The 115,343-nt window shown below is 23.6% G+C and carries 105 protein-coding genes, 3 tRNA genes and 1 pseudogene (2 of these 109 only partly in view); 41 read left to right on the top strand and 68 right to left on the bottom strand.

Features of this window, described 5'->3' with window-relative positions; genetic code table 11:
- Positions 1 to 472 carry the 3' portion of a valine--tRNA ligase gene (locus D9V61_RS01865; RefSeq protein ID WP_158339546.1) on the top strand. It extends 2,396 nt beyond the left edge of the window, so 472 of the gene's 2,868 nt are visible here — the last part of the coding sequence; its start codon lies off the left edge, out of view; the stop codon is at positions 470 to 472.
- Between the two features lie 48 nt (positions 473 to 520).
- Positions 521 to 1,453 (top strand): rhodanese-related sulfurtransferase, encoded by a 933-nt coding sequence (locus tag D9V61_RS01860; protein WP_158339545.1) that lies wholly within the window; start codon positions 521 to 523, stop codon positions 1,451 to 1,453.
- 86 nt (positions 1,454 to 1,539) lie between these two features.
- On the opposite strand, the gene D9V61_RS01855 is transcribed toward D9V61_RS01860, so the two are convergent.
- The 3 genes from D9V61_RS01855 to pyrD all read right to left on the bottom strand — a co-directional run bounded on the left by D9V61_RS01855 (position 1,540) and on the right by pyrD (position 6,665).
- Positions 1,540 to 3,336 carry an ATP-binding cassette domain-containing protein gene (locus tag D9V61_RS01855; protein ID WP_158339544.1) on the bottom strand — a complete coding sequence of 599 codons (1,797 nt, stop codon included), beginning with the start codon at positions 3,334 to 3,336 and terminating at the stop codon, positions 1,540 to 1,542.
- A 19-nt stretch (positions 3,337 to 3,355) separates the two neighbouring features.
- Complete coding sequence (rlmKL, locus tag D9V61_RS01850; RefSeq protein ID WP_158339543.1) at positions 3,356 to 5,458, bottom strand: bifunctional 23S rRNA (guanine(2069)-N(7))-methyltransferase RlmK/23S rRNA (guanine(2445)-N(2))-methyltransferase RlmL; 2,103 nt, start codon at positions 5,456 to 5,458, stop codon at positions 3,356 to 3,358.
- A gap of 196 nt (positions 5,459 to 5,654) precedes the next feature.
- Positions 5,655 to 6,665: a quinone-dependent dihydroorotate dehydrogenase gene (pyrD, locus tag D9V61_RS01845; RefSeq protein WP_158339542.1), complete on the bottom strand. Its 1,011-nt coding sequence runs from the start codon at positions 6,663 to 6,665 to the stop codon at positions 5,655 to 5,657.
- A 246-nt stretch (positions 6,666 to 6,911) separates the two neighbouring features.
- Between pyrD and pncB the strand changes: the two genes are divergently transcribed.
- The 3 genes from pncB (at position 6,912) to D9V61_RS01830 (ending at position 10,934) form a co-directional block, all read left to right on the top strand.
- The gene (pncB, locus tag D9V61_RS01840) at positions 6,912 to 8,111 is read left to right on the top strand and encodes a nicotinate phosphoribosyltransferase (RefSeq protein ID WP_158339541.1); all 1,200 of its coding nucleotides are present in this window, start codon (positions 6,912 to 6,914) and stop codon (positions 8,109 to 8,111) included.
- Between the two features lie 147 nt (positions 8,112 to 8,258).
- Positions 8,259 to 9,659 carry an asparagine--tRNA ligase gene (asnS, locus tag D9V61_RS01835; protein WP_158339540.1) on the top strand — a complete coding sequence of 467 codons (1,401 nt, stop codon included), beginning with the start codon at positions 8,259 to 8,261 and terminating at the stop codon, positions 9,657 to 9,659.
- Between the two features lie 129 nt (positions 9,660 to 9,788).
- Positions 9,789 to 10,934, top strand: a complete 1,146-nt coding sequence (locus D9V61_RS01830; protein WP_158339539.1) for a porin — start codon at positions 9,789 to 9,791, stop codon at positions 10,932 to 10,934.
- Between the two features lie 318 nt (positions 10,935 to 11,252).
- On the opposite strand, the gene D9V61_RS01825 is transcribed toward D9V61_RS01830, so the two are convergent.
- The 12 genes from D9V61_RS01825 to rluC all read right to left on the bottom strand — a co-directional run bounded on the left by D9V61_RS01825 (position 11,253) and on the right by rluC (position 19,712).
- Positions 11,253 to 11,801, bottom strand: a complete 549-nt coding sequence (locus D9V61_RS01825) for a hypothetical protein (protein WP_158339538.1) — start codon at positions 11,799 to 11,801, stop codon at positions 11,253 to 11,255.
- A 61-nt stretch (positions 11,802 to 11,862) separates the two neighbouring features.
- The gene (locus D9V61_RS01820; RefSeq protein WP_158339537.1) at positions 11,863 to 12,207 is read right to left on the bottom strand and encodes a histidine triad nucleotide-binding protein; all 345 of its coding nucleotides are present in this window, start codon (positions 12,205 to 12,207) and stop codon (positions 11,863 to 11,865) included.
- A 20-nt stretch (positions 12,208 to 12,227) separates the two neighbouring features.
- Positions 12,228 to 13,661, bottom strand: a complete 1,434-nt coding sequence (ptsG, locus tag D9V61_RS01815) for a PTS glucose transporter subunit IIBC (RefSeq protein WP_158339536.1) — start codon at positions 13,659 to 13,661, stop codon at positions 12,228 to 12,230.
- A 92-nt stretch (positions 13,662 to 13,753) separates the two neighbouring features.
- Positions 13,754 to 14,548 (bottom strand): TatD family hydrolase, encoded by a 795-nt coding sequence (locus tag D9V61_RS01810; protein WP_158339535.1) that lies wholly within the window; start codon positions 14,546 to 14,548, stop codon positions 13,754 to 13,756.
- Between the two features lie 24 nt (positions 14,549 to 14,572).
- Positions 14,573 to 15,562, bottom strand: a complete 990-nt coding sequence (locus D9V61_RS01805; protein WP_158339534.1) for a DNA polymerase III subunit delta' C-terminal domain-containing protein — start codon at positions 15,560 to 15,562, stop codon at positions 14,573 to 14,575.
- The gene (gene tmk / locus D9V61_RS01800) at positions 15,559 to 16,197 is read right to left on the bottom strand and encodes a dTMP kinase (protein ID WP_158339765.1); all 639 of its coding nucleotides are present in this window, start codon (positions 16,195 to 16,197) and stop codon (positions 15,559 to 15,561) included. Before tmk ends, D9V61_RS01805 begins: the two co-directional genes overlap by 4 nt.
- A 110-nt stretch (positions 16,198 to 16,307) precedes the next feature.
- The gene (gene acpP / locus D9V61_RS01795) at positions 16,308 to 16,553 is read right to left on the bottom strand and encodes an acyl carrier protein (RefSeq protein ID WP_158339533.1); all 246 of its coding nucleotides are present in this window, start codon (positions 16,551 to 16,553) and stop codon (positions 16,308 to 16,310) included.
- An 86-nt stretch (positions 16,554 to 16,639) separates the two neighbouring features.
- Positions 16,640 to 17,374 (bottom strand): 3-oxoacyl-[acyl-carrier-protein] reductase, encoded by a 735-nt coding sequence (fabG, locus tag D9V61_RS01790; protein WP_158339532.1) that lies wholly within the window; start codon positions 17,372 to 17,374, stop codon positions 16,640 to 16,642.
- The gene (locus tag D9V61_RS01785; protein WP_158339531.1) at positions 17,367 to 17,879 is read right to left on the bottom strand and encodes an acyltransferase domain-containing protein; all 513 of its coding nucleotides are present in this window, start codon (positions 17,877 to 17,879) and stop codon (positions 17,367 to 17,369) included. The genes fabG and D9V61_RS01785 overlap by 8 nt, the downstream gene beginning before the upstream one ends.
- Complete coding sequence (locus D9V61_RS01780) at positions 17,849 to 18,319, bottom strand: ACP S-malonyltransferase (protein WP_158339530.1); 471 nt, start codon at positions 18,317 to 18,319, stop codon at positions 17,849 to 17,851. The genes D9V61_RS01785 and D9V61_RS01780 overlap by 31 nt, the downstream gene beginning before the upstream one ends.
- Before the next feature lie 205 nt (positions 18,320 to 18,524).
- Positions 18,525 to 18,689 (bottom strand): 50S ribosomal protein L32, encoded by a 165-nt coding sequence (rpmF, locus tag D9V61_RS01775; RefSeq protein WP_158339529.1) that lies wholly within the window; start codon positions 18,687 to 18,689, stop codon positions 18,525 to 18,527.
- A gap of 78 nt (positions 18,690 to 18,767) precedes the next feature.
- On the bottom strand, positions 18,768 to 19,712 hold the full coding sequence (gene rluC / locus D9V61_RS01770; protein WP_158339528.1) for a 23S rRNA pseudouridine(955/2504/2580) synthase RluC: 945 nt from the start codon (positions 19,710 to 19,712) through the stop codon (positions 18,768 to 18,770).
- Positions 19,713 to 20,020: 308 nt separating this feature from the next.
- Between rluC and rne the strand changes: the two genes are divergently transcribed.
- The gene (gene rne / locus D9V61_RS01765) at positions 20,021 to 22,807 is read left to right on the top strand and encodes a ribonuclease E (RefSeq protein ID WP_158339527.1); all 2,787 of its coding nucleotides are present in this window, start codon (positions 20,021 to 20,023) and stop codon (positions 22,805 to 22,807) included.
- Positions 22,808 to 22,966: 159 nt separating this feature from the next.
- On the opposite strand, the gene D9V61_RS01760 is transcribed toward rne, so the two are convergent.
- From D9V61_RS01760 to flgB, 10 genes are all read right to left on the bottom strand, one after another.
- Positions 22,967 to 24,598, bottom strand: a complete 1,632-nt coding sequence (locus D9V61_RS01760) for a flagellar hook-associated protein FlgK (RefSeq protein ID WP_158339526.1) — start codon at positions 24,596 to 24,598, stop codon at positions 22,967 to 22,969.
- Positions 24,599 to 24,696: 98 nt separating this feature from the next.
- Positions 24,697 to 25,008, bottom strand: a complete 312-nt coding sequence (locus tag D9V61_RS01755) for a rod-binding protein (RefSeq protein ID WP_158339525.1) — start codon at positions 25,006 to 25,008, stop codon at positions 24,697 to 24,699.
- Entirely contained in the window at positions 25,008 to 26,126 is a 1,119-nt protein-coding gene (locus tag D9V61_RS01750) for a flagellar basal body P-ring protein FlgI (protein ID WP_158339524.1), read from the bottom strand. The genes D9V61_RS01755 and D9V61_RS01750 overlap by 1 nt, the downstream gene beginning before the upstream one ends.
- 217 nt (positions 26,127 to 26,343) lie before the next feature.
- Positions 26,344 to 27,060 carry a flagellar basal body L-ring protein FlgH gene (locus D9V61_RS01745; protein ID WP_158339523.1) on the bottom strand — a complete coding sequence of 239 codons (717 nt, stop codon included), beginning with the start codon at positions 27,058 to 27,060 and terminating at the stop codon, positions 26,344 to 26,346.
- Positions 27,061 to 27,143: 83 nt separating this feature from the next.
- Positions 27,144 to 27,926: a flagellar basal-body rod protein FlgG gene (gene flgG, locus D9V61_RS01740; protein ID WP_158339522.1), complete on the bottom strand. Its 783-nt coding sequence runs from the start codon at positions 27,924 to 27,926 to the stop codon at positions 27,144 to 27,146.
- A 19-nt stretch (positions 27,927 to 27,945) separates the two neighbouring features.
- On the bottom strand, positions 27,946 to 28,701 hold the full coding sequence (gene flgF / locus D9V61_RS01735) for a flagellar basal-body rod protein FlgF (protein WP_158339521.1): 756 nt from the start codon (positions 28,699 to 28,701) through the stop codon (positions 27,946 to 27,948).
- A gap of 28 nt (positions 28,702 to 28,729) precedes the next feature.
- Positions 28,730 to 29,953, bottom strand: coding sequence for a flagellar hook protein FlgE (locus D9V61_RS01730; RefSeq protein WP_158339520.1), 1,224 nt, complete (start codon positions 29,951 to 29,953; stop codon positions 28,730 to 28,732).
- Positions 29,954 to 29,991: 38 nt separating this feature from the next.
- Positions 29,992 to 30,669 (bottom strand): flagellar hook capping FlgD N-terminal domain-containing protein, encoded by a 678-nt coding sequence (locus tag D9V61_RS01725; protein ID WP_158339519.1) that lies wholly within the window; start codon positions 30,667 to 30,669, stop codon positions 29,992 to 29,994.
- A gap of 9 nt (positions 30,670 to 30,678) precedes the next feature.
- Positions 30,679 to 31,089, bottom strand: coding sequence for a flagellar basal body rod protein FlgC (flgC, locus tag D9V61_RS01720; RefSeq protein ID WP_158339518.1), 411 nt, complete (start codon positions 31,087 to 31,089; stop codon positions 30,679 to 30,681).
- An 8-nt stretch (positions 31,090 to 31,097) separates the two neighbouring features.
- Positions 31,098 to 31,508: a flagellar basal body rod protein FlgB gene (flgB, locus tag D9V61_RS01715; RefSeq protein ID WP_158339517.1), complete on the bottom strand. Its 411-nt coding sequence runs from the start codon at positions 31,506 to 31,508 to the stop codon at positions 31,098 to 31,100.
- A gap of 223 nt (positions 31,509 to 31,731) precedes the next feature.
- On the opposite strand from flgB, the gene flgA reads away from it, so the two are divergent.
- Positions 31,732 to 32,412, top strand: coding sequence for a flagellar basal body P-ring formation chaperone FlgA (flgA, locus tag D9V61_RS01710; protein ID WP_158339516.1), 681 nt, complete (start codon positions 31,732 to 31,734; stop codon positions 32,410 to 32,412).
- 74 nt (positions 32,413 to 32,486) lie between these two features.
- Complete coding sequence (gene flgN, locus D9V61_RS01705) at positions 32,487 to 32,894, top strand: flagellar export chaperone FlgN (protein WP_158339515.1); 408 nt, start codon at positions 32,487 to 32,489, stop codon at positions 32,892 to 32,894.
- Between the two features lie 22 nt (positions 32,895 to 32,916).
- On the opposite strand, the gene pyrC is transcribed toward flgN, so the two are convergent.
- Positions 32,917 to 33,966: a dihydroorotase gene (gene pyrC, locus D9V61_RS01700; RefSeq protein ID WP_158339514.1), complete on the bottom strand. Its 1,050-nt coding sequence runs from the start codon at positions 33,964 to 33,966 to the stop codon at positions 32,917 to 32,919.
- Positions 33,967 to 34,239: 273 nt separating this feature from the next.
- Between pyrC and murJ the strand changes: the two genes are divergently transcribed.
- Together murJ and D9V61_RS01690 are read left to right on the top strand one after the other, a co-directional pair.
- Positions 34,240 to 35,781: a murein biosynthesis integral membrane protein MurJ gene (murJ, locus tag D9V61_RS01695; RefSeq protein ID WP_158339513.1), complete on the top strand. Its 1,542-nt coding sequence runs from the start codon at positions 34,240 to 34,242 to the stop codon at positions 35,779 to 35,781.
- Positions 35,782 to 35,907: 126 nt separating this feature from the next.
- Positions 35,908 to 36,960: an OmpA family protein gene (locus D9V61_RS01690; protein ID WP_158339512.1), complete on the top strand. Its 1,053-nt coding sequence runs from the start codon at positions 35,908 to 35,910 to the stop codon at positions 36,958 to 36,960.
- 110 nt (positions 36,961 to 37,070) lie between these two features.
- Here the strand turns inward: D9V61_RS01690 and D9V61_RS01685 are convergent.
- Positions 37,071 to 37,155, bottom strand: a tRNA-Ser gene (locus D9V61_RS01685).
- A gap of 166 nt (positions 37,156 to 37,321) precedes the next feature.
- Here D9V61_RS01685 and D9V61_RS01680 point away from each other — a divergent pair.
- Together D9V61_RS01680 and D9V61_RS01675 are read left to right on the top strand one after the other, a co-directional pair.
- Positions 37,322 to 37,392: transfer RNA gene (locus tag D9V61_RS01680), tRNA-Cys, on the top strand.
- 14 nt (positions 37,393 to 37,406) lie between these two features.
- Positions 37,407 to 37,490 (top strand) — tRNA-Leu (locus D9V61_RS01675).
- A gap of 24 nt (positions 37,491 to 37,514) precedes the next feature.
- Here D9V61_RS01675 and rsmC read toward each other — a convergent pair.
- The gene (gene rsmC / locus D9V61_RS01670) at positions 37,515 to 38,306 is read right to left on the bottom strand and encodes a 16S rRNA (guanine(1207)-N(2))-methyltransferase RsmC (protein WP_315984407.1); all 792 of its coding nucleotides are present in this window, start codon (positions 38,304 to 38,306) and stop codon (positions 37,515 to 37,517) included.
- A 14-nt stretch (positions 38,307 to 38,320) separates the two neighbouring features.
- The gene (locus D9V61_RS03180) at positions 38,321 to 38,527 is read right to left on the bottom strand and encodes a hypothetical protein (protein WP_261979456.1); all 207 of its coding nucleotides are present in this window, start codon (positions 38,525 to 38,527) and stop codon (positions 38,321 to 38,323) included.
- A 223-nt stretch (positions 38,528 to 38,750) separates the two neighbouring features.
- Here D9V61_RS03180 and minC point away from each other — a divergent pair, with 223 nt between their 5' ends.
- Genes minC through minE form a run of 3 tightly spaced genes read left to right on the top strand, consistent with a single transcriptional unit; the run spans position 38,751 to position 40,554 of the window.
- Complete coding sequence (gene minC, locus D9V61_RS01665) at positions 38,751 to 39,461, top strand: septum site-determining protein MinC (protein WP_158339511.1); 711 nt, start codon at positions 38,751 to 38,753, stop codon at positions 39,459 to 39,461.
- Positions 39,462 to 39,487: 26 nt separating this feature from the next.
- Complete coding sequence (gene minD, locus D9V61_RS01660; protein ID WP_158339510.1) at positions 39,488 to 40,300, top strand: septum site-determining protein MinD; 813 nt, start codon at positions 39,488 to 39,490, stop codon at positions 40,298 to 40,300.
- Between the two features lie 2 nt (positions 40,301 to 40,302).
- Positions 40,303 to 40,554: a cell division topological specificity factor MinE gene (minE, locus tag D9V61_RS01655; RefSeq protein ID WP_158339509.1), complete on the top strand. Its 252-nt coding sequence runs from the start codon at positions 40,303 to 40,305 to the stop codon at positions 40,552 to 40,554.
- A 150-nt stretch (positions 40,555 to 40,704) separates the two neighbouring features.
- Here minE and tsaB read toward each other — a convergent pair whose 3' ends face one another.
- The 5 genes from tsaB to zwf form a co-directional block, all read right to left on the bottom strand.
- The gene (gene tsaB, locus D9V61_RS01650) at positions 40,705 to 41,370 is read right to left on the bottom strand and encodes a tRNA (adenosine(37)-N6)-threonylcarbamoyltransferase complex dimerization subunit type 1 TsaB (RefSeq protein WP_158339508.1); all 666 of its coding nucleotides are present in this window, start codon (positions 41,368 to 41,370) and stop codon (positions 40,705 to 40,707) included.
- A gap of 60 nt (positions 41,371 to 41,430) precedes the next feature.
- Positions 41,431 to 43,011: a TerC family protein gene (locus tag D9V61_RS01645; RefSeq protein ID WP_158339507.1), complete on the bottom strand. Its 1,581-nt coding sequence runs from the start codon at positions 43,009 to 43,011 to the stop codon at positions 41,431 to 41,433.
- A 292-nt stretch (positions 43,012 to 43,303) separates the two neighbouring features.
- Positions 43,304 to 43,513 (bottom strand): cold shock-like protein CspC, encoded by a 210-nt coding sequence (gene cspC, locus D9V61_RS01640; RefSeq protein ID WP_158339506.1) that lies wholly within the window; start codon positions 43,511 to 43,513, stop codon positions 43,304 to 43,306.
- 349 nt (positions 43,514 to 43,862) lie between these two features.
- Entirely contained in the window at positions 43,863 to 44,741 is an 879-nt protein-coding gene (htpX, locus tag D9V61_RS01635; protein WP_158339505.1) for a protease HtpX, read from the bottom strand.
- 180 nt (positions 44,742 to 44,921) lie between these two features.
- Entirely contained in the window at positions 44,922 to 46,397 is a 1,476-nt protein-coding gene (zwf, locus tag D9V61_RS01630) for a glucose-6-phosphate dehydrogenase (protein WP_158339504.1), read from the bottom strand.
- A 285-nt stretch (positions 46,398 to 46,682) separates the two neighbouring features.
- Here zwf and pyk point away from each other — a divergent pair, with 285 nt between their 5' ends.
- The 3 genes from pyk (at position 46,683) to znuB (ending at position 50,839) form a co-directional block, all read left to right on the top strand.
- Positions 46,683 to 48,125, top strand: coding sequence for a pyruvate kinase (gene pyk / locus D9V61_RS01625; protein WP_158339503.1), 1,443 nt, complete (start codon positions 46,683 to 46,685; stop codon positions 48,123 to 48,125).
- A gap of 1,176 nt (positions 48,126 to 49,301) precedes the next feature.
- On the top strand, positions 49,302 to 50,018 hold the full coding sequence (znuC, locus tag D9V61_RS01620; protein WP_158339502.1) for a zinc ABC transporter ATP-binding protein ZnuC: 717 nt from the start codon (positions 49,302 to 49,304) through the stop codon (positions 50,016 to 50,018).
- A 32-nt stretch (positions 50,019 to 50,050) separates the two neighbouring features.
- On the top strand, positions 50,051 to 50,839 hold the full coding sequence (znuB, locus tag D9V61_RS01615; protein WP_158339501.1) for a zinc ABC transporter permease subunit ZnuB: 789 nt from the start codon (positions 50,051 to 50,053) through the stop codon (positions 50,837 to 50,839).
- A gap of 9 nt (positions 50,840 to 50,848) precedes the next feature.
- Here the strand turns inward: znuB and aspS are convergent, their stop codons facing one another.
- The 3 genes from aspS to trxB form a co-directional block, all read right to left on the bottom strand.
- Positions 50,849 to 52,615, bottom strand: a complete 1,767-nt coding sequence (gene aspS / locus D9V61_RS01610) for an aspartate--tRNA ligase (RefSeq protein WP_158339500.1) — start codon at positions 52,613 to 52,615, stop codon at positions 50,849 to 50,851.
- Positions 52,616 to 52,777: 162 nt separating this feature from the next.
- Entirely contained in the window at positions 52,778 to 52,996 is a 219-nt protein-coding gene (gene infA, locus D9V61_RS01605; RefSeq protein ID WP_009874269.1) for a translation initiation factor IF-1, read from the bottom strand.
- A gap of 108 nt (positions 52,997 to 53,104) precedes the next feature.
- Positions 53,105 to 54,064, bottom strand: coding sequence for a thioredoxin-disulfide reductase (trxB, locus tag D9V61_RS01600; RefSeq protein WP_158339499.1), 960 nt, complete (start codon positions 54,062 to 54,064; stop codon positions 53,105 to 53,107).
- A gap of 368 nt (positions 54,065 to 54,432) precedes the next feature.
- On the opposite strand from trxB, the gene serS reads away from it, so the two are divergent.
- From serS to tpiA, 8 genes are all read left to right on the top strand, one after another.
- Positions 54,433 to 55,716 carry a serine--tRNA ligase gene (serS, locus tag D9V61_RS01595; RefSeq protein WP_158339498.1) on the top strand — a complete coding sequence of 428 codons (1,284 nt, stop codon included), beginning with the start codon at positions 54,433 to 54,435 and terminating at the stop codon, positions 55,714 to 55,716.
- Between the two features lie 37 nt (positions 55,717 to 55,753).
- The gene (serC, locus tag D9V61_RS01590; protein WP_158339497.1) at positions 55,754 to 56,839 is read left to right on the top strand and encodes a phosphoserine transaminase; all 1,086 of its coding nucleotides are present in this window, start codon (positions 55,754 to 55,756) and stop codon (positions 56,837 to 56,839) included.
- A gap of 63 nt (positions 56,840 to 56,902) precedes the next feature.
- Entirely contained in the window at positions 56,903 to 58,186 is a 1,284-nt protein-coding gene (gene aroA, locus D9V61_RS01585) for a 3-phosphoshikimate 1-carboxyvinyltransferase (RefSeq protein WP_158339764.1), read from the top strand.
- Between the two features lie 52 nt (positions 58,187 to 58,238).
- The gene (locus D9V61_RS01580) at positions 58,239 to 58,493 is read left to right on the top strand and encodes a (d)CMP kinase (RefSeq protein ID WP_158339496.1); all 255 of its coding nucleotides are present in this window, start codon (positions 58,239 to 58,241) and stop codon (positions 58,491 to 58,493) included.
- Positions 58,463 to 58,894, top strand: a complete 432-nt coding sequence (locus D9V61_RS01575; protein ID WP_315984406.1) for a (d)CMP kinase — start codon at positions 58,463 to 58,465, stop codon at positions 58,892 to 58,894. Before D9V61_RS01580 ends, D9V61_RS01575 begins: the two co-directional genes overlap by 31 nt.
- Before the next feature lie 127 nt (positions 58,895 to 59,021).
- Positions 59,022 to 60,698, top strand: coding sequence for a 30S ribosomal protein S1 (rpsA, locus tag D9V61_RS01570; RefSeq protein WP_158339494.1), 1,677 nt, complete (start codon positions 59,022 to 59,024; stop codon positions 60,696 to 60,698).
- A 91-nt stretch (positions 60,699 to 60,789) separates the two neighbouring features.
- Positions 60,790 to 61,074 (top strand): integration host factor subunit beta, encoded by a 285-nt coding sequence (ihfB, locus tag D9V61_RS01565; protein ID WP_158339493.1) that lies wholly within the window; start codon positions 60,790 to 60,792, stop codon positions 61,072 to 61,074.
- Positions 61,075 to 61,173: 99 nt separating this feature from the next.
- Positions 61,174 to 61,938, top strand: a complete 765-nt coding sequence (gene tpiA, locus D9V61_RS01560; RefSeq protein WP_158339492.1) for a triose-phosphate isomerase — start codon at positions 61,174 to 61,176, stop codon at positions 61,936 to 61,938.
- A gap of 10 nt (positions 61,939 to 61,948) precedes the next feature.
- Here tpiA and D9V61_RS01555 read toward each other — a convergent pair whose 3' ends face one another.
- The 7 genes from D9V61_RS01555 to phrB form a co-directional block, all read right to left on the bottom strand.
- The gene (locus D9V61_RS01555; protein WP_158339491.1) at positions 61,949 to 62,743 is read right to left on the bottom strand and encodes an MIP/aquaporin family protein; all 795 of its coding nucleotides are present in this window, start codon (positions 62,741 to 62,743) and stop codon (positions 61,949 to 61,951) included.
- Between the two features lie 64 nt (positions 62,744 to 62,807).
- Entirely contained in the window at positions 62,808 to 63,770 is a 963-nt protein-coding gene (pfkA, locus tag D9V61_RS01550) for a 6-phosphofructokinase (protein WP_158339490.1), read from the bottom strand.
- A 192-nt stretch (positions 63,771 to 63,962) separates the two neighbouring features.
- A complete protein-coding gene (gene gpmA / locus D9V61_RS01545; protein WP_158339489.1) occupies positions 63,963 to 64,658 on the bottom strand; it encodes a 2,3-diphosphoglycerate-dependent phosphoglycerate mutase in 696 nt (231 codons plus the stop codon).
- Positions 64,659 to 64,831: 173 nt separating this feature from the next.
- Positions 64,832 to 66,079, bottom strand: coding sequence for a dihydrolipoyllysine-residue succinyltransferase (gene sucB / locus D9V61_RS01540; RefSeq protein ID WP_158339488.1), 1,248 nt, complete (start codon positions 66,077 to 66,079; stop codon positions 64,832 to 64,834).
- A 3-nt stretch (positions 66,080 to 66,082) separates the two neighbouring features.
- Positions 66,083 to 68,824, bottom strand: a complete 2,742-nt coding sequence (locus D9V61_RS01535) for a 2-oxoglutarate dehydrogenase E1 component (protein ID WP_158339487.1) — start codon at positions 68,822 to 68,824, stop codon at positions 66,083 to 66,085.
- A gap of 165 nt (positions 68,825 to 68,989) precedes the next feature.
- Entirely contained in the window at positions 68,990 to 69,733 is a 744-nt protein-coding gene (locus tag D9V61_RS01530; protein WP_158339486.1) for a Nif3-like dinuclear metal center hexameric protein, read from the bottom strand.
- 11 nt (positions 69,734 to 69,744) lie between these two features.
- Positions 69,745 to 71,178, bottom strand: a complete 1,434-nt coding sequence (phrB, locus tag D9V61_RS01525) for a deoxyribodipyrimidine photo-lyase (protein WP_158339485.1) — start codon at positions 71,176 to 71,178, stop codon at positions 69,745 to 69,747.
- Between the two features lie 238 nt (positions 71,179 to 71,416).
- Here phrB and fldA point away from each other — a divergent pair, with 238 nt between their 5' ends.
- Entirely contained in the window at positions 71,417 to 71,938 is a 522-nt protein-coding gene (gene fldA / locus D9V61_RS01520; protein ID WP_158339484.1) for a flavodoxin FldA, read from the top strand.
- A gap of 479 nt (positions 71,939 to 72,417) precedes the next feature.
- Here the strand turns inward: fldA and gap are convergent, their stop codons facing one another.
- The 4 genes from gap to D9V61_RS01500 all read right to left on the bottom strand — a co-directional run bounded on the left by gap (position 72,418) and on the right by D9V61_RS01500 (position 76,644).
- Positions 72,418 to 73,422 (bottom strand): type I glyceraldehyde-3-phosphate dehydrogenase, encoded by a 1,005-nt coding sequence (gap, locus tag D9V61_RS01515; protein WP_158339483.1) that lies wholly within the window; start codon positions 73,420 to 73,422, stop codon positions 72,418 to 72,420.
- A gap of 104 nt (positions 73,423 to 73,526) precedes the next feature.
- A complete protein-coding gene (locus tag D9V61_RS01510) occupies positions 73,527 to 74,765 on the bottom strand; it encodes an FtsX-like permease family protein (RefSeq protein WP_158339482.1) in 1,239 nt (412 codons plus the stop codon).
- 15 nt (positions 74,766 to 74,780) lie between these two features.
- Positions 74,781 to 75,467 (bottom strand): lipoprotein-releasing ABC transporter ATP-binding protein LolD, encoded by a 687-nt coding sequence (gene lolD / locus D9V61_RS01505; protein WP_158339481.1) that lies wholly within the window; start codon positions 75,465 to 75,467, stop codon positions 74,781 to 74,783.
- The gene (locus tag D9V61_RS01500) at positions 75,460 to 76,644 is read right to left on the bottom strand and encodes a lipoprotein-releasing ABC transporter permease subunit (protein WP_158339480.1); all 1,185 of its coding nucleotides are present in this window, start codon (positions 76,642 to 76,644) and stop codon (positions 75,460 to 75,462) included. The genes lolD and D9V61_RS01500 overlap by 8 nt, the downstream gene beginning before the upstream one ends.
- Before the next feature lie 613 nt (positions 76,645 to 77,257).
- On the opposite strand from D9V61_RS01500, the gene mfd reads away from it, so the two are divergent.
- Together mfd and pgl are read left to right on the top strand one after the other, a co-directional pair.
- On the top strand, positions 77,258 to 79,681 hold the full coding sequence (gene mfd, locus D9V61_RS01495; protein WP_158339479.1) for a transcription-repair coupling factor: 2,424 nt from the start codon (positions 77,258 to 77,260) through the stop codon (positions 79,679 to 79,681).
- 71 nt (positions 79,682 to 79,752) lie between these two features.
- The gene (gene pgl, locus D9V61_RS01490) at positions 79,753 to 80,757 is read left to right on the top strand and encodes a 6-phosphogluconolactonase (protein ID WP_158339478.1); all 1,005 of its coding nucleotides are present in this window, start codon (positions 79,753 to 79,755) and stop codon (positions 80,755 to 80,757) included.
- A gap of 8 nt (positions 80,758 to 80,765) precedes the next feature.
- Here the strand turns inward: pgl and bioA are convergent, their stop codons facing one another.
- The gene (gene bioA / locus D9V61_RS01485) at positions 80,766 to 82,052 is read right to left on the bottom strand and encodes an adenosylmethionine--8-amino-7-oxononanoate transaminase (RefSeq protein ID WP_158339477.1); all 1,287 of its coding nucleotides are present in this window, start codon (positions 82,050 to 82,052) and stop codon (positions 80,766 to 80,768) included.
- Positions 82,053 to 82,130: 78 nt separating this feature from the next.
- Here bioA and bioB point away from each other — a divergent pair.
- A pseudogene (gene bioB / locus D9V61_RS01480) lies at positions 82,131 to 83,052 on the top strand (biotin synthase BioB); the annotation flags it as partial.
- Between the two features lie 466 nt (positions 83,053 to 83,518).
- Positions 83,519 to 84,193, top strand: a complete 675-nt coding sequence (bioD, locus tag D9V61_RS01475; protein WP_158339475.1) for a dethiobiotin synthase — start codon at positions 83,519 to 83,521, stop codon at positions 84,191 to 84,193.
- Between the two features lie 76 nt (positions 84,194 to 84,269).
- On the opposite strand, the gene glyA is transcribed toward bioD, so the two are convergent.
- The 4 genes from glyA to rlmN form a co-directional block, all read right to left on the bottom strand.
- Positions 84,270 to 85,523, bottom strand: coding sequence for a serine hydroxymethyltransferase (gene glyA, locus D9V61_RS01470; protein ID WP_158339474.1), 1,254 nt, complete (start codon positions 85,521 to 85,523; stop codon positions 84,270 to 84,272).
- 74 nt (positions 85,524 to 85,597) lie between these two features.
- Complete coding sequence (gene hisS, locus D9V61_RS01465; RefSeq protein ID WP_410049990.1) at positions 85,598 to 86,905, bottom strand: histidine--tRNA ligase; 1,308 nt, start codon at positions 86,903 to 86,905, stop codon at positions 85,598 to 85,600.
- A 12-nt stretch (positions 86,906 to 86,917) separates the two neighbouring features.
- Positions 86,918 to 88,033, bottom strand: coding sequence for a flavodoxin-dependent (E)-4-hydroxy-3-methylbut-2-enyl-diphosphate synthase (gene ispG, locus D9V61_RS01460; protein ID WP_158339472.1), 1,116 nt, complete (start codon positions 88,031 to 88,033; stop codon positions 86,918 to 86,920).
- A 35-nt stretch (positions 88,034 to 88,068) separates the two neighbouring features.
- Positions 88,069 to 89,163 (bottom strand): 23S rRNA (adenine(2503)-C(2))-methyltransferase RlmN, encoded by a 1,095-nt coding sequence (gene rlmN / locus D9V61_RS01455; protein ID WP_158339471.1) that lies wholly within the window; start codon positions 89,161 to 89,163, stop codon positions 88,069 to 88,071.
- A gap of 238 nt (positions 89,164 to 89,401) precedes the next feature.
- Here rlmN and D9V61_RS01450 point away from each other — a divergent pair, with 238 nt between their 5' ends.
- The gene (locus D9V61_RS01450) at positions 89,402 to 90,199 is read left to right on the top strand and encodes an inositol monophosphatase family protein (protein ID WP_158339470.1); all 798 of its coding nucleotides are present in this window, start codon (positions 89,402 to 89,404) and stop codon (positions 90,197 to 90,199) included.
- Positions 90,200 to 90,228: 29 nt separating this feature from the next.
- Here the strand turns inward: D9V61_RS01450 and topA are convergent, their stop codons facing one another.
- The 4 genes from topA to D9V61_RS01430 form a co-directional block, all read right to left on the bottom strand.
- Positions 90,229 to 92,811: a type I DNA topoisomerase gene (gene topA, locus D9V61_RS01445; RefSeq protein WP_158339469.1), complete on the bottom strand. Its 2,583-nt coding sequence runs from the start codon at positions 92,809 to 92,811 to the stop codon at positions 90,229 to 90,231.
- Positions 92,812 to 92,912: 101 nt separating this feature from the next.
- A complete protein-coding gene (gene sohB, locus D9V61_RS01440) occupies positions 92,913 to 93,935 on the bottom strand; it encodes a protease SohB (RefSeq protein ID WP_158339468.1) in 1,023 nt (340 codons plus the stop codon).
- Positions 93,936 to 94,004: 69 nt separating this feature from the next.
- Positions 94,005 to 94,757, bottom strand: coding sequence for a pseudouridine synthase (locus D9V61_RS01435; RefSeq protein ID WP_158339467.1), 753 nt, complete (start codon positions 94,755 to 94,757; stop codon positions 94,005 to 94,007).
- 39 nt (positions 94,758 to 94,796) lie between these two features.
- Positions 94,797 to 95,708: a DMT family transporter gene (locus D9V61_RS01430; protein WP_158339466.1), complete on the bottom strand. Its 912-nt coding sequence runs from the start codon at positions 95,706 to 95,708 to the stop codon at positions 94,797 to 94,799.
- A 233-nt stretch (positions 95,709 to 95,941) separates the two neighbouring features.
- Here D9V61_RS01430 and trpD point away from each other — a divergent pair, with 233 nt between their 5' ends.
- The 9 genes from trpD (at position 95,942) to D9V61_RS01385 (ending at position 104,874) form a co-directional block, all read left to right on the top strand.
- A complete protein-coding gene (gene trpD / locus D9V61_RS01425; RefSeq protein ID WP_158339465.1) occupies positions 95,942 to 96,970 on the top strand; it encodes an anthranilate phosphoribosyltransferase in 1,029 nt (342 codons plus the stop codon).
- Positions 96,951 to 98,312: a bifunctional indole-3-glycerol-phosphate synthase TrpC/phosphoribosylanthranilate isomerase TrpF gene (gene trpCF / locus D9V61_RS01420; protein ID WP_158339464.1), complete on the top strand. Its 1,362-nt coding sequence runs from the start codon at positions 96,951 to 96,953 to the stop codon at positions 98,310 to 98,312. The genes trpD and trpCF overlap by 20 nt, the downstream gene beginning before the upstream one ends.
- A gap of 41 nt (positions 98,313 to 98,353) precedes the next feature.
- A complete protein-coding gene (gene trpB, locus D9V61_RS01415) occupies positions 98,354 to 99,565 on the top strand; it encodes a tryptophan synthase subunit beta (protein ID WP_158339463.1) in 1,212 nt (403 codons plus the stop codon).
- Positions 99,540 to 100,346, top strand: coding sequence for a tryptophan synthase subunit alpha (trpA, locus tag D9V61_RS01410; protein ID WP_158339462.1), 807 nt, complete (start codon positions 99,540 to 99,542; stop codon positions 100,344 to 100,346). The genes trpB and trpA overlap by 26 nt, the downstream gene beginning before the upstream one ends.
- Positions 100,347 to 100,453: 107 nt before the next feature.
- Positions 100,454 to 101,197: a YciC family protein gene (locus tag D9V61_RS01405; RefSeq protein WP_158339461.1), complete on the top strand. Its 744-nt coding sequence runs from the start codon at positions 100,454 to 100,456 to the stop codon at positions 101,195 to 101,197.
- Positions 101,198 to 101,225: 28 nt separating this feature from the next.
- On the top strand, positions 101,226 to 101,759 hold the full coding sequence (locus D9V61_RS01400; RefSeq protein ID WP_158339460.1) for a septation protein A: 534 nt from the start codon (positions 101,226 to 101,228) through the stop codon (positions 101,757 to 101,759).
- 34 nt (positions 101,760 to 101,793) lie between these two features.
- On the top strand, positions 101,794 to 102,201 hold the full coding sequence (yciA, locus tag D9V61_RS01395; RefSeq protein ID WP_158339459.1) for an acyl-CoA thioester hydrolase YciA: 408 nt from the start codon (positions 101,794 to 101,796) through the stop codon (positions 102,199 to 102,201).
- Between the two features lie 448 nt (positions 102,202 to 102,649).
- Positions 102,650 to 104,110 carry a cardiolipin synthase gene (gene cls / locus D9V61_RS01390; protein WP_158339458.1) on the top strand — a complete coding sequence of 487 codons (1,461 nt, stop codon included), beginning with the start codon at positions 102,650 to 102,652 and terminating at the stop codon, positions 104,108 to 104,110.
- A 356-nt stretch (positions 104,111 to 104,466) separates the two neighbouring features.
- The gene (locus D9V61_RS01385; RefSeq protein WP_158339457.1) at positions 104,467 to 104,874 is read left to right on the top strand and encodes an H-NS family nucleoid-associated regulatory protein; all 408 of its coding nucleotides are present in this window, start codon (positions 104,467 to 104,469) and stop codon (positions 104,872 to 104,874) included.
- A gap of 91 nt (positions 104,875 to 104,965) precedes the next feature.
- Here the strand turns inward: D9V61_RS01385 and ribA are convergent, their stop codons facing one another.
- The 11 genes from ribA to mnmA form a co-directional block, all read right to left on the bottom strand.
- On the bottom strand, positions 104,966 to 105,556 hold the full coding sequence (ribA, locus tag D9V61_RS01380; protein WP_158339456.1) for a GTP cyclohydrolase II: 591 nt from the start codon (positions 105,554 to 105,556) through the stop codon (positions 104,966 to 104,968).
- 59 nt (positions 105,557 to 105,615) lie between these two features.
- Positions 105,616 to 106,326, bottom strand: a complete 711-nt coding sequence (pyrF, locus tag D9V61_RS01375) for an orotidine-5'-phosphate decarboxylase (RefSeq protein ID WP_158339455.1) — start codon at positions 106,324 to 106,326, stop codon at positions 105,616 to 105,618.
- 124 nt (positions 106,327 to 106,450) lie between these two features.
- Positions 106,451 to 107,404, bottom strand: coding sequence for a lipoyl synthase (gene lipA, locus D9V61_RS01370; protein ID WP_158339454.1), 954 nt, complete (start codon positions 107,402 to 107,404; stop codon positions 106,451 to 106,453).
- Between the two features lie 110 nt (positions 107,405 to 107,514).
- Positions 107,515 to 108,174 (bottom strand): lipoyl(octanoyl) transferase LipB, encoded by a 660-nt coding sequence (gene lipB / locus D9V61_RS01365; RefSeq protein ID WP_158339453.1) that lies wholly within the window; start codon positions 108,172 to 108,174, stop codon positions 107,515 to 107,517.
- 36 nt (positions 108,175 to 108,210) lie between these two features.
- Positions 108,211 to 108,858, bottom strand: coding sequence for a YchE family NAAT transporter (locus D9V61_RS01360; RefSeq protein WP_158339452.1), 648 nt, complete (start codon positions 108,856 to 108,858; stop codon positions 108,211 to 108,213).
- A gap of 114 nt (positions 108,859 to 108,972) precedes the next feature.
- Positions 108,973 to 110,916: an exoribonuclease II gene (rnb, locus tag D9V61_RS01355; RefSeq protein WP_158339451.1), complete on the bottom strand. Its 1,944-nt coding sequence runs from the start codon at positions 110,914 to 110,916 to the stop codon at positions 108,973 to 108,975.
- 193 nt (positions 110,917 to 111,109) lie between these two features.
- Entirely contained in the window at positions 111,110 to 111,892 is a 783-nt protein-coding gene (locus D9V61_RS01350) for an enoyl-ACP reductase (RefSeq protein ID WP_158339450.1), read from the bottom strand.
- Positions 111,893 to 112,003: 111 nt separating this feature from the next.
- Positions 112,004 to 112,594, bottom strand: coding sequence for a transglycosylase SLT domain-containing protein (locus D9V61_RS01345; RefSeq protein WP_187308783.1), 591 nt, complete (start codon positions 112,592 to 112,594; stop codon positions 112,004 to 112,006).
- A gap of 79 nt (positions 112,595 to 112,673) precedes the next feature.
- The gene (purB, locus tag D9V61_RS01340; protein ID WP_158339448.1) at positions 112,674 to 114,044 is read right to left on the bottom strand and encodes an adenylosuccinate lyase; all 1,371 of its coding nucleotides are present in this window, start codon (positions 114,042 to 114,044) and stop codon (positions 112,674 to 112,676) included.
- Positions 114,045 to 114,085: 41 nt separating this feature from the next.
- Positions 114,086 to 114,718, bottom strand: coding sequence for a high frequency lysogenization protein HflD (hflD, locus tag D9V61_RS01335; protein WP_261979468.1), 633 nt, complete (start codon positions 114,716 to 114,718; stop codon positions 114,086 to 114,088).
- Positions 114,719 to 114,751: 33 nt separating this feature from the next.
- Positions 114,752 to 115,343, bottom strand: partial view of a tRNA 2-thiouridine(34) synthase MnmA gene (gene mnmA, locus D9V61_RS01330; protein ID WP_158339447.1) — the 3' portion only. The gene runs 515 nt beyond the window's last position; only the last 592 of its 1,107 coding nucleotides appear in the window; its start codon lies beyond the right edge, outside the window; it ends in the stop codon at positions 114,752 to 114,754.

The raw sequence follows: 115,343 nt of genomic DNA, 5'->3' as shown, positions 1-115,343 counted from the left end.
GATAAAAAAGATTATTATATTTATAAGGAATATTAGAATTAACATGAATATTAGTTCTACAAAATTATTACCATTATTTTTATATAATGTTAATTCTGAACAAGAAATGATTATTCAAGAAAATATTTTTCTAATAAAAAAAATATCATTTTTAGAAAGTATTACAATACTGTTATATGAGTATAAAAAAGATTTATGTATCAAAGAAATTATAGATGGAGTGGAAATTGTAATCCCTATATTGAAATTAATAGATAAAGAAGTAGAATTAAAACGATTAAAAAAAGAAGAAAAAAAAATACAACTTAATATATTAAAAATTAAAAACAAAATTTTAAATAAAGATTTTTTATATTATGCACCTCAAAAAATAGTCATTCAAGAAAAAAATAAGTTACTAAAATTAAATGAAATACATATAAAATTATCTGAACAAATAAAAATGTTAATAAATATATCTCATAAAAAATAATTTTTTTTGTACATTATTCTTAATTCATAAAAATTATAGGTATTTTCAATGTCAATTTTATATAATATTATTTCTAAAAAAGAATTAAAAAAACGCATGTTCTTTGAAAAAGAACCTCGTTTAACTTTGTCTTTTTACAAATATTTTACTATTAAAAATACTCAAGAATGTCGTGATGAATTTTATAAAAATTTTTATAAATATAATGTTTTAGGAAGAATTTATATAGCTACTGAAGGGATAAACGCACAAATTAGCGTTCCAAAAAAGTATTATTTTTTTATAAAAAAATTTTTGTATAATTTTAATTTAGAACTTAATAATTTACGTATAAATAAATCATTAAATAATGAAAAATCTTTCTGGGTTCTTTCTGTTAAAATTAGACAGAAAATTGTACAAGATGGAATTACAGAAAAATTTTTTAATCCTAATAATGTTGGTATTTATCTCAAAGCAAAAGAAGTTAATTTAATGTTAAATGATAAAAAAACAATATTTATTGATATGAGAAATTCTTATGAATATGCTATTGGTCATTTTAAAAATGCAATAGAAATAAAAAGTTTAACTTTTCGAGAACAATTAAAAAATGTAATACGATTAATGAAAAATGCTAAAAACAAAAAAATTGTTATGTATTGTACAGGTGGTATTCGCTGTGAAAAAGCTACTGCTTGGATGCTTTTTAATGGTTTTAAAAATATTTTTCATTTAGAAGGAGGTATAATTGGTTATGTACATGATGCTCGAAAAAATGGTTTTCCAGTTCTTTTTAAAGGAAAAAATTTTGTTTTTGATAATCGAATGAGTGAAAAAATTTCAGATGATATAATATCATTTTGTAAACAATGTGGACAACCTTCTGATACTTACATTAATTGTCATTACAATTTTTGTCATCTTCTTTTTATTCAATGTGAAAATTGTTCTATTAATTTCAAAAAGTGCTGTTCTTTAAATTGCATGAGAAAAATATAGATATAATATATAAATTTATGATTCTAGAAAAAATGGAACTTTAAAAAATCTATTTTTATAAATTATTTTTATTAGTTCTTAATTTTTTATATTTTACTATTGATAATACTTTTTTCTAAATTTTCCCAATGTAATATTTTTTTTTCTAACTTTTTTTCTTGTTGAGCTAACATTTTTAGTATTGGTAATTTTTCTTCTAATGTTTTTTTAAAAAAATTAGGTTCATTCGTTTTTTTTTGTAGTTTTATAATATTGAGTTCAATTTTTTCTATTGTAGATAATACTGAATGTAATTCTTTTTTAAAATTATTTTTAATTTTTATTTGAATATTTTTTTTAAAATTATTTTTAATTTTTATTTGAATATTTTTTTTAAAATTATTTTTTTCTTTTTTTAAATGATCATAATTACCAAGATAGGTATTAATTAATCCATTTTTTTCGAAACACCAACATTTTTTTACTGTATTATTAATAAATGTTTCATCATGACTAACAATTATAACAGTACCTTTATAATTAATAATAATTTTTTCTAATAATTGTAGAGTATCTAAATCTAGATCATTTGTAGGTTCATCAAGAATTAAAACATTACTTGGTTTTAAAAATAATCGAGCTAGAAGTAATCTATTACATTCACCACCTGATAATGTTTTTACTAAAGATTGCAATTGATTAGGTTTAAAAAGAAATTTTTTCAAATAACCGATTGTATATTGTTCTCTTCCATTCAACATAATTTTTTCTTTTCCATAAGCTATATTTTCTAAAATAGATTTGTTTGGATCTAATACAGATCTATTTTGATCAAAATATGATATTTTAAGTCCTGTACCTATATAAATTTGTCCCTTTTGAGGTTTTTTTTCTCCTGTAAGGATTTTAATTAATGTACTTTTTCCACATCCATTATTACCAATTAATCCTAATTTATCACCATGTTGAATAATCGATGAAAAATTTTTTATAATAGTTTTATTATTTATTAAAAAATCTACATTTTCTAATTTAAATATTATTTTCCCTAAATAATTTTTAGATTCGTTAATTTTTACATTATTTAATTTTTCTATCTTTTTATAATCTTCATGTTCTTTTCGTAATATTTTTAAATTTTTAACTCTTCCTTCATTACGAGTAGAACGTGCTTTAACACCTTTTCTAATCCATTTTTCTTCTTTTTCTAGATTTTTATCAAATAATTTTTTTTGTATATTTTCAATACGATTACTTTCATTTTTTAATTTTATAAAATTATTGTAATTACCAGGCCAAGAAATTAATTTTCCACGATCAAGATCTACAATACGCGTACATATATTTTGAATAAAATTTCTATCGTGTGATACAAATAATATACTACCAGAAAATTTTTTTAAAAATATTTCAAGCCATTTAACTGTTTTTATATCCAAGTGATTTGTAGGTTCATCGAGTAATAGTATATCAGGTTCTCTTACTAGGACACGACCTAATGCAGCTTTTCTTAATAAACCTCCAGATAGATGAGATAACAAAGTATTTTTATTTAGTTTAATTATTTCAATTATTTTTTTTATTTTTACAACTTGTTCAATATTTTTTTTTGGATTTATTTCATCTTCGTTTAATCCCGAACTGATAAAATCATATATAGAAATATTAAGATTTTTAGGATTTTCTTGTTTTAAATAAGCTATTTTTATATTATTTTTATAAATAACACGGCCATGATCTAATTCTTGCTTTTTAGTAATAATTTTCAATAAAGTAGATTTACCAGTTCCATTTTTACCAATTAAACAAACTCTTTCATTTTCTTTGATATGAAATGTGCTATTATTTAATATTTCTAAATTACTAAATGATAAACAAGCATCTTGAATATTAATTAAAGACATAAATTTTCTTTCCTTGAATTTATTTTACATGTTTTATTAACCAGGAATGATAAACGTTTGGGTTTTTTAAAAAATCTTTCGATTGTATTTTTTTGGTAATTTTTTTTGCATATAATTGTATTTTTTTAATATAATTCAAATTAATTTCAAAATTTCTTGTAGAACTTGAAAAAATAATATCACCATTATGATGTAAAATTCTTTTTAAATGCACGATTATACTCATATAATCTTTTTTTAAATCAAAAACTTGGTTCATTTTTTTAGAATTAGAAAAGGTCGGTGGATTTACAAATATAAGATCAAACTTTTGATTAGTTTTTTTTAGCCATTTCAGACAATCAGCTTGAATAAAATGATGTTGAGAACTTGTTAAATTATTAAGACACATATTACGCATAGACCATTTTATATAAGTGTGAGAAATGTCTACACTAGTAGTGCTATTTGCTTTTCCTAATCCAGCATAAACACTCGCAGTTCCAGTATATGAAAATAAATTAAGAAAATCTTTTCCCTGAGCCATTTTCCCTAATAATTTTCTTATTAGTCTTTTATCTGAAAATAACCCAGTATCTAAATAATCTGTTAAATTTACTAAAAATTTTGCATGATATTCTTTAATAATAATAAAATTACTACTATTAAATAGTTTTTGATACTGTGTTTTATTTTTATTTTTTTTTCTAGTTTTTAATATAATATTATTTATAGGAATAGATAATATTTCTTTACTATAGTAAATAGCATGACATAATCTTTTAAATGCTTGATTATGATCTATTGATTTTGGAGCTTTATATTCTTGAATTACTATCCATTTTTGATAAATGTCTACTATTATATTATAATTTGGTAAATCTGCATTATAAATACGAAAAGATTCTAAATTTTCTAGATTAGCCCATTTTCTTAATTTTTTAAAGTTTTTATTTAATCTGTTTTTAAATTCATTTTGTTCAATATTAGAACTTTTTGAGAAAATTAAAAAATTTTTTTGAATACAATCTAATGAACCATTTTTAAAAAAATATTGTTCGTATGACTGCATTTGTACAAAATTTAATAAAAATATTGATGAACTAAATATTGATAATTTCCATTTATTAAAATATTTTTTTGATACTTTTCCTATTTGTATATACAAGCCTACTAATTGACTTTCAGTTTGATGTCTTTCTCCATATGGTGGATTAGTTAATAGTATTCCTTCTGTCTTTTTTTTATAAATATTTTTTAAATTATTTAAATCTTGTGTTAAAAATTGAATTATTTTTAATACACCTGCATTTGATGCGTTTATTTTAGCTTTTTTTATAATTTCAGTATCATAATCATATCCTATAAAGTAATTTTTAAAACATTTTTTTATACCTATTTTGAATCGTTCTTGAGCTTCTTTGATAACCTCTTGCCATAGATTATCATTATATTGTTTCCATGATTGAAATCCCCATTTTGATCTTTTTAACCCAGGGGCTCTATCAGACGCTATCATAGCTGCTTCAATTAACAATGTTCCTGAACCACACATAGGATCTATCATAGGTATATTCTGATTCCATCCCGAACTTAATACAATTGCACTGCCTAAATTTTCTTTAATAGGGGTAGTATTACAAAATTGACGATATCCTCTTTTATTTAAAGATTCTCCACTTAAATCTAGCATGATATGTAGAATATTATTATTTAATAATGATTTTATTCGAATATCAGGTTGAATAAAGTTTATATTTGGACGAGAAGAATATTTATTTTTAAATTGATCAACGATTGCATCTTTAATTATTAGTGCTCCGAATAAACTATTGCGAATAATATTATTAGTTCCTTTAAAATTAACTAAAAAGGTATTATTGATATCAAAAATTTCAGTCCAATTGATATTATATATATTATTATAAAGATCTTTAGCATTACTAATAGTAAATTTTTTTATACATAAATAAATACGTGAAGCAATTCGACTCCACATTAAACTTTTATATAATAATAGATCGTTAGATTCATAATAAATTCCTCCATTTATTATATTTATATTTTTAGCTCCTAAAGATAAAAGCTCGTTTTCTAGTAATTTCTCAGTTCCAAAATTTGTACTTGCGAATAAATAATTCATTTTTTATTATAAGTTTTATAAAATTAAAAATTATTTTTATATTATATCTAAGATTTTTTCAGATATATAATTCTATAAATAATTCATAAGATCTTAATAGTTAAATTTATAGTTATATTTATTGTAAAATTTTGATAAATATTTAGTACATATTCCATCTCAAAAAGGTAAATATTAAGAATATATAATAAAAATTTTATATTTCATTAATAATTTTTTTAACTAGTGTTGGACCATGATATACTAATCCAGAATAAATTTGTATTAAAGTAGCTCCTGATTTAATTTTTTCTTTAGCTGAATTTATAGAATTAATCCCTCCAACTCCAATAATAGGAATTTCATTTTTTAAGTTTTTTGATAGTATTGAAATTATATTAGTGCTTTTTTTTTGTAAAGGCAATCCACTTAAACCGCCTTTTTGAAAACTATTTTTTAATCCAGACACTAATGAGTGATCTAGTGTTGTATTAGTTGCAATTACTGCGTCTATTTTATATTTAATTAATTTTTTTGAAATATAAATTAATTCTTTTTTTGAGAGGTCTGGTGAGATTTTAATTGCTATAGGAACATATTTTAAATATTTTTTATGAAGTTCTTTTTGTTTTTTTTTTATTTTATATAATAGATCTTGAAAAAGAATTCCGTATTGTAAATTTCTTAAATTAATAGTATTAGGTGATGAAATATTAATTGCAATATAACTGGCATAACAATAAATTTTATCTATACATATTAAATAATCATTAATTGATTCTTCAATTCTGGTATTGTGATTTTTTCCAATATTAACACCTATTATTCCTTTAAAATTAGATTTTTTTATATTGTTAATTAAATTATCTATGCCTAGATTATTAAATCCCATGCTGTTAATTATACCTTCCATGGGAATTATTCTGAAAATTCTAGGTTTTGGATTTCCTATTTGAGGTAAAGGAGTAACAGTTCCTACCTCAATAAAACCAAATCCCAATTTTGATAGAGAATTTATATATTCTCCATTTTTATCTATTCCTGCTGCAGCACCAAGTTTATTTTTAAAAGTTAAACCCATACATTTAATTTTTTTTGATGGTATTCTATTTTTATAAAAAAAATTAAATAGATTAATATTTTTTATTTTTAGATATTTTAATGTTAAAAAATGTGCTTTTTCAGGTTCTATTAAAAATAACAGTTTACGAATGAAATAATAAAACATTATAATTCCTTTTGATATAGTATAAAATACTAAAATAAAAATATTCTCTATAAAAATAAATAAAAATAATTTTATATACTATTTTTTTTAAAAAATTAATAAATTTTTTATTTATTTTATATTTTTATAAAAAATTTCAATAATATTCTTGTGAATTTTTGATATAATTAAAATATAAAATAGCAAATAATTATTATGTATAGTTATTTTATATGAAAAAATAGAATGAAAAAATAAAACAATACTATGAAACAATATAATTATCCAATAGTAAAAACATTACTTGATACTGATGCATATAAACTTCATATGCAACAAGCTGTTTTTTATCATTATAAAAATGTAAATGTAGTTGCCGAATTTCTCTGTAGAGGAGATAATTTTTTAGGTTGCTATTCAAATGTTTTATTAGAACAAATTAATATGATGAAGTCTTTATCTTTAAGTCATGAAGAATATACTTATATGACCTCTTTTCCATTTTTTAAGAAAGAATATTTACATTGGTTAAAAAAATTTCGTTATAATGTTTCACAGGTGAAAATAAACAACCATCAAGGTCAATTGCATATTCGTATAAGTGGATTATGGAAAGAAGTAATATTATGGGAAGTTCCAATTTTAGCTTTAATTAGCGAAGTTTTTCATGGTAATTTTTCCCCAGAAATTAGTTCTAAATCTGCTTTACAATATTTAGATACTAAATTAATAAAATTTTTTAATTATACAAAATATATAGATTTATCACATTTAAAAATCGTAGATTTTGGTACAAGAAGAAGATTTTCTTATAATGTACAATATTCTATTGTGAAAAGATTAAAAGAAAATTTTCCTTTTTTAATCGGTTCTAGTAATTATCATATAGCTCGTATATTAAAAATACCACCAGTAGGCACACAAGCTCATGAATGGTTTCAAGCTCATCAACAGATTGGAAAAAATTTAAAAAATAGTCAGGTTTTAGCATTACAAACATGGCTAGATCAGTATAATAATAATTTAAATATTGCTCTTACAGATTCAATCAACATGGATGCTTTTTTACGTGATTTTAATTTGTATTTTACTTCTTCTTATCAGGGAATCAGACATGATTCAGGAGATCCTGTGAAATGGGCTGAAAAAGCTCTTGAACACTATGAAAAACTAGGAATAGATCCCTGTACTAAAACATTATTATTTTCTGATAATTTAAATTTTAAAAAAATTATATCTTTATATAAAAAATTCAATAAAAGGATCAATGTTATTTTTGGTATAGGAACAAAATTAACTTGTGATATTCCATATGTAAAACCATTAAATATTGTTATTAAGTTAGTGAAATGTAATGGAAAACCTGTAGCTAAAATATCTGATAGTCCCGGAAAAACATTTTGTTTAGACCATAATTTTTTAAAACATTTATGTAAAGTATTTAATGTACCATTAAAAAATAGATAAACTTTAAATTTTTTATATTATGAGTTTTGTAATTTATTAATCCCTAATTAACTTTTTTAGAATATAAAAAATTTTTACTATTTTAAAAATTTATTTCTATAATAGTCTACTTTTTAAATAAGTAAAAATTATAAAAGGAAAGACTGTATGAATACAGTGTTAATATCAGATATATATAAAGAGAATATTATAGTAAATAGTCTTATTACTATCTGTGGATGGGTGCGAAGCCGAAGAAGTTCAAAATCTGGTTTTTCTTTTATTACAATTTATGATGGTTCATGTCTTGATACTATTCAAGTAGTAGCGAATGATTGTTTACCTAATTATTATAAGGAAATATTACATCTAACAATTGGATGTTCTGTGGTAATTACTGGAATATTAATATTATCAATTGGAGAAAAACAAAAATATGAAATTCAGTTGAAAAAAATTAAAATTTTAGGTTGGATTGAGAAACCAGAGACTTATCCAATATCTGCTAAAAAACATAGTATGGAATATTTAAGAGAAGTAGCACATTTAAGATCTAGAACTAATTTAATTGGTGTAATAGCTCGAATAAGAAATTATATATTACAATCTTTACACCGTTTTCTTTATAAGCATAATTATTACTGGGTTCCAACACCAATTATAACTAGTTTAAATACCGAAGGTACTGGAGAAATGTTTCGTGTTTCGACGTTAGATATGAAAAACATTCCTAAGAATAAAGATAAATCCGTTGATTTTAAAAAAGATTTTTTTGGAAAAGAATCTTTTTTAACTGTTTCGGGACAGTTGAATATAGAAGCATATGCTTGTTCTTTATCTAGAGTTTATACCTTTGGTCCTACATTTCGAGCTGAACATTCTAATACTAGTCGTCATTTAGCAGAATTTTGGATGTTGGAAGTAGAATCAGCTTTTAAAAATTTAAATGATATATCAGATTTTGCTGAGTATATGTTAAAATACATTTGCAAATCTCTCTTAAAAAATTGCATGTCAGATATTACTTTTCTTAAAACCTATATTGATAATAATATAGTTAATCGTTTAGAAGAACTATTATTAGTAGATTTTATACGTATAGATTATGTAGATGCTATAAATATTTTAATTGACTCTAAGATTCAATTTAACAATTCTATTTCTTTAGGTTGTGATCTATCTTCTGAACATGAGCGCTTTCTTGTAGAAAAATATTTTAAGATTCCAGTAATAATAAAAAATTACCCAAAAGAATTAAAAGCATTTTATATGAGATTGAATGACGATAAAAAAACTGTTGCAGCAATAGATTTATTAGTTCCTAATATCGGAGAACTCATAGGTGGTTCTCAACGTGAAGAACGTATTTCAATTTTAGACGAACGTTTGTTAGAATTGGGATTAAAAAAAGAAGATTATTGGTGGTATCGAGATCTTCGCCGATATGGTACAGTTCCTCACTCAGGTTTTGGAATGGGTTTTGAACGATTAATTTCTTATGTTACTGGAGTAACAAATATACGAGATCTTATTCCATTTCCACGTACTGTTAATAATGCTAATTTTTAACTATAATATTTAATATTTATTAAATGATTTTTGGTTTTAGTATTTAAAAAAAATATAAAAAAAGAAATATTTTAATAATATATTGATATTGATTTAAGTTATTTTTACTAAAAGGTAATATAAAAAATTATGATAAATCATAAATCCTTAGCAATTTTAATACCAATGTTATTAGCTACTAGTAATGGAGCGAATGCTTTAGACATATTCAACAAAAATGGTAATAAACTTGAATTATATGGTAGTATAAATCCCAACCATGCATTATCTCATGATTTTTTGTCAACTAAAATTACATCTCATAAAGATGATACAAATGCTATTTTAGGTTTATCAGGAGAAATAAATATTAGTGATGAACTCTTAAGTTATGCAACGATTGAATATAAAACTGATTTGTCTGAACCAGAAGAATTATTAGACAAACAACATCTTAATACTGTACGTTTAGGATATGCCGGTTTTAAATATGGTAATTGGGGTTCAATAGATTATGGTCGTAATTATGGTATTTTTTATGATGTAAAATCATTAACTAATAATCATATTCCATACATTAATAAAAATAATGTGTTTTCTTATAACGATAATTATATGATAGGAAGAAGTAATAGCGTACTTACTTATAGAAATAATAATCTTTTTGGTTTATTTGATGGAGTTAGTTTTGCATTACAATATCAAGATGAATCTAAAAATAGATCAGAACGTCAGCAAAACGGTACTGGTTGGGGTGCTTCTTTAAAATATGAAAGTGATGTTGGACTTACTGCTATTGGTTCTTTTTTTTCTTCCGAAAGATTTAAATCTAATACGGCTAATCAAGATATAAAAAATCCTTCTATAGGAGCGTATGGATTAGGTTTCAAATATGATGCTAATGATATATATATTGCGGCTTTTTATGGTGAAGCACGTAATTTAACACCATCATTTAATCTTGTTAGTCAAAGTGATGCATCTAAAGAACAACCATATATTAATAGAACTCAAAATATTGAAGCTATTGCAGAATATAATTTTCATTCTGGATTTCATCCTTCTCTTAGTTATTTAGATTCTAAAGGACAAAATGCGAATACAAAAGATTCTTCTAGTTATCAAGATTTAGAAATAGCAAAAGAAATTAATATTTCTACTCGTTATGATTTTAATAAGAACATTTCTACATATATGAATTATAAAATTAATTTATTAAATAATAGTAATTCGGCGAAAAAAAATAATATGCCTATAGATAATACAATTGGTGCTGGGATAGTTTATCATTTCTAATTTTATGAGAATATATATTTTTTTTTGAAATTAATTTAAAATCTAATCATTAAGAGTTAGAACTTTCTACTGGTATATAAATAGAGAAATCTATTTTTTTATATTCAAAAAGTAATTAATCATTGAATTATATAAATTTCAGTAGAAAGGGCTACTCTTAGTAACACTAAAATTTTTTAAAAAAATAGTATTTATATCATTTTAAATAAAAAATTAATTTTTTAAAATCTAAAAATAGATGTAAAAATATTTTTTTCATAATATTATATTATTTTTTTTATATGCGTATATAGAATATACTTTTTTTATATACTATTCCTACCAATAAAATTTTTCTTTTTGCATGAATACTATTTCTCCTGTTTTAACCAGTATTAATTCTATTTTTAATAAAAAAGGTTCATTTTTACCAGAAATACAACTATGGAGATAATAATTTACATTATTATTACGGGATATTAAGATGGCAGTACTAGTATCTAGTGTATTTTTTATTTTTAATAAACCTAATTTTTTTTTATTTTTTTGAATTATTTCTTTTTTTAGAAAATTAATTTTATTGTTTTTTTCAACAAATTTATTTTTTATTAAATCTGTTAATTTTTCTGTATTTATGAGAATATTGGTATTATTTTCTAATAAATCAATGAAAAATAATGTATTTTTGAATGCAAATTTATTATTGTTTTTTAGTATTTTTGAAATAATTTTTTCTGTAGCCGAATCAAAATTTAAAAGCATAAAATTTGATTTTTTTGTAAAAAAACTTGGTTTTTTTTTTATGACATTATTTTCTATTTTATTAGAAACGTCACAACCGTTTATAAAAAATATAACAAAAAATATAGATAGCAAAAGTTTACTCAAATTTCATCCTTTAATTACAAAACAATTAAATTTTAAAAGAAATTTTTAAATAAAAACATGATCAAGAAAACGATTTAAGTTTTTTACCTCCTAGTAAATGCATATGAAGATAATTAATTTCTTGACCACCGTTTTTATTACAATTAATAATAATTCTATATCCTTCTTTACTAATTTTTTTTTGTTTTGCGATATCAACGGCAATATAAAACATATGTCCTAAAATCGATTTATTTTTTTTATTAATATCATTTGATGATGCAATAAAAAAATTGGGTACAATTAATATATGTACTGGTGCTTTTGGATTTATGTCTTTAAAAGCAGTGACTTTTTCATCTTGATAAATAATTTGTGCTGGTATTTTTTTTTTAATAATATTCTCAAAAATTAAATTATTTTGCATAATTATAGTTCCTTATTCTTTCATGTATTTTTTATATGTTCATCCATTGCTGTTTTAATGTTTTCAGATCTTGTTCCAAAAACAACTTGTATTCCTGAACCTGAAATTATTATTCCTGCTGCACCAATATTTTTTAAATCTTTTTGATTAACATTTGATATTTTTAAAACTGTAATTCTTAATCTAGTAATACAAGCATCTAGATTTTTAATATTATTTTTTCCACCTAATGCTTTAATAATATATGGTGCAATTTCATTATTGCTTTTTTCTAATATATTATTTTCTATATCTTCTCGTCCTGGTGTATTCAAGTTCAAATTAATAATTAATAAATAAAATAAAATATAGTATAAAAATCCGTAAAGTATTCCAACAATTGGAAAAAGAAATATATTATTACTATTTCCACTTAATACTATAAAATCTATAAAACCATGCGAAAAACTAGTTCCTGCACGCATATCTAAAAAAATACATAATGGAAAAGTTAATCCAGCTAAAAATGCATGAATAACATATAATATTGGTGCAACAATAATAAATGAAAATTCAATTGGTTCAGTGATACCAGTTAAAAAAGCAGTTAATGCTGCAGAAATCATAATACTACCTATTTTAGTTCTATTTTTCTTTTTAGATGAATGCCAAATTGCTAATGCTGCTCCTGGAAGACCATACATTTTAAAAATAAAACCTCCTGATAAGTTTCCCGCTGTAGAATCACCTGCCATATATCTTGCAATATCTCCATGGAATACTTGTCCTATAGAATTAGTATATTCTCCAATTTGCATTTGAAATGGAACATTCCATATGTGATGTAATCCAAATGGTACTAATGCTCTTTCTACTAATCCATATATAGCAAAAGCAAGAATAGGATTTTGATAGGCAGCCCATTCAGAAAAAATTTGAATACTATGGCCAATAGGAGGCCAAATAATAGATAGTATTAAACCTATTAATATTGAAGATAATCCTGAAATAATAGGAACAAATCTCTTTCCAGAAAAAAAACCCAGATATTCAGGTAATTGAATACGATAAAATTTATTAAACATATATGCTGAAATTGCACCTGCAATAATTCCTCCTAATATACCGGTATCTAGAAGATGTTGTTTTTTTATAATATCAATAGTTGTATGTAGAATAATTGGTTCTACTGTAGTTAATGTTTGAATCAAAATCCCATAAGATACAACTGCAGCTAATGCTGCAACACCATCATTTTTAGTAAAACCAAGTGCTACACCAATTGCAAAAATTAATGGCATATTACTAAAAACAGAACCTCCTGTTTGAGCCATAATTTGAGAAATAATATTTGGTAATAAACTAAAATTTGCAGACCCTATGCCTAGAAGTATACCTGCAATAGGTAATACTGAAACAGGTAACATAAGTGATTTACCAACTTTTTGAAAGTTTGCAAATACATTTTTAAACATATAAAAAAGACTCCTAACTGTATATAAAAATTTAAGATGAGTTATATAATATATTTTTGGAAAACCTTATTTTATATTTAGTATTAAATTTACTATATATTGAACAATGTACGAAAATTATTTGTTGTAATTTTTGCAAGTATTTTTATATCTATCTTTTTTAAGATAGAAATTTTTTTTGCTATCTGAAATAAATATGCAGGTTGATTTTCTTTTCCTCGATAAGGGTCTGGTGATAAATATGGGGCATCTGTTTCTATTAATAAACGATCTAATGGTATTTTTTTTATTGTATGACAAATTTCTCTAGCATTTTTAAAAGTTACTATTCCAGAACAAGAAATATAAAACCCTATATCTAATAATTTACATGCAGCATTATAATTTTCTGTAAAAGAATGTAATACTCCTCTACATTTATCTGCATTTTCTTCTTTTAATATTTTTATGGTATCATCTATAGCATTACGTGCATGTACTATAATTGGTTTTTTTAATTTTATTGCAATTCTAATATGTTCTCGAAAAAACTCTTTTTGTATTTTTTTATTTTGAGATGAATGATAATAATCTAAACCAGTTTCACCTATTGCCACTACACGTTTTATACAAGATAATTCTTTTATTTTATTAGATAAATTTTTTATTGTATGAAAATTATTAATTTCTTTTGCGCAATTTAAAGGATGTACACCACAGGAATAAAAAATAACTTTATATTTTTTAAATAATTTTTCTATTGTATAAAAATTATTTATAGAAGTTGATACTGTTAAAAAATTTTTTACATAATTTGTATAAGATTTTTTTATTACATCATCTATATTTCTATGTAATAAATTATAATTTAATCTGTCAAGATGACAATGTGAATCAATTAAAAACATAATTTTATCTCTTTTATATAAAAATTAATTATCTGATACAAAATCTAAAATTTTCTCCCATCTAAGTAATTGTTCTAATAATAATAATTCATAATTTATTCCAGATATGTTTAATAATCTATGTTTACAGTGCATCCAAGTGCGAATACTGATATCTAAAACAAGGTTTTTATAATTATAAGAGAGAAATTGAATTAATTCCATTTGATCAAAATTAGTTAAATTTTTTTTTTCATTAAAATTAAATTTAATAGCATCTAATAATAAAAAACATATTGAATCAATTTTTACTATACTGTTTTTTTCTTTTAGTGAATTTAATATTTTTAACAAGTTCTTATTTTTAAAAGCATCATATAAATTTTTATAAAAATTTATTCTATCTATCCATGCTTCGCTATTCATGAATTTTTTTGCAGATACAGGAGAACCTTGATTGATACGTAGTGCTGTTAAATATAATTTATTTTCTTTTTTAGTTTCTTTCTTTAACCAATTTAGACTCTCTTTTTCTGTTGGAGCAAATAATTTATAGATGATACAGCGACTATTTAGTGTAAAATGTGAATTTAAATTTTTATAATTTATAAGAAAAAACCAAGTTTTTTGAGGGGGTTCTTCTAATGTTTTTAATAAAGCATTGATTGCTGATTCTGTTAATTTTTCAGTGTCTGATAAAAAAACAATTTTAGATCCGCCTTGTTGAGCACATTTAAATATTTTTTTATTGATTTGTCTTACATCTTCTACACTGAATGTACTATTTTTTTTAGTTATAAAATTATGCCAATCTGGATGATTATTCGAAGATATTAATTTACATCCATAACATTCATTACAAGAATTTGTTCCTATGGGTTTTCGACATAACAACCATTTACTAATAAACCAAATTAATAATGATGCTCCTATCCCTTTTTGGGTTTTTATTAAAATTGCATGATGAGCTTTGTTTTTTTGATATTGTTGTATAATATTATTATACGGTTTTATTAACCAGGGGTATAATTTCATATAACTTGTTTATTAAGCCAATTTAATACTTTTTTTGTAATATTTTTAGTTACTCTTTTAATATTTAAATTAGCATTGATTATTATAGTGTTTTGATTTAGTTTAATATTTTTTAGATAACATTTTCTAGTTTTTTTAAAAAATTTTAAAGATCTACTTTCAATTAAATCTAATGTATTTCGTTTTAATGCTCTTTCTAAACCAATTTTTGGAGAAACATCTAAGTAAATAGTTAAATCTGGCATAAAATCCTGCAAAAATAAAGATTGCAATTTAGAAATTATTTTTTTTTTAATACCTAATCCTCCACTTTGATAAGCTAAAGAAGATAAATCATGACGATCAGAAATTACCCATATACCATTTTCTAACGCTGGTTTTATTTTTTTTTCAACTAATTGTATTCTTGCAGCATACATTAATAATAATTCAGTTTCTTTAATAAGATTATCAGTATTAAATTTTTTTTTTATTAATTTCCTGATATCTTCAGCAATTGGTGTACTACCAGGTTGACGCACTAAGAGTATATTTTTAATGTTATATTTTTTTAATATATTTTTAATACACATACATGCATTAGTTTTTCCTGCACCTTCTAAGCCTTCAACTACAATAAATTTATTTTTTATTATCATTATTTAAAATATTTATGATTGAATTTTCATTATATTTAATTTATGTTAAATTTATATTTATAAAATATTGAAAATATTTAATTTTTATTTTGTAAAATATATTAATATTATTTATTTTTTAAATGATAATTCTTAACATAATCGATAGATTTTTGTACTGTATTAATCTTTTCAGCTTCTTCATCTGATATTTCAATATCAAATTCTTCTTCTAAAGCCATGATTAATTCTACTGTATCTAGTGAATCTGCACCAAGATCATCTATAAAAGATGCATCATTAAAAATATTTTCTTTTTTTATATCTAGTTTTTCAATAATTATTTTTTTTATACGTTCTTCAATGTTTTTCATTTTTTTTATTCTCTTATATTGTTAAATTAATTACTATACTAATTTTTTAAAATATATGATTTTGAAAATTTTTATAATAATGTATATTATATCATATACATTCCACCGTTTACATGTAATGTATGTCCAGTGATATATGATGCTTTTGAGGAAGATAAAAAAATAACAGCATCCGCTATCTCTTCTTTTTTTCCTAGTCTTTTCATAGGAATATTAGATAAATATTTTTTATATTGAACAGAATCTAATGTATTAGTAAAACGTGTTTTAATAAAACCTGGTGAAACAAGGTTAACCGTAATACCCTTAGATGCTACTTCTAATGCTAATGATTTATGAAATCCAATCAGACCTGATTTAGAAGCGCTATAATTAACTTGTCCTTTATTACCTATATAGGCGATTACCGAACTAATAGTAATAATTCTACCTTGTCTTTTTTTAATCATTGGGCGAATAATCGATTTTATAAGATAAAATACTGATGATAAATTAGTTTTTATTACGTCTTCCCATTCTTTGTTTTTCATTTTAACTAATAAATTATCTTGTTTAATTCCAGCATTATTGATTAATATATCAATAGAATATTTTTTTTGGTAAATTTCCTTAATTTTTTCTGCAATAGAATTAGTATTTTTTAAATTTAAAACTAGACCAAATCCGTTACCTTTCAAATAATCATCAATAGTTTTTACGCCATCTTTAGTAGTAGATGTACCAATTACTTGAACTCCTTTATTTATTAATTTTTTTGCAATTTCTTTTCCTATTCCCCGATTGGCGCCTGTTATTAATGCAGTTTTTTTATTTTTATTCATTTTTTCCTTTATTTATTTTTTTAAATGCTAATAAAAAATTCTTTAAATTATTAGTACTAAATGAGATAATATTTTTATCTTTTTTATTTAAATTAGTTAATATCTTATTAGGACCAATTTCTAACATTATAAAATTTTTTTTAAATTTTATAAAATCTATGACTTCTTTCCATCTTACAGTACTATACATTTGCCTAATTAAAGCATTTTTAATTTTTTTACTATTATTTTCGGATTTTACATCGACATTATTAATAACTGGAACTTTAGGTGGATGTATAGTAATTAGTTTTAATATTTTTTTTAATTTTTTAGATATTGGCTTCATTAATTCAGAATGTGCAGCTATATTAGTATTAATATTAAATATATATTTAGCACCTAATTTTTTACAATTTAAACTAGCTTTGTATACAGCAGATCTATCGCCTGAAATTACAATTTGATTGTGAGAATTGATACTTGCTAAAGAAACTATTTTTTTTTTGATGTCACTACTAAACATGACTTTTGAACTTTTCTTTTTTCTATACCAATGATTGCTTGCATTAAAGTAGGTCTATTTATAGTTACCTCTTCCATAAGTTGACCACGTAAAAAAACAATTTTTAATGCATCAGAAAATTTTATTGAATTAGAACATACTAACGCAGAATATTCGCCAAGACTATGTCCTAACATAAATGATGGACTTCTTCCGTTTTTATTATTCCAAAATCGATATATCGAAACTGATGCAGTTAATATTGCAACTTGTGTATATTTACTTTGATTTAATTTAAATTCAGGTCCTTCTTGTATTAATTTTAATAAATTAATATTAATATATTCTGATGCTTCATCAAAAGTATTTTTAAAAATATTATTATTTTTATAAAAAAAAGAAGATAACATACCTATATATTGAGAACCCTGTCCTGGAAATAACATTGCAAATAAAGTCATTATAATTACCTTATTTTTTCAAATCAAATTTCATAATATAATTATGAAATATTTTAAAATTTTTTTATTTTATTAGTGTGTTAAATATAAAATATATATTATTTTTATTAAGAACATATAAAAAAATTTTTTTTAAATAGATTTAACGTTTATACTATTTTTTATAAAATGGCACTTTTAAAAGTACCATTTTTACGAGATTTTTTTAAATAACTTTTTTACCTTTATAATAGCCATTCATAGTAACATGGTGTCGGATATGTGTTTCTCCAGAAAATTTATCTACAGATAAAGTTGGTAGTAGTAAAGAGTCGTGAGATCGTCTCATTCCTCTTTTAGATCGAGTTGGTTTATTTTTTTGGACTGCCATATTGCATTTCTCTATTTAGTATATTTAGAATTATTTTGATGAAAATAATATTTTTTTATATTAACTCTTGTGTATAAACTATATTATATTATTTAAATAATTTTTAAAATCTGTATCTAATGGTGCTTTTATATAAGTTTTATTTCCATTTTTTGGGTGAATAAAATGAATTCCAGAAGAATGAAGTAAAAGCCTATTAATATTTTTTTTATTTTTTATATTAGCATCTAAATTACTTTTACCATAACGTTTGTCAAATAGTATTGGATGCCCAGCATATGAGGTATGTACACGAATTTGATGTGTTCGACCAGTTTTAGGAGTAATTGATAACAAAGTTGAGGATGAAAATTTTTTTTTAATTTGAAAAAAAGTTTCTGCAGGTTTACCTTTTTGATTAATTAAAACTATTTTTTGTTTATTCTTTAATCTAATTTTTAATAGCGGTTCTGAAATTTTCTTTATATGAATAGGCCATGAACCATGAACTAACGCTATATATTCTTTTTTAATTTTTTTCTCTCTCAATTGTTGATGCAGTGATGCTAAAGATGTACGTTTCTTTGCTAACATTAAAACGCCTGATGTTTCACGATCAATACGATGTACAAGCTCAAGAAATTTATCTAATGGACGTAATTTTCTGAAAAATTCTATAACTCCAAAATTTAATCCACTTCCTCCATGGACTGCAATTCCTGAAGGTTTATTAATAATTAATAGATGATTATCTTCATATAAAATACTATTTAGTAAATTTTTAGCATGATTGAAGGGAAAAAAATTATTTTTTATATTAGATGAAACTTTTATTGGTGGAATTTTTAGTTCATCCCCAATTTTTAATTTATAATGTGGTTTGATTCGTTTTTTATTAATCCGAATCTTTCCTGTTCTAATAATACGATAGATCATGCTTTTAGGTACATTTTTAAATCTACAATGCATAAAATTATCTATTCGTTGATTCAGCATATCTTTATTAATATATATAATTGATATAGGTAATATTTTATATTTCATTAAAAAAATCTCTATTTTAAGTAATTTTTTTAATTTTTATTTATTATAATATAATTATTTATATAAATATATTAAATAAATTATTTGTTAATATATATAAAAAAAAAAATATAATATATTTATACATAATAATTTACTATATATTTATACTTTTAAATTTGATTTAAATTTGAAATTTTAAAAAAATTATTTTTATAGGTATTTTAAATAAATATCATAATATGATCATAAAAAATTAATTTTTTAATAGTTTATATTTCCTGTTGATGTATTTACTTATTTATAAAAATAAGAGAGAAAAAGTTATAATGAAAAGAATGTTAATTAATGCAACTCAACAGGAAGAGTTGCGTGTAGCTCTTGTTGATGGTCAACGTTTATATGATCTTGATATAGAAAATTCTGGATCAGAACAAAAAAAATCAAATATATACAAAGGAAAGATCACCCGTATAGAACCTAGTTTAGAAGCTGCTTTTGTAGATTATGGTGAAGAAAAAAACGGTTTTTTACCGTTAAAAGAAATTTCTAGAAATTATTTTCCAGAAAATACTTTTTATACCTTAGGAGTTAATATCAAAGATATTTTACAAGAAGGTCAAGAAGTTATTGTACAAATAAGTAAAGAAGAACGAGGTACTAAAGGTGCAGCCTTAACAACTTTTATTAGTTTAGCAGGAAGTTATTTAGTTCTTATGCCAAATAATCCTAAATCTGGTGGTATATCAAGAAGAATTGAAGGAAATGATAGGATAGTATTAAAAGAGTTATTAGCTTTATTAAAAATACCTGAAAATATGAGTTTAATTATTCGAACTGCTGGTGCCGGAAAATCTATAGAATCATTAAAGTGGGACTTATCTCTTAGACTACAGCATTGGAAAACAATTCAAATAATAGCGAAAAATCGAACTGCACCATTTTTAATCCATCAGGAAAGTAACATTATTGTTCGTGCTTTTAGAGATTATTTACGTCAAGATATTGGAGAAATTTTAATTGATAATCCTAAAATATTAGATTTGGCACGGAAACATATTACTTTTTTAGGTCGTCCGGATTTTGCTAGAAAAATTAAATTATACAGTGGAGAGATTCCATTATTTAGCTATTTTCAAATTGAAACACAAATTAATTCTGCTTTTCAGCGAAAAGTTAGATTGCCTTCTGGTGGTTCAATTATGGTAGATAGTACTGAAGCTTTAACTGCTATTGATATTAATTCTTCTCGATCTAAAAGTGGGACAGATATTGCATCTACAGCATTTAATACGAATCTTGAAGCAGTGGATGAAATTTCTCGTCAATTACGCTTGCGAGATTTAGGTGGTCTGATAGTAATTGATTTTATAGATATGTCCCCTATTAGTCATCAAAGAGCTGTTGAAAATAGACTACGTGAAATTGCACGTGATGATAGAGCGCGCATTCAAATTGGTCAGATTTCTAGATTTGGTTTGTTAGAAATGTCTAGACAAAGATTAAGCTCATCTTTAGGAGAATCCAGTCATCATATTTGTCCAAGATGTACAGGAACAGGAACTATTAGAGATAATGAATCTTTATCTTTATCTATTTTACGTTTAATAGAAGAAGAAGCTTTAAAAGAAAATACACATGAGGTTCGTGCTATTGTACCTGTAGAAATAGCATGTTATTTATTAAATGAAAAAAGAGATGCCGTTCATGCTATTGAAAAACGTCAAGCTGGGGGTAAAACTATTATTGTTCCTAGCAAAAAAATGAAAACACCACATTATTCTGTTTCCAGGATTAGAAAAGGTGAAAGTATAAATTCTACAAGTTATGGTCTTGCTAATATTCAGAAAAATAAAATCGCAAATTTTTTAAAAGAAAATATTTTGAAAAAAAAACGGAAAGAAAAATTAGACTTTACTAATTTTAGTTTTTTTGACGAAAATTACAATAAAATAAAAACAGAAAAACAAAATATTTTAAAAAAAAATAATTATCATAATGTATTTTTAAAAATTTTGTCAAATAATAGTAAATTTATATTTAAAATGATAGCTTGGTTTAAAAATTCTTTTTTAATTAAAAATATCTTTATTACTAGTGAAGTTCTTAAAAAAAATACTTTTCAAAATAGAAATAACATTTTTTTAAAAAAAAAATATTATTCTTTACATAAAAAAAATACAGCAGTTTATTTTAAATCATTTAAAAAAAATATTGAAAATATATACTTAAAAAGTAAAAATTTTAAATCGATTAAAAAAGATGATAACGTTTATTCAAGAAAACCTAACGATTTTCATCAAAAAAATGAGATTAAAAATTTAAAAAACGTAAAATTAGGTATATCTAGAACAGATAATTTTTTTGAAAATATAGAAAATAAAAAAAATAAATTGAAAGAATTTAATTTAGTTCAAAAAAATATCAATGAAGATAATTTTCTCAAAAACATTGTAATGAATAAATATAATACTATCAATGCCATTGACTATAATTCTATCTTGTATAAATTTTTTAATAATTCTAAATTTTTTAAAAACAAAAGATTGAAAAATAATTTTTTAGATTATTATCCTGTTAAATCTCCAATATTAACACCTTCTTCAGTATTTACATTAGAATTAGCATTAGGTAAAGTTTGGATTAAATATCCAATTATTATATCAGATGAAGTAAAAAAACAAAAAAAAATACTTAGAAAGACAAATTTGCATGTATCCTCTATTTTTGAAAAAAATAATATTTTTAAAAATTATAATGATTTTAGAATAAAAAAAATAAAAAATTCAATGTGTTCATTTAAAAAATCTATAAAAAACAACACTCAAATTCAAGAAACTTTAAAACCTAATTTTCTGAAATCAAATAATAAAAAAAATTTGTTAATTTTAGATAAAAGACAATCTTTTTATAAAAAAATATATATCAGAAAAAATAAAAAAAATCAATCTAGTGCACCTGTAACAAAAATTTCTAAAAATTCATATTTCAATAAAATAGAAAAATCATGTAATTTTAATTTATTAATGATGAAATTAAGTCTTAAAAGGAAAAATTCTGCAGGAGCACATGCTGCAACAAGTTTTTCTAATTCGCCTGTCTCAAAACCTAAATAAAATATTTAATGATGTACTAAAAATATTTTTTAATAAAAAATTAAACTATTAGAATTTTTTAATAAATAAAATATTTTTATTTATTAAATTATTTAATAGATAAAAAATAAAAACTTACTGTTAAAGTAAGTTTTTATTTTTTATAAGTGTTTTAAAAAATTAACTATAACGGTCAATAATGTCATTGAAAATACTTTCTGCTATTTGTAAAACTTTAACATTTGCAAGATAACATTCTTGTTCATAGCTTAAATCTTGATAATCTTGTTCAATATTATTAGATATAGATAATTTTTTATTTTTTAGTATATCGATCATATTTCTTTTAAAAGGTAGTTCTTCTTCCAGTTCATTACATTTATAAGCTATAGATTTAGAAAATTTTTGATAAGATTGATCAAGTGTTTCTTTATGATCAACTAAAAAATCTTGACTAAATTTGTTAATTACCATAGCATTATTTCTATTTTTATTTTTTATATCATCTGTGGATGAGAATGCGAATGGTTCGTTTTGATCAATTAATAATTCTAATTCTTCTAATGTTTTAGAATATGGCTTAATCATATAAATATCGCCATCAGAATTTTCTCCCTGTATTAAAAATTCTATTCCATCGAAGGTAATAAATAGATTGTTATTTTCTGTATGTATGTTAGGTTGAACTGTGACATGATCTGATAATCTTGTTACTGTCCAATTGTTATTTTTAAAATACACAATATAATTAGTGTCTTTTGCATCGCTAGTAGAAACCCATTTTGCAGATATTGTAGGAGATGAATGATTACTTGTACTAGATATTACTTCTGGATTACTAATGTTAAAAATTTGTTTACCAATATGTCCAAACATATCATATCCTAATGTATGATATGAGTTTATACTATCAGCAAAATTAACTGTTAATTGTCCAATTTTATTTCTTGTATTTGTTAATTCTTCTCTACGAAATCTAAGCAAAGCTCCTAAAGTAGCACTGGGAATCATATCCTCTATTTTTTTTGCTATTTGATCGTTATCATCAATATATCCTACACTAATATACCTGTCATCTGATTTAGATGTTAATGGAATTAAGTTTTGTTTTTGATTATTATCTATAACAGATATCCCATTATTTAAATAAAGTTTATAATTATCATTATCTTTAACAACTTTTATCCCAATTAAATCATTTAATTCATCTACTAGATTATCTCTTTTTTCAATAAGATTATCGATTCTATTAGGAATTTTGAACATAGGAAAATAATTTAGATTTATATTAATATCATGAATTTCGTCAATTAAATCATTAACTTTTTTAATATTATTAATAACTGATTCTTTAATCTCTTTCTCTAAAAATTTTAATTTTTTATCAAAATCTTGTATTGCAAAAACTATATCACTTAATTTGTTTTTTATATCTTCATTAATTACATTTTTTTCATCTAAAACAATATCTTTTTCTATTTGTTCATATAAATCATTAATTAGTTTATTAAAAATATTTGATTTTTCACATAATAAATCTTCTAGTTTTAATAATTGTTCAATTTTAGTTTGTTCGTCTTGGACCTGTACATCAGTTTTTCTTTTTTCTTCTGTAATGAAATCATTATAATTATCGTATATTTCTTTTACTTTTACTGTATTTTTTGCATTTGAATTTTGTGGAGTACTTTCTAAAACAACGCGTTTTCCTGAGTTTTTTGCAGCTGGATTATTAATTTTATTAGTAGTATTATCAATCATAATTTTCATTGCATTAATACCAGCAATAGCAGTATTGAATATAGAACTCATTTTTTATCCTTATTTAATAAGATATTTGTTTTATTTTAAAATATATTTTCTGTATAAAATAGTATTTTAATTTTATTTTTTTTGCTACTATTTTAATTCTACAATTTTTTTTGTAGTTGAATTTGTTTTAAAATAATATTAGTTAATCCTGTTCCCTTTTTGCTAATTTCTCGAGATAATTCTTGATCATAAATATCAGTATAGAGACGACTTTGATTATTATCTAATAAATTATCTTTTGATAAGGAACTTCGCATACTTTTAAGTAGTATTTGAATAAATACGCTTTCTACTTCCTGAGCTGTTTTTAATGCATATTTTTTAGGATTTGTACGGACTTGGTACTTAAGTTCATTAATAAATTGTACGTTGTAATTTGATGTTTTAAATAGTAATAAATTATCGTTCATTAAATAATTTCCAATTTCGCGTTAAGACAACCAGCACTTTTCATTAATTGTAAAATAGACATTAATTCATCAGTTTTAGTACCTAATGCATTTAAAGCTGCAACTATATTATTTAGGTTTTCTTTATTACTAGCAATATCATCCATATAATTTTTATTCACTATATCTTCTATATATTGTTCTTTTTTTTCAGTTTTCTTAAATGATTTTAAAAAATATAAATCTCTTTTTTTATTTTGAATTTGATGTATTGTTATAGACATACTTCCATTTGAAACTACACATGATCCTAATTTTACTGATTGGTTAATTACAATAGAACCAGTACGAGGATTAACTACAACTTTAGCCTCTTGTGATGGTAATGAAATATCTATATCTTGAATATTAGAAAGCATATGTACTTGTACATCATTATTGGCTGAAGTGTTCAATTGTACTGTTTTTGAATCAATAGGGGAAGCTGTATCTGGGTATTTTATATTAATCATATCGCTAATACGTTGTGCTGTACTAAAATTTTCTTGATTTAATTGTAAGTTAATTGTTTTTTGTTTTCCAAAGTCATTTTTTATTTCACGTTCAATTGTTGCACCATAATGAATTTTTCCAGAATTAACTTGATTTAAATTAATATAATGAATTTTATTTTTTTTATTGTTCTTTTCAGATACAATTATATTACCTTGAGCAATAGCGTAAATTTGATTGTCAGTACCTTTTAAAGGAGTCATTAAAAGCGTACCTCCTTTAAGACTTTTCGCATTCCCCATAGATGAAACTACTACATCTATTTTCTCACCGGCATGACTAAATGGGGGCAAATTTGCTGTAACTATTACTGCTGCTACATTTCTTAAATGCATATTAGCATTTATAGGAATACTGACACCTAATTGTGATAACATATTATTTAATGATTGATTAGTAAAGGGAGCCTGTGTTGATTGATCTCCTGTTCCATCTAATCCGACTATTAAACCATAACCAATAAGTGGATTATCTCGAATTCCTTGAATACTAGTCAAATCACGTATTTTTTCAGCATATAAAGGTGAAGAGAAAATTGTAAAAATAAAAATAATTAATTTTATCCATAATAATATTATTTTAGACATAAAAAACCTTTATCAAGTACTATTTAAAAAGTATTATATAAGTATGTTATTTTTTATAAATATTAAAATTATAAAAAATTTTTTTATTTTTAAGTTTTTTAAAATTTTTAATTTTTCTCATAAAGAATAAACAACCTTCTTTATGAGTTTTAATTAAATTTATAAGAAATATAATTTTTGATAGTTTTTTAAAATTATTTCATTTAATAAAATTTATCTATATAGGAGAAATCTTTAATAAAAATCTTTGTAACCAACCCATTTTTTGAATATCGTGAATACGTCCATGACTTAAATATTCAATACGTGCATCAGCGATTTGAGTAGATACAATAAGATTGTTTTTGTTAATGTTATTAGGATTTATTACACCTGAGAATCGAATAAACTCTTTACCTTCATTAATAGCAACTTGTTTTTCTCCGATCACTTTTAAATTTCCATTTGGAAATACTTTTTGGACAGTAACGGTAATAAGGCCAGTAAATTTATTTTTAGCTGAATTACTACCCTTACCTGAAAAATTATTTTTTCCTATATTATCTAAACTAGTTATATTATCCTTTAAATTCATTCCAAATATAGGGTTTAATTGTCCAGGTGATATTTTTATTCCTAGATTAGTGCTTCCATCTCTACTTAAATCTGAAACAGAACTATTGCTCGCACTTATATTTTCCTGTAATACAACAGTTATTATATCTCCAATATTATGTGGACGATGGTCTTCAAATAATGGTTGATACCCATAATTTAGCGGTATTTTTTCTTGAAATAAAGAACCGTTTGTCACTTTAGGCCATACATTAGGTGCTATAGCAGTTGTATTTCCTTCTACCAAAGATTTGTATTCAACACTAGCACAACTTTGAATTATTAATAAAAAAATAGCAGTTAAATAGTATTTTTTTTGACAAATAAAAAACTTTATCACGAAAAAGTTACCTTTAATGACAGACGTTTAATATATAAAATTTTTTCAAATATTTTCTATGAAAATATTATAAAATTTAATTATTATAATTGTGATAATTTTTGTAACATTTGATCTGATGTATTAATAGATTTACTATTTATTTCATATGCTCTTTGTGTTTGAATCATATTCACTAGCTCTTCAGCTACATTGACATTTGAAGTTTCAACATATCCCTGACATAATACTCCTGTACCATTTAATCCTGGAACGGTATCGATTGGAAATCCTGATGCTTGAGTCTCTTGATATAAATTTTCACCTAAACTTTCTAAACCAGAATTATTAACAAAACTAATTAAATTTAATTGTCCAAGTAAGACAGGTTGTGTTTGCCCTTGAACAACAGCACTAACAACACCGTCTCTTGCTATATTAATATTTATAGAATTGGAAGGAATATTAATTTCAGGTATAATAGGAAAACCACTATTTGTTACTAATTGACCATTTTGATCTGATTGAAAAGATCCATCTCTAGTATATGCTATAGTACCATCTGGTAATTGTACTTGAAAAAATCCTGAACCGTTAATAGCTACGTCTTTTTCAGAATCTGTTTTTGAAAGATTACCCTGACTATGAATTCTTTCAGTAGATACAGGTCTTACTCCAGTACCTAATTGTAATCCTGATGGCAAAGTTGTTTCAAGTGATGAATTTGTTCCTGCTTCTCGTATCGTTTGATACATTAAATCTTCAAACACTGCTCTAGATCTTTTAAATCCATTTGTACTGACATTTGCCAAATTATTAGAAATAACATTCATATTGATTTGTTGAGCATCAAGACCAGTTTTAGAAATCCATAAAGAAGGAATCATATTTTTATCCTATTGATTATCAATTGTTAATATTAATTAATTGGTTTGCATATTCTGAATTTTGATCACACATAGATATCATTTTCATTTGCATTTCAAATTGTCTAGCGTTCGATATCATTTCTATCATATTTCTAGAAGCATTTACATTACTTTCTTCTAACATACCTGATTGCACACGAATTTTATTACTATGATTTACAGTATTAATATATTTGTTAATTTGATTATCTTTCTTAAGATAAAATAATCCATTTTCTTTTTGTATAAGATCTTGTGTAGGAATACGTACTAATTTTAGTGCTCCTATTTTAGTTTGAGTAATATGATTTTTATTTTTTTTTATTGAAGTAACTATTCCATCAGATAAGATCTTTACATTTATATTATTCGGTATTGTTATATTACAGTTATTTCCTACTACTTCGTTATCTTGAATTGTTAGTTTTCTATTTGAATTTATTTTTAAATGACCATTTTTTGTATACGCTTCTTGACCATTTTTATCTCTAACTGTTAACCAACCATCATCTTTAATGAATAAATCTAAATTTCTTTTTGTATGATTTAATATGCCTGAAGAAAGATTATGATATTCTTTTGTAATTTTATTACAATTATTATATAAGTTTTTTATATTTTGGTTTTGTATTTGAAAAATAAATTTTTCTTTAAAACCAGTAGTTGAAATATTTGCTAAATTATTAGCAATAATATTTTGTTTTTCTAATAATTGATTAGCTGCAATCATTGATTTATATATTGAATTTTCCATTATATTTTTTTAATCCTTTGAATATAGATTATCGTAAATTTATCAATGTGTTGATTATTTTATCTTCTGTTTTAAAAGATTGAGCATTTGATTGATAGTTTCGTTGTGCTATAATCATATTAATTAATTCTTTATTCAAATCAACATTTGATGCTTCGAGAGTTTTTTCACTTAAAATTCCAAAACCCTGATCACCAGCTATTCCTATTTTTTCTTCACCTGATTCCAAAGTAGCAGACCATAGATTTCCACTTTCAGGTTGTAATTTTTCAGGATTAACGAATTTTGATAATAATATCTGACCTATTTTTTGTTTTTGTTCATTCGAATATGTTCCAACAATTTCACCATTTGGAAAAATATTAAATGATTGTAGAACACCTTGAGGATATCCATTTTGAGAATGTTCTTCCAAAGAATTATTAGTATCTGATTGTTCCATAGTATCGGTTAAATCAAGAGTAATATTTTCATATTTTTTAGGATCTTTTGATTGAATATTGAGACTTTTATTAGAAATTAATTCACCATCAGAATTAAATATTAAATCAAAACTATCATTTATACCTTTTTCATTTTCAGATTCATTTGATGTTACATGAACTTGCCATTTATTTTTATCTTTTTTATTGAAAGCAATGTTAATTTGTTCTTTTTCACCATCTTTATTATATATACTAATATGTGTCATATATTCTTCTGTATTAGAAAATTGATTATCAGAACTATCTATTTGTGTCATTACATTAGCATTACGATTTAAAATAGCTTTTAATTTTATTTCAGAAGTCGATTTTTCTTTTAATATATGAGCATGTTTTAAATTAATAGGTTCTAAGCTAGATGGACTATTAAAAAAATTTTTTGAATAAATTTTATTTTGTCCAGTTAAATACATTCCTTGCATATTGATAATATTTTGATTTTTGTCAAGTAAAAACTGACCATCTCTTGTATAATGTATATGCCCCTGAGCATCTAAGACGCGAAAGAAACCATCTTTTACAATGCCTAAATCTAAATCTCTTCCAGTTTCAACTAACATTCCATTATTAAAGTTTTGTATGATATTTGAAATTCCGACACCATATCCATTAGTAGTATTTGAATAAAATGAATGAGAGAACATATCAAAAAAAATAGGCTTACTAGATTTGTATCCTATAGTAGATGCGTTAGCGATGTTATTAGATATAATATCTATATAATCATTGTTAACTAATAAGCCGCTTATAGCTCCCATACTAGACATAAATTTACTCCTATATTTATTTTGAATAAAAATATTTTTTATTTGAGAATCTCAAGAACATTTGAAGGTGTTGTTTTACCTGCTTCTCCTAAATCAATAATGGAATCATTAGAAGATATAATAATGCTATTTACTACTACTTCACTTAAACTTCTAACAGGAATATTTTTATCTTTATTTTTAGCAATAACGAATATATTATATTTTCCAGTTTTTACGCTTTTATTATGTAAATCTTTACCGTCCCATAGAAAATTATGTATCCCAGATTTTATATCTTTCATCTTTTTTAGATGCAAAATTTTATTGTCTTTATCTGTAATTTTTATTTGTACTGAAGTAGCATTTTCAAATAATTCTATTCCGAATCTTGTTTGAGTATCTTTTTTATGTATTATTTGTTTCTTGGGTACAATAATATGACGTCCAATTAATGAAGATAATTGAATATTTTGATTTCTATTAATTTGGTTCGAGAATTGAATTGCAGTATTATTTAATCTCTCAATTCCATTTGCTGTATTAATTTGAGCTAATTGTGATGTTAAGTCTGAGTTTTTAATAGGATCAGTGGGATCTTGATTTTTAATTTGTGCAATTAATAAACTTAAAAAGTTTTTTTGTAAATCTAATGGATTAGTGCTATTTTGTAAATTATGAGCATTTTTTTTAATAGATTCATTATTTATAGGCAGATTAACATCAATAATACTCATTTTTCCTCCTTATTCAGTAATTGTCAATGTTTTTATTATCATATTTTTAGCTGTTTTTAATACTTCTATATTTGCTTGATAACTTCTTGCTGCTGAGATATTATCTACAATTTCTGTAATAGGATTCACATTTGATGTTAAAACATAACCTTTTTTATCAGCCATAGGATTATTTGGATCATATATCATCTTCATAGGACTAGGATCATCTATTATACCAGATATTTTAACTCCACCTATTTTTGAATTTTTTAAAGAATCTAATTCAAAAATAACTTTTTTTGCAATATATGGATAAAATTTTCCGTTTTTATATATTGTACTATCTATATTAGCTAAATTGTTAGCGATTACATTTATTTTTTGTGACTGAGCAGTCATCGCTGAACCTGCAATATTAAATATATTTATTAGAGACATAATTTATATTATCCTTTTAAAACATACATCATATTTTTAATTTCATTTTTCATAAATACCAAACTTGATTGATATTTTAAACTGTTATTTATAAATTCGATTCTTTCTCTATCCATATTTACTGTATTACCGTCTTGTTTTATTTGGTTTGTAGTTATAGGGATAGTTTTTAATAAAAATAAATTTTTACTTTTTGCATTTAAATGATAAGGAGACGTTTTTTTTAATAAAATATTTGAATTTTTTACATTTTTTTTATCTAACATTTTAGTAAGTTCATTTTTAAAATTAATATCTATTGATTTATATCCAGGTGTATCAGCATTAGCAATATTAGCTGACAAAATTTCTTGTCTTTTAGCATAAAGATTTAATGCTTTTTGATTAAAATCAAAAATTTCATTTATTTTGTCAAACATATTGATATCCTTTAATTTGCGCATAAAAATTTATTTTAAAAAAATATTAATAAAAAGAAAATTTTATTTTTTACAAAAATTTTTAATAAATATAAAAAATAAAAGGTATGAATAAAATATTTTTATATTATACCTTTATTACACATTTTGTATCAAGAAAATGTTGTTAAAACACTATATTTATAAATCATTCTATTAATATAAATCAAGGAAAAGAATAATAATGAATATGATAATTTATTTTTTTTTATTATTTATATCTTTGACAGTTAATTCTGTTAATGCAACTGGACAAAAAATTAATTTTTTTGATTTAACGAAACAATTAAATATTTTTTTTAAAAAAGAGTATTCTTCTAATCGAGATAATATCAATATCATAGTACGTACTCCATTAAAAAAAAACATATATTGCAAAAAACCTGTTTTTTCTCTTTTAAGTAATGTTCATACTCTCGGTTTAATTGATGTTCTTTTAACTTGTAATCAAAAACGTTACTATCTGAAAGTAGAAATTCAATCTGAAGGAGAGTATATTATAGCAAATAGAAAAATTCCTAGAGGTACTAAAATCAAAGAATCTGATTTAAAAATTTTAATAGGACGTTTAGATATATTACCTAATAATACCTATCGTAAAAAGAAAGATGTTATAAATAGAATAAACTTACGTGATATTTTTCCGTTACAACCAATAACATCTTTTATGACAAGACCATTTTGGTTAGTTAAAATTAACCAACAAGTTACTGTTATTATTAATGGTAATAATTTTACAATTGTTTCTAAAGCAAAATCATTAAGCAATGGTGCTGAGAACGAAAATATACGCGTTAAAACAAAAAATGGTAAAATTATCAATGGAATTATTAATGAAAATGGTGAAGTAGTAGCTTCTCTATAAAAAAATATTTTTTTTGTTGATGTAATCATGTGTTTGTGTAAATATGTTATATATATTTTTTTTTGATATTAAAAATGAAAAAATTAATAAAAACAATAAACGAAATAGAAAATATTTTAACTTCATTAGAAGTTGTATTAAAAAAAGAATACCATAATTTATTGAATCCTAAGATCTCTATTATAGATAATTTAGAATCAATTGAAGAAAAAAAGATATTATTCAAGAAATATATCATTTTGAATCAAGATCGATTATTTCTTGAAAAGAAATATCATATTTTTGCACCTTACCAAAATAATAATGAATTAAATAATAATTGGAATAATATTTTAAAAAAATTTTATTTATTAAAAGAATTAAATTTTAAAAATAAAATTCTTATAAATAAGAGATATCATTTAAACCAGTGTTTTTTAGAATTGTTTTCAACATATAAGACAGCTATTACTTATAATTTTAATGGAAACGTAAAAATTTAACTAAAATAATACTAAATTAGTATTAATTTTTAATAGACCAATTTAAAGTTTCACCTGATAGAAAGGGAATAATTACGTCTCTTCCAACTTTTATTTTTTTTTTAATTTTAAATGGTTTTTTTATTATTGTTACAGTTTCTTTATTAATAGGCATATTATAAAATTTAGGGCCATTTTCAGAACAAAAAGATTCTAAATGTTTTAAAGCATTCATTTCTTCAAAAATTTGAACATAAGATAGTAGAGAAGATGGAGCATTAAATATACCAGCACATCCAAGAACATTAATTTTATTTTTATTAAGATGTGGAGCTGTATCGCTTCCTAAAAAAAAATGTTTATCTCCATTAGAGATAGCTTCTCTTAGTGCTATTTGGTGTGTGTTTTTTTTTAAAATTGGTAAACAATAAAGATATGGACGAATTCCACCATAAAACATATCATTTCGATTTAGCATTAAATGATGTGGTGTAATAGTTGCAGATAGATAATTAAAATCGTTTTTTTTAACATATTCTACAGATTCTTTAGTTGTAATATGTTCTAATACTATTTTTAACTTTGGAAATTTATTTCGTAAAGGATCCAATGTTGTTTCAATAAACTTTGCTTCTCTATCATAGATATCAATATTTTTATTTATCTCTTCACCATGAATTAATAACGGCATTCCTATTTTTTCCATACACTCTAGAACAGAAGCAATATCACTGATTTTTTTTATACCTTTTTTTGAATTGGTTGTAGAAGAATAAGGATAGAATTTAGCTGCTATAAATATTTTTTTAGAAAAACCAACTTCTAATTCTTGAGGTACTGTAAACTTAGTTAAATAACAAGTCATTAATGGTTGAAATTCATAATTTAAATGCATTGATTTTAAAATTCGACTACGATAAGCGATGCTTTTTATGCAATTTGTAATAGGACTATTGAGGTTTGGCATAATGAGAGCTCTTTTATAAAATTTACCAGTATATTTTATAACTTTTTTTAAAATTTTATTATCTCTTAAATGAACGTGCCAATCATCGGGTTTTTTAATTTTTATCTTTTTTATAAATTTAGACATTTTTTTACTTTTTTTATATAGTTATAATTATTAGAATAATTTTAAATATTAATATATTTTTAAAGTTATTTTAGTGCTTTTTTTAATATTTATTTATTTTTTTAAAATAATTTTTTTTAATCTAAAAAATTTTTATTAATGATTAATTAAGTTAATTTTAAAAGCCTATAAAGATTTTATTTTAATTAAGATAAAAAAATTAAACTTAATTTTTAATATTTTTTATTTTAAAAAACAGTTATAGTTTCTTTTATAGTTATAGGTTAGTTTGGAATGAATCCTTTAAAATCTTTAATATCAGTTAGTTTAATGACTTTAATATCTCGTATATTAGGTTTTATTCGAGATGTTTTAATTGCGAGTATTTTTGGTGCTTCTATTTTTACTGATGCTTTTTTTATATCTTTTAAAATTCCTAATTTATTACGTCGTATTTTTTCTGATGGTGCATTTTCTCAAGCTTTTATACCTGTTTTAATGGAATATAAAGTTCATAAAAACGAGAAATTGGTACAGAATTTTATTTCTTCTATTTTTGGATTTATGCTCTTTTTTTTGTTTTTATTAACTATTTTAGGAATGTTTTTTTCTCAATCTATAATTGTAATAAGTGCACCAGGTTTTTCAGACTCACCTGAAAAACTAATATTATCTACAAATTTGTTAACGATAATGTTTCCTTATGTTTTATTGATGTCTTTATCTTCATTGTTTTCATCTATTTTAAATAGTTGGAACTATTTTTCTATTCCAGCCGTTTCTCCAATATTTTTAAATATTACTATTATTATTTTTTCTATATTTTTTAGTTCTTTTTTTCATCCTAATATTATTTCTTTAGCTTGGGCAGTTATTATAAGTGGTTTTATTCAATTATTTTATCAAATTCCATTTTTATATAAAATAAATATGTTAGTTATTCCGAATTTTAATTGGAATAATATTGGTCTTATAAGAGTTTTAAAAAAAATGGGACCTGCGATTTTAGGAACTTCTGCTAATCAAATTTCTTTAATAATTAATACTATTTTTAGCTCTTTACTTAATTCTGGATCAATATCTTGGATATATTATGCTGATCGATTGATAGAATTTCCAGTAGGAATATTAGGTGTTTCACTAAGCACTATTTTATTTGCATCTCTTGCCAAAAATTATAAAAACAAAATAATATCAGAATATAAAAAATTATTTAATTGGGGTTTTCGTATTAGTTTAATTTTATCTTTACCCAGTTCAGCAATACTTTTTTTTCTTGCAAAACCGATAATTATAGTTCTTTTTAAATATGGAAAATTTACAGATTTTGATGTTTTAATGACGGAAAAGGTATTAAAATTATATGCTTGCGGTTTAATTTCTTTTATCTTAGTGAAGATTTTAGCTTCTGCTTTTTATGCTTGTGAAGAAATTAATATTCCTATGAAGATTTCATTATTAACACTTTTTTTAACTCAATTAATGAATCCAATTTTTATTTTTTATTTTCAACATGCGGGTCTTGCTTTATCGGTTAGTATATCTGGTTGGATAAACTTTTTTTTACTTTATTGGAAATTATATCAAAGAAAAATTATATGTTTTCAATATAGTGAATTAATTTTTATTTTTTATGTAATATTATCAACATTAGTGATGATTTTAGTTTTATTTTCTATATTACATATGATGCCGTTTGAGGATATTAGTTTATTTTATGATAAAATTATTTGTTTGTTTTTTGCTTTATTAGTTTCTGGTATTACATATTTTTTGATGTTAAATATTTTAGGGATACGTTTATTAAATTTTTCTTATAAAAATATTAGAATATAGTAATATTTTATTAATCATATATCAATGATAATTTATCATTGATATATGATTAATATCATATTTATTATATAATATTATATAAATATCATTTTTCTTATAGTTCATCTAAAAATAATGGAGTTTCAAATGAAAAAACGAGCTCTCGCTATCGCGTTTTTATTAGCAAGCTTGATTTCCCCAGTTCAAGCTGAAGAACAAAATGGATGGTATCTAGGTACAAAAATGGGATGGTCTCATTTTAATCCTTTAAAGTATGATATTCATAATATTTTAGCTAATAATAATCAGGATAATTTTTTAATAGAAAATTTCAGTGCTCCAATTGTTGGATTGTTTTTAGGATATGAGTTTAATCCGTATTTTGGTTTGGAAATAGAAAATGATACTAATGGTTTTTCTCCTCATTTTATGTTTCAAAAAAATAAAGAACATATGCAATCTAATAGTGTTCAAGTAGCAACTAAATTATCTTATCCGATAACAGATGATTTTCATCTTTATACTAGATTAGGTGGGATTGTTTTATGGGATGATCTTGCTTCTAAAGACACTGTAAAAAATTTATTTAGTAAAGAGAGTTCATTATTTCCTAGTGTTTCTTTAGGTGCTGAGTATATTTTTAATGAAAAATTTATTACTAGATTAGATTATAATTGGAAAAATAGTGTGAAAAATATATTGAATTCGTCTATTAAACCTTCTCTAGGAGATGCAGTATTATCTATTGGATGGAAGTTTGGAAAATCGAATATAAATGATATGTTTTCATCTTATGATCCTGAATTACTAAACGCACAATATAGTGTTTTAAATGAAAATGTAAATTTTCCTTTTAATAGTACAGAACTAAAACCCATTGCTTACGATAAACTAAATAAATTAGATGATGATATAAAAGAGATGAAATTGAAAAATATTTCTATTATTCTTTTAGGACACTCTGACAAAATAGGTAATTATGAATATAATCAAAAATTATCTGAAGACCGTGCTTATAGTATTAAAAATTATTTAACTTCTCGAGGATTTTCTAGAGATAAAATAACCGTTAAGGGTATGGGGAGTTTATATCCATTAACTAATCAAGTATGTAAAGATATAAAAAATAAACCTTTACTAGTTAGTTGTTTAGCTCCAGATCGTCGTGTAGAAATTGAAGTATTATCTGATATTCAATAAATTAAATCTAATATATTAGATTTTTTAAAATTTAATTTATAAAATTTTTTTAGTTCAGAGTAACAACAGATATTTTTATATTTTACTATATTTTTTAATGTATTAATTTTCGGAGAGGGAGAGATTCGAACTCTCGGACGATTGCTCGTCGGCGGTTTTCAAGACCGCTGCCTTAAACCACTCGGCCACCTCTCCGATATAAAAATATAAAAAAAATTTAAATAAAATATTATCTTTATAATAAATCATTATATTATTTATTGCAAAGGTAATTTTATTTTATTTTTTAATAATTAATTTTTTAAAATAATTAATTTTTTTATTTGTAATTTTATTTTTTTTTTTCTATAATAATATTACAGGCGTGTTGACAGATTGGATATGTAGCGGATTGCAAATCCGTATAACCCGGTTCGATTCCGGGATACGCCTCTAAATTTTTTTATGCCCGGATGGTGAAATTGGTAGACACAAGGGACTTAAAATCCCTCGGCTTTATAGCTTTGCGGGTTCAAGTCCCGCTCCGGGTATTAAATAAAATTTTGAAAATTACTTTATAAAAAAGCTTGATATACTTTATATTTACTTGTTTTTTTTAGTATATAAAATTTTTTAAAAAATCTTTTTAATAGAATATTAAAATTTAAAAAATTATTTGTGACAAATCTTAATTCTCCTCTTAGTGTTAGGTATTTCCTAGAACAACATATCATTTTTTCTATTATATTAAAATCAATTTTCAAATCATTATGAAAAGGTGGATTAGAAATAATTAGATCAAATTTTTGAAAAACATTCGAGTACAAATCACTACATACTACATCTCCCTTTAATTTATTAGCATCAAGCGTAAATTGACTACATTTTAATGAAGACATATCGTTATCAACTAACGTTAAAATAGCATTAGGTGAAAAATATAATAGAGATGCTGACAAAAATCCTGTACCACAACCAATATCTAAAACTGTTCCAGTTATTTTATTTGAGAAAGTAGATGCAAGTAATTTACTACCCGTATCTATTTTTTTATGACCAAAAACGCCAGGTAGTGACTTTATAATTAAGTCTCTCCATACGTGTGTTTTAAAAAAATCTTCTAATATAAAAACTATATTTTTTTTAATAAACCCTGAAAATAGAATAGAATGTTTTGCATTGTCTACTTTATCTAATTTTATCCATTTTTGAAAAATTAATGGAGCGCTTTTTACTCCGCTAGCATTATGTCCTACAATAAATATTTCCGTATCAACAGGAAATGATGAAATAATATTCATTAATTGAAATGTTGCTTCTAATTTATCTTTAGGCCAATAATAAATTATTGTATCGCAATTTTTTATTGTTTCTTTAGAGATTAATAAATTGTTATAAACACTAATATTTTTAATATTTTTTTTTTAAAATAAATATAATTATTGTATTTTAGAAGGTTTATTTTTGTACTAATAGTATGCAAATATAACGGAAATTCATCTTGTATGTTTCCTGAAAAAAAAACTTTTTTTGTTTGAAAAAATTTACTATATCGTAGTATGATTTGACTATTTTTAGATAGTAACAAAATAATACTTTCCTTATAAATTTTAATAAAAATATATTTTATAAATGTATTTTTTTATATATATTTTTATTTGTAATATAAAAATAGAAATTGTTATCATATATTATTTATATTATAATTTAATCTAATAAAATTACGTTAATTTTTATAAAATATAAAAATAAAATTTATATTTATATATAAATTTTATGTGCATATAAGTTAGTATTATTGAGCAATAAATATGCAAAAAAAATCTATCGAACTTAAAAGTAGCAATTTTACATTATTAGTATTGTATTTAAATAATCATAATATTGATTTAATCAATCAATCATTATATAAAAAAATTCAAGAATGTCCAAAATTTTTTAAGAATGCACCTGTCATTGTCAATGTTTCCAGATTATGCAATACAGTAAACTGGAAAAAAATACAAGAAATTATTATTTCTCATGGTTTTTTTGTTGTAGGAGTAAGTGGTTGTCAAGATAATATGTTAAAAAAAAATATTATTGATTCAGGTTTGCCTGTTTTATCAGAAAGAAAAAAAAATGAATCCCATTTTTTTACTAATTTTTGTTTTAATTCTAAAAAAAATAAAAATGAAATTATTAATAAAGTAGAAAAAACTCATATTATAGATATACCTATACGATCAGGTCAAAAAATTTATGCTAAACATGCTGATTTAATAGTTATTAATAATGTTAGTGCAGGAGCAGAATTAGTAGCAGATGGGAACATTCACATTTATGGTATAGTTCGTGGTAGAGTTCTTGCAGGTGCTAATGGAGATACATCAAGAAAAATATTTTGCACAGGATTATTTGCTGAATTAGTTTCTATATCTGGAGAATATTGGTTATCAGACCAGATACCATCAGAATTTATTGGAAAATCAGCTCAAATTTACTTAAAAAATAAATTTTTAACTATCAATTCTCTCAGTTAAGTGTATTTTTTTAAGGATATTTTTATATGGCACGGATTATTGTAGTAACTTCAGGGAAAGGAGGTGTAGGTAAAACTACTTCAAGCGCGGCTATTGCAACTGGTTTAGCACAAAAAGGCAAGAAAACAATTGTTATAGACTTTGATATAGGATTAAGAAATTTAGATTTAATTATGGGATGTGAACGTAGAGTAGTATATGATTTTATTAATGTTATTCAAGGTGATGCAACACTTAATCAAGCTGTAATTAAAGATAAAAAAATAAATAATTTATTTATACTTCCTGCATCGCAAACGCGAGATAAAGATGCTCTAACACCTATTGGAGTTGAAAAAGTTTTAACAGAACTTATAAAAATGGAATTTGATTTTATTATTTGTGATTCACCGGCAGGAATTGAAACAGGTGCCATGTTAGCAATATACTTTGCAGATGAAGCTATTATTACTACTAACCCTGAAGTTTCTTCAGTACGAGATTCTGATCGAATATTAGGAATAATTGCTTCCAAATCAAGAAGAGCCGAACAAAATAGTATTCCTATAAAAGAATATCTTTTATTAACACGTTATAATCCTATACGTGTTAAAAAAGGCGAAATGTTAAGTATGACAGATGTTTTAGATATTCTTCAAATACCAATAATAGGTGTGATACCTGAAGATACATCTGTTCTTCGTGCATCGAATCAAGGTGAATCTATAATATTAGATATCAATTCAAATGCAGGACATGCTTATAGTGATACTGTAAATCGATTATTAGGTAAAGAACAGCGTTTTCGTTTTATTAAAGAAGAAAAAAAAAGTTTTTTACAACGTTTATTCGGGAGATAGGTATGGCTTTGTTGGATTTTTTTTTATCCCGGAACAAAAATACTGCTAATGTTGCAAAAGAGAGATTGCAAATTATTGTTGCAGAACAAAGAAAATATAATAATGAACCAGATTATTTCCCACAATTAAAACGTGAAATACTATCTGTAATTTGCAAATATGTAAATATAGAACCAAATATGATAACTGTTCAATTAGATCAAAAAAATGAAGATATTTCTATATTAGAATTGAATATTATTTTACCTGATTAAAATTTCTTAATAAAATATGTTATTTTAAAAAAAATAAGAAATAAAAATTAATTTATTAAATTTTTTACTAATTTAGTTCAATCAATACTGAAGTATATTTAATATTTCAGCATTGATTGTTTTTTATCTTATAAATATAAAAATATTTTTCTAAAATGTATTGTATAAATAATTAATACTATTTTCTTCAGAACAACATAATTGTTTATTTCTTATTTTTAATAAAGTAAATGGAATTATATCTTTTGCGTTAGGAAGAAAAATTTTAATTTTATTTATATTTGAAGAATTTTTAAATTCAATCAATTGCCATTCATTACTGACAAGAGTCCATTTATTCTTTAAATTGTTAATTTCATTTATAATTAACTTTTTTTTTAATAAAGATTCAGTATGTTCTCCTATCCAAATAGATTTTTTATTTCTTATATATTTAGCCCAATATACTTCTGTTTTTTTTGCATTTATTACAACTATTATTTGTTTTTTTTTATATTTTCGCCATGCTTTTTCAGCCATAATTGCTAAAGTAGAAATACTAATGATAGGAATATTTAAACTAAATGACAAACTTTGTGCAATACTCGCTGCAATACGTATACTTGTAAAATTTCCAGGTCCTTTAGAAAAAGAAATATAATCTAATTCATCAAATTTTGTTTTCGTTTGAAATAATATTTTTTGAATCATAGGTAATATTTTTGTGGTATGTTGTTTTTCACATTTCTCTGATAGAGAATAAATGTATTTATTTTTATATATAGCAATTGAACAACAATTAATTGAGCTATCAATTGCTAAAATTATATTGGACATACTTTTCTCAAAGAATTAATTTGATTTAAAAAAGTGTGTAATTTTTTAATGATTGTAAATCTATTTATATATTTCTTGATTTTGATCTTGATTTTTAGTAATTCTTACTAAATCAATACGATATTCTGTTGCTTTGATAATATGAAAATGAAATGGATAAATATAAATTATTTCTCCTGGAAGTGGTAATTGACCTTTTTGAGCAATTAATAAACCTCCTAATGAAGCATAATTATTTTCTTTAATGAGTTCTTCAGTATTAAGTAATTGTTGTAATGAATGTAAATCGGTTTCACCTTTTACTAACCAGCTATTTTTTTCTTTTATAATATCTGGTGTTTCATCAGCGTCTGGAAATTCTCCTGCTATAGCTTCTAACACGTCTAAGGGAGTAATTAACCCTTGTACCACTCCAAATTCATTGCTAACAATTACAAAACTACCTTGAGCACGACGAAGTACACCAAGAAGATTAATAGGATCAAGTGTATCTGGTATAATAATCGGTAAAATCTTACTTGAAAAAATAGATACATCTATTTTTTTCTCAATAGCAACTAATAATTCTTTAGCACGTACAATACCTATGATTTCATCTAGTTCTCCTTTACATACTGGGAATAAACTATGTGGTGTATCTAATAATTGCATTCGAATTTCATCGGTATTTTTTTCTGTATTTACCCAAGAAATATTGCTACGTGGAGTCATGATACTTCTAATAGATCGTCCGGCTAACGTAAGAACACCGTTAATCATATATCTTTCTTCATCTTTAAATGTTTCCATTTCTTTTGAAGATTGAATAGAAGCAGTTTTTTGATTATTTGTTGTTATTTTTTTTGTTTTTTTTTCTTTATCTTGTTCCCCTATCATTAATCGTAAGATAGCTTCAGCTGCTCTTTGTCTCATAGGTCTTCTAGATTGATTTTTCATAAAATTATGACGTGCTATTTGATTAAAAATTTCGATTAAAATCGAAAATCCTATTGCAGCATATAAATATCCTTTGGGAATGCACAATCTTAATGCTTCTGTCACTAAACTAAAACCAATCATTAATAAAAAACTAAGACATAATACTACAACTGTTTGATGAAGATTAATAAAATTAGTTAATGTTTTTGATGCTAACAACATCAAAAGAGTTGCTAATATAACTGCTATCATCATAATTAACAACTGATCAACCATACCAACTGCTGTAATTATTGCATCTAAAGAAAAAACTGCATCTAATACGACTATTTGAATAACTACGGCCCAAAAACCTGCATAATTTTTACTTTCTGGATTTTCATGATGATTATTTTCTAATCTTTCATGCAATTCCATTGTAGTTTTAAATAGTAAAAAAAAACCACCAAATAAAAGAATAATATCACGTATTGATAAAGAAAAAAATTTATTATGAATAATAGGAGAGTTAAGTGTTACAATCCAAGATATTAATGATAGTAGTGCTAAACGCATTACTAGAGCTAATCCCAAACCGATCAAACGTGCTTTATCTCTTTGATTAGGAGGTAGTTTTTCTGATAAAATTGCTACAAATATTAAATTATCAATTCCTAATACTACTTCTAATATAACTAGTGTTAATAAGCCGGCCCAAGTTGACGGGTCTAAAAAAAACTCCATCAGAAAAAACTCCATAAAAAATAGGATGTATCGATTTATTATATCTAGAAGATTAAAAATATTTTTGATAAAAACAGGTCATTTGATGAAAATATTTCTGAAGAATTAATTTTTGAAGTTACTACTTATTTATAATTACAGTAAAATAATAGATTTTTTTAGAGGTTAAAATATAAATTTATAATAGAAAATAAAATTTTTTTAATTATTTTGATTTTTAATTTTTAAAAACATTAAGTCCTCTGATTTTTTAACAGAGGGCTTTGAATTTTTTTGATTAACTCATATGTTTTTATACAGAAAAAACATTTACTGCAGCGGGACCTTTTTGCCCATTTTGAATTTCAAATTCAACATTTTGCCCTTCAGTTAATGTTTTAAATCCATTTCCTTGAATTGAAGAAAAATGAACAAAAACATCTTTACTTCCATCTGATGGAGTAATAAAACCAAAACCTTTAGATTCGTTGAACCACTTAACTTGACCTTTAATCTTAGCCATTTTGTAACTTTCCTTAAGAATATTTTTTAGTCTTATTGATAATTTGTAGAGAAAAAAGAGACATTACTGTATAGGGCATGAATTTAAGATTTGGCAAGAGAAGCTGTTTCAACGTCTTTACTCTAAACTTTTTTAAATTTAATATTCTATGCATAAACAGGATTGTAACTTATTTTTACCTAAAAAAATTTAATTTATAATCAAAAGCATAATATTTTTATATAATATCATTATATGTAAAAAAAGCAAGTTTAAATTTATTTAAAAAAAATATTTTTATGTATTTAAATTTTTAATTTTCTTAATAGAAATATAAAAATATATTTCTATTAAGAGAAGTATGTTGTTATTACATATATTCTTTATTATGTAATGCCTGTATTCTCTTTTCTAAAGAAGGATGAGATGCAAACAATTTAAAAAAAGAATTAGATTTTCCGTTTATACAAAATGCAATCATATTATCAGATTCTTGAGGTTCATGACTAGTTTTTAACCGATTTAAAGCAGAAATCATTTTTTCACGACCTACCATTTTGGCAGAACTAGCATCAGCATAAAATTCACGATGTCTAGAAAACCACATAGTAATAATACTAGCTAATATACCAAAAATTAATTCAAAAAATGTAGAAATTAAAAAATATATAAATGGATTTTTTTCTTCTACATTACTTTCATTTCGATTAGTTGATATAAGATTGCTTATTATTTGTGAAAGCATTCGAGATATAAAAATTACAAAAGTATTAACGACACCTTGAACTAAAGTCATAGTAATCATATCACCATTTGCAATATGACTAATTTCGTGAGCAATTACTGCTTCTGCTTCATGAAGACTCATATTTTCTAATAATCCCGTAGAAACAGCAATTAAAGCAGAATTACGACGTGCACCTGTTGCAAATGCATTAATATCCGTTGCATGATAAACTGCGATTTGAGGCATAATAATACCTTTTTGAATAGATTGTTTTCGAACAGTATTAATAAGCCACTTTTCTATTTCATTTCGGGGATGCGTTATAATTTCACCATTTACAGATCGTAATGCAATCCATTTTGATAAAATTAATGATAAAATAGAACCACTAAAACCAAATAAACCTGACATAATTAATAAACTGTAAATACTATTAGACTGAATACCTGTTATTAAAAGAATCAAACTAAATATTAACATAACTGCTAAATTAGTTAATAAGAAAAGAATAATACGTATCATAAGATATTATCTTCCTCGATTAGCAAAATGAGTATTTTAAATAAATTTAAAATTAAATATTTTATAACATTAAATATATATTTTTTTATTTTGTTATTTATAAAAATACTAAAAAATTAATTTTTAAGCTATCATAGTTGTCTTAATTAAGTCAAGATAGATAAATTTTTTAACATTTTTTTAATGAAATTGATACCAATAACGATTATCATTAGCAAGCATTAAATCTGAATTTTTAGGACCCCAAGTTCCAGATGTATATAATTGAGGAGAATTGTTTTTAGTATTTTTCCAACCATCTATAATTGGATCTATCCATTTCCATGCTTCTTCTACTTCATCACGACAAACAAATAAAGATTGTATACCTTTCATACTTTCAAATAATAATCTTTCATAAGCATCAATTAAATGTTTAGAGTATTTTTGATAAAAATCACTAGATTTTAATTGAGAATATTCTAGTTTATATTCTTTTTCTAATCCTGGTATTTTGTTTATGAAATCAAATTTAATATTTGTATTTGGTTCTAAACGTATAATTAATTTATTTTGTAATATTTCTAATTTTGAATTTTTAAATAGATTATAAGGGCTTTTTTTAAAATAAACTACTATTTCAGAATATTTATGTGCTAAACGTTTTCCCGTTCTTATATAAAATGGTACACCAAACCATTTTTTATTGTTCAGACTAACTTTTATTGCAATAAAAGTTTCAGTTTGACTACTTTTATTTGCACCGTTTTCTTCTAAATAAGAAGGCACTTTTTCCCCTTTAATAAATCCGGAGGAATATTGTCCTCGAACAGTATTTTTATTTATATTATTCATATTAATAGGATTTAAAGCACGTAATATTTTTACTTTTTCATGTCGAATACTTTCAGAAGTAATGTTTTTTGGTTGATCCATTGTAAGAATTGTTAATATTTGTAACATGTGGTTTTGCACCATATCTCTCATTTGTCCTATCATGTCAAAATAATTCCATCTATCTTCAATTCCTACTTCTTCAGCCACAGTAATTTGGATATGATCAATAGTTTTATTATTCCAGTTATGAAAAAAAAATGAATTAGCAAATCTTAAAGCAAGAAGATTAAGTATCGATTCTTTTCCAAGATAATGATCAATACGAAAAATTTGTGATTCTAAAAAATATTTAGCAATTTGATTATTAATTTTTTTTGATGTTTCTAAACAAGTTCCTAGTGGTTTTTCTAAAATTATACGTGATGGAATAGAATTTAAATATGCATCACCTAAACCTTTAAAAATAGAATTTAACGTATTAGGAGGAACTGCACAATAATAAATATTTATATTTTTTTTTTGATTCAGTATTTTTTTTAATCTAAAAAAATGTAATTGTTCATAGACATCAATATTACAAAAAAATATACGAGAACTAAGTTTTTCCCAAACATACTCGTTAATTTCTTCATTTAAAAAATTTTTTATTTCTGTTTTAACCATTTTTATATAATCTTGTGCATTCCAATTAGCACGGCCAGCAGCAATTATACGTGTGTGTTCATGTATTTTTTTAGATTTTTCTAATTTATATAAAGCAGGTAATAATTTTCTTTTTGTTAAATCTCCTTTAGCACCAAAAATTACTAAATCGCACGCTTGATTTGTTTCTATGATCATAATCTTCTCTTTTTTGAAATTTATATATAAAATTTAAGATTTTAATGCAATAATTTAAGTAATAATATTTACGTAAAATTGTATAAATCTTTAATATTTATAAATAAAATTTTTTTAAAATATACTATAATTTAAGATTTTTTATTTTTTATCATATATTATCTAAAATAAAATTATTTTTATTAATTTTACTAAATAACTTAATAAATATAAATAAATATTTCATATTGACTTATATTTATATAAATATATTTTTTTAAAAAACTTTTTATAAGGTGTATTTTTATGTTAAATCGATTAAGAAGAACAAAAATTGTAGCTACTTTAGGACCTTCTACAGATATTAATAATAATTTAGAAAAAATAATTCGTTCTGGAGTAAATGTTCTTCGATTCAATTTTTCTCATGGTTCAGAAAATGAACATAAATTAAGAGCAAATCAAGCTAGAGAAATAATGACAAATTTGAATTGTCACATTGCATTGCTTGGTGATTTACAAGGTCCTAAAATTCGAATTTCTAAATTTAAAAATAATAATATTTTTTTAAATATTGATGACTTTTTTATATTAGATGCAAATCTGGGAGAAAATAATGGAACTGAAGAACGAGTAGGTATTGATTATAAACAATTACCATATGATTTAAAAGTAGGTGACATATTATTATTAGATGATGGAAGAATACAGTTAAAAGTATTAAAATCAAATCATTATGAAATATTAACCAAAGTTATTATAGGAGGCATTCTTTCAAATAATAAAGGTATTAATAAATTAGGTGGTGGTCTATCTGCAAACGCATTAACTGAAAAAGATGAAAAAGATATAATTCTTGCATCAGAAATTGATGTGGACTATTTAGCAATATCTTTTCCACGATGCAGCGATGATTTAAAAAAAGCAAGAAAATTAGCTAAAAAATATGGAAGTGATGCTAAAATTATTGCAAAAATAGAACGTGCAGAAGCTGTAATAAATCAAAATTCCATAGAAGATATAGTTTTATCATCAGATGCAATTATGATAGCAAGAGGGGATTTAGGTGTAGAAATTGGAGATTCGGAATTAGCTGGTATTCAAAAAAAATTAATTAGAACTGCTAGACAATTAAATAGAATAGTAATTACTGCGACACAGATGATGGAATCAATGATTATAAATCCATTACCTACTCGTGCAGAAGTGATGGATGTAGCTAATGCTGTTTTAGATGGGAGTGATGCAGTCATGCTTTCAGCTGAAACAGCATCTGGTAAATATCCAGCTGAAACTGTTATAAAGATGGCTAAAATTTGTAAAGGTGCTGAGAAAGTACCAAGTATTAATGTATCTAGACATCGTTTGAATGCGCAATTTAACGATATTGAAGAATCAATTGCTATGTCAGCTATGTATGTCGCTAATCATTTAAAAGGAATTACAGCAATTATAACTATGACAGAATCAGGTAAAACTGCACTTATGACATCTAGAATTACATCTGGATTACCTATTTTTGCCTTGTCAAGAAATAAAAAAACTTTAAATTTATCAACACTTTATAGAGGTGTTACTCCTATATATTTTAATAGTAAGAATAATGGTTTTAAAGCGGCTAATGAAGCAATTATTCTTTTACGTGATCAAGGTTTTTTATGTACTGGAGAATTAGTTATTATTACTCAAGGTGATATTATGGGAAAAATAGGAAAAACTAATACTAGTAGAATTTTAAAAGTTGTATAATTTTTTTAAAATTTTTTTTTAATATCTTTTTTTATCATATTTTTGATTTTTTATTTTTTTTTATAAAGTATAAAGTTAAATTTGGAGAACTAGTTAAAGAGTTATTATTTTATAATATAAATATAAAGTAGTAGATAAACATTTTACTTAAGAAAAAATTTTCTTCCTTATTTCTAACTAATTGTATAAATTTTAACTTAAATATTTTTAAGATATATAGTGAAGAATATATTATTTTTTTTAATCTGATGTTATAATTAGCTATTTTAAAAATTTACTTTTATAATTTTTTATTACTAGTAGTAAAAATAAAACATCTTAAAGTATAGTTAAATCTATCTCCAAAATTGTATTATTAAAATAAGTTATTATGTTAAGTTTACATGAACTAAATTTCAAATAAATTCTACATTTTTTTAAAATATATAACTTATAACAAAATTGGTTATTTCGTATAATTTTTTAGAATATATTTTGATTGAATAATTCAAATAATTTCATTTATTTAAGATTGTATAGAGAGTATTTTAAAAAAATTATTTTTTAATTAATACAATTAATTCATTAAATTATATTATGATCAAGTGTTTCTTGAAAAAACATGTAATTTTTAGATATAAAAATCTAAAAATCTAAAAAAATTATCAATATTTATTCTATCTATAAATAATATCGATAATATTTCTATTAGTTATAATATTTAAAATACGCATAAATATTACTTATTGTGATAATGATCTATTCTGATTATATTTAATAATATTAATGTTTATATTTTCTTATTAGTTTTTTTCTTTTTTATTTAATCTTTTAAATTATATAAAAAATGATTTTTATGTAATTTTAATAAATTAAATTCTAAATTTCTTATAAAATCAAAAATAATTTTATGAAAATTTAGTATTTTTTTTATTTTTAATAAAAAATCTTGCTTTTTTTTACGGAATATAATTTATATTAAGAGTACTCTCTATAATAAATTCCAGAAAACATATTTAATTTTTTATTTTTTTCATAGAGTATCTTAAAATTTCTAATATTTTAGCTATAATTAGATTAAAATTTAAAATTAATATATTTATAATTGATATCTTTGTTTATTTTTGAACATAATATCGATTTTCATCTCAAAAAATATATCTTATAATATTAAGATTAAAAAAAATTCATAAAATTATGTTTGAATTTATAAAATTAAAAAATATTTATGTAACTTTATCCAGTCGTTCTATTCTTACTGATATATCTTTATCTTTAATTCCTAATCGTGTTCTTACCTTGATTGGACCTAACGGAGCTGGCAAATCTACTTTAGTACGTATTATTTTAGGATTAATAAAACCTAGTTCAGGTACAATTATCCGTTCATATAATTTATCTATTGGTTACGTACCTCAAAAATTAAATCTTAATACTTTATTGCCTATTACAGTAGAACGATTTATGAAATTATCTAAAAAAACAAATAACATAAAAATATCAGAAATGTTAAAACGTGTAAAAGCAGAATCCTTGATTTGTTGTCAGTTACAAAAATTATCTGGCGGAGAAATACAACGAATTCTTTTAGCTAAAGCTTTATTGAAAAATCCTAATCTTCTAGTTTTAGATGAACCTACACAAGGACTTGATGTCATGGGACAATTAGCTTTATATAAATTAATTAATACAATTCGATACGAGTTAAAATGTTCTATTTTAATCGTTTCTCATGATTTAAATTTTGTTATGGCTAAAACAGATGATGTTATTTGTTTAAATAATCATATTTGTTGTTCTGGAACACCAGAAACTGTTTGCAATAATTTAGAATTTATTTCTATATTTGGATTTAAACGTGTACAAGAACTAGCAATTTATCATCATGACCATAATCATGTTCATAATTTTTAAATGTGTAAACGTTATTGAAGAGTGATTTTTTTATGTTGGAACTAATTTTTCCGGGATGGTTAGCAGGTGTTATACTGGCTTTAATAACTGGTCCATTAGGTTCATTTATAGTTTGGCGTCGTATGTCATCTTTTGGTGACACTTTATCACATTCTTCTTTACTCGGTATAGCTATATCTGTAGCATTCAATATTAATTCTTTTTATACTCTATTTTTTCTTATGAGTTTAATCGCAATTATTTTAGCATGGTTAGAAAAATTATTTCCTGTTTCATTAGAAACGCTATTAAGTATAATCTCACATAGTTCACTGTCTTTAGGAATGGTTTTTATTAGTTTAATGTCTTCTAATAAAAAAATAAATATTACAAATTATCTATTTGGTGACTTATTGTCTGTTACAAAATATGATTTAATTATTATTTCAATAAGTAGTATGATAATACTTAGTATTTTACTTTTTCGTTGGAATTTAATTTTATCAGCAACTATTAATGAAGAATTAGCACAAATAGATGGAGTAAATATTTTTTATGCTCGGTTAATTATTATGTTAATGACTGCTTTTACTATTTCTATAGCAATTAAATTTGTAGGTGCATTGTTGATCACATCTTTGTTAATTATCCCACCTGCAACTGCACAACATTTTTCAGGTTCCCCAGAAAAAATGGTTATTATTGCTATAATAGTAAGTATTTTATCTGTTACAGGAGGAATATCTTTATCTGTTTTATATAACACACCATCTAGTCCATCTGTTGTTTTATGTTCTACTTTCTTGTGTTTATTAAGTAACATAAAAAAATATTTTTATTAAAAAATTTTTTTACAATTTATTTTTAGAAAATTTTATAGCTAGTTCTTGTAATATTGAACCATCTATTATACTAGGAGAATCAGTCATTAAACAACTTGCTGAAGTTGTTTTCGGAAAAGCAATAACGTCTCTAATATTGTTACTATTAGTTAAAAGCATAACTATTCTATCTAATCCTAAAGCTATTCCTGCATGTGGAGGGGCGCCATATTGTAATGCTTCTATTAAAAATCCAAATTTTTCTTTTTGTACTGATTTTTTTATTCCAATAATATCAAATACTTTCTTTTGCATATTAACATCATGAATACGTACTGAACCTCCACCAACTTCATAACCATTTATTACAAGATCATAACTGTCTGATATAGAGATTTGAGGTGAGTTTTTTAATTTTTTTATATCCTTATTTTTTACAGCAGTGAACGGATGATGAGTAGAAGAAAAATTTCCTTTAATATCTTTCATAAACATTGGAAAATTAACTATCCATACTGGTTTCCAACTATTTTTTTTAGTAATATTAAAATCAATTCCTAATTTTAAACGTAGCATACCAAGAGACTTATTTACAACATATTCTTCATCAGCAATTAAAAATAATATATCTCCGTTTTTAGCTTTGCTTTTTTCTATTATTTTTTTTAAAATAACTTTATCTAAAATATTTTTTATAGAACTATAAATCTTTGTATGTCTAATATTATTTTCTATTATTTTTATATAAAATAATTTTTTTGCATTAAATTTTTTTATATATTGAGTATAGATATCAATTTTTTTTCGACTTATATCTGTAGCATTAGAAATGCATAATAATGCTATTCGGTTATTTTTTTTAGAATCTAAATTAAAAAATAATCTAAATTTTTCATCTTTTAAAATATCAGATACATCAATAATTTCAATGGGATTTCGTAAATCAGGTTTATCTGATCCATATTTTCTCATTGATTCATAAAAAGATATTTTAGGAAACTTTGGTAAATTAAAATTTATTATTTTTAACCAAATTTTTTTTATAAGTTTTTCCACTAAATTACGAATTTTTTGAGCATTCATAAAAGATGCTTCAATATCAATTTGTGTGAATTCTGGTTGTCGATCTGAACGTAAATCTTCATCACGAAAACATTTTACTATTTGATAGTATCTATCTATACCAGCAATCATTAACATTTGTTTAAATAATTGCGGAGATTGCGGTAATGCATAAAATTTTCCATAATGATTTCGACTAGGTACTAAATAATCTCTAGCACCTTCTGGTGTCGATTTGGTAAGAATAGGAGTCTCGATATCTAGAAAATTTTTTTTTGTCATGAATGTTCTTATTAAATAAGTTATTTGGTTTCTTATTTTAAGATTTTCTAAAATATTAAAAGAACGCAAATCTAAATATCGGTATTTTAATCTCGATTCATCATTATTTTTTTGTTTATAATTTAATGGTAATGACTTAGAAACATTTAAAATATTTAATACATCTGCTAAGATTTCAATCTCTCCAGTACTAATTTTTATATTTTTATTTTTTTCTTCTCTTTTTTTAACTGTACCAGAAACTTGAATACAAAATTCATTTCTTAAATTTAAAGCTTTTTTAAAAATTTTTTTGTTTTTTAATTCAAAAATCACTTGAACAAGACCAGTGCAATCTCTCATGTCAACAAAAATAAATTGACTAAAATTTCTTATTTTATGTACCCAACCACATAATTTTACTGTTTTATTAACATGAATTATTCGAATATTTCCACAATATTTAGTACGCATAAATTCTCTTTAAAATTTTTTATTTTTATAAAAATAAAAAAATTCATTTTATTTTTTAGAAGATTTATTAAGATAGATAAGTTTCTAGGAAATGAATATTACTTTTCAGAAAATAATTGATTATGTTATATCTTTTAATTTTATTTTTTCATATAAATTTTATTAACGACTTCTAAAAATAATTCTTCCTTTTGTCAAATCGTAAGGTGTCAGTTCTACAGTAACTTTATCTCCTGTTAATATTCTAATATAATTTTTTCTCATTTTCCCTGAAATATGTGCAGTAACAATATGTTTATTTTCTAATTCAACACGAAACATGGTATTTGGTAATGTATCTATTACAACTCCTTGCATTTCAATATTTTCTTCTTTAGACATTCGGCTCTCATTAAATACATTTAAAAATATTAAATTTATTATAGCAGATACTAGTCATTTTGACTAGTATGTTTTTATAAGATTTAATCATTCTAAATGTAAATTTCTTTATATTAAAGAATTAAGATAACGTTCACTATCTAATGCTGCCATACAACCACTGGCAGATGAAGTAATTGCTTGTCTATAAACATGATCTATTACATCACCTGCAGCAAAAACTCCAGGAACACTTGTTTGAGTATAATTTCCATGTTTTGCACGTATTACTTTAATATAGCCATCTTTCATTTTTAATTTATTAATAAATATACTAGTATTGGGAGTATATCCAATAGCAACGAATAGACCAGAAACCTGAATTTTTAATTCTTTTGTATTTTGTAAATTTTTCTGTTCGATTAATAAACTATTAACTCCATAAGAATCCCCTAATATGTTTTTTATAGTAGAATTTAAAAAAATTATTATTTTTTGAGTTTTTATTTTTTTTATTAATCTATTAAGTAAAATTTTTTCGGCACTGAAATTAGTTCCACGATGTATTAAATAAACTTTTTTAACAAAGTTTGACAAATATAATGTTTCTTCTATAGCTGTATTCCCTCCACCCACAACTGCAACTTCTTTGTTTTTATAAAAAAAACCATCACATACAGCACATGTTGAAACGCCTTTTCCTTTAAAAAAATCCTCTGATTTTAATCCTAAAAAACGAGGATTGGCTCCAGTAGCAATAATAACAGAATCGGCAGTATATTCATTATTTTCTCCCCTTAAATAAAAAGGTTTTTTTTCAAAATCCACTAAATTTATATTATCAGAGATAACTTTAGTATCAAGTTGAATAGCATGTTTATACATTCGTTCCATTAACTCTGAACCACTTATTTTATCAGCATCTCCTGGCCAATTTTCAATTTCACTAGTATTCATTAATTGTCCTCCTACATTTAATCCAGTAATCAAAGAAGGTTTTAAATTAGCTCTTGAAGCATATATCGCAGCAGTATATCCTGCTGGTCCAGATCCTAAAATAATTATTTTACTATGCTTGATATTATGCATATTAAATTTCCTTAAAATAAATATCTCTTTAATTAAGTTGATTGAGAATATAATAAATATTATAGTTTTCATTTATTACTGACAATAAATTGTTTTTTTATATAAAATTAAATCGGGAATATTAATTTAACAGATAAAAAAATCTTATTTTTAATAAAATTTTTTATAATAATACTACTATATATTTTTAAATTCTATGAAATAAATTTAGTATATTAAGTATGTGATTTCATTTTAAAAAATATTTATTTTTTTTATTACATAGTAAAAAAATAAATCTTTATTTGTAAGTTATTAATTTATTAAATATTTCAATAACTGTATTAAATAATAATTTTTATTAATCATTTAAAAGAGAAAAATATTTTATGTTAAATCCTTATTTATTACGAAATGAATTGCATTTAACAGCTAGAAAACTATTAAAAAAAGGTTACGAATTAGATGTTTCGGCAATATCTTCTATGGAAGAAAAAAGAAAAAAACTACAAATTCAAACCGAGAATTTACAATTTAATCATAATTCTTTATCAAATTTAGTTAAAGAAGCTAAGATTACTAAAAATAAAAATGAATTATTAAAACAGAAGGTTATACAATCCGGTAAAGATTTAGATGCTTCTAAAATCGAATTAAATTCTTTAAAGGAAAAAATATATAATTTTTGCATGTATATACCTAATATTCCTTCTGATGATGTTCCAGAAGGAAAGACATCTATTAATAATAAAGAAATTAAATATTGGGGACAAAAAAAGAAATATGATTTTATAGTTCAAGATCATATAAAAATAGGAAAAAAATTTAACGAATTAGATTGGAAATCTTCTGCAGAAATGTCAGGATCACGATTTGTTGTAATGAAGGGGAAGATTGCTCTTTTACATCGTGCACTCAGTCAATTTATGTTAGATTTACATACTTTAAAACATGGTTATATCGAATCTTATGTTCCTTATTTAGTTCACTCTAAAGCTTTATATGGAACAGGACAATTACCAAAATTTAGTGATGATTTGTTTCATGTAAATATTACAGATAAAAAAAAATATATATTAATTCCGACTGGAGAAGTTCCATTAACTAATTTAGTTTATAATCAAATAGTAGATGAAAAAGATTTACCTATTATGTTAACTGCACACACTCCTTGTTTTCGATCCGAAGCATCTTCTTATGGACGTGATACTAAAGGATTAATTCGATTGCATCAATTTGATAAAGTTGAATTAGTCCAGATTGTTACACCAGAAAAATCTATGGAAGCATTAGAACAACTAACTTATCATGCTGAAAAAGTTTTACAACTTTTAGAATTACCATATAGAAAAATGCTTTTATGTAGTGGAGAAATGGGATTTTCAGCTGTAAAAACTTATGATTTAGAAGTTTGGTTTCCTTCTCAGAAAAAATATAGAGAAGTTTCTTCTTGTTCTAATATGAACGATTTTCAAGCGCGTCGTATGAAAGCTCGTTATAGAAAAAAATCTGAACAAAAAAATTTTTTTGTGCATACACTCAATGGATCAGGTTTGGCAATAGGTAGAACGTTAGCAGCTATTTTAGAGAACTATCAACATTCTGACGGTCGTATAGAAATTCCTAAAATTCTTCAAAAAAAATATATGCAAGGTTTAGAATTTATAAATTAGTTTATTGATATAAGATTAAAATATGTTTGGAGAAACTATGAATATAGTTTATAACTTTAGTGCTGGTCCAGCTATGATTCCAAAAGATGTTCTTTATAAAGCTAAAAAAGAATTACAAAACTGGAAACAATTAGGTTCTTCTATAATGGAAATTAGTCATCGTAGTGAAGAATTTATTCAAGTAGCTTTAGAAGCTGAACAAGATCTGAGAGATTTATTAAAAATACCTGATTCTTTTAAGGTATTATTTTGTCAAGGTGGAGCTAGAGGACAATTTTCTGCTGTTCCGATGAATCTATTAAATAATTCAAAAACAGCAGATTATATAAATAGTGGTTATTGGTCAAATTGTGCTTTTATAGAAGCTAAAAAATATTGTATTCCTCAATCTATATTTATTAGAAAAACACATAATAAAAGAGAATCTCTTTTATCAATGAATCAATGGAATATTAATAAAAACTCGGCATATATCCATTACTGTCCTAATGAAACAATAGATGGACTATCTATTTATGAAGAGCCAAATTTTGAAAATAAAATTATTATTGGAGATTTTTCCTCTTTTATCTTATCACGTCCAATTAATATTGAAAATTATGATCTTATTTATGCAGGTGCTCAAAAAAATATTGGTCCTGCAGGTATAACAATAATTATTATTCGAGAAAAACTTATAAGAAATCCATCTAAGATATCTCCTTCTATTTTAGATTATCAAAAAATATCTGAACACAATTCTATGTTTAACACACCACCTACATTTTCTTGGTATCTATCAGGATTAGTTTTTAAATGGTTAAAAAAACAAGGTGGTTTAAAGAAAATTGAAAAACTAAATCAAAAAAAATCAGATTTATTATATAAAAAAATAGATGATAGTGATTTTTATATTAATGAAATAAATGTTAAAAATAGATCTAAAATGAATGTTGTATTCCATTTAATTGAACCTAAATTAAATCAAATTTTTTTAAAAAAAGCTTCTGAATTAGGTTTAAATTATTTAAAAGGTCATAGTATAGTAGGAGGTATGCGTGCATCTATTTACAATGCTATGCCGTTAGAAGGTGTTCAATCTTTAATAAAATTTATGTCATATTTTGAAAATCGATATGGATAAATTATCTTTATTTTATTTTTAATATACTATTTTAACTTTAATTAAATAGAGCGTATATTCATGATGCAAGATTTTTTAAATTTAAAACCAATATCTTATGTTAATGGAACTGTCTATTTGCCAGGTTCGAAAAGCATTTCAAATAGAGTTTTATTACTTTCTTCAATAGCTAAAGGAACAACATGTTTAACTAATTTATTAGATAGTGATGATACACAATATATGCTAAATGCTTTAAAAAAATTAGGTGTTCAGTATTCTTTATCTGATGATAAAAAAACATGTCATGTTCAAGGTATAGGTCAATGTTTTCATTTATCTAAACCTATTTCGCTTTATTTAGGAAATGCAGGTACTGCTATACGACCTCTTCTTTCTATATTATCTTTACAGAATAACAATGTTTTATTAAGTGGAGATGATAGAATGCATGAAAGACCTATCAAGCATCTTGTTGACGCTTTAAGAAAAGGAGGTGCTACTATAGAATATGAAAAAAATAAAGGATATCCTCCAATACGTACAAGAGGTGGTTTTATCGGAGGATCTATTTTTCTAAATGGAAATATTTCTAGTCAATTTTTAACATCATTATTAATGAGCGCTCCGCTTGCTTTAAAAGACACTATTATTTTTATAAAAGGGAATTTAGTTTCTAAACCTTATATTGATATTACACTTAATTTAATAAAATGTTTTGGAGTAAATATTAAACATGATTCTTATAATGTATTCTATATACAAGGTCAACAAAAATATAAAACACCAGGAAATTATATAATTGAAGGAGATGCTTCTTCAGCTTCTTATTTTTTAGCTGCTGCTGCTATTAAAGGTGGTTCAATTAAAGTGTCTGGTGTTGGTAAAAAAAGTATTCAAGGTGATATAAAGTTTGCAAATGTTCTTGAAAAAATGGGAGCAATAATTGTTTGGGAAGACTACTCTATTACTTGTACTCGTAATAAATTAATCTCAATAGATTTAGATATGAATCATATTCCTGATACAGCAATGACGGTTGCTATTTTAGCTCTTTTTGCTAAAGGTACTACTATTATTAGGAATATATATAATTGGCGGGTTAAAGAAACTGATCGATTAGCTGCAATGACTATAGAATTAAGAAAAATTGGTGCTATAGTTGAAGAAGGAAAAGATTTTTTATCAATTTCTCCTCCTGTTTTTTTTAAATATTCTAATATTGAAACTTATAATGATCATCGTATGGCTATGTGTTTTTCACTTGTATCTTTATCAGGAATAGGTGTAAATATAATTAATCCAAGTTGTATTTCCAAGACTTTTCCATCTTATTTTAAAGATTTTTTATCTATTAGTAAGATCTAATAAATTGTATATAATTTTTTCATAGACCTTTTTTTCAGATTAAAGATAAAATATGATAAATAAAATTCCTGTTATTACTATTGACGGTCCTAGTGGTGTCGGTAAAAGCACACTTTCTAAAATAATAGCAAAAAAGTTAAATTGGTCATTGTTAGAATCAGGAAAAATTTATCGATTGATAGCTTTTCTAGCATTAAATAATAATATTGCTATTGTTGAAAATAATATTGTTAACTTATTAAAAAATTTAGATTGTTGGTTAATTAAAAAAAAACTATTGATTATTTTCATAATTTACAAAACTTAGAGATAATTAGTAATGTTTCTTCTCAATTATCAACTTATCCTCGTGTTAGAAACATTTTACTAAAAAAACAAAGATTAATGAGATGTTTACCTGGTTTAATAGCAGAAGGACGTGATATGGGTACTGTAGTTTTTCCAGATGCTATACTTAAATTTTTTTTAAATGCCAATTTAGAAGTGCGTGTAAATAGAAGAATGTTAGAATTAAGAAAAAATGCTTGTTATATTGATTTTAAAGAATTATTTACACAAATGCAAAATCGTGATACACGTGATCAAAATCGCTTAATTTCTCCTTTATGCATAGCAAAAAATGCTATAATATTAGATTCTACGTATATGAGTTTATCAGAAGTCATTAAGACTTTAATGAAATATATTATTGAAAAAGTAAAAATATAATTAAAATTCAATGAAATATTTAAAAATTACACTCTTTGATAAGGATTATTATAAGATATATAAAACAAGATCATTTTGACATGAAGTTAAAATGAACGTTTAATAAAAATCTCTCAAAATTATTAATATGAATGAATCTTTTGCTCAATTATTTGAAGAATCACTAAAAGAAATTAAAACTCGTCCAGGTTCAATTATTCGCGGAACCATTGTCGCTATAGAAAAAGATATAGTTTTAGTTGACGCGGGACTTAAATCTGAATCTGCTATTCCTGCCGAACAATTTAAAAATTCTCAAGGTTTTTTAGATATTAATGTAGGAGATCAAATTGATGTTGCTTTAGATGCCATTGAAGATGGATTTGGGGAAACACTTTTATCTCGTGAAAAAGCAAAGCGTCATGAAGCATGGTTAATATTAGAACAAGCCCATGAAAAATCAGAAACGGTTATAGGAATTATTAACGGTAAAGTTAAAGGTGGTTTTACTGTTGAACTCAATGATATACGTGCGTTTTTACCTGGTTCTTTAGTAGATGTGCGTCCAGTTCGAGAAACAATACATCTTGAAGGAAAAGAATTAGAATTTAAAGTTATTAAATTAGACCAAAAGCGCAATAACGTTGTTGTTTCACGTCGTGCTGTAATTGAATCAGAAAATAGTGCCGAAAGAAATCAATTATTAGAAAATTTACAAGAAGGAATGCATGTTAAAGGTATTGTGAAAAATTTAACTGATTATGGAGCTTTTGTAGATCTAGGTGGTGTAGACGGTCTTTTACATATTACTGACATGGCTTGGAAACGAGTTAAGCATCCTAGTGAAATAGTAAATGTAGGTGATGAAATTAATATTAAAATTTTAAAATTTGATAGAGAGAGAACACGTGTTTCATTAGGATTAAAACAACTAGGTGAAGATCCATGGATAGAAATTTCCAAACGTTATCCAGAAGAAACTAAAATAACTGGCCGTGTAACCAATTTAACAGATTATGGTTGTTTTGTAGAAATTGAAGAAGGAGTAGAAGGTCTCGTACATGTTTCTGAAATGGATTGGACTAATAAAAATATTCATCCATCAAAAGTAGTTGTTGTTAATGATATTGTTGAAGTAATGGTTCTGGATATAGATGAAGAACGTCGTCGTATTTCTCTTGGTTTAAAACAATGTAAAATGAATCCATGGAAAGAATTTTCTGAAACTCATAAAAAAGGGATTCATGTTATTGGAAAAATTAAATCTATTACAGATTTTGGTATTTTTATTGGTTTAAATGGAGGTATTGATGGATTAGTACACTTATCTGATATTTCTTGGACAATACCTGGTGAGGAAGCAGTTAAAAAATATAAAAAGAACGATGAAATTTCTGCTGTAGTTCTTCAAGTAGATGCTGAAAGAGAACGTATATCTTTAGGAATTAAACAATTAGAAGAAGATCCTTTTAATATTTATATTACAAACCATAAAAAAGGTATAGTTATTACTGGAAAAATTAAAGCTTTAGATAAAAAGAATATTATTGTAAAATTACCAGAAAATTTAGAAGGTATTATAAAATTATCTGATATTTCTAAGTCATCTTCTGAAGATATAATAAATAAATTAAAAATTAATGATGAAATTTTTGTTAAATTATCTAGTTTTGATCGAAAAAATAGAATAATTTATCTTACAATTCATAATATAAATGAAAATGAAAAAAAAGATTTAACAGTTTCCTCTAATAGCAAAAAAAATGATGATGCTTTTTCTAATGTAATGATAGAAGCATTTAAAGCAGCTAAAAATACTGAATGATTACTTTTCATGAAAATATATTTTTTATACGGCTATTTTAAAAATTTATCAATATGAATAATCTTTTAATATTTATAAAAATAGAGGATTTATGACTAAGTCAGAATTATTCGAAAAAATTGCTGAACAAAAAATTCATATTTCAAATAAAATGATAGAGCGTGCTACAAAAGAAATGCTAGAACATATGATTATATCGTTAGCACAGGGACAAAGAATTGAAATTCGAGGATTTGGTAGTTTTTCGTTACATTATCGTTCTTCTCGTATTGGTCGTAATCCTAAGACTGGAAAAACAGTTAAATTAAATGAAAGGTATGTGCCTTATTTCAAACCAGGAAAAAAATTACGAGATCGGACAAATATATACAAGTAATATTTTTTATATATACTTTATAGTAGAAACTAAGTTTATATATATTTCTTTATAAGAAAGCTTAGTTTCTATAATTTAACAAAATTATGAAGGTGATAAATGAAAAAATTTTTTATTACAGCTAATTGGAAATTAAATGGAAATATAAAAATGATTTCTAGTTTTTTTGAACGTTTAAAATTATATTCATCCGTTTTTTTAGAAAAAAACATTGTTATTATTGCTCCTCCAACTATATATTTAGAGAGAGTATATAAAAATATAAAAAATATGAATATTTTTCTTGGTGCGCAAAACGTAGATATTAATTTACAAGGAGCATTTACTGGAGAAACATCTGCTTTAATGCTACAAGATATAGGAGTAAAATATGTTATTATTGGACATTCCGAAAGACGTTTATTACATCATGAAACTAATGATCTTATTTCAAAAAAGTTTCATTTAATTAAAGAGTTAAATTTAATACCTATTTTATGTATAGGTGAAACAGAAAGAGATAAAAAAAATGGTCAAACTCAAAAAATTATTAAAGCACAATTAAATTGTATATTTAAAAAATTAGGAAAATCGGTATTTAATAATACAATAATTGCATATGAACCTATTTGGGCAATTGGAACAGGTTTATCAGCTGATCCAAAAGATGTGCAATTAATACATCAATTTATTAAAAATTATATTAAAAAACATGATAAAATCAATACAAATGATATATTAGTTCAGTATGGCGGCTCTATTAATCATACTAATGTAAAAAAATTTATTGAACAACCAGATATAAATGGTTTGTTAATTGGAAATTCATCTCTAAGTTTACAAGAATTTTTAAAAATTATAAAAATAGCTCATGATATTATTTAAAATATAAAAATCAATTATTATTATTAATTAATAATTTATGTATCCAACCACCTAAATTGGTACCTAAAATTGGACCTATTATAGGAATTAAACAACATAAAATGTTTTCATTTCCTCCAGTAAAAGAGAAAATACCCCATCCAGTTAAACTTAGAAATATTTTAGGACCTAAATCTCGTGCTGGATTTAGACTGATATTATTTAAAGGACTTATAACTAAATTAATCATACACACTAATAGTCCTATTAAAATAGGTATTATAGACTTATTATATAGAAAGTAATTATTATTTTTATTATTAAATTCTAATAAAATTATCATAAAAAGTGCAGTTGATAATATTTCTATCATAAAATTAAAAATAAAACTATTTTGACAGTTAGGATAAACACAAAAAATAGAAGCTAAATTAAGACTTTCTTGTGTTCCTCTTATAATATTATTCTTGCTTTCAAATGAAATTAATAAGTTGTTATAAAGATAATATATTAACATTGTAAAAAAAAAAGAACCAAATATTTGAGATACAATATAAGGTAATACCTTTCTTTTATGAAATTTGGAAGAAAGCCAAAAGAAAATAGTAATGGCTGGATTTAAATGAGCACCAGATATTGAAGAACTAAAATAAATTGATATAGATACTGCAAAACCCCAAATACAGCTTATTTCAAATTGATTAAAGTCAATATTTTTTAACTTTAAAGCAGCTAAAGAGCCTATGCCAAAAAAAACTACTAAACCTGTTCCAAAAAACTCAACAAAACATTTTTTTATTAAATTTTTTTTTCTATAAATATTCATTTTTAAAGCCTATATTACTTTATTTAAAAATTAGAGCGCCGGTAAAACCGGCACTAATTTTATATTAATATAACTTTTTAGCAGTAATTAACCAATCTTTTTTAAAAGTACGTTTCATATTTTTTAGTGCATTTTTTATATCATTAAAAACCATTTTTTCATTTTGTATTCCAACGCATTTACCTTTATAACCTTTTATTAATAATTCAACTGAATACGCACCCATTCTTGAAGCTAATATACGATCATATACTACAGGAGCACCACCTCTTTGAATATGACCAAGGATTGTAGCTCTAGTTTCTCGATTTGTTTTTTTTTCAATATATTTTGCTAATTTTTCTACATCACAAATATATTCTGTTATTGCAACAATAGCGTGTTTTTTCCCTTTAGCAATACCTGCTTGAATCTCAATAACTAATTCTTCTTGTTTATAGTCAATTTCTGGTAATACAATAAATTCACATCCACCAGCGATCGCTGCAGCTAATGTTAAATCTCCACAATATCTTCCCATTACTTCTACGATAGAAATACGTTGGTGAGAAGAAGAGGTATCGCGTAATCGATCAATAGCTTCAACAACCGTTTGTAAAGCTGTAAAATAACCAATTGTATAATCAGTTCCTGAAACATCATTATCTATAGTACCTGGAATGCTAATACATGAAATGCCCATTTCTGTTAATTTTTGAGCTCCAATATAAGATCCATCACCTCCAATAACAACGAGAGCATCTATATTTCTTTTTTTTAAATTTTGTACTGCAATAGAACGTATTTCATCTTGATGAAAACTAGAAAATCTAGCTGATCCTAAAAATGTACCACCTCTATTGATCATATCAGATACACTATATCTATCAAGATTTACCATACGGTTTTCATATAAACCTAAATATCCATCATAAATTCCAAATACTTCTAATTTTTCACTAAGCGCTGTTCTAACAACTCCTCTAATTGCAGCATTCATCCCTGGAGCATCTCCACCACTAGTTAAGACTCCAATTTTTTTAATCATTAGAACCTCTTATTTTTAACTCGATAAAGTTTTTTTATTTTTTTAAAACAATATTTTAAAAAAATCTATTAAGTCTTATGTTTTTAAAAATATATTTATGCTACTTCGTATCAATATAATTCTAAATATAATTAGATTAATTTATTATTAAAGTTTTTAAAAATATAAAAAAAAATAATTTTTTTAATAAAATTATTTCAAATAATACCACTTAAGTGGATTAATCTCTTTATCGAAATCTAAAATAATAGGTGTTGCAGTAGGAATATTTAATTCTAAAATTTTTTTATTATCTATTTTATTTAAATATTGTATTAAAGCACGTAAAGAATTCCCATGAGCTACAATAAGTATTCTTTTATTACTTTTTAATTGAGGATAAAGAATTTTATGCCAATAAGGTATCACTCGTTTTGCAGTTATTTCTAAGCTCTCTCCTAGAGGAATAGTATTAATATCAAGATGTGAATATCGTATATCATTTCCTGGAAAACGTTTGTCTTCTATTTTAATTTGAGGCGGGATAATATTAAAACTTCTTCTCCATAACATCACTTGTTTTTGTCCATATTTTTGAACAACTTCATCTTTATTCAATCCCTCTAATGCACCATAATGTCTTTCATTTAAACGCCAAGATTTTTTAACTGATAACCAAGTTTGGTTTAATTCGTCTAAAATATGTTGTAAAGTATGAATAGCTCTTTTTAATACAGATGTATGTGCATAATCAAAAAAAAATTTTTCTTTTTTTAATAACATAGCAGCAGATTTTGCTTCATCTTTCCCTTTTTTAGATAATTCAGCATCATACCATCCAGTAAATTTATTTAATTCATTCCATTCACTTTGACCATGTCTTATTAAGACTACTTTATTATTTTTCAATTTATTCTCTTATTATTCTGTATTTATAGAAAAAAATATAAGCGTATATTTTTTATTATTAATTTTTTTTATATAAAATTTTTTTATTGTAAATCATAAAATAAAAGTACAGTTTATGAATAATATAACTACTGTACTTTTAAAGTATAAAATATTAAATTATAGAAATAATCTTAAATATCAATTAAAATACGAGTAAAATCTTCTAATATATTTTTTATATTTACTAAAAAACCTACAGATTCTTTTCCATCGATTAAACGATGATCATAAGATAATGCTATGTACATCATAGGAAGAATTTCAACTTTTCCATTAAGAGCTACTGGACGTTCTTGAATCATATGCATACCTAATATAGCTGTTTGTGGAGGATTAATAATAGGTGTAGACATCAATGAACCAAAAACACCACCATTGGTAATGGTAAAATTTCCACCTATTAATTCCTTAATATTAATTTTATTTTGAAATCCCTTAATAGAAAATTCTTTTATTTTTTTTTCTATTTGTGACATTGTCATTTTATCAGTATTTTTTAATACAGGTGTTATTAATCCTCTCGGTGTTGAAATAGCAATACTTATGTCAAAATTATTATAAAAAACTATATCTGTTTTATCTATATAAGCATTGATTTCTGGAAAGTTTTTCAAACCTTGAACCACTGCTTTTACAAAAAAAGACATAAATCCAATTTTAACACCATGTTTTTTTTTAAAGTCTTCGCCATATTTTTCACGTAAAAGCATTATTGGCTTCATATTGACTTCATTAAAAGTTGTAAGCATGGCTGTATTGTTTTTACTTTCTAGTAATCGCTCTGCGATTCTTTGACGCAATCGAGTCATTTTTACTCTTTTTTCAAATTTTTCATTTTCTTTTTCATGTTTTTCGCTGATATCTACAGAACTTTGACTTAATATGCTTTTATTTATTTTTTTTTCTTCTGTTTTTATAATATTTTCTAAATTAACTTTATTATTTTTTTCTATTATTTTTTTTAAAGAATTCTGATTAATATTAATTAATCGTCTTACAGATGGCGTAAGATACTCTATATTATTTTGTAAAGAATATTCTATTTTTTTTTCTTGAGTGATAGAGTGTTTTTTTGTATTTGATACTTTTTTTTCTTTTTCTTTAATATTGTTACTAGATAAATCATTTTGAATCATATCTAATTTATCTATTTCACCAAGTATTTGTTGAGATTTAACTATTTTACCTTCTTCTTCTATAATTAGTCTTAATATACCATCACATGGAGAAGATACTTCTAACATAACTTTATCTGTTTCAATATCAACTATATTATCATCACAATTAACTTTATCTCCTATTTTTTTATGCCATTTTACAACTGTTGCATCACTAATAGATTCCGGTAAATCTGGAACAAGAAGATTTATTTTTTTCATTCCTTATCCTATTATTGAATTAATATTTAATGCATTGTGAATAATTTTTTCTTGTTGTTTTTTATGAATAGAAATATAACCAACTGCAGGTGAAGCTGAAGATTTACGACCAATATATTTTAATGAAGTATCTGATGGTAACATATCATTTAGATAATCTTTAACATAAAGCCATGCACCTTGATTATAGGGTTCTTCTTGACACCATATATAATCTTTTATATAAGAATAATTTTTAAATATTTTAAATATTTCAGTTTTAGGAAAGGGATATAATTGTTCAATACGAATTAAAAGAACAGAAGTAATTTTTTTTTCACGACGATGTTTTAATAAATCATAATATACTTTTCCAGAACAAAATATAATACGTTTTTCTTTTTTGTTAATATTATCTATTTCATCTATGACTTTCTGGAATTTTCCATTTATAAGAGTATTTAAAGAAGAACTGGCCATAGAATTTCTTAATAGAGATTTTGGAGTGAAAATAATCAATGGTTTATAAATTTTATCAAATATTTGGCGTCGTAAAATATGGAATATTTGCGATGACATAGTAGGTATACATACTTGCATATTTTTTTCTGAACAAAGTTGAAGAAATCGTTCAATTCTAGAAGACGAATGTTCAGGCCCTTGTCCCTCATAACCATGAGGTAGGAAAAGAACTAAATTAGATTTTTGATTCCATTTTTTTTCACCAGAGCTTATGAATTGATCAATAACTACTTGAGCTCCATTAATAAAATCTCCAAATTGAGCTTCCCAAATATTAAGTTTATTAGATGGAAATAAAGAATATCCATATTCAAATGCTAAAACTGCTTCTTCTGATAACACAGAATCCCAGATTTCAAATCTACCTTGTTTTTTACTAATATGATTTAATGGAACATAAATAGAACCATCATTTTGATTATGAATAAAAGCATGGCGATGGAAAAAAGTACCTCTACTAACATCTTCTCCAGAAATACGACAAGAAATTCCTTCTTGAATGATTGTTGCATAAGCTAATGTTTCAGCTGCACCCCAATCAAATAATTTTGATTTTTGAGCCATTTCCAATCTTTCATTATAAATTTTTTTAACTCGATGATGCATTTTAACTGAATTAGGAATATCGTTAATTACATAAGCTAATTTTTGTAAATTAGAAAAATTTATATTTTTATTTATTGTTTTTATATTTTTTTCTTCTTCAAGATTGTGATCTTGAAAATTTATTTTTTTAGATCTTGAAAAAATATATTGACCTTTTTGTAATTTAGCAAAATATTGATTTATAATTTCTTGGTTTTTTTCAAATGTAATTATTTTTTTAGATATTAGTAAGTCAGAATATATTTTTCTTACAGTAGGATGATTTTTTATCTTAGAATACATTATAGGTTGTGTAACAGATGGTTCGTCTACTTCATTATGTCCGTTACGTCTATAACAAACTAAATCTATAAAAACATCTTTTTTGAACTTTTTTTTAAAATACAGAGCTAGTTGAATAGTAAAAATACACGCTTCTACATCATCTGCATTAACATGAAATATAGGTGCTTGAATTATTTTAGCAATATCAGTACAGTATTGACTAGAACGAAGACTTTTTGGATTAGAAGTAGTAAATCCAATTTGATTATTAATAACTATATGAACAGTTCCTCCTATTTTATAACCTTCTGTTTGAGACATATTTAATGTTTCTTGGACTACTCCCTGTCCAATGACAGAAGCATCTCCATGAATACTAATAGGTAATATTTCACTATCGATTTTTTTCATTTCATCAATATAGGATCGAGCTATTCCTGCAATAACAGGATTAATTATTTCTAAATGAGATGGATTGTATGCTAAATTAAACATTATTTTTTTTTCATTTTTTATTTCTGAAATACCTCCCATATGATATTTAACATCACCGCTTATTTTTTGAAATAGATTTGAACCAGAAAACTCATCAAATAAAATTTTTGGACTTTTATTTAAAATATTAACAAGTACATTTAATCTTCCTCTATGAGGCATCCCTAATATTATTTCAGATATGTTATTTTTTTTAGAAAACCTTATTACTTCATGCAGAATAGGAATTAATGTTTCTGCTCCTTCTAGAGAAAAACGCTTTGCTCCAGGAAACTTCTTTCCAATGTATTTTTCTAAAGTTTCAGCATAAGTTATTTCTTTTAAAAAATGTATTTTTTCCTTTTCTGTAAATAAATTTTCATCAAAAAAAGATTCTATATAATTTGTAATCCATTTTTTTTCGGATATATTATCTATATACATATATTCAAAACCAATAGAACCACAGTATTTTTTAGATAATATTTTATGTAAACTTATAATATTAGTTTTAAAATTAGAACAATTTTTAAAATTTATTTTAACGTTTTTTTTTATTTCTTCTTGTGTAAAATTATAAGATAAAATATCTAAATCTGTAATTTTTTTTTGTTTGCTTAATTGAAGCGGATCAATTGAAGATCTTTTATAACCTTGTATACGAAATGAATTAATAATATGATTAATTTTATTAATAAGTAAATATGTATTAACTTTTGTATCATTTGTATTGAAAATATTTTTTTGTTCCTTAGAAAGTTCTAAAAATGCTTCATGCCATGTGGCATCTACAGATTGAGTATCTATTAGAAAATTTTTATATATTTTTTCTATATAATCTTGATTTTCTCTAGATAGCCAAGAAGAATCTAACCAAAATTTTTTTTTATTTTTATCCATAATTTTCTTTTAAAGAAGTTATTACATTAAATTTTATAAATATTTTAAATTAAAAAAAATATTTATAAAAATGTATAAATATATTTCTCATTATATAATAAGAAAGATATTAAATTTATTTAAAAAAATAAAAATTTAAAATAATTTAAATTTTATTTAATAACATTATGCAGGATTATAAATATCAATAAAATCAACACATAAATTATATTTTCTATGCAACCATTTACCTAAAGATTTAACACCATCTTTTTCAGTCGCATGATGTCCTAAAGAAAAAAAATGAATACCTAACTCTTTAGCAATATGAGTAGTTTCTTCTGAAATTTCACCTGTTAAAAAAGCATCGATTCCAAATTTACATGCTTGTTTAATAAAACCTTGTCCTCTACCACTACACCAAGCAATACGATTAATGTACAATGGAGCATTTTCATATAAATGTATAGGATATCTTTTGAACTTTTTTTCTATTTCCTTTGCAAATTCAAAACCTGTTATTTTATTTTTTATAATTCCCCAAAAAACACAAGGTAAAATATTGCCCTGAATACAAATATTTAATTTTTTAGCTATTTGTGCGTTATTTCCTAATTCTGGATGAATATCTAAAGGCAAATGCCAACTGTATAAGTTAATATTATGAGTAAGTATAGTTTTTAATCGTTTTCTTTGCATATTATGTATGTATCTTGATTCATTTTTCCAAAAATAACCATGATGAACAATTATAGTATCAGCATTATAAAACAATGTTTTATCTAATAAAGCTTGACACGCAGTAACTCCTGTAATAATTTTTTTTACTATTTCTGTTCCTTCGATTTGTAAACCATTAGGAACTATATCCTTACATTGATCAGATAATAATTTTTTATTGATAATATTTTCTAAAGAAAAATTATTCATAAATTTTAAACCTATTTTTTAAATTTTAATCGTGCCTGATTAAACAGTAACAAAGATTTTTTTCTACTGTCATTATAATTGATAATAGGACTAGGATAGTCTAATTTAAAATTTTGTTTATTCGCCCATTCATGTGGTTGATGGATATCATTATTAGGTACATTTTTTAATTCCGGAATAAATTTTTTTATAAAAGAACCTGATTTATCAAAAATTTTTGATTGATTTAATGGATTAAAAATTCTTATATAGGGGACAGCATCACATCCTACTGATGCTGACCATTGCCATCCTCCACTATTAAGTGCTATATCTCCATCAATTAAATGAGATATAAAATATTTTTCACCTTTCCTCCAATTAATGAAAAGATTTTTTACTAAAAAACTTGATGTAATCATTCTTAATCTATTATGCATCCAGCCTAATTCATTTAGTTGTCTCATACCAGCATCTATTATAGGGAAACCTGTTCTTCCTTCTTTCCAAGCGTTAAAATGTTGTATATTTTTTTTCCAATTAATTTCTTTTTCCCATGTCACTAATGGTTCAGATCTACTAATTTTTGGAAATTCAATTAATAAATGGTAGTAAAATTCACGCCATAATATTTGATTAAACCAGGAAGAAGTAAGAATAACATCTGATGAAAAATTATTTTTTGTTTCTAAAATCATCATAAGACAGCTTCTAGTTGATATTATTCCTGCAGATAAATATGGAGACAACATACTGGTACCATCTAAAAAAGGAAAATTTCTTTTCAATGGATAATCATTAATTTTATGTATACAAAAATTTTTTAAACGATTAATAGCATTTTTTTCGCCAATTGGAAAAATATTTTTATTGAAGTATGCATTTGTTTTTTTAAAAGAAATTGGAATAAAAAGGGTATCTCTATCGGGTTTTCTTTTTAAAGGGATAGGAAAACATTTTGGTATATTGCTATATAAATTTTGTATAATTTTTTTTTTAAAAAAAGTAAAAACTTTATATGTTTCATTTTTTTTATTTCTAATTTTTTTATTAGAAAATAAAATTTTGTCATGAAAACCTTTTACATAGAGTCCTTTTTGAGATAATTTTTTTTTTACTAAATAGTCTCGATTGCGTTCATTTATTTCATATTGATAATTATAAAATAAATTATTTATCTTATGTTTTTCACAAAAAAAAACAAGATATTCTATAGAGTTTAAAAAATCAATAGATTCATGATAATATAAAACAATATTTAATTTTAATAATTCTTTTTGCAAATCAACTAAATGATAATAAATAAAAGATATTTTTTTCTTAGACATATAGTGATTATTCGATTCTCTAGGAGTTGCAATAAATAAACCTATTACTTTATCTTTATCAGATTTGCATGCTTCATGTAAAGCTGTATTATCATATAAACGAAGATCATTACGAAACCAAACCAAATTTTTTTTCATGTTATTTATATTCAATATATTAAATTAGGAAAATACTTATAAATATATACTACATTTTTATAAAAAATTTTATAATTATATTATAATAATATAGATAAAAAAAATCGAACAACAATTTTAAATTAAAATATTTTTTAGATAAAATCTATAAAAAAAAATTTTTTTATAAAAGTAAAATATAAACAGAAATAAATTAGAAATATTTATATTAAAAATATATTTTATTAGAGGAAATAAAATGAACAAAATAGGTATTTTCTTTGGAAGCGATACTGGAAATACAGAAAAGATAGCTAAATTAATTCAAAAATATATAGGTAATGATATTTCTTTTTTATATGATATTAGCAATTCCTCTCAGAAAGATATTGAAAATTTTAATTATTTAATATTAGGAGTACCAACTTGGTACTATGGTGAAGTCCAATGTGATTGGGATGATTTTTTACCACATTTAAAAAAAATTAATTTTTCAAATAAAACTGTTGCATTATTTGGATGTGGTGATCAAGAAGATTATAGCGAATATTTTTGCGATGCAGTAGGTATAATTTATAATATTTTAAAAAAAAATAAAGCAAATATAATTGGAAAATGGTCGACAAAAGAATATAATTTTGAACAATCTAAAGCTTTATTAAATAAAGAATATTTTGTCGGATTGATTTTAGATGAAGATCGACAAGCAGAAAAAACTGAAGATAGAATAAAAAAATGGATTAAAAAAATTATTCCATATTTTAATCAAAATCAAATATAAAAAAAATATAATTTTTATTGAAATTTATATATTTTTAAAAACTTTGAAATTTATATAATTAGAAAAAATTAAAAATATTTAATAATTATACAAATTTTATTTTATTAAACTGTCTTACAGAATTTTTTTATAATAAAATTGAATTTAAATAAAATTAAAAAATAAAATTTTTATTAGTTATCAATATAAATTATATTGAAAAAAATTTAATCATTAAATACCATTTTTTATTCAATATAAAAAAATAATATAATGTTTCTTGAGTTCTTATTTAATTAAATAAGAAAGACTATTAATTTTTTAAAAAACAAAACTAAAATATTTTTTAAAATATAAAAAGCAGTATTAAGTATAGACTTAATACTGCTATATGTAAAAAAATAAAATATATCTATTTTTTTTAATTGCAGTATAAATACTATTCTTTAAAAATAAAAAATTATATTTATATTTTCAAAAATTACTACTATAATTATATTTTATATTTGTATTCCAGATACTAAAGATACTAAATCCAGAACTTTACTAGAATAACCTGTTTCATTATCATACCAAGAAATCAATTTAACAAAATTTTTATTTAAAGATAAACCTGCTTTAGCATCAAAAATAGAAGTTAATTCTTCACCATTAAAATCTGTAGAAACAACTTCATCTTCAGTATATCCTAAAATCCCCTTCATATTTTCTCGAGAAGATTGCTCGATTATCTGACATATTTCAGTATATGTAGCAGATTTTTTATAACGAACTGTTAAATCAACTACAGATATATTAGATACTGGTACTCGAAACGCAATACCAGTTAATTTTCCATTTAAATTTGGTAGAACTTTCCCTACAGCAATAGCTGCGCCGGTAGAAGATGGAATAATATTTTGTAATGCTCCTCTACCACCTCTCCAATCTTTACTAGAAGCTCCATCGACAATTTTCTGTGTAGCTGTACTAGCATGTACAGTAGTCATTAAGCCTTCAATAATACCAAATTCATCATCTATTACTTTAGATAAAGGAGCTAAACAATTAGTAGTACATGATGCATTTGATACAATTTTTTCTCCTTTATATGTATGAAAATTAGCACCTCTTACAAACATAGGAATATTATCTTTAGAAGGACCTGTAACGACTACTTTTTTTGCACCAGCTAAAATATGTTTATAAGCTTGTTCCTTTGTCAAAAAAAGACCTGTTGATTCAATTACCACATCAATTGATAAATCATGCCACATTAATTGTTCGGGATCTTTAATTGCAGTAATACGAATTGTTTTCCCATCAATAATAATATTATTCTTATTGACTTCAATATTTTTTTTAAAAGTACCATGTGTAGAATCATATTTTAACATGTAAGCTATATATTCAGGAGTTAATAAATCATTTATAGCTATAATTTCAATATTCGAACGTTTTTGAGCAAGTCGAAATAATACACGTCCAATACGACCAAATCCATTAATTCCTACTTTAATAGTCATTTTTTCACCATTTTATAAAAAATTATTTTAATAATTAGATATTTAATTTTTATGTATTTTCTTGATTATTTTTTATTAAAATCAATATTTTTTAAAAAATATTTTTAGTATTCTTTTAATATTTTACTAGGATTAATTTTTGAAGCATAATATGCTGGATACCAATTTATTATAATTCCTATTATTATTGTACTTATAAATATAACTATTATGTCTAATATATTTATTTTTAAAAGAAAGAAATTATTGTAATAGATATTATCTAAGAGTATATTATTTTTAAAGTTTTTTTCTAAAAAAAATATTATTCTCTTAAAATTCAATATTGTCGCTATTCCTATAAGTAAACCAATTATATTACCAACAATTATATAGCGTAATCCATAATATAAAAAAATTAGTTGAATAAGAAAATTATTAGCACCCATACTTCGTAAAATAGAAATTTCTTTTGTTTTTTTAGATACAGTCATGAGAGAGATAGATGCAATACTAAAACATGAAACAGTTACTAATAATAAAAGTCCTAAATATACTATTACCCTGATTTTTTTAATATTATGATATATATCTTTATAACTATTAATCCAGGTATATGCTAAAAGAGGTTTATTGATTTTTTTTACAGCATTTAAAATAACTTCATCTGCATTAAAAGGATTAGACATATTTAATTCGATTGTATTAGTATTACTATCTGCATAAAAAAATTTTCTAAAAAAATCAAAGGGAACATATCCTATATTTGAATCTAATATTCCATTTGATTCAAATACATCTACAATCTTTAAAGAAAAACTTTCTAGCTGTGGACTAATATAGTTATCTTTTTTAGATAAGAAAAATATGCTGATCCAGTCACCTTTTTTTATTGATAAATGTTTTAATAAATAAGATGAAAGAACAATTTCATAGTCATAGTATTTTTTTTTAAAAAAAATATGTTTATTTTTTGAAAAAGAGACAGTTTTTTTTAAAAATTCTATATTGCTAAAACTTTTAATTTCAATTGGTTTAATTTCATTTTTTATAACTAATAATCCATTAGTAACAATATAAGGTTGAACATAATTTACACCTGGAAAAATTTTTAATTCTTTTATTACATCTTGCCATTTTAAAGACGATTGATCAGTTAGTTGAATAATTCCATGGGGTAAATTTGACAAAATTGTTTTATTTAATAATATTTGAAATCCGTTTAATGCACTAAAACTCATAACTAATGCAAATACACTAATAGATATTCCTATCTTAGATAAGATGGAAATTAATAGTACTGGGTAATTTTTATTTTGTTTAAGATATAATCTTTTTGCAATTAAAAAAGGTAAAAAATTCATGAAAATTTCTTTAAATTAATTTTTATAAATAAATAATTGACCATTTTTTATTTTAAATAAAATAGGTATTTTTTTTATTAAAACAGGATCATGTGTAACAATTAAGAAAGAAGTATTAAAATCAGAATTTAATTTAAATATTAAATTAAAAATAATATTTGCATTATATGTATCCAAATTACCGGTAGGTTCATCTGCTATTATTAAAGAAGGTTTATTAATAAAAGCTCTAGCAACAGCAACACGTTGTCTTTCCCCTCCGGAAAGTTGGGATGGATATTTTTTTATTTTATCTTCTAATTTAACTTTTTTTAGCATTTTATATGCTATTTCTTCAGATTCTTTTTTACTTTTCTTGTTAATTAAAAGAGGTATTGCAACATTTTCTAATATATTAAAATCTAACATTAAATGATGAAATTGATAAATAAAACCTAATTCAACATTTCTGAATTTTGACATTTGATTAGATGACATAGAACTAAATAATTTACCATTAAATAATATTTCACCCGAAGTAGGAGTATCTAATCCTGCAAGTAAATGTAAAAAAGTAGTTTTTCCTGAACCTGATTTTCCAATAATACCTGCTATATTTCCTTTCTGTAATTCAAATGATATTTTTTTTAAAATATTAACAGTTAAATTTCCATCTTGATAAGATTTAGTTAGATTAAGACATTTTATAATTATATTATTCATTAGATAAAATTTTAGCTGGTTTTAATTGAACAGCATTCCAAGATGGATATAACGTTGAAAAAATTGCTAACAATACAGAAAAAATGTTAATTAAAAAAACTTGAGACGGTATTATAATTATTGGTATATTCGTTTCATCAAAAAAAATATCAATAAAAAATTTTAAAAAATTATTTTGTACTATTAATACAATACTAATTATTGTTCCTAATATATTTCCAATAATTGCATTACTTGAGCCAAATATAACGAATATTAACATAATTTTCCAATTCATTAATCCTTGTGTTTTTAAAATCGCAATAGCATTTTTTTTTTCTATTATATATACAGTAAGAATTATAAATATGTTTAAGACAGATACTAATAAAATTAAAAAAAATAAAAATAACATAATATATTTTTCAATTTTTATTGCTTTAAAAAGTTCACCTTTTTGCATTTTCCAATCTAATAAAATAAAATCATCTATTGTTTGTCTGATTGTATTAATATTTAAAGATAATGGATTTTTTAACCATATTCTCCAACCAGTAACATAATTTTTAGAATAATTAAGAAAATTTAAACTATCTTCTTTATTCATTAAAATTTGATAATAATCAACTTCACTTTTAGTTGAAAAAATATTAATTATTTTAAACATATGTTTGTTAAATATTTTTTTTTTATTAGATAAAAGAATTAATTTCACTGTATCGCCAATATGCACATTAAGTTTTTTGGCCAATTGTTTTCCTATAATTATATTATAAAATTTTGGTTTAAGCGTATTTAAAATATTTTTTATATTATAGTTGTGTGTATTATAATAGTTTGTATTATCAATTCCAATTATTTCTGCTATAGAAATATTATTTTTGCTTTGTACAATAATTTCTTTGCTAATAAAATCAGAAATTTTTTCAACATTATTGAATTTTAAAATGTTTTTAGGAAACATCGTCTTTTTAACATATTGATTTTTATTAGTTATAATTAAATGGGGAATAAAAGATAAAACATTTTTTTTAAAATTTTCTTCAGATCCATTTATTATAGACATAATAATAATCAGTGAAGCTGTACTAATACTAATACCTATAATGGATAGAATTGTAATAATTTTTTTAAATATTGGTAAATGAGTACTCCATAAATATCGTATAGCGATAAAAAGAGAGATAGGTTTATACATACTGATATCATCTTAAATTTGTAATTTTTTTAAATTCTTTTTATGTAATTAGAAATAAAAATTTATTTTTAATAATAGATGTAAAAAAATTTTTATATAATTCAAAAAATTAAATTAACAAAATTTTATTTATATTAACAATATTTTCAACTCTTAGTTTTACTTTTTTTAGTATATAATAAATCATAGTATTATATGTTTTAAAAAAGTAAATATAAAATATACTTTTAAATTTTAAATCACTATTCTATGATATTTTTTTATATTGAATATCATATTTTCTATTTTATAACGTTATATATAAAAAAATTAAGTTTTATTAAAATTTAATACATAAGATATTTAATCATTAATATATTTTTTCAAAACTGATATACATTAAAAATTAATTTTTATTTAAAAAATTTTTAATATAAAAATTTTTTATATATAAAATTAAAATATTTTTAAAAATAAAATTAGTTAAAATTAAAATACATTATTACATTAGTAAAAAAATATATTTAAATATTTTATTAAATTTATAAAAAATTATATACTTAAATATTATTTTTTTATAATAAAAAAATATATTAATAATTATCATTACTTTCTTCAAAGAAACACTCTTCTTATGAAAATTATAGAAAATAAAAATACTATTCATTTTAAACATCAAAATTTATTAAACTTATTTAATAAAATTCATAATCAAAAAAAAAACAATAATTTATTATCTTATTTATATTTATTTCCAGGGAAAATAATATTTTCTCTAACACAAGAGAAATCTTTAAAAAAAATCTTAAAACTTTTATCGAAAAATAAAATTTATCCACAGTATATAAAAAAAATTATTGATATAAATCAAAAACTTGATTATTTTTATATGATAAAAGAACTTAAAAAAACATTTTTAGATAAAAAAAATAATCTTTTATTTATTTGTACAAAAGATTTTTTACCAGTATTTATTAAAAATCAATGCATTGATAACATAAAAAAAAATGTTCATACTTTAAAAAATAGTCATTTATCTCAATTAATTTTAAACCATCCAATTGTTCATATTGAACACGGTATTGGAAGATATGAGGGATTAACTACTATAGAAACTGCTAGTATACAATCTGAATATTTAATTATTTCATATGCAGAAGGAGATAAACTATATATACCTATTTCTTATCTACATCTTGTTTCACCCTATACTGAAAAATCAATTGAAAATGCTCCTCTTCATAAATTAGGAAGCGATGATTGGAATAAAGAAAAAAATAAAATTAGTAAAATTATTTATGATCATGCTGCACAATTATTACATGTTTATGCTAAAAGAGCATCTAAAAAAGGTTTTTCATTTAAAAAAGATCAAGAACAATACGAACTTTTTTGCAATAATTGTTCATTTCAGACAACATCCGATCAAAATGAAGTAATGAAATTTGTATTAAAAGATATGTCTAAAGAAAGTCCTATGGATCGGTTAATTTGTGGGGATGTAGGTTTTGGAAAAACAGAAATTGCAATGCGAGCTTCTTTTTTAGCTGTGTCTAATAATAAACAAGTAGCTGTTTTAGTACCAACTACTTTACTGGCACAACAACATTATAAGAATTTTAAAATACGTTTTTCGAATTGGCCTATTATTATTAATATATTATCTAGATTTCAAACAAAAAAAGAACAAGATTTAATTTTTAAAAAAACTAAAAATGGACAGATTAATATAATAATAGGCACTCATAAACTATTATTTAATAAAATAGACTGGTATAATCTTGGATTATTAATTATTGATGAAGAACATCGATTTGGTGTAAGTCATAAGGAAAATATTAAGAAAATATATTCAAATATTGATATACTTACTTTAACAGCCACACCTATACCCCGTACGTTAAATATGGCAATGACTGGCATAAAAGATTTGTCTATCATAGCACAACCTCCAGCTCAAAGACTAGCAATTAAAACTTTTATTCAAGAATATAATCCTTTATTAATAAGAAAAACAATATTGCGTGAAATATCAAGAGGTGGTCAAATTTATTATATATATAATAAAGTAAAAAATATTACAAATATTGCTGAAAAATTATCAATATTAATTCCCGAGGCTAATATTAAAATAGGTCATGGAAAAATGAAGAATATTGATTTAAAAAAAGTTATGAATGAATTTTATAACAATAAATTTAATGTTTTAATTTGTACTACAATTATTGAAAGTGGAATGGATATACCAAGGGCAAATACAATTATTATTGAAAATTCTGATCATTTTGGACTATCTCAGCTTCATCAACTTCGTGGTCGTATTGGTAGATCAAATCATCAAGGTTACGCTTTATTCCTAGTTAATAACTTTAATAAAATTACTCCAGATGCAAAAAAAAGATTAGAAGCAATTTCATCAGTCGATAATTTTGGAGGTGGTTTTTCTTTATCTAATCAAGATCTTGAAATTAGAGGAGTAGGTGAAATATTGGGTAAAGAACAAAGTGGACATATAAAAAATATAGGTTTTTCTTTATATATAAAATTATTGCGAAATGCTATTAATTTATTAAAATCTGGACAAATTTTATCTATTGATAAATTATCAAAAAAATCGTTAGAAATTGAATTACATGTATCTTCTTTATTACCGGATAATTATATAGTTGACGTTAATACAAGATTATTTTTTTATCAAAAGATTTCAGATGCAAAAAATGAAAAACAAATAGAAAAAATAAAATATGAACTAATTAATCAATTTGGAAAATTACCTGATTTTTCTAAAAATTTAATTTTAATTTCTAAAATTCAATTAATAGCTGATTTAATTGGTATTAAATGTATTAAATCTAATAAAAATATAGGTTTGATAGAATTCAATCATAATAGCTCTATAAATATTGAATATTTACTAAAAATATTTCAAGAAGAACCAAATATTTGGAAGATGGAGAGCTCAACAAAAATAAAATTTACTTTAAATTTTAAAAAAGATTATTTACGTCTTAAATGGATTATAAATTTCTTAAGAAATGTATATGAAAATAGTGTTTAACTTTCATTGTATATAAAAATATTTTGAAATGATTATTAATAATATTATTTAACAAAATTAAAGGAATTAGTATGAGACAGGTTGTTTATATTGCAAATTCAGATAGTAAAAATATAGAAGTATGGAATTTATGTAATAATGGAAAAATGGATTTAATACAAAAAATTGAAACAAATGGTGAAGTTCAACCTATAAAAATCATCAAAGATAAAAATTTATTATATGCAGGAATTTCCCCTAATAATAAGATTATTACCTATTCTATAGGTGATAACGGTTTTCTTAAAAAAAAGAATGAAATTTGTATTCCAGGAAAATCAAATTATATTTCTTTTGATCAAAGTAAGAATTTTTTATTTTCTAGTTCTTATCATGCTAATTGTATTAGTGTAAGTCCATTAAATCTATGTGGTATACCTCAAAATCCAATACAAATTATCTATAATATAGAAGGTTGTCATGCTGCTAAAATAAATTATAAATATAATATATTATTTGTTATGTCTCTTAAAGAAGATTGTATTTATTTGTATTATTTAACAGATTTTGGAATATTAAAAAGTACTGAACAAAAAATACTACATACTCAAAAAAAATCAGGACCCCGTCATATTGTTTTCCATCCTAATCAAGATTTTATTTATACTATAAATGAATTAAATGGAACTATAGACATATGGAAAATATATAAAGAAAAAAATATAATAAAGGTAAAAAATATACAAAATATCAATATATTAAAAAATCAATCTTCAGAACATTACTGGTCTTCTGATATTCATTTAACATCATGCGGTCGTTTTTTATATGCTACTGATCGATTTCTTAACATTATTTCATTATTTCATATTAATCAATATGATAACAAAATTGTTTTTTTTAAAAGTTATCAAACAGCAGAACAGCCTCGATCATTTGGCATAAACTCTAATAATACAAATTTAATAGTAGCCGGGGAAAAATCTAATACATTCATCATATACAGTATTTCTAATAGTACTGGCGAATTAAAAAAATTAAATATATATGATACTGGTCAAAGACCTGTATGGGTACTTATACATAAATTATATTAAAATTGAATTTACGTAAATAACTCAGTTTTATTTAAAGCATTTATAATAGTATTGATAAGTTTTTTTAATGCATAAGTACTAATAGTATAAGGTGGTACAATATAAATTAATTTTTTAAAGGGTCTAATCCAAACACCATTTTCAACAAAAAATTTTTGTATTAAAAACATATTAACTGAACGTGAGCATTCAACTACACCGATAGCTCCTAATATACGTACATCAATTACATATGGATGATTAATTAATGGTAATAAGTTTTTAAATAATTGTTTTTCGATATTAGATACTTGTTTTTTCCATTGATTAGTTTGTAATATTTTTATATTAGCATTAGCGACTGCACATGCTAATGGATTACCCATATAAGTTGGACCATGCATGAAACAACCTGCTTTACTTTTACTGATAGTCTCAGCAATATGCCGCGAAGTTAAAGTCGCAGCTAAAGTTATTGTACCCCCTGTAATTGATTTTCCTAAACACAATATATCTGGTACAACATCAGCATGTTCAAAAGCAAACATTTTTCCAGTTCGACCAAATCCAGTTGCGATTTCATCAAAAATTACTGGAATCGAATAATGATCAGATAAAATTTTTATTTCTTTTAAATACATCGGATGATAAAAATTCATTCCTCCTACACCTTGTACTATAGGTTCTAATATTACTCCTGCTATTTTAAATGAATTTTTTTCCATTATTTTTTTAAAAGATGCAATATCATTAATATTCCAATCTTGATAAAAGGAAGAAACGGGCGCATCTGCAAATAATTGTTTTGGCAGTAAATTATTATATATTTTATGAAGAGAATTTTCAGGATCTGAAACTGACATTGCAGCGAAAGTATCACCATGATAACCATTACGAACAGTTAAAAATAATTTTCTTTTTTGACCTAATGCTTGCCAATATTGTATTAACATTTTCATTGCTACTTCAATAGAAACAGAACCTGAATCAGAAAGAAAAACACAATCTAATTTTTCTGGTGTTAATTTAATTAATTTTCGACATAGTGTAATTGCTGGTAGATGTGTAATTCCACCAAACATTACATGAGACATTTTTTTTATCTGTTTTTTTAGTGCTTTATTTAAAACAGGATGATTATATCCATGTATTACAGACCACCATGAAGACATACCATCTATTATATTTTTTCCGTTTTTTAATTTTAAATAGAATCCTTTAGCAGATATAACAGTATAGCAAGGTATAGGATGAATCATAGAAGCATAAGGATGCCAAATATGTTTATAATCAAAAAATGTATCAGATTGACTCATGATAATTTACATATAAAATATTAGATTATTTATTATAAACGTTTATGAGAATAAAATCATAATTTTTTTGGAGATAATATGAAAAAGAAATGGACTATAGAAAAAACAAAAATGCTTTTTACAAAACCATTTTTTGACCTTATGTTTCAAGCCCAACAAGAACATAGAAAAAATTTCAATCCTAATAAAATACAAATAAGTACATTACTTTCAATAAAAACAGGATCTTGCCCAGAAGATTGTAAATATTGTCCACAAAGTTCTAGATATAAAACAGGTTTAAAAAGAGAACCGTTATTAGAAATAGAAAAAATTCTTAGTGCTGCAAAAAAAGCTAAATCTTCAGGTTCTAGTCGATTTTGTATGGGGGCTGCATGGAAAAACCCACACGAAAAAGATATGCCTTATTTAGAAAAAATTATTAAAGAAGTCAAAAAAATGGGTATGGAAACTTGTATGACTTTAGGTACTTTAAATAATTTACAAGCTAAAAAATTAGCAAATGCAGGTTTAGATTTTTATAATCATAATTTAGATACATCAAAAAAATTTTATAGTAATATTATTACTACTCGAACATATCAAGAACGATTAAATACACTACACACAGTACGTAATGCTGGAATGAAAATTTGTTCTGGAGGTATTATAGGTTTAGGAGAAAAAGTACAAGATCGTATCGAATTATTAATGGAATTATCTAATTTATCTATTCCACCAGAAAGTGTACCTATTAATATGTTAGTGAAAATTCCAGGTACACCAATGGAAAAGAATAAAAATGTAGAATCATTTGATTTTATTCGTGTAATTGCTGTAGCGCGTATTATGATGCCAAAATCTTATATTAGACTATCTGCGGGACGTCAAAAAATGAATGATCAAACTCAAGCGATGTGTTTTATGGCCGGGGCTAATTCTATTTTTTATGGATGTAAATTACTCACTGCAGATAATCCAGAAGAAAAACATGATTTAGCATTATTTAGAAAATTGAATTTATATCCCGAATATAAAAAAAAATCTATCTTAAAAGAAAATACAACTAATTCTATGATACAGTCAGTTAAAATAAATAAAGATCAATACTATAATGCAGCTATATTATAATATATAATATAAAAAAAACTATTTCTAAATACTTAATATTTTAAAAAATTTATAAATATTTTCTATTATAAAGATATTTTATTAAATTAAATTTTAATAAATCATCTTATATGAGAATAATTTCTTGCTAAATTTTAAAGTAACTCAATATCATAGTTATGTGTTACTTTATTAAATACGCATAACTACTAATATCGAGTTACTTATTTTAAAGATATATGAATATTCCTATAATTATTTATAAAATTTTTTAAAATTAAAAAAATAATATAAAAATATTTTCATTAATATTAATTTTTATATTAAAAAACATATCTTTCTTTAATTATAAATTAGCTATAAAAAAAGATTTTATTATGATTAAAAAATTTTTTATTACCGGAACAGATACAAATGTAGGAAAAACAATTGCAAGTAGTATTTTATTAAAAAAAGCTACTGCAGCTGGATACAAAACAGCAGGATATAAACCTGTATCTTCTGGATATCAAAACAAAAAATATAATTTATTAAATAATGATGCAATTATTCTTAAAAAAAGTAGTTCAATAATATTAAGTGATCAAGAAATAAATCCGATTGCATTTTTTGAAAATGCTCCTCCTCATATATTAAGTAGATTAAAAAAAAAGAATATTAAAAAAAAAGAATTATCTTTAGGTTTAAGAAAAATAATAAGTAAAAGTAATTGGATTTTAGTAGAAGGTGCTGGTGGATGGTACACACCATTATCTTATAAAGATACCTTTTCTAGTTGGGTTAAAAAAGAAAAATTAACTGTTATTATCATTGTTGCAATAAAATTAGGTTGTATTAATCATGCAATTTTAACAGAAAAGGCAATTATTTCGGAAAAAATAAAATGCGGTGGTTGGATTGCTAATAATATTTTTCCAAAAGATAAATACAATATATATTACATCCAAACTTTGTTAAATTATATCAAATCTCCATTTTTAGGTGAAATTCCATATTTAAATGATAAAAATAAAATCAATTTTAAAGAAATAAACATACAATTGCCTAAATAAAAAAATTTAAAATAAATTTTGAAAAAAATAATTTTTATAATTATTAACAAAGATGGATATATTGAATATATTTTAATTAAATATAAACAGGATATTTTAAGCAAATTTCTAATACCTTTTTTTTAACATTAATGATTTTGTCATTATTATTAATATCATTTAATATACTAGATACCCAGTCTGATACTTTAGAAACCTCATTTTCTTTAAATCCTCTTCTAGTCACAGCTGGTGTTCCAATACGTATTCCTGAAGTAATAAAAGGACTCTGTAAATCATTGGGTATAGTGTTTTTATTGATAGTTATATTTGCTTTACTTAAAGCAATATCAGCCTCTTTACCTGTAATTTTTTTATTAGTTAAATCAATTAAAAATAAATGATTGCATGTTTTTCCAGATATTATCTGATATCCATTATCTAAAAATTTTTGTACCATACATTTAGAATTTTTTACTATTTGTTTTTGATATTCTTTAAATTTTGGTTCTAAAGCTTCTTTAAATGCAATGGCTTTCGCAGCAATAACATGCATAAATGGACCTCCCTGTGCACCAGGAAAAACTGATAAATTTAATTTTTTATATAAAAATTCGTTGCCATTTTTAGCAAGAATAAGACCCCCTCGAGGTCCTGCTAATGTCTTATGAGTTGTACTTGTAACAACATGTGCATAATTTATTGGATTTGGATAAATTTTTGCTGCTATCAAACCAGCAATATGTGCTATATCAACAACAAAATAAGCATTTACTTCATCTGCAATTAAGCGCATTTTTTTCCAATCGCAAATACCAGAATATGCTGAAAAACCACCAATAATCATTTTTGGTTTATATCTTTTAGTTAAGTTAAATAGTTCTTCATAATTAATTTCGCCATTTTTATCTACTCCATATGGAATAAAATTGTATATTCTTCCTGAAAAATTAACAGAAGATCCATGAGTTAAGTGACCTCCATGTGATAATTTCATACCTAATACTGTATCACCAGGGTTTAATAGTGCTGTATAAACAGCAAAATTAGCTTGAGAACCAGAATGAGGTTGAACGTTGGCATAATCAGCATCAAATAATTTTTTTGCTCGATTAATTGCTAATTCTTCTATCATATCTATATATTTACAACCACCATAGTAACGTTTTCCAGGATAACCTTCTGCATATTTATTAGTTAATTGTGAACCTTGTGCATTCATTACATAATAACTAGCATAATTTTCTGATGCAATTAATTCTATATGATTTTCTTGTCTTTTTTTTTCTTTTTCTATTGCAAACCATATTTCTGGATCATATTTTGAAAAATCTATTTTATTATTTAACATGTTTTACCTAAATATTAAGTTTCATAAAAATATGAAACAGTTTAAAGATATTTTTTCATTAGAATATATTAAACTTATTTAAAAATTTTTTGAATTTTTATCATTAATTCATATTTTAAAAGATAATATTCTTTTTCTTTTTTTAGATCCTTAACTGAAAAAAATCCTTTTTTAATTTCATTATCACCTATTAATATCATAATATTTGCTGAAGAATTTATAGCATTTTTTATTTTTTTTTTAATATTTTGATTTGAAAAATTGATAAATATTTTTAATTTTGGGTATACATCTCTGATTTCTTCGGATAAATTTACAGCATAATATTTATTATGATCTCCTATAAAAATAATATAGATGTTAATTTCTTCTATTTTTTCTGAAAAAATATTTAGAGATTTCGTTAATAATACTAAACGTTCTATTCCTATTGCAAATCCTATAGCAGATGTTTTTTGACCTCCCATTTCTTGAACTAAAGAGTCATATCGACCTCCTGCACAAATAGTATTTTGTGATCCTAATTTATTACTTTTCCATTCAAAAACAGTACTATTATAATAATCTAATCCTCGTACTAAATTTGGATTAAAAATATATTTTATCCCGTGAGAATCCATCATACTGCATAAATTTTTAAAATGATTACTTGCAGAAATATCAATATATTCACTGAGTAAAGGAGCTTCTTTTAATATTTTTTGAATATCTTGATTTTTAGAATCTAAAATACGTAAAGGATTAGTATACAATCGTCTTTTACAATCTTCATCTAATAAATTTTCGTATTTTTTTAGGAAATAAACTAACGCTTTCTTATATTGGAAACGATCTTTTTTAGAACCAATTGAATTGATTTCTAATGTCACATATGAATTAATACCAATTCTTTTCCATAAACGATATGTTAAAATAATAATTTCTAAATCTATGTCTTCTTTATCTAATCCAAAAACTTCTGCACCTAATTGATAGAATTGACGATATCTTCCTTTTTGTGGTCTTTCATATCGAAACATCGGACCTAAATACCAAAATTTATTATTTTTCTTGTTGTGTAATAAACAATTTTGCAATATGGCTCGTACGCAACCTACAGTACCTTCTGGACGTAAAGTTAAACTATTACCTTTTCGATCTTTAAAAGAATACATTTCTTTTTCTACTACATCAGTAATATTACCAATTGCTCTTTTAAAAATTTCAGTTTTTTCCAATATAGGTAATCTTATTTCTAAATAACAATAACTAGTTAAAACTTCTTTTAATATAATTTCTATATGATTCCATATTTTTAATTCTTTTGGAAGATAATCATGCATTCCTCTAATAGATTTAATTTCTTTATTCACTATTTTCTCTTGTATAAAATATAAATTCATTAAAATATATAGTTAAATATTAGTTTTTTTCAAATTATTTAATTCATCTATCTTTTTTATTTTTTTTCGAATTTTAATTTCCATTTTTTCTATAATTTCTTCATTTTTTATTTTTTTTTGTTGTCGTATTCCATCTTCATAAAACGAACTTTTTTTATAATTTCCTGTTAAACCTAATGTTGCCGTTTTAGCTTCACCTATTCCATTAACAACACAACCAATAATAGATACATCTATAGAAGTCGAAATATCTTCTAATTTTTTTTCTAATTTATTTACTGTATTAATTACATCAAATTCTTGTCTTGAACAAGTAGGGCAAGCAATAAAATTAATTCCTCTTGATCTTAAGCATAAAACTTTTAAAATATCATAACCTACTTTTACTTCTTCAATAGGATTTGCAGCTAACGAAATTCGTATTGTGTCTCCAATACCCTCTAATAATAGTAAAGAAATACCTATAGAAGATTTAACTGTTCCATTTCTTAAAGCACCTGCTTCTGTTATTCCAATATGTAAAGGTTGTGTAATTTTTTTTCCTAACATTCGATAAGATTCAACTGCTAAGAAAACATCAGATGCTTTAACACTGACTTTAAATTGATTAAAATTTAAAGTGTCAAAATATTCAATATGTCTCATTGCAGATTCTACTAAAGCTTCTGGTATAGGAGTTTTGTATTTTTTAAGTATATCTTTTTCTAAAGATCCTGCATTTACACCAATACGAATTGGTATATTTTTATCTTTTGCACAAGAGATTATTTCTGATACTCTTTTTTTATTACCAATATTTCCAGGATTAATCCTTAAACAATCTGCTCCATATTTTATAGCTTTTAAAGCCAATCTATAATCAAAATGTATATCTGCAATTAACGGAATTGTTATTTTTTTTTTAATTTCTTTAAATGATTCAGCAGCTTTTAAAGTTGGTATAGAAATACGAACAATATCTGCTCCTACTTTTTGTAATTCTAAAATTTGATTAATAGTTTCTAAAGTATTTGTAGTTTGAGTATTAGTCATTGACTGAATTGAAATAGGTGCATTATTTCCGATGGGTACTTTACCAACGTAAATACGATCTGATTTTCTTCTATTAATAATTTTATATTTATTCATATTTTTTTATATATAATGATGGGATAATAATTAAATTATTTTGTAAGGTGATTTATTATATTACTAGTCAATTGTCCACATGCAGCATTAATATCTTGTCCCCTATTTTTTCTAATCATTACAGAAAATCCTTTTTTTCTTAAAATATTTGCAAAAATATTAATTCGATGAATATTACTACATAAAAAAGATGCACCTAAAAAAGAATTCCAAGGAATTAAATTAATTTTACTGGGTATTTTACTTAATAAAGTAGCTAATTGTTGAGCGTTTTCATTAGAATCATTAATTCCATCCAGCATAACGTATTCTATTGTTACTCCACCACGATTTGCATTTGAAAATTTTAAGTATTTTAATGCAGAATTTAAAATAGCAGAAATATTATATTTTCTGTTAATTGGCATAATTAGATTTCTAATAACATCATTCGGAGCATGTAAAGAAATTGCTAAAGAAATATCGATCATATTTCTTAATTTATCTAGTGCTGGAGCTATTCCTGAAGTTGATAAAGTAACACGACGTTTTGATAAACTAAAACCATACTTATCAAGAATTATTTTCAATGCAGAAACAACATTATTTAAGTTTAGCAAAGGCTCACCCATACCCATAAATACTATATTAGTAATACGATTTGTAATATTTTTTTCTTTTAATGTTTTATTTGCTTGCCAAATTTGAGCGACGATTTCAGAAACTTTTAAATTTCGTTGAAAACCTTCTTTTCCAGTAGCACAAAAATGACATTGTAAACAACATCCTATTTGTGAAGAAACACAAAGAGTAGAGCGTTTTTCTTCGGGTATATAAACTGTCTCAATTTTTTGATTATTAATAGAAGTGATCCACTTTATTGTACCATCATGAGAAATTTTTTCTTCTGTAAATTTAGGTGCGAAAATATAAGATTTTTTACATAGTTTATTTCTCGTTTTTATGCTAATATTAAACATTTTATTAAAATCATTGCAGTAATGAGTGTATATCCACTTCATAATTTGTTCTGTGCAAAAACTTTTTATTTCTCCTAAAGAAATAAGAAAATTTTTTAAATCTTGACGATTTAAATCTAATAAATTAATTTTAGATGTTGAAATATTCAATATATTAATATTTTTATTCATCTAAAAACCTACAATTAATTAGTATTAAATATTTTTTCATTCAAAAATTTACCTTAGAAGAAAATACTAAAATATATTATTATTTTATATATTAATTATAATAATATATTAATATGATAAATTCATTAATTTTAATACTATTTTTATATATTAAAAAATGTTTTTTCTCTTTAATAAATATTAAAAAGATTTAAATCATGATATTATTCTAATAAATTATGAAATTTAGGAGATTTCTATGCATCCAATGTTAAATATTGCTATTCGTGCAGTACGAAAAGGAGGAGATTTTATAATTCAAAATTATGATACACATAAATTTATTAAAGAAGATTTAGAAAAAAATAAGACATTTATAAAAAATATAATTTATAAAACAAACAGAATAATTAATCAAATTATTCATAAATCTTATCCCCACCATATTATTTTAAAAAAAAATGAAAATATTTTTTTAAAAAAAAATAATGAAAATACTATTTGGGTTATCAATGAACTAGATGGTAAGAATAATTTTATTAAATGTTTTCCATACTTTTGTATTTCTATTGCTATTATTATAAAAAGTCAAATCGAAATTTCTGTGATATACGATCCTATAAGAAATGATTTATTTACAGCTGTAAAAGGACAAGGTTCACAATTAAATGGATATCGAACTAGATGTAGTAAAGTTAATACTTTAAACTGTACTACAGTTGCAGTTAATCTACCTGAAAAAATTTATAATGAAACGTTTTCTTATTTTGAAATGTACAAAAAATTAATTTTTTGTGGAATATCTTTTAGATGTACTGGATCTACTGTACTTGATACTGCTTATGTTGCAGCTGGGAAAATAGATTGTTTATTTGATTTTAATTTAGAACCTAACAATTTTATAGCAGGCAAATTACAAGTTCGAGAAGCTGGTTGCTTAATTAGTAATTTTACAGGCGGACATGAACATAATAATTGTCATTCTGGAAATATAACTAGTAATCCAAAATTTATTAGATTAATTACAGAAAAAATACGTGCATTTTATTTGATATAACTAAATAAAAATTAAGTGTTTTATAAATATTACTTTTTTATCACACACCATTTTTTATTAGTAAAAATAGCTAACCAACCTGTAAATTTTCCTTTTTTTTTAGAAGTAATATAATGTGTTTTTTTATTTCGATTAAAACAAACAATGGTTTTATTTCCATTGTCATCTATTATAGGTCCACTAGATAAATAATGTATTTTTTCTGGTAATAAATGTTGAAATCGAGCTAATTCTTCTACAAATGGAGATCTAGTTTCACGTGATTTAGGAAAAGTATTGGCAGCAAAAAAAATACCAGCAATACCTTCTCGTAAAATAAACCATGCATCAGATTTTTTACATCGCAATTGTGGGAAGGAAATAGGTTCTAATTTTGGATCTGATATTTCACCATTAGGTAAAATTTTTCTTGTATTTTTACATTTTTTATTAATACATATAAAAAATTTACCAAACGGTCCTGTTTTCATTATCATTTTGGTATGACATTTTTCACATTGAATTATTTCAGATAAATAAACAGGATTTTTAAAAACCCCTTTTTCGAGTGTATAACCAATGCAACTAGGATTGTTAATACAAATATGCAATTTTAGTTTTTGATTAATAAAATAACTATCCATAGACATATTGCATTTTTTACATCGATTAATTGATTTTAAAGATATCTGTCTTGTATTATCTTCTTCTTTATTAAAATCATTTAATGAAATTAGATTTATAGTTTGTTTGCAACGGTTTTTAATTTCAGTATTATTATATCCTAAACAACTAAGAAAAACACCAGTTACAGCAGTTTTAATTCCCATTTTTTTACCACAAACTGAACAATTAATTGAGGTAGGAACAATATTATTTAATTCCATACCCCCTTCTTCTGGGCTTTTTTTAGCTTTTTCTAGTTGTTTAGAAAAATTTTTAAAAAAAGAATTAAGAAGATTTTTCCATTCAATTTTGTTTTCAGCAACTTTATCAAGCTTTTTTTCCATATGTGCAGTAAAGTTATAATCAATTAAATTACTAAAACTTTTTTTTAATCGAACAGTAAGAATTTCTCCCATTTTTTCTGCATAAAATTTATTTTTTTTAATTTTTACATATCCTCGATCTTGTATTTTTGATGTGATTACAGAATAAGTCGAAGGTCTTCCAATACTTTTTTTTTCTAATTCGCGTACTAAAGATCCTTCACTAAAACGTGGTTGCGGTTTAGTAAATTTTTGGCTAGGTATGACTTCATCTATGAATAATAGACTACCTATTTTAAGTATAGGAAATTCAGAAATAATATTTTTTTCTTCTATTAAAACTCTAGTCCACCCATCAAATAAAACTACTCTTTCATTTTTCTGCAATTTAAACATATCAGCTACTACTGTTATAGTAATAGATTTATATTTAACTGATTGCATTTGCGAAGCTATAAATTGATTCCAAATCAATTGGTATAATTTTTTAGCACTTGAACTTAAATGATCTGAATTTATTCTTTTTATTTCAATGTCTGATGGTCGAATGGCTTCATGAGCTTCTTGAGAATGTTTTTTATTAGAATATAAATTAGGTTCTTTAGGTAAATAATCACTACCATAATGACTTTTTATATATATTCTAGCCTTTTTAATAGAATGTTGACTTAAATAATTTGAATCAGTTCTCATATAAGTTATATAACCTTCTTCATATAATTTTTGTGCTAAAAACATTGTTTTTTTTACACTAAAACCTAAATGAAGACTCGCAGATTGTTGTAAAGTAGAAGTTATAAATGGAGCAGATGCTTTTTTATAAAATATTTTTTCTTCATAATTTTTAACAGTAAATAATGATTTTTTAATTTTTTCTATTGCAAAATACATCTGAGTTTTATTTATTGGACGAAATATTTTATTTTGATAATGTGTTACGTCCATATTAATTTTTTTTTGATCTTTAGAAAAAAGAGATATATTTAGTTTCCAATATTCTTCTGGAATAAAATTCTTTATAATATTTTCACGATCTACTATTATACGAACTGCTACAGATTGAACTCGTCCTGCAGATAAACCTCTTGAGATCTTTTTCCACAACAAAGGTGAAATCATATAACCTACAATTCGGTCCATAAAACGACGTGCTTGTTGTGCATGTACTCGATGCATATTTATATGACCTGGATTTTCAAAAGCTTGTTTTATTGAATGTTTAGTAATTTCATTAAATATTACACGACTAAATTTAGAAGCATCTCCTCCAATAACTTCTTTTAAATGCCAAGCTATAGCTTCTCCCTCTCTATCTAAATCTGTAGCAAGATATATATGGTCTACTTGATTTGCAATCATTTTTAATTCAGATATGATTTTTTCTTTACCAGGCACAATATGATATTCGGCTTTCCAGTTTTGATAAGGATCAATTCCCATTTTTTTGATTAAAATGGTCTTTTCATCAGTTTTTAAATTAAAATTCTCTTTAAGACATTTTTTATTTTCTTTATTTTGTGATTTACTTTTTATTAAATCGCGCACATGTCCTATACTAGATTTAACGATGTATTCACAACCTAAATATTGATTTATAGTTTTAGCTTTAGCTGGAGATTCAACTATAACAAGAGATTTTTGCATTTTTTTTATCCAATACATCACTATGTAGTTATATTAATTGAGATTTTAAAAAAATTATTAAGTAAGATTAATTATTTTAAAAATTTCTTATTTTATTAAAACTATAAATAATTTTTATAAAAAAATATTTTAAGTAAATTTTTTCTGATATTATCTGCTATAGAAGTAGTAAAACGTTCTAATATTTTTTTATTATAAATATATTGAATACTTAACAAAGTAAAATCTTCCATTTTAGACATTAAAATATCATCACTTGTACTAATTTGATCTACTAATTTTTTTTCTAAAGCAACTGTCCCAAACCAATGTTCTCCATTTGATACGCTCTCAATATCTAATGATGGTCTCATTTCTTTGATAAAATTTTTAAAAAGTTGATGTGTTGTATTTAATTCTTCACAAAATTTATTACGTGTTGATTCAGTATTTTTTCCAAACATTGTTAAGGTTCGTTTATGATCTCCTGCAGTATGAAGTTCAATATCTATACTACATTTTTTCAATAGTTTATTAAAATTGGGTATTTGGCCTACCACTCCGATGGAACCTATTATTGCAAATGGTGCTGAAACAATGTAATCTGCAACACATGCCATCATGTACCCTCCACTTGCTGCAATTTTATCAATAGATACAATTAAACGTATTCCTTTCTGACGTAATCTATTTAACTGAGAAGCGGCTAATCCGTATCCATGAATTACACCTCCAGAGCTTTCTAAACGTAACAAAACTTCATCATTTTTGTTTGCTACCGAAAGAATAGCAGATATCTCTTCTCGTAATCCAATTACTTTATTTGCATATACATCTCCTTTAAAATCTAAAATATATAATATTTTCTTTTTATTTTTATTATCTAATATTTTTTTTTTATTTTTTTTATTTTTTAATTTTTCTTTTTCAAACCATATTTTTTTTTCAAAATTTTGCATTGTAGATAATAAAATTTTAGTTTTTATATTTTCATAATTTTCTTTAAGTAAAGTAACTTTTATTTTACTTTGAGTATTTTTTTTTCTTTTTATTATCGTATAAAATAAAATTAATGCTAAAATACTAATTATAATAAAAGTAATAATTTTTGCTAAGAATAATTCATAACTAACAAGTAAATTCACGCGATAAACCTTTTAAAAAAAGTATAGATATAATGTATTTATCAAATAAGTTAAATAAGGAAAATTTTTTTAGTGTTCTTTAAAAGAAACTGAATTACATAAATCATTTACTAATGTAGAATTTAATTCAGTCCAATGTCCTAATTTTAAATTTTTAGGTAAAATAATATTTCCATATCGTATTCTAATTAATCGACTAACTTGACATTTAACTATTTTCCACATATTTCTGATTTCACGATTTTTCCCTTCACATAAAACACCTTTAAACCATTTATTTTTTTTTGAATATTTATTATTAATAGGTTTTATACTTTTAAATGAAGCATAACTATCTTTAATTTTAACTCCATTTTTTAAAATATTCATTTTATTTTTATTAATTTCTCCAAAAACTCGAATATAGTATTCTCTTTCTATTTTATTTCTAGGATGCATCAGTGCATTAGCTAAATTTCCATTGTTTGTAAATAATAATAACCCCCTAGTATTAAGATCTAATCTTCCAATGCTAATCCATCGATTAATATTCAAAAATGGTAATTTATCAAATACAGTAGGACGTTTTTTATAATCATTTTTAGTACAAATCTCCCCTTCTGGTTTATTATAAATCATTACCTTTGTTTTGAATTGTGTTTTTTTTATGGATATTATTTCTCCTTTTATTATAATTTCTCCAGGATTTTTATTATCTAAACGTTGACCAATTACTGCTTTTTTCCCATTAACAAATATTTTTCCAAACTTAATCATTTCTTCAATGTTCCGACGTGAACCATATCCAAAATGAGATAATATTTTTTGTATTTTTTCACTCATTTATAAGACCTTATATAATTTATAACAATGAAATAAAAACTATAATTTTTCATTATTTAATTTTTTATTTTTTTCGAGATATTCAACTGGAATAAGAGTTAATAATATTCCTATGATTAATGGAAAAATAAACCACATTTGACATAATAAAATTTTATTTTTATAAAAATAATTTTCTAAAAATCCAGCAATAATTGGAAAAATTAAAAAAACAGTAGAAGCATAAAATGCACTTACTTTTTTTTGCAAATAAAAATAAGATAGAATACCAAAAATTCCAGAAAAATCTCCAAGATAAAATATGGCTAAAATAGATCTATTAGAAAAAGTATAAATATCAGGACTTTCTATAAACCAAGAGATTGTAGATAACAATATTCCAGATAATAATGATGGTAAAGCATTAAAAGTGATAACAGATACATTACAACATTTTTTCTGACATTCTGCATAAATAAAAGCATGACTGAATAAAGCAAAGAGTAAAGCTAATATTCCCTTCCATTGAAAGAAACATTGTGATTCTAATTCTACCAGTAAAACAGTTAATAATGTAATTAAAGAAATTAACATTCCTATTTTTTGAGTTAAAAACAATCTTTTTTTTAAGTATAAAAACGATACTATTAATACGGCTACAGGCATATTAGAAAATATAATAGAAGCAATCGAAGAACTAACGTAAATACCTCCATATAGCATTAATGTAAATGGTATAGAAAAATAAAAAATTGAAATAAAAAATTGAAACCATCTTTGTCCATATGGAAATAAAAGAGGAGTTTTTGTATAATATGCGAGAACAATTAATAAAGGAGATGCAACTAAAAAACGTATTCCAGTAGCAAAAAATGGAGGAATTGTTTCTATTGCAACTTTCATTGCAATCCACGTAGTTCCCCAAGTAACAGATACTAAAGAAAATAATATTATTATTATTATTTTATTCATTTAAAAACACTCCAAAAATAAAAATATGCCTATTATTTTAAAAAATAATATATTTCATGCTTTTGTTCTTTTATTGTAAAAATTTATTAAAAAAAATTTATAAAATAAAGTTTTTTAAATTTAAATTGAATTATTTACATCAATAGATTATTGTGGAAATTTAAAAAAATATAAACATTAATATATTTTATATATCAATAAATATTTATTTTAAAAAATTTTAAAGGTAATAAATGCAAAATATTTTAAAAAAAATTTATAATTCAAAAGTTTTAAGTCAAGAAGAAAGTTATAAGTTATTTAAATTAATTTCTTCTGGAAATATAACAGATATACAACTATCGTCTATATTGACAGCCATGCGAATACGAGGTGAATCAATAGAAGAAACAACAGGGGCAATATATGCGTTTTTAGAAAACATGAAATATTTTCCTAAACCAAATTATATTTTTTCTGATATCGTAGGCACAGGTGGAGACGCTAAAAATACTATTAATATCTCTACTACGAGTGCATTTGTTGCTGCAACATGTGGTTTTAAAATTGTTAAACATTGTAATAAAAAAATTTCTAGTAAATCAGGTTCTTCTGATCTTTTAGAAAGATTTAATATAAATTTAAATGCATCTCCGGAAAAATCTCGAGAAACTTTAGATAAATTAAATATTTGTTTTTTATTCGCACCAAAATATCACGATGGTTTTAAATATTCTAATAATGTTCGTAAAAATTTAAAAACTAAAACGATTTTTAATTTATTAGGTCCTTTTCTTAATCCTGCAATACCTCCTATTATTGTTATTGGTGTGTATAATAAAAAATTAATAAATCCTACAATAAAAATTTTAAAAACTCTAAAATACCAAAGAGGAATAGTGTTACATAGTGATAAAACTGATGAAGTTACTTTATCTGGAACAACATATGTTTCTGAATTATTAAATAAAAAAATTATATCATATCAATTACAACCAGAAAGTTTTGGTTTAAAAATTCATTCTAAAAAAATATTAACAATAAATTCTTTAGAGGAAAATTATCGTATTATCAGTCAAATCATTCAAGGTAAAGGTGATAGATTACATGAAGAACTGATAGCAGTAAATGTAGCAATGTTATTAAAGGTTTTTGGATACGAAAATTTAAAAGAAAATACCGAGTTAGCATTAAATAAAATCAGAAGCGGAGATGTTTATAAACATATTAGAAATGTTTCCGACATGCTAAAAGAAGATAATTATGCAAGAAACAATACTTAAAAAAATTATACAAGATAAACATGATTGGGTTTCTTGGAAAAAAGAAAAAAAACCATTAATTAATTTCAAAAATAAAATTAATAAAAAAACACGTAATTTTTATAATTCTTTAAAAGAAAAAAAACCGTGTTTTATATTAGAATATAAAAAAACATCACCTTCTTTAGGGATCATTAGAAATAATTTTGATTTAGTTGAAATTTCTAATGTTTATAGAAAATATGCTTCTTGTGTATCAGTTCTTACAGATGAAAAATATTTTCATGGAAATTTAAAATTCATAAAAATAGTACGTAAATATGTCACTCAACCTATTTTATGTAAAGATTTTTTTATTGATCCGTATCAAGTATATTTAGCTAGATACTACGATGCAGACGCAATTTTATTAATGTTATCTGTTTTAGACGATATAATGTATCAAGAGTTATCTAGAATAGCAAAAAAATTAAACATGAGCATATTAACTGAAGTGAATAATAAAGAAGAATTAAAACGTGCTATTCAATTAAATGCTGATATTATTGGTATTAATAATCGTAATTTACATGATTTATCAATTGATTTAAATCGTACTCGTATTTTATCTAATTTAATCAAAAAAGATATTATTATAATAAGTGAGTCAGGTATAACTAAATATCGTCAAATTAAAGAACTTAGTAAATTTGTTAACGGATTTTTAATTGGTTCTCATTTAATGTCTCAAAATGATTTAGAAAAAAGTGTACGTTCTATAATGTTTGGTCACAATAAAATTTGCGGATTAACTCGTAGTATTGATATAAAAGTTTCTGAAAAATATGGAGCAATTTATGGTGGACTTATTTTTATAAAAAATTCTCTTCGTTATATTACTAAAAAAGTTGCAAAAAATATTATTATAAATGGTAAATTAAGATTTATAGGAGTATTTCAAAACGAAAATATAAATATTATTACTAAAATTTCTGAAGAACTTTCTCTTTATGCAGTTCAATTACACGGTAATGAAAACAATCAATATATTGATGAATTAAGGAAGATACTACCTAAAAAAATTAAAATTTGGAAAGCTTTTTCTATTCAATCAAAATTTCCAAATCGTAATTTGGAAAACGTAAATAGATATGTTTTTGACTCTAGTTTTGGAGGAAGTAACACATCTTTTGATTGGTCTATTTTATATAATCATGTTCTGGATAACGTTATTTTAGCTGGAGGAATCAATGTAGATAATTGTATTCTAGCTTCTAAATTAAATTGTTCAGGATTAGATTTGAATTCTGGTATAGAAATATCTCCTGGTATTAAAGATCATAAAAAAATAAAATTAATTTTTCAACGATTAAGATATTATTAAATTATTTTTTTTTTATTTAATAAACTATAGGAAATTATTACATGACTTTACTAAATCCTTATTTTGGTGAATTTGGTGGTATGTACGTTCCGCAAATATTAATGCCAGCTCTATTTGAATTAGAAAAAAATTTTATTGCTGCACAAAAAGATCCTAATTTTAAAAAACAATTTGATAATTTATTAAAAAATTATGCTGGTAGACCTACTCCATTAACTTTTTGTAGTAATTTAACTAGGGGTACAAAAACGCGTATTTATCTTAAAAGAGAAGATTTATTACATGGTGGAGCACATAAAACTAATCAAGTTTTAGGACAAGCCATGTTAGCTATTAGAATGAAAAAAAGGGAAATTATTGCTGAAACAGGTGCTGGTCAGCATGGTGTAGCAGCAGCAATTGCTTGCGCATTATTAAATTTAAAATGTAGAATTTATATGGGAATTAAAGATATTAAAAGACAAAATGCTAATGTATTTCGAATGAAATTAATGGGTGCAGAAGTGATATCAGTAAAAAATGGTTCTGGTACATTAAAAGATGCTTGTAATGAAGCTTTACGTGATTGGTCTAGCAGTTATAAAACATCTCATTATATGATTGGTACTGCAGCTGGACCACATCCTTATCCTACTATTGTTCGTGAATTTCAAAAAATGATTGGAATAGAAGCAAAAAAACAAATTTTAGAACAAGAAAAAAGACTTCCAGATGCAATTATTGCATGTATTGGAGGAGGTTCTAATGCTATTGGTATTTTTTCGGATTTCATTCATGATAAAGTCAATTTAATTGGAGTAGAGCCGGGCGGTTACGGTATACATACTGAAAAACATGGAGCACCATTAACACAAGGTAGAACTGGTATTTATTTCGGAATGAAATCTCATTTAATGCAAAATAAGGAAGGTCAAATTCAAGAATCTTGGTCAATCTCAGCAGGATTAGATTTTCCATCAGTTGGTCCAGAGCATGCCTGGCTAAATGATATTCATCGTGCTCAATATGTTTCTATTACTGATACAGAAGCAATAAACGCATTTCAAATTCTTTGTAAAAAAGAAGGTATTATCCCTGCTTTAGAATCTTCTCATGCATTAGCATACGCATTGAAATTAATGAATATGTATCCTACTAAAAAACAAACTTTAATTGTTAATCTTTCTGGTCGTGGTGATAAAGATATCTCTATAATAAATGATGTTTTAAAAAAAAAGGAAAAAGATTATGAATCGATATCAAGAAATATTTAAACGATTATCGTTGTTAAAAGAAGGATGTTTTATACCTTTTGTAGTTTTAGGAGATCCGTCCTTAAAAATATCAATAAAAATTATTGAAGCTTTGATTCAAAACGGAGCAGATGCTTTAGAAGTTGGGATTCCATTTTCAGATCCATTAGCTGATGGACCAATTATTCAAAAAGCAAATTTACGTGCTTTATCTCAAAAAAATACTTTTTTAGATTATTTTCAAATATTAGAAAAAATACGTAAAAAATATAAAAGACTACCTATTGGTCTTTTGATATATGCTAATCTTATATATAATCAAGGTATTGATAATTTTTATTTGCAATGTTTTAATTCTGGTTTAGATTCTGTACTTATAGCAGATGTTCCTATTGAAGAATCAAAAGTTTTTTATAAAACTGCAAATAAATACAAAATTAATTCTATTTTTATTTGTCCTCCGGATGCAGATGATGACTTTTTAAATAAAATTTCTTTATATGCACAGGGATTTATTTATGTATTGTCTCGTTCTGGAGTCACAGGGATTAAAAATAAAACCTTATCATTACCTAAAAAATTTATAAAAAAAATAAAAAAATATAATAGTCTTCCCTTATTACAAGGTTTTGGAATTTCAAGTTCTAAACAAGTTAAACAAGCAATATTATCAGGTTTATCTGGTGTAATATGTGGTTCTGCTATTATAAATATAATTGAAAAATATTTACATGAAGAAGAAAAAATGATTGAAAAAATAAAAGAATTTACTAGTGCATTAAAACTTTCTACTAAATTATAATAATATACTTTATTAAAATATATAATTTATATATATAAAAAATATTCTTATCTTAAATAATATGTATAATCTTCGCATTATATAAAGTATTTATAAGGAATATGCATATGTCAATTACGGTAAGTAAATTATGTCATGATACTCGTTATTTTTTTTATAAACAAATAGGAATTATTTTTTTTATATCTATATTTGTTGCTTTAATTAATATACTAATAGATATGTTTATTGAACCGGATATACATATTGTCTCTATAATAGAAAATAATAAATTTATTAATACTGGTTCATTATTAGAATTAATTGGTAATATGAATTTAGAAGAAAAAAATGAATTATTGAAATATTCTATTGTTAAAATTATAGAATCATTAATGAGCAAAACATTATTGTTAGGAAGTACTATAATTTTAATTTCTTTTTTATCTGAAAATAGAAACAAATCAATTGTATCAGCAATATATTCTTTTTTGTCATTTTTACCAAATTTATTTATATTAAATTTTTTAATTACTTTTATTACTCAAATAGGTTTTATGTTTTTAATTATTCCAGGAATATTATTATCAATAACACTATCATTATCACCTATTATTTTTTCTTTTAAAAAACACGGATTAATAGATTCAATGCGTTTGAGTATGTATATTTCTTGGAAATATATAAAAATAATAGGACCAGGTATTTTATTTTGGATATGTAGTAAATTTATTTTAACAATATTAGTATCTCATATTAATTTTTTTAATAAAAATATTTTGTTTTTAATATTTAATATCAGTATAAATATATTATTTTCTATTTTGATTATATACTTATTTCGATTTTACATGATTTTGTCACGTTCCTAAAAATTCAAAGATTATCTAGGTTTATATTATGAAACAAATTTTAAATATATTACCAATGCTCATTTTCTTCATATTTTATAAGTTTTATGATATTTTTGTAGCTTCTGGTTCTTTAATTGTTACATCAGGGTTAGTATGTATACTTCATTGGATGTTTTATAATGAAATAGATAAAATTAGTTTATTTAGTTTTTTTGTAGTTTCTTTTTTTGGTTTTCTTACAATATTTTTTCATAATAGTCAATTTATTAAATGGAAAATAACAATTATTTATATATTTTTTTCTATAATTTTATTAATTAGTCAGTTTTCGACAAAAAAACCAATGATACAAAGATTTTTAGAAAAAGAAATAAAAATATCTAATATTTATTGGCGTAAAATAAATTTTTTTTGGTCTTTATTTTTTTTATTTTGCGGTATTTTAAATATTTATATAGCTTCTTATTTTTCAGAAACAACATGGGTGAATTTTAAAGTTTTTGGTTTTACATCCTTAACATTTTTTTTAATTTTAGTCACTAGTATTTATATAAATCGTAAAATATCGAAAGACAAATAATTTTTTACAACATAATAGAGTGAAAATTTTAATAATGTCAGAAGAAAATAAATTACCTAAGGGAATATTAGTATTAAAAACACTTTCAATGCCTGCAGATACCAACGCTAATGGTGATATTTTTGGCGGTTGGATTATGTCTCAAATGGATATGGGTGGAGCAATATTAGCAAAAGAAATAGCAGGTGGAAAAGTAGCTACTGTACGAGTTAATAGTATTAATTTTTTAAAATCTATATCAGTTGGTGATATTGTTAGTTGCTATGCAAAATGTATTAAAATTGGTAAGAGTTCTATTAAAATTAATATAGAAATATGGATTAAAAAAATTTATTCTAAACCATTAGGAAAATATTATTGTGCTGCAGAAGCAGCATTCGTTTATGTAGCTATTGATAAAACAGGAAAATCACGTGAATTATTACCTATGAGTATTATTTAAGTAAAACTCTACGAAAATAAAAATAATTATTTTTTAAAATATATTAATTAAATTTTATATACTAATTATTAATAAAATTAAAAATATATTTATATTTATTTTAATATCTTATATTTTCACTTTTAAAATTTAAAGCAATATATACTTCTAAAATTTTTTAATTTTTATCAAAAAATTTTTAAGGTATTACGTTCATATTTGATAAAATTAATTATATTTTTATTTGATTTAAAATTACTTTTTTCTAAGGTGTTAAATAAAATATTTTTATATTATTTTTTATTAATTTTAATAGTAAAATTAATTTTTAAAAATAATAAAAAATAAATTTTGGATTTTAATTAATTATTCTAATACTTAAATATCACACATACTTTATTTTCGAAAATAGAAAAATATTTAATTAAATATAAAATTTTTGAAATATCATAAATAGGACCTTCAATGGATGGATATTTTCTATATTTTAATCCAATGTCTAGTTTTTTTAATATACTGGTTATTAATTGCTAATATTACTTTTCGAGTTTTGATTAAACGCCGCAATATACCCTCTTCTATGTCTTGGCTGTTGACAGTTTATATTATTCCATTCATTGGAATTTCTTTTTGGTTTTTTTTTGGGGAATTGTATTTGGGAAGAAGACAAAAAAAAATAGCAAATAGAATATGGTCTATTTCTAATACATGGCTTAATGAATTAAAATCTTGTAAACATATTTTTCAAATAAAAAATAGTGAAGTAGCTACTTCTATATTTCAATTATGTAAACATAGACAAGGTATATATGGGATAAAAAGCAACAAACTTAAACTTTTAACTAATACTAAAAAAATTATGCAAATGTTAATACGTGATATTTATTTAGCACGAAAAAATATTGAAATGGTATTTTACATTTGGAAACCAGGTGGGATAGCAGATGATGTTGCAATAGCTCTTATTGATTCTGCAAAACGCGGAATACATTGTAGATTGATGCTTGATTCAGCAGGAAGTATTGAATTTTTTCAAAGTCCTTGGGTTAAAATAATGAGAAAATCTGGTATTCAAGTAGTAGAATCTTTAAAAGTTAGTTTATTACGAGTTTTTTTAAGACGTATTGATGTTAGACAACACAGAAAAATTGTATTAATTGATAATTATATTGCATATTCAGGTAGCATGAATCTTGCTGATCCTTATTTATTTAAAAAATCTTCTGGAATTGGTCAATGGATTGATTTAATGACAAGAATAGAAGGACCTGTAGCTACAACAATCGGGATAATTTATTCTTGTGATTGGGAAATTGAAACAGGTTTAAAAATTTTACCTCAATTACCAAATGAAAAAATTTTAGATAATCAGTATAATAAAAATTCTAGTATTCAAGTTATTGCATCTGGACCAGGTTTTCCTGAAAATATGATTCATCAAGCATTATTAACTGCTATTTATTCAGCTAAAAATGAATTAATCATAACTACTCCCTATTTAGTCCCTAGTGAAGATTTACTGCAAGCTATTTGTACTGCTGCTCAAAGAGGAGTCGAAGTTAGTATTATTATACCTTTGTCTCATGACTCGATTTTAGTAAAATGGGCAAGCAGAGTATTTTTTAGTGAATTATTAGAAGCCGGCGTAAAAATTTATCAATTTAAAAAAGGACTTTTACATAGTAAAAGCATATTAGTAGATCAGCAATTAAGTTTAATTGGAACTGTAAATTTAGACATGAGAAGTCTTTGGTTAAATTTTGAAATAACTTTGGTTATTGACGATAGTGATTTTGGACAGAATTTATTTTATATTCAAAATAAATATATTTCTGATTCTCAATTAATAGATAAAAAAGTTTGGTCTATGCGTTCATATTGGACGAGAATATTAGAAAAAATATTTTACTTTTTAAGTCCATTATTATAATAGTAATATTTAATTAAAGTTTTTTAAATAGATTATTAATTTTATAAATTTAATCTTAAACTTTCAATATATATTTATATTTAATAGAATCCTTTTGTTGTACCTATAATAAAACCATGTTATATATTTATATAAAAACTTTAAGTATTGTATATTTTTTATACATTATAAATGTAAAAATATAAAAATTTTCTTATCAAAAAAACTATGTATATTTTTATGAATTTTAAAATACATAAAATTTTTATATTTTTAATAAATGAGTTTTTTTATTCAAATTATTGATTTCTCATTTTTAATATTGATTGTTAAGTAAAAATATTTTTATCTTTAACTAATATGATGAGAACATACTAATGAACGAAATACTAAAAATTCTAAATAATATTCGTACGCTTCGTGTGCATTCACGAGAATGTTCTTTAGAAATTCTAGAAGAAATATTAGAAAAATTAAAAATTGTCGTTAATGAAAGAAAAGAAGAAGAAAAAAAAATTCAAAAAGAAATAGAACAGAGGATAATCAAATTAAAAAAATACAGAGAAATGTTGATTGCTGATGGTATAAGTCCTAATGAGTTACTAACAAAAAACAATTCTATTAAATCGTTAGAAAAACGCAAAAGACCTAAAAGACCAGCAAAATATAAATATATTAACAAAAACGGAGATTTTAAAACATGGACTGGTCAGGGACGAACTCCATCAGTAATTAAAAATGCTATTTTAAAAAATAAAAAAATATTAAAAGATTTTTTATTATAATTTTTATCCAGGGGTTCATCAAAAAAACCCCTACTATTTAAATAGTAAAGTATTTTTTTAACAAAAAATTAATTTATATTTAAATAATTAATTATATTTCTTCAGATAACAAGTGACCCATTTTTTCAGCTTTAGTTTTTAAATAATAAGCATTCTTAGAATTTTTTTCTACAATAAGAGGAACTCGTTCTATAATATTTATTCCAGCATTAATAAGCATCTGAACTTTAAATGGATTATTTGTTAATAAACGAATTTTTTTAATATTTAGTAAATTAAATATTTTAGCACATAATGAAAAATCTCTCTCATCAGCAGAAAAACCAAGTTTTTGATTAGCTTGAACTGTATCTAATCCTCTATCTTGTAAAGCATATGCTCTTATTTTATTAAGCAAACCAATGTTTCTTCCTTCTTGACGATGATAAATTAATACACCACTTCCTTCTTGAGAAATTCTTTCCATAGACATTTCTAGTTGACTGCCACAATCACATCGTAAACTAAATAAAGCATCACCTGTTAAACATTCTGAATGTACTCTAGAAAGAGTAGGAGTACTTTTTTTTATATTACCATATACAAGAGCAACATGATTTTTACCACTTTTCTTTTCTTCAAAACCAAATATGAAAAAATTTCCCCAGGGAGTAGGTAATATAGCTTTTTCTATTAATCGCATAAATCCTCCTAATTCAGGATTAAATAAATATTTTATAATGTTTTTATATTTTTTAAAATTTATTTCATAGATTTTATTATCAAATCTAATTTCTTAATCGGATTTTTTGACATAGTAATAGAGCGTCCTATTACTATATAATCTATTTTACATTCTTTTGCTTCTTTAGGAGTAATGATATTATTTTGATCATATAGTAAATCTTTAGAAATTCTAATACCTGGTGTAATAATTTTATATTGATTTCCAAATAAAAACTTAATTTTTTTTGCTTCTTTTCCTGGACAAACAATACCATCCAAACCACAATCATTAGATAATTTTGATAGTTTTAGAATATATTCTGTTAACGAAATGTGAATTCCAATTTCTTTCAATTCTTCTTCTTTTAAACTAGTTAACGCTGTAACTGCTATTAATAAAGGAGCTTTTTTGAAAGATTTTAATGCTTTTTTTGCAGAAATCAGCATTTTTTTACCACCAGCAGCATGAACACTTAACATCCAAATTCCTAAATCTGCTGCTGCTTTTGTAGCATTAAAAACAGTATTTGGGATATCATGAAATTTTAAATCAAGAAATATGTTAAATCCCAGTTGATGTAATTCTTTTATAAATTTACAACCTAAAATTGTAAACATTTCTTTTCCAATTTTTAAATAATAAAATGACGGATTAAGAAGATTTACTAATTTCATAGCTGATTTTTTATTACAAAAATCTAATGCAATGATGATTTTTGGCATTTTAACCGAATTAGGATTCAACACTATGCAACCTCTAGTATAAATAACATATATTAATAGAAAAATATTATTTCCTATATATTTTTTTATGTAAAACGTGCTAGTTACATGATATATAAATATTAATTTTTAAATACTATTAATATTATTATTTCTTAATAGATAAATGCGATTGAAAACTAGCATGATATGATGAACGAACAAAAGGACCACAATAAGCATTAGTAAAACCAATAGATAGAGCTTCTTTTTTTATATTTTCGAATTCTGAAAGTGATATATAACGTTTTACTGGCAGATGACGAATACTAGGTTGAAGATATTGACCTACTGTTAATAATGTAACTCCACTTGAATAAAGATCTTTCATGACTTGAATAATTTCAATATCTTTTTCTCCAATACCTAACATCAGACCTGATTTAGTTGGGATATCAAAATATTTTTTTTTAAAAGATTCTAATAGTAATAAAGATCTTTTATAATTAGCTCCAGGACGAATTTTTTTATACATTCTAGGAACGTTTTCTATATTATGATTAAAAATATCAGGCAGTGTATTATTAAAAATATTTAAAATTAATTTTATTCTCCCTCGAAAATCAGGAACTAATATTTCAATTTTAACCTTATTTTTACTACGAATAGCTTGAATACAATTGACAAAATGTTGAGCACCTCCATCATATAAATCATCACGTACAACTGAAGTAATAACTACATAATTAATTCCCATATCAAAGATAGTTTTAGATAATTTTTTAGGTTCTGCTAAATTTACAGGATTAGGTATGCCATGAAAAACTGCACAAAATGGACAGTTTCGTGTACAGATAGGACCGAGAATCATAAATGTTGCAGTACCATTATTAAAACATTCTGATAAATTTGGACATTGAGCTTCTTGACAAACAGAATGTAAATTATTTTTACGTAATGCATTTTTTATTTTATATATACGAGATGTATCAACAGGTATTTTAATTTTTATCCAATCAGGTTTTTTTAACTTTTCTGTGATTTTATAAGTATTTTTGGTAGTAATAATCTTTAATTTTTTTAATGTTTTATTTTTTAATAAAACATCTTTATTTTTCTTCATGAAATTTATTATCTCGATTTAAAATTATTAAAATATTTACTATATATTAAATTTAAAATACTTATTTAAGTAAAATTTTAAAATCCTATATTACATATTTATAATTAATTTTAATTAATGAATTGTTTTTTTTTGTACTCGTTATTTATCATAATAACTTTCAAAAATTTAGATAATTTTTTAATTAAAATAATTCGTATATCTTTTAGCTTAATATTTAAATCAAAATCTTTTATTTGTGTCATTTTTATATTTATATCACCACAGGGGTGGATGTAGTTAAATGGTTTTAAATTCATATCAACATTGAGTGCTAAACCATGTAGAGTTGAACCTTTTTTTACTCGTAATCCTAAAGAACATATTTTTTTTTCATTTATATATACACCTGGTGATTTTTTTTTACTATATGCGTCAAGAGAAAAATCATTTAAAGTTTCTATTACTATTTTTTGCATTATGTCTATTAATTGACGAATACTAATTTTTCGACGTTTTAAATCGATTAGGAAATATAGGATTTGTTGTCCAGGTCCATGATATGTAATTTGACCACCTCTATTAGTTTTTACTATCGGAATATCACCAATAAAATTTATATTCTCTTTTATTTTTAATTGTCCTTGAGTAAAAATTGGATAATGTTCTACAAACCAAATTTCATCAAATGTATTAAAATTACGTAAGTTTGTAAAAATATTCATGTTATTAACAGTTTTTAACCAATTTTCTATTCCTAAATTACGAAAAAAAATTATTTTTTTTTGCAAGAATTATCCAATAAAAATTTAAATTTAAAAAATAGATTAATTTAATAATCCAGGGAAAATAGATTTTATACCAGTACTAATAAATTCTATGCCAAGAGACATTAGTAATAAACCCATAATGCGAGTAATAATATTAATTCCTGTTTTACCTAAAATTTGTACTACGCATGGAGCAGCTTCAAAACACAGCCAACACACAAATGAAAATAAAAAAATTATTAGACTGCATCCAAATAAATTCATCCAACTTGAATAATAAGTACTCCATACAATAGTAGAACTAATTGCTCCAGGACCTGCGATTAAGGGCATAGCTAAAGGAACAACACTAATGTTAGTGAATTTGTTTTCTACTTTTCTGTCTTTTTGGTGTTCTACTTTTTTTATAAATTGACCACTAATCATAGAAAAAGCTATACTAATAATTAGCATTCCACCAGCAATACGAAAAGAATTTATAGATATACCAAAGATGTTTAAAATATTAGTACCAAAAAATAATGATATTAATAAAATTAATGAAGCTGAAAAATTAGCTATCAAGTTAGTTTTTTTTCTTTCTAAAAAAGACTGATTATTTGTCATAGTTGTAAAGATAGGAATCATTCCAATTGGATTAACTAAAGCACATAAACCTATAAAGAATTTTATATATATAGATAAATCAAAAATTGAAATATTCATATTATACTCCTAATTTATATTGAATTTTTATAACTTATTTAAAAATATTTTTTTATTATTAATATAATATTTTGCCTTTAAAAAAATATAAAATTTTTCATTCTATTGTTTATTTTAATTGTGAAAATCTGGTTTAGCAATAATACTACGTGTTTCCAAGCGAATATCTGATAATTTTACTTGAATTAAATCAGATATTTTATAATGTATAATATCATTAATAAATACCTGTCCTACTTCTTGATTAAAATTTAATTCTTCTCTAATAGGATGTATAAAGGATGCAGGAATAAAGACATTAGCACCATTTTCTATTAATCGTGCTCTTATTCCACTTCTAGCAATATCAGTTATCTCAGCATTAAATATTTTGTTCTGATATTTTTTTTGCTGTAATAATATAGTATAGAGCCAATCTGAAACATCTCTTTCAGCCATTCTATTACGTCGTCTTTGTTCACTTATTTTTAATTTAATATCTTCACTAGGTTTAATTGGTTTTTCTTTTTTTATGATAGACTTTAACAAACGATGATTAATCATATCACTATATTTACGAATCGGAGAAGTCCAGGTTGCATATTCTGAAAAACCCAGTGCAAAATGAGGACCTGGGGTAGTACTAAAATCTCCAAAAGATTGAAAACGACGGATACGACTATCAATATAATTATTTGATAATATATTTAAAACGCGTCTAAGATTACAAAAACCTTTTAAAGTAGTTATTTCTTTAGCGCTAAAGTTTAAATTATAATTCCTTAAAAAAGAAACTGCATTTTCAGCATTAACAAGATCAAAACCAGTATGTACATTGTATATACCAAATCCGATATTTTTGGATAAAAAATTAGCAGCAGATATATTAGCGATTATCATAGACTCTTCAATAATTTTATGAGCAATACGTCTCTTTTCAATTATAACGTCTATAACATTTCCACATTCAGACAAATGAAACCGATATTCTACACTATCTTTAAATAATACCGCATTTATCTTACGCCATTTCATACGTAATAAACATAAACGATGTAAAATTAATATTTGTTTTTCGATAGATTTTGTTGGAGGGATCCATGTTCCGCATTTTTCAATCCAATCTGAAACATGATCATAAGATAATTTTGATTTTGATTTTATCCATGCTAAAAAAAACTGAATCTTATCAGAAATACTTCCATCGTTTAAAATAGTCATATGACATGCTACTACTGGACGACGTTTATTAGGATTTAATGAACATATATCTTCTGATAATTTTCTAGGCAACATAGGAATATTAAAACCTGGTAAATAATTTGTGAATATTCTATTAGATGCTATAATATCTAACTTACTACCATGTTCTATATAAGCTGTTGGATCTGCAATTGCCACAGTTAAAGAAATTTCACCATTAGATTTTTCATCGACGAAAATAGCGTCATCAATATCTTTAGTATTGATGTTATCAATAGTGATAAAATCTAAATTTGTTAAATCTTTTCTGTCGTAATATTCTTTTAAAACAAGATCGTTTTCTTCTATTAGAGGTTCTTTTCTATCAAGATTATGCCTTGCTAACGTTACTGACCATGGTATCAATGGATCATCTTCTTGTGTAATTTTTTCGGTCAACTCAGCATAAAAAATATGATGTCCCTTAAGTTTATGTTTTGTTAACTGAGCTATAGCCCAATCGCCATTCTGAAAGGTATTTATGCAATTTTTATTAGGTTGACATATTATAAGATGCTTTAAAAATGGATAATCTGGTATTATAAATAGTCTATTATCTTTTTTTTCTATTTTTCCAACAAACCTATTTAAAAAAGGTTCGATCAATTTTTCAGGTTCGACTATTTCTCTGTCTTTTTCTATTTTTAATAATGCAATTATTTTATCTCCATGCATAACTTTTTTCATATTTTTAGGAGGTATAAAATAACTTTTTTGTATATCAATTTCTAAAAATCCAAATCCTCTTTCAGTGCTTTTTACTATGCCTTCAACGCGCGGTGTTTTAGCATGCATATTTTTTTTTAACTGTGTAAGTAATGGATTGTTTTGGAACATAGTAATGCGACCTAATTGTCATAGTAGAAAATTAATAATTTTATAAATTTAAATTTAAATATATAATTCATTTATAAAATATCATAGATAATTATTTCTTAATTTTATGGAAATTTATGTATCATAATAACTTATTTTAATAATAAAAAGTTATATTGTTTATTTTAAAATCTGCTAAACTTTAAAAATCATATTATAATGCATTATTTATAGCGCTAATATTAAAACCATTATCAACATAAATAACTGAACCTGTAATACCTAAGGATAAATTAGATAATAAAAAAGATGCTACATTTCCTATATGGTCAATAGTAATAGAATTTTTTAAAAATGAAGATGAATTAGAATAATTTTGTATTTTTTTAAAATTTTTAATTTGATAAGAAGAAACAGTCTTAATGGGACCAGATGAAATAGCATTAACTCTAATATTTTCTTTACCTAATGAATAAGCCATATACCGAACATTTGCTTCTAATGATGCTTTAGCTAAACCCATAATATTATAATTTGGTATTACACGTTGTGCACCTAAATAGGATAAAGTTAATAAGGAAGAAAAATTATTTAACATTTTTCTACATTCTTTAATTAATCCTAAAAAACTATAGGAACTAATTTCATGAGAAATATTAAATCCTTCTCTAGTAGCATTCTCAATAAAATCTCCATTAAAATTTTTTTTAGGACAATAAGCAATAGCATGAACTAATCCGTCAAATTTCTTCCATACTTGACTTAAGTCAATAAATAACTTTTTAATATTTTCATCACTAGTAACATCACAAGATAATACAATAGAAGATTTCATAGATTCTGTTAATTTCTTTATTTTTTTACTCATTTTTTCATTTTGACATACAAATCCTAATTCTGCTTTCTGGCTATATAAAGATTTTGCTATACCAAAAGAAAGTGATCTCATACTTGAAATTCCACTTATTAAAATTTTTTTACCTTTTAAAAATCCCATTTTTATATCTCAAAAATAAATATTATCATTAATATAGTGATTTAATGTTCTATTAATTATATGTTTAAAAAATATTTTTTTATATCAGATTGTAAATCATAATTACTTTCATTAAATAACGAGATGCTTGAATTGCTGGATGTTTTTTTTTATGTGTGTACAAAAGTCTTCGGTTGTCATTGTATTTATTATATTTATTGCTTCTTTTCTATTTTTAGAAAATGTTTTAAGTAATGCACTAGTTCCATTAACATATGAAACAATAGTAGCATATCTCATTACATCTTTATTTTTAATGTTCATTAGTCTTTTTTCTAAAAAACTAATATAAGCAGTTCCTATATTAATATTTATTTTTGGATTATATAATTCTTTAATAGAAGGTTGACCTTTTTTACCATTTAAACGATATACTTCCATTCCTGCTGCAGAAGGCTTAATTTGCATTAATCCAATAGCATTAGATTTACTTTTAGCATAAGGATTTCCAGAAGATTCTACATAAATAATAGACTTAATTAATTTTTCTTCAACTTTATACTTATGTGCAGCAACTTGAATAATATTGTTCCAATCTCTTAAAGTATTTTCTATACTATTTTTGTTTAAAAAATAATTTATTTTTGAATTTTGTTTTATATTTACAAACTGATTGCATCCAGTTAATAATAGAAAAGAAATAACTAAAATTCCTAATGTCACAAAAAATCTCCTAATATTTTAAATATTTTAATATTTATTATAATAAAAAATACTATAACATATATTATAAAATTATTATTTATTCTATTTCACTAACCATTTGAATAGCTCGACCGATGTAGTTAAAAGGAGTAATATTTTTTAAACGTTTTTTCTCTTGTTCGGGAATATTTAAATTAGAAATAAATACATGTATAATTTTTTTATCTATTTTTTTTCCTCGAGTTAATTCTTTTAATTTTTCGTATGCATTTGGTATCCCATAACGGCGCATAACAGTTTGAATAGGTTCAGATAAAATAGACCAATTTTCATCTAAATTTTTTAATAATTGAGATTCATTAATTTCTAATTTATTAATTCCTGATAATACAGAATGATATGCAATTATTGAGTAAGAAATAGCTACACCTAAATTTCGTAATACTGTAGAATCACTTAAATCACGTTGCCATCTAGAAATAGGTAACTTTGTTATCATATGATTCATTAAAGAATTAGATAATCCTAAATTACCCTCAGAATTTTCGAAATCAATTGGATTAATTTTATGTGGCATTATTGAAGAACCTATTTCATAATCTCTAGATTTTTGTTTAAAGTAATTAAGAGAAATATACCCCCACATATCACGATTAAAATCAATTAATATAGTATTGAAGAGTGATATACAACTAAAAAATTCTGCAATATAATCGTGCGGTTCAATTTGTGTAGTATATGGATTCCATTGAATTCCAAATGATGTTATGAATTCTTTACTTATTTTATGCCAATTAATATTAGGGTATGCTGCTAAATGTGCATTATAATTACCAGTACTTCCATTAATTTTCCCTAATATTTCTATTTTTTTAAGTATTTTTACTTGACGTTTCATTCGATAATAAAAATTAGCGATTTCTTTACCCATAGTTGATGGTGTAGCTGGTTGTCCATGAGTTAAAGACAACAAAGGATATTTTTGATATTTATAAGCTATTTTTTTTAAGGTACTTATAATTTGTTCCCACAATGGTAGAATTATTTGATCACGAGCGTCTTTAATCATTAATGCATATGATATATTATTAATGTCTTCTGAAGTACATCCAAAATGTACAAATTCTGAAATTAATAAAAGATTTTTACATTTAGAAATTTTCTTTTTTAGAAAATATTCTAAAGATTTGACATCATGATTAGTTACTTTTTCTATATTCTTAATAGAATTTGCATCTTGTTCATTAAATTCTTTAAAAATATTATCAAGAAATAATATTTCTTTATTTTTAATATTATTAATCTTTAATATTTCAGACGTGCTAATTATTTTTTTTAGCCATTGAATTTCAATATTAAGACGATATTTCAAAAAACTAAATTCACTGAAAATATTTCTTAATAATACTGTTAAATTGCTATATCGGCCATCAATAGGAGAGATGGCTGTTAATGAATTTAATTTCATATATTATTCCTAATTTTCAATAATTCAAAATAAGAATTAAATTATACTTTTAAAGTATATAATATTTTTTTTGCTTTTTTAATAATAAAATATCTAAAATATATTAATTGTAGTTTACTTCCACCGAATTGTTTCCATAAAACTATTGCACGAATACCTGAAAATAACAAACATCGAATTTTTTCTTGTATTCGAAGATCTTGTAAAAAATTTTTTACTCCGTTTACTAAAATACGAGAACCTAAAGAACTGATAATTTCAAGATATAGTCTTGCTATTTTACTAGTTAAATTTTCGATATTACAATTTAAACGATATTCATTAGATATAACTGATATTTTATTTTTTAAAGAATAGATTGCTATACGATTATTTTTTAATTTTCTTTCAATAATCATCATATTAAAAATATATTTAATTAATTCAAAATAAGAATAAGAAAAAGTAGAAAAAGTTAAAGTTGACACTAATATTTTCAATCCTATAATTAGATTTTTTTCATGATTTCCGTATATTGTAATTATAGAAGTAGGATTCATTTCTAAAATACTTTTTAAACATATGCTAAATGCATTACTATCACATTTTCCTGAATGAGCTAATTCTTGTACTAAATAAGCTGATTGAAATATACCTGCAAGTGATAATGTAATTAAGTGTATTTTTTTTATCACAATTGTCTCCTTACTATTTTAAAACAATGTGAATTATAATAATGGCAATCTAGATTCAATAATTCCACCACCGATACATTTTTCTGACAAATAAAAAACTACTGATTGGCCTGGCGTAACTGCAATAACAGGTGAATCAAATAATATTCTTATATATTTATTATTTACACTTTCTATTTTACACATAATATCTTTTTGACGATATCTTATTTTAGTCATACAAGAAAAGGGTAAACATAATTCTTCATTATTAATCCAACTAATATTTTTAGCAATTAACCCTATAGACATAAGATGTTTATTATAAGAACCTTGAGCAACAATTAAAATATTTTTCTGGATATTTTTTTCCACAACATACCATGGTATGTTGTATTTTCCTTTTATTCCACCAATACCTAATCCTTGTCTTTGACCTAAAGTATAATAAAAAATACCGTTATGTTTTCCAATAACTTCCCCAGAAACTGTAATTATATCACCTTTTTTTTCAGGAATATAAAGACTTAAAAATTTTTTTATTTTTTTAGGACCGATAAAACAAATACCAGTAGAATCTTTTTTTTCTGCAATGTTTAAATTTATTTTTTTAGCTATGTCTCTAACTTTATTTTTTTTTAAATGC

This window comes from Buchnera aphidicola (Acyrthosiphon lactucae) (assembly GCF_005083565.1).
GTDB lineage: Bacteria > Pseudomonadota > Gammaproteobacteria > Enterobacterales > Enterobacteriaceae > Buchnera > Buchnera aphidicola_AH.
The sequence above is the reverse complement of the archived record's forward strand: the minus strand, read 5'-3'. Positions and strand labels throughout refer to the sequence as shown.

Bases quoted from the DNA above. Each gene is read 5' to 3' on its own strand.
- rlmKL (WP_158339543.1), bottom strand. From the start codon at position 5,458: ATGAATTATTTATTCGCAAGTACAAATTTTGGAACTGAGAAATTACTA.
- murJ (WP_158339513.1), top strand. From the start codon at position 34,240: ATGAATCCTTTAAAATCTTTAATATCAGTTAGTTTAATGACTTTAATA.
- rne (WP_158339527.1), top strand. From the start codon at position 20,021: ATGAAAAGAATGTTAATTAATGCAACTCAACAGGAAGAGTTGCGTGTA.
- D9V61_RS01855 (WP_158339544.1), bottom strand. From the start codon at position 3,336: ATGTCTTTAATTAATATTCAAGATGCTTGTTTATCATTTAGTAATTTA.
- minD (WP_158339510.1), top strand. From the start codon at position 39,488: ATGGCACGGATTATTGTAGTAACTTCAGGGAAAGGAGGTGTAGGTAAA.
- pyrC (WP_158339514.1), bottom strand. From the start codon at position 33,966: ATGTCTAAATTTATAAAAAAGATAAAAATTAAAAAACCCGATGATTGG.
- flgN (WP_158339515.1), top strand. From the start codon at position 32,487: ATGAAAAAATTAATAAAAACAATAAACGAAATAGAAAATATTTTAACT.
- D9V61_RS01730 (WP_158339520.1), bottom strand. From the start codon at position 29,953: ATGTCTAGTATGGGAGCTATAAGCGGCTTATTAGTTAACAATGATTAT.
- flgC (WP_158339518.1), bottom strand. From the start codon at position 31,089: ATGTCTCTAATAAATATATTTAATATTGCAGGTTCAGCGATGACTGCT.
- flgB (WP_158339517.1), bottom strand. From the start codon at position 31,508: ATGTTTGACAAAATAAATGAAATTTTTGATTTTAATCAAAAAGCATTA.
- bioA (WP_158339477.1), bottom strand. From the start codon at position 82,052: ATGAGTCAATCTGATACATTTTTTGATTATAAACATATTTGGCATCCT.
- pyrD (WP_158339542.1), bottom strand. From the start codon at position 6,665: ATGTTTTATTATTTCATTCGTAAACTGTTATTTTTAATAGAACCTGAA.
- D9V61_RS01750 (WP_158339524.1), bottom strand. From the start codon at position 26,126: ATGTCTAAAATAATATTATTATGGATAAAATTAATTATTTTTATTTTT.
- ihfB (WP_158339493.1), top strand. From the start codon at position 60,790: ATGACTAAGTCAGAATTATTCGAAAAAATTGCTGAACAAAAAATTCAT.
- trpD (WP_158339465.1), top strand. From the start codon at position 95,942: ATGCAAAATATTTTAAAAAAAATTTATAATTCAAAAGTTTTAAGTCAA.
- D9V61_RS01360 (WP_158339452.1), bottom strand. From the start codon at position 108,858: ATGAATATTTCAATTTTTGATTTATCTATATATATAAAATTCTTTATA.
- mfd (WP_158339479.1), top strand. From the start codon at position 77,258: ATGAAAATTATAGAAAATAAAAATACTATTCATTTTAAACATCAAAAT.
- pgl (WP_158339478.1), top strand. From the start codon at position 79,753: ATGAGACAGGTTGTTTATATTGCAAATTCAGATAGTAAAAATATAGAA.
- D9V61_RS01430 (WP_158339466.1), bottom strand. From the start codon at position 95,708: ATGAATAAAATAATAATAATAATATTATTTTCTTTAGTATCTGTTACT.
- serS (WP_158339498.1), top strand. From the start codon at position 54,433: ATGTTAAATCCTTATTTATTACGAAATGAATTGCATTTAACAGCTAGA.
- cls (WP_158339458.1), top strand. From the start codon at position 102,650: ATGGATATTTTCTATATTTTAATCCAATGTCTAGTTTTTTTAATATAC.
- gap (WP_158339483.1), bottom strand. From the start codon at position 73,422: ATGACTATTAAAGTAGGAATTAATGGATTTGGTCGTATTGGACGTGTA.
- rpmF (WP_158339529.1), bottom strand. From the start codon at position 18,689: ATGGCAGTCCAAAAAAATAAACCAACTCGATCTAAAAGAGGAATGAGA.
- D9V61_RS01580 (WP_158339496.1), top strand. From the start codon at position 58,239: ATGATAAATAAAATTCCTGTTATTACTATTGACGGTCCTAGTGGTGTC.
- minE (WP_158339509.1), top strand. From the start codon at position 40,303: ATGGCTTTGTTGGATTTTTTTTTATCCCGGAACAAAAATACTGCTAAT.
- glyA (WP_158339474.1), bottom strand. From the start codon at position 85,523: ATGTTAAATAATAAAATAGATTTTTCAAAATATGATCCAGAAATATGG.
- rpsA (WP_158339494.1), top strand. From the start codon at position 59,022: ATGAATGAATCTTTTGCTCAATTATTTGAAGAATCACTAAAAGAAATT.
- D9V61_RS01500 (WP_158339480.1), bottom strand. From the start codon at position 76,644: ATGTATAAACCTATCTCTCTTTTTATCGCTATACGATATTTATGGAGT.
- ptsG (WP_158339536.1), bottom strand. From the start codon at position 13,661: ATGTTTAAAAATGTATTTGCAAACTTTCAAAAAGTTGGTAAATCACTT.
- hisS (WP_410049990.1), bottom strand. From the start codon at position 86,905: ATGAATTTATATTTTATACAAGAGAAAATAGTGAATAAAGAAATTAAA.
- rluC (WP_158339528.1), bottom strand. From the start codon at position 19,712: ATGAAATATAAAATATTACCTATATCAATTATATATATTAATAAAGAT.
- sucB (WP_158339488.1), bottom strand. From the start codon at position 66,079: ATGAAAAAAATAAATCTTCTTGTTCCAGATTTACCGGAATCTATTAGT.
- cspC (WP_158339506.1), bottom strand. From the start codon at position 43,513: ATGGCTAAGATTAAAGGTCAAGTTAAGTGGTTCAACGAATCTAAAGGT.
- infA (WP_009874269.1), bottom strand. From the start codon at position 52,996: ATGTCTAAAGAAGAAAATATTGAAATGCAAGGAGTTGTAATAGATACA.
- D9V61_RS01690 (WP_158339512.1), top strand. From the start codon at position 35,908: ATGAAAAAACGAGCTCTCGCTATCGCGTTTTTATTAGCAAGCTTGATT.
- bioD (WP_158339475.1), top strand. From the start codon at position 83,519: ATGATTAAAAAATTTTTTATTACCGGAACAGATACAAATGTAGGAAAA.
- znuC (WP_158339502.1), top strand. From the start codon at position 49,302: ATGTTTGAATTTATAAAATTAAAAAATATTTATGTAACTTTATCCAGT.
- fabG (WP_158339532.1), bottom strand. From the start codon at position 17,374: ATGAATAAAAATAAAAAAACTGCATTAATAACAGGCGCCAATCGGGGA.
- D9V61_RS01805 (WP_158339534.1), bottom strand. From the start codon at position 15,562: ATGAAATTATACCCCTGGTTAATAAAACCGTATAATAATATTATACAA.
- phrB (WP_158339485.1), bottom strand. From the start codon at position 71,178: ATGAAAAAAAATTTGGTTTGGTTTCGTAATGATCTTCGTTTATATGAT.
- tpiA (WP_158339492.1), top strand. From the start codon at position 61,174: ATGAAAAAATTTTTTATTACAGCTAATTGGAAATTAAATGGAAATATA.
- pfkA (WP_158339490.1), bottom strand. From the start codon at position 63,770: ATGATTAAAAAAATTGGAGTCTTAACTAGTGGTGGAGATGCTCCAGGG.
- tsaB (WP_158339508.1), bottom strand. From the start codon at position 41,370: ATGTCCAATATAATTTTAGCAATTGATAGCTCAATTAATTGTTGTTCA.
- D9V61_RS01785 (WP_158339531.1), bottom strand. From the start codon at position 17,879: ATGTTTAGTAGTGACATCAAAAAAAAAATAGTTTCTTTAGCAAGTATC.
- D9V61_RS01385 (WP_158339457.1), top strand. From the start codon at position 104,467: ATGAACGAAATACTAAAAATTCTAAATAATATTCGTACGCTTCGTGTG.
- lolD (WP_158339481.1), bottom strand. From the start codon at position 75,467: ATGAATAATATAATTATAAAATGTCTTAATCTAACTAAATCTTATCAA.
- purB (WP_158339448.1), bottom strand. From the start codon at position 114,044: ATGAAATTAAATTCATTAACAGCCATCTCTCCTATTGATGGCCGATAT.
- trpA (WP_158339462.1), top strand. From the start codon at position 99,540: ATGAATCGATATCAAGAAATATTTAAACGATTATCGTTGTTAAAAGAA.
- htpX (WP_158339505.1), bottom strand. From the start codon at position 44,741: ATGATACGTATTATTCTTTTCTTATTAACTAATTTAGCAGTTATGTTA.
- D9V61_RS01510 (WP_158339482.1), bottom strand. From the start codon at position 74,765: ATGAATTTTTTACCTTTTTTAATTGCAAAAAGATTATATCTTAAACAA.
- minC (WP_158339511.1), top strand. From the start codon at position 38,751: ATGCAAAAAAAATCTATCGAACTTAAAAGTAGCAATTTTACATTATTA.
- D9V61_RS01530 (WP_158339486.1), bottom strand. From the start codon at position 69,733: ATGAATAATTTTTCTTTAGAAAATATTATCAATAAAAAATTATTATCT.
- D9V61_RS01435 (WP_158339467.1), bottom strand. From the start codon at position 94,757: ATGAGTGAAAAAATACAAAAAATATTATCTCATTTTGGATATGGTTCA.
- yciA (WP_158339459.1), top strand. From the start codon at position 101,794: ATGTCAGAAGAAAATAAATTACCTAAGGGAATATTAGTATTAAAAACA.
- lipA (WP_158339454.1), bottom strand. From the start codon at position 107,404: ATGAAGAAAAATAAAGATGTTTTATTAAAAAATAAAACATTAAAAAAA.
- flgG (WP_158339522.1), bottom strand. From the start codon at position 27,926: ATGATTCCTTCTTTATGGATTTCTAAAACTGGTCTTGATGCTCAACAA.
- trpB (WP_158339463.1), top strand. From the start codon at position 98,354: ATGACTTTACTAAATCCTTATTTTGGTGAATTTGGTGGTATGTACGTT.
- aspS (WP_158339500.1), bottom strand. From the start codon at position 52,615: ATGCGTACTAAATATTGTGGAAATATTCGAATAATTCATGTTAATAAA.
- znuB (WP_158339501.1), top strand. From the start codon at position 50,051: ATGTTGGAACTAATTTTTCCGGGATGGTTAGCAGGTGTTATACTGGCT.
- zwf (WP_158339504.1), bottom strand. From the start codon at position 46,397: ATGATCATAGAAACAAATCAAGCGTGCGATTTAGTAATTTTTGGTGCT.
- D9V61_RS01755 (WP_158339525.1), bottom strand. From the start codon at position 25,008: ATGAACGATAATTTATTACTATTTAAAACATCAAATTACAACGTACAA.
- D9V61_RS01820 (WP_158339537.1), bottom strand. From the start codon at position 12,207: ATGCAAAATAATTTAATTTTTGAGAATATTATTAAAAAAAAAATACCA.
- rlmN (WP_158339471.1), bottom strand. From the start codon at position 89,163: ATGAATAAAAATATTAATATATTGAATATTTCAACATCTAAAATTAAT.
- aroA (WP_158339764.1), top strand. From the start codon at position 56,903: ATGCAAGATTTTTTAAATTTAAAACCAATATCTTATGTTAATGGAACT.
- flgF (WP_158339521.1), bottom strand. From the start codon at position 28,701: ATGGAAAATTCAATATATAAATCAATGATTGCAGCTAATCAATTATTA.
- D9V61_RS01400 (WP_158339460.1), top strand. From the start codon at position 101,226: ATGAAACAAATTTTAAATATATTACCAATGCTCATTTTCTTCATATTT.
- D9V61_RS01810 (WP_158339535.1), bottom strand. From the start codon at position 14,548: ATGTTTTTAATTGATTCACATTGTCATCTTGACAGATTAAATTATAAT.
- D9V61_RS01535 (WP_158339487.1), bottom strand. From the start codon at position 68,824: ATGGATAAAAATAAAAAAAAATTTTGGTTAGATTCTTCTTGGCTATCT.
- D9V61_RS01725 (WP_158339519.1), bottom strand. From the start codon at position 30,669: ATGAGTATTATTGATGTTAATCTGCCTATAAATAATGAATCTATTAAA.
- D9V61_RS01780 (WP_158339530.1), bottom strand. From the start codon at position 18,319: ATGACTTTATTTGCAATGTTATTTCCAGGACAGGGTTCTCAATATATA.
- trxB (WP_158339499.1), bottom strand. From the start codon at position 54,064: ATGCATAATATCAAGCATAGTAAAATAATTATTTTAGGATCTGGACCA.
- D9V61_RS01450 (WP_158339470.1), top strand. From the start codon at position 89,402: ATGCATCCAATGTTAAATATTGCTATTCGTGCAGTACGAAAAGGAGGA.
- fldA (WP_158339484.1), top strand. From the start codon at position 71,417: ATGAACAAAATAGGTATTTTCTTTGGAAGCGATACTGGAAATACAGAA.
- pncB (WP_158339541.1), top strand. From the start codon at position 6,912: ATGAAACAATATAATTATCCAATAGTAAAAACATTACTTGATACTGAT.
- D9V61_RS01555 (WP_158339491.1), bottom strand. From the start codon at position 62,743: ATGAATATTTATAGAAAAAAAAATTTAATAAAAAAATGTTTTGTTGAG.
- serC (WP_158339497.1), top strand. From the start codon at position 55,754: ATGAATATAGTTTATAACTTTAGTGCTGGTCCAGCTATGATTCCAAAA.
- topA (WP_158339469.1), bottom strand. From the start codon at position 92,811: ATGCAAAAATCTCTTGTTATAGTTGAATCTCCAGCTAAAGCTAAAACT.
- D9V61_RS01645 (WP_158339507.1), bottom strand. From the start codon at position 43,011: ATGGAGTTTTTTTTAGACCCGTCAACTTGGGCCGGCTTATTAACACTA.
- D9V61_RS01405 (WP_158339461.1), top strand. From the start codon at position 100,454: ATGTCAATTACGGTAAGTAAATTATGTCATGATACTCGTTATTTTTTT.
- pyk (WP_158339503.1), top strand. From the start codon at position 46,683: ATGTTAAATCGATTAAGAAGAACAAAAATTGTAGCTACTTTAGGACCT.
- rnb (WP_158339451.1), bottom strand. From the start codon at position 110,916: ATGTTCCAAAACAATCCATTACTTACACAGTTAAAAAAAAATATGCAT.
- D9V61_RS01760 (WP_158339526.1), bottom strand. From the start codon at position 24,598: ATGAGTTCTATATTCAATACTGCTATTGCTGGTATTAATGCAATGAAA.
- acpP (WP_158339533.1), bottom strand. From the start codon at position 16,553: ATGAAAAACATTGAAGAACGTATAAAAAAAATAATTATTGAAAAACTA.
- flgA (WP_158339516.1), top strand. From the start codon at position 31,732: ATGAATATGATAATTTATTTTTTTTTATTATTTATATCTTTGACAGTT.
- D9V61_RS01830 (WP_158339539.1), top strand. From the start codon at position 9,789: ATGATAAATCATAAATCCTTAGCAATTTTAATACCAATGTTATTAGCT.
- ispG (WP_158339472.1), bottom strand. From the start codon at position 88,033: ATGAATAAATATAAAATTATTAATAGAAGAAAATCAGATCGTATTTAC.
- asnS (WP_158339540.1), top strand. From the start codon at position 8,259: ATGAATACAGTGTTAATATCAGATATATATAAAGAGAATATTATAGTA.
- D9V61_RS01350 (WP_158339450.1), bottom strand. From the start codon at position 111,892: ATGGGATTTTTAAAAGGTAAAAAAATTTTAATAAGTGGAATTTCAAGT.
- D9V61_RS01860 (WP_158339545.1), top strand. From the start codon at position 521: ATGTCAATTTTATATAATATTATTTCTAAAAAAGAATTAAAAAAACGC.
- ribA (WP_158339456.1), bottom strand. From the start codon at position 105,556: ATGCGATTAATAGAAAAAGCTATATTACCTACTCCCTGGGGAAATTTT.
- trpCF (WP_158339464.1), top strand. From the start codon at position 96,951: ATGCAAGAAACAATACTTAAAAAAATTATACAAGATAAACATGATTGG.